Source organism: Bacillus sp. A01H, from assembly GCF_045277205.1.
GTDB lineage: Bacteria > Bacillota > Bacilli > Bacillales > Bacillaceae_G > Bacillus_A > Bacillus_A paranthracis.
On record NZ_CP117702.1, the window covers coordinates 2,443,887 to 2,559,229 of the forward strand.

General features: G+C 32.7%; 108 protein-coding genes, 11 pseudogenes and 1 other annotated feature (2 of these 120 cut by a window edge). Of the genes and pseudogenes, 88 read left to right on the forward strand and 31 right to left on the reverse strand.

What is annotated here, in order from left to right; all coding sequences use genetic code 11:
* Positions 1–525, reverse strand: the start of a protein-coding gene (locus tag PSR14_RS12840) for a protein kinase domain-containing protein (protein WP_073541672.1). Its footprint begins 684 nt before the window's first position; only the first 525 of its 1,209 coding nucleotides appear in the window; its start codon is at positions 523–525; its stop codon lies beyond the left edge, outside the window.
* A gap of 1,191 nt (positions 526–1,716) precedes the next feature.
* Between PSR14_RS12840 and PSR14_RS12845 the strand changes: the two genes are divergently transcribed.
* Positions 1,717–2,493 carry a hypothetical protein gene (locus PSR14_RS12845; protein WP_073541673.1) on the forward strand — a complete coding sequence of 259 codons (777 nt, stop codon included), beginning with the start codon at positions 1,717–1,719 and terminating at the stop codon, positions 2,491–2,493.
* Positions 2,494–2,698: 205 nt separating this feature from the next.
* Here PSR14_RS12845 and PSR14_RS12850 read toward each other — a convergent pair whose 3' ends face one another.
* The 3 genes and pseudogenes from PSR14_RS12850 to PSR14_RS12860 all read right to left on the reverse strand — a co-directional run bounded on the left by PSR14_RS12850 (position 2,699) and on the right by PSR14_RS12860 (position 5,523).
* Positions 2,699–3,511 carry an AAA family ATPase gene (locus PSR14_RS12850; RefSeq protein ID WP_001032575.1) on the reverse strand — a complete coding sequence of 271 codons (813 nt, stop codon included), beginning with the start codon at positions 3,509–3,511 and terminating at the stop codon, positions 2,699–2,701.
* Positions 3,504–4,949 (reverse strand): annotated as a pseudogene (locus PSR14_RS12855) (Mu transposase C-terminal domain-containing protein). Before PSR14_RS12855 ends, PSR14_RS12850 begins: the two are co-directional and overlap by 8 nt.
* A 19-nt stretch (positions 4,950–4,968) precedes the next feature.
* Entirely contained in the window at positions 4,969–5,523 is a 555-nt protein-coding gene (locus PSR14_RS12860) for a recombinase family protein (RefSeq protein ID WP_000904909.1), read from the reverse strand.
* 381 nt (positions 5,524–5,904) lie between these two features.
* On the opposite strand from PSR14_RS12860, the gene PSR14_RS12865 reads away from it, so the two are divergent.
* Positions 5,905–6,492 (forward strand): GNAT family N-acetyltransferase, encoded by a 588-nt coding sequence (locus PSR14_RS12865; RefSeq protein WP_000681199.1) that lies wholly within the window; start codon positions 5,905–5,907, stop codon positions 6,490–6,492.
* Between the two features lie 228 nt (positions 6,493–6,720).
* Positions 6,721–7,281: a recombinase family protein gene (locus tag PSR14_RS12870; RefSeq protein ID WP_073541675.1), complete on the forward strand. Its 561-nt coding sequence runs from the start codon at positions 6,721–6,723 to the stop codon at positions 7,279–7,281.
* 136 nt (positions 7,282–7,417) lie between these two features.
* Here PSR14_RS12870 and PSR14_RS12875 read toward each other — a convergent pair whose 3' ends face one another.
* Positions 7,418–7,867 (reverse strand): hypothetical protein, encoded by a 450-nt coding sequence (locus PSR14_RS12875; protein WP_073541676.1) that lies wholly within the window; start codon positions 7,865–7,867, stop codon positions 7,418–7,420.
* A gap of 1 nt (position 7,868) precedes the next feature.
* Positions 7,869–8,510, reverse strand: coding sequence for a serine protease (locus tag PSR14_RS12880; RefSeq protein WP_073541677.1), 642 nt, complete (start codon positions 8,508–8,510; stop codon positions 7,869–7,871).
* Positions 8,511–8,669: 159 nt separating this feature from the next.
* Between PSR14_RS12880 and PSR14_RS12885 the strand changes: the two genes are divergently transcribed.
* From PSR14_RS12885 to PSR14_RS12895, 3 genes and pseudogenes are all read left to right on the forward strand, one after another.
* A complete protein-coding gene (locus PSR14_RS12885) occupies positions 8,670–9,098 on the forward strand; it encodes a phBC6A51 family helix-turn-helix protein (RefSeq protein ID WP_001086032.1) in 429 nt (142 codons plus the stop codon).
* 16 nt (positions 9,099–9,114) lie between these two features.
* A pseudogene (terL, locus tag PSR14_RS12890) lies at positions 9,115–10,824 on the forward strand (phage terminase large subunit).
* A gap of 16 nt (positions 10,825–10,840) precedes the next feature.
* Complete coding sequence (locus PSR14_RS12895; protein WP_232514348.1) at positions 10,841–11,161, forward strand: hypothetical protein; 321 nt, start codon at positions 10,841–10,843, stop codon at positions 11,159–11,161.
* Positions 11,162–11,405: 244 nt separating this feature from the next.
* Here PSR14_RS12895 and PSR14_RS12900 read toward each other — a convergent pair whose 3' ends face one another.
* Together PSR14_RS12900 and PSR14_RS12905 are read right to left on the reverse strand one after the other, a co-directional pair.
* Positions 11,406–11,735, reverse strand: a complete 330-nt coding sequence (locus PSR14_RS12900; RefSeq protein WP_073541679.1) for a YkvA family protein — start codon at positions 11,733–11,735, stop codon at positions 11,406–11,408.
* A gap of 218 nt (positions 11,736–11,953) precedes the next feature.
* A pseudogene (locus PSR14_RS12905) lies at positions 11,954–12,136 on the reverse strand (hypothetical protein); the annotation flags it as partial.
* A gap of 194 nt (positions 12,137–12,330) precedes the next feature.
* Here PSR14_RS12905 and PSR14_RS12910 point away from each other — a divergent pair.
* Entirely contained in the window at positions 12,331–12,591 is a 261-nt protein-coding gene (locus tag PSR14_RS12910; protein ID WP_000513513.1) for a hypothetical protein, read from the forward strand.
* A 131-nt stretch (positions 12,592–12,722) separates the two neighbouring features.
* Complete coding sequence (locus PSR14_RS12915; RefSeq protein WP_073541680.1) at positions 12,723–13,409, forward strand: MBL fold metallo-hydrolase; 687 nt, start codon at positions 12,723–12,725, stop codon at positions 13,407–13,409.
* Between the two features lie 43 nt (positions 13,410–13,452).
* Here the strand turns inward: PSR14_RS12915 and PSR14_RS12920 are convergent, their stop codons facing one another.
* Positions 13,453–14,244, reverse strand: coding sequence for a hypothetical protein (locus PSR14_RS12920; RefSeq protein ID WP_025991664.1), 792 nt, complete (start codon positions 14,242–14,244; stop codon positions 13,453–13,455).
* Between the two features lie 29 nt (positions 14,245–14,273).
* Here PSR14_RS12920 and PSR14_RS12925 point away from each other — a divergent pair.
* Positions 14,274–14,513: pseudogene (locus tag PSR14_RS12925) on the forward strand (hypothetical protein); the annotation flags it as partial.
* Positions 14,514–14,587: 74 nt separating this feature from the next.
* Positions 14,588–15,952 (forward strand): DEAD/DEAH box helicase, encoded by a 1,365-nt coding sequence (locus tag PSR14_RS12930; RefSeq protein ID WP_073541682.1) that lies wholly within the window; start codon positions 14,588–14,590, stop codon positions 15,950–15,952.
* Between the two features lie 1,173 nt (positions 15,953–17,125).
* Here PSR14_RS12930 and exsF read toward each other — a convergent pair.
* Complete coding sequence (exsF, locus tag PSR14_RS12935; protein WP_001257912.1) at positions 17,126–17,629, reverse strand: exosporium protein ExsF; 504 nt, start codon at positions 17,627–17,629, stop codon at positions 17,126–17,128.
* 586 nt (positions 17,630–18,215) lie between these two features.
* Positions 18,216–18,428: a hypothetical protein gene (locus PSR14_RS12940; RefSeq protein ID WP_073541683.1), complete on the reverse strand. Its 213-nt coding sequence runs from the start codon at positions 18,426–18,428 to the stop codon at positions 18,216–18,218.
* Positions 18,429–18,913: 485 nt separating this feature from the next.
* Here PSR14_RS12940 and PSR14_RS12945 point away from each other — a divergent pair, with 485 nt between their 5' ends.
* The 7 genes from PSR14_RS12945 (at position 18,914) to PSR14_RS12975 (ending at position 26,380) form a co-directional block, all read left to right on the forward strand.
* Entirely contained in the window at positions 18,914–19,549 is a 636-nt protein-coding gene (locus PSR14_RS12945; protein ID WP_001223577.1) for a TetR/AcrR family transcriptional regulator, read from the forward strand.
* Positions 19,550–19,611: 62 nt separating this feature from the next.
* Positions 19,612–20,859, forward strand: a complete 1,248-nt coding sequence (locus PSR14_RS12950; protein ID WP_406644218.1) for an MFS transporter — start codon at positions 19,612–19,614, stop codon at positions 20,857–20,859.
* A gap of 6 nt (positions 20,860–20,865) precedes the next feature.
* A complete protein-coding gene (locus PSR14_RS12955) occupies positions 20,866–23,205 on the forward strand; it encodes an FtsX-like permease family protein (protein ID WP_002170240.1) in 2,340 nt (779 codons plus the stop codon).
* 11 nt (positions 23,206–23,216) lie between these two features.
* Entirely contained in the window at positions 23,217–23,978 is a 762-nt protein-coding gene (locus PSR14_RS12960; RefSeq protein WP_000721687.1) for an ABC transporter ATP-binding protein, read from the forward strand.
* Positions 23,979–24,075: 97 nt separating this feature from the next.
* Positions 24,076–24,786: a bifunctional 2-polyprenyl-6-hydroxyphenol methylase/3-demethylubiquinol 3-O-methyltransferase UbiG gene (locus PSR14_RS12965; protein ID WP_000787480.1), complete on the forward strand. Its 711-nt coding sequence runs from the start codon at positions 24,076–24,078 to the stop codon at positions 24,784–24,786.
* Between the two features lie 119 nt (positions 24,787–24,905).
* Positions 24,906–25,313 (forward strand): VOC family protein, encoded by a 408-nt coding sequence (locus PSR14_RS12970; protein ID WP_061184473.1) that lies wholly within the window; start codon positions 24,906–24,908, stop codon positions 25,311–25,313.
* A 284-nt stretch (positions 25,314–25,597) separates the two neighbouring features.
* Positions 25,598–26,380 (forward strand): class I SAM-dependent methyltransferase, encoded by a 783-nt coding sequence (locus tag PSR14_RS12975; protein ID WP_000381793.1) that lies wholly within the window; start codon positions 25,598–25,600, stop codon positions 26,378–26,380.
* A gap of 121 nt (positions 26,381–26,501) precedes the next feature.
* On the opposite strand, the gene PSR14_RS12980 is transcribed toward PSR14_RS12975, so the two are convergent.
* Positions 26,502–28,187 (reverse strand): alpha-keto acid decarboxylase family protein, encoded by a 1,686-nt coding sequence (locus tag PSR14_RS12980; protein WP_001997495.1) that lies wholly within the window; start codon positions 28,185–28,187, stop codon positions 26,502–26,504.
* A 96-nt stretch (positions 28,188–28,283) separates the two neighbouring features.
* Here PSR14_RS12980 and PSR14_RS12985 point away from each other — a divergent pair, with 96 nt between their 5' ends.
* The 5 genes from PSR14_RS12985 to spoIISB (PSR14_RS13005) all read left to right on the forward strand — a co-directional run bounded on the left by PSR14_RS12985 (position 28,284) and on the right by spoIISB (PSR14_RS13005) (position 31,087).
* The gene (locus PSR14_RS12985) at positions 28,284–28,766 is read left to right on the forward strand and encodes a MarR family winged helix-turn-helix transcriptional regulator (RefSeq protein ID WP_000191884.1); all 483 of its coding nucleotides are present in this window, start codon (positions 28,284–28,286) and stop codon (positions 28,764–28,766) included.
* A gap of 167 nt (positions 28,767–28,933) precedes the next feature.
* Entirely contained in the window at positions 28,934–29,671 is a 738-nt protein-coding gene (gpmA, locus tag PSR14_RS12990; RefSeq protein WP_000594125.1) for a 2,3-diphosphoglycerate-dependent phosphoglycerate mutase, read from the forward strand.
* A 188-nt stretch (positions 29,672–29,859) separates the two neighbouring features.
* Positions 29,860–30,597, forward strand: coding sequence for a type II toxin-antitoxin system SpoIISA family toxin (locus PSR14_RS12995; protein WP_001997496.1), 738 nt, complete (start codon positions 29,860–29,862; stop codon positions 30,595–30,597).
* Between the two features lie 112 nt (positions 30,598–30,709).
* Positions 30,710–30,835, forward strand: coding sequence for a hypothetical protein (locus tag PSR14_RS13000; protein WP_000594783.1), 126 nt, complete (start codon positions 30,710–30,712; stop codon positions 30,833–30,835).
* A gap of 75 nt (positions 30,836–30,910) precedes the next feature.
* Positions 30,911–31,087, forward strand: coding sequence for a stage II sporulation protein SB (gene spoIISB, locus PSR14_RS13005; protein ID WP_000819051.1), 177 nt, complete (start codon positions 30,911–30,913; stop codon positions 31,085–31,087).
* 43 nt (positions 31,088–31,130) lie between these two features.
* On the opposite strand, the gene PSR14_RS13010 is transcribed toward spoIISB (PSR14_RS13005), so the two are convergent.
* Positions 31,131–31,406, reverse strand: coding sequence for a hypothetical protein (locus tag PSR14_RS13010; RefSeq protein WP_001041552.1), 276 nt, complete (start codon positions 31,404–31,406; stop codon positions 31,131–31,133).
* A 558-nt stretch (positions 31,407–31,964) separates the two neighbouring features.
* Here PSR14_RS13010 and spoIISB (PSR14_RS13015) point away from each other — a divergent pair.
* Positions 31,965–32,141, forward strand: coding sequence for a stage II sporulation protein SB (spoIISB, locus tag PSR14_RS13015; protein WP_000852621.1), 177 nt, complete (start codon positions 31,965–31,967; stop codon positions 32,139–32,141).
* A 23-nt stretch (positions 32,142–32,164) separates the two neighbouring features.
* Here the strand turns inward: spoIISB (PSR14_RS13015) and PSR14_RS13020 are convergent, their stop codons facing one another.
* A complete protein-coding gene (locus PSR14_RS13020; protein ID WP_000808872.1) occupies positions 32,165–32,554 on the reverse strand; it encodes a YxeA family protein in 390 nt (129 codons plus the stop codon).
* A gap of 215 nt (positions 32,555–32,769) precedes the next feature.
* Between PSR14_RS13020 and pepD the strand changes: the two genes are divergently transcribed.
* The gene (pepD, locus tag PSR14_RS13025) at positions 32,770–34,239 is read left to right on the forward strand and encodes a beta-Ala-His dipeptidase (RefSeq protein WP_000287532.1); all 1,470 of its coding nucleotides are present in this window, start codon (positions 32,770–32,772) and stop codon (positions 34,237–34,239) included.
* Positions 34,240–34,819: 580 nt separating this feature from the next.
* Here the strand turns inward: pepD and PSR14_RS13030 are convergent.
* A complete protein-coding gene (locus PSR14_RS13030) occupies positions 34,820–35,290 on the reverse strand; it encodes a DUF5065 family protein (RefSeq protein WP_000771836.1) in 471 nt (156 codons plus the stop codon).
* 454 nt (positions 35,291–35,744) lie between these two features.
* Between PSR14_RS13030 and PSR14_RS13035 the strand changes: the two genes are divergently transcribed.
* The 5 genes from PSR14_RS13035 (at position 35,745) to PSR14_RS13055 (ending at position 41,490) form a co-directional block, all read left to right on the forward strand.
* Positions 35,745–36,404 (forward strand): CatB-related O-acetyltransferase, encoded by a 660-nt coding sequence (locus tag PSR14_RS13035; protein WP_000682535.1) that lies wholly within the window; start codon positions 35,745–35,747, stop codon positions 36,402–36,404.
* A gap of 328 nt (positions 36,405–36,732) precedes the next feature.
* Positions 36,733–37,353 carry an SGNH/GDSL hydrolase family protein gene (locus PSR14_RS13040; RefSeq protein WP_113732617.1) on the forward strand — a complete coding sequence of 207 codons (621 nt, stop codon included), beginning with the start codon at positions 36,733–36,735 and terminating at the stop codon, positions 37,351–37,353.
* Positions 37,354–37,800: 447 nt separating this feature from the next.
* Positions 37,801–39,768, forward strand: a complete 1,968-nt coding sequence (locus PSR14_RS13045) for a penicillin-binding transpeptidase domain-containing protein (RefSeq protein WP_000737753.1) — start codon at positions 37,801–37,803, stop codon at positions 39,766–39,768.
* 371 nt (positions 39,769–40,139) lie between these two features.
* Positions 40,140–40,673 carry an RNA polymerase sigma factor gene (locus tag PSR14_RS13050; RefSeq protein WP_000438320.1) on the forward strand — a complete coding sequence of 178 codons (534 nt, stop codon included), beginning with the start codon at positions 40,140–40,142 and terminating at the stop codon, positions 40,671–40,673.
* Positions 40,663–41,490, forward strand: coding sequence for a hypothetical protein (locus PSR14_RS13055; protein ID WP_001060776.1), 828 nt, complete (start codon positions 40,663–40,665; stop codon positions 41,488–41,490). The genes PSR14_RS13050 and PSR14_RS13055 overlap by 11 nt, the downstream gene beginning before the upstream one ends.
* An 11-nt stretch (positions 41,491–41,501) precedes the next feature.
* Here the strand turns inward: PSR14_RS13055 and PSR14_RS13060 are convergent, their stop codons facing one another.
* Positions 41,502–43,268 carry a penicillin-binding protein 2 gene (locus tag PSR14_RS13060; protein WP_098487548.1) on the reverse strand — a complete coding sequence of 589 codons (1,767 nt, stop codon included), beginning with the start codon at positions 43,266–43,268 and terminating at the stop codon, positions 41,502–41,504.
* A 364-nt stretch (positions 43,269–43,632) separates the two neighbouring features.
* Here PSR14_RS13060 and PSR14_RS13065 point away from each other — a divergent pair, with 364 nt between their 5' ends.
* The 7 genes from PSR14_RS13065 to PSR14_RS13095 all read left to right on the forward strand — a co-directional run bounded on the left by PSR14_RS13065 (position 43,633) and on the right by PSR14_RS13095 (position 51,085).
* Positions 43,633–45,765 carry a penicillin-binding protein 2 gene (locus tag PSR14_RS13065; RefSeq protein WP_048557839.1) on the forward strand — a complete coding sequence of 711 codons (2,133 nt, stop codon included), beginning with the start codon at positions 43,633–43,635 and terminating at the stop codon, positions 45,763–45,765.
* Positions 45,766–45,992: 227 nt separating this feature from the next.
* Entirely contained in the window at positions 45,993–46,922 is a 930-nt protein-coding gene (bla, locus tag PSR14_RS13070) for a class A beta-lactamase Bla1 (RefSeq protein WP_073541765.1), read from the forward strand.
* Between the two features lie 249 nt (positions 46,923–47,171).
* Positions 47,172–48,014 carry a metallophosphoesterase gene (locus tag PSR14_RS13075; protein ID WP_000827830.1) on the forward strand — a complete coding sequence of 281 codons (843 nt, stop codon included), beginning with the start codon at positions 47,172–47,174 and terminating at the stop codon, positions 48,012–48,014.
* Between the two features lie 215 nt (positions 48,015–48,229).
* Positions 48,230–48,481, forward strand: a complete 252-nt coding sequence (locus tag PSR14_RS13080; protein ID WP_000548624.1) for a hypothetical protein — start codon at positions 48,230–48,232, stop codon at positions 48,479–48,481.
* Positions 48,482–48,665: 184 nt separating this feature from the next.
* Positions 48,666–49,391 carry an ABC transporter ATP-binding protein gene (locus PSR14_RS13085; protein ID WP_406644221.1) on the forward strand — a complete coding sequence of 242 codons (726 nt, stop codon included), beginning with the start codon at positions 48,666–48,668 and terminating at the stop codon, positions 49,389–49,391.
* Positions 49,388–50,407, forward strand: coding sequence for an ABC transporter permease (locus tag PSR14_RS13090; RefSeq protein ID WP_073541686.1), 1,020 nt, complete (start codon positions 49,388–49,390; stop codon positions 50,405–50,407). The genes PSR14_RS13085 and PSR14_RS13090 overlap by 4 nt, the downstream gene beginning before the upstream one ends.
* 24 nt (positions 50,408–50,431) lie before the next feature.
* Positions 50,432–51,085: a TetR/AcrR family transcriptional regulator gene (locus PSR14_RS13095; RefSeq protein WP_001168182.1), complete on the forward strand. Its 654-nt coding sequence runs from the start codon at positions 50,432–50,434 to the stop codon at positions 51,083–51,085.
* 121 nt (positions 51,086–51,206) lie between these two features.
* Here PSR14_RS13095 and PSR14_RS13100 read toward each other — a convergent pair whose 3' ends face one another.
* Positions 51,207–51,506 carry a WGxxGxxG family protein gene (locus PSR14_RS13100; protein ID WP_000728162.1) on the reverse strand — a complete coding sequence of 100 codons (300 nt, stop codon included), beginning with the start codon at positions 51,504–51,506 and terminating at the stop codon, positions 51,207–51,209.
* Between the two features lie 233 nt (positions 51,507–51,739).
* Here PSR14_RS13100 and PSR14_RS13105 point away from each other — a divergent pair.
* From PSR14_RS13105 to PSR14_RS13140, 8 genes and pseudogenes are all read left to right on the forward strand, one after another.
* Positions 51,740–52,708: pseudogene (locus PSR14_RS13105) on the forward strand (YbgA family protein).
* A 216-nt stretch (positions 52,709–52,924) separates the two neighbouring features.
* Positions 52,925–54,070: an acyl-CoA dehydrogenase gene (locus tag PSR14_RS13110; RefSeq protein ID WP_000397275.1), complete on the forward strand. Its 1,146-nt coding sequence runs from the start codon at positions 52,925–52,927 to the stop codon at positions 54,068–54,070.
* Positions 54,071–54,085: 15 nt separating this feature from the next.
* Positions 54,086–55,423 carry an acetyl-CoA carboxylase biotin carboxylase subunit gene (locus PSR14_RS13115; RefSeq protein WP_000486740.1) on the forward strand — a complete coding sequence of 446 codons (1,338 nt, stop codon included), beginning with the start codon at positions 54,086–54,088 and terminating at the stop codon, positions 55,421–55,423.
* A gap of 26 nt (positions 55,424–55,449) precedes the next feature.
* Entirely contained in the window at positions 55,450–55,665 is a 216-nt protein-coding gene (locus tag PSR14_RS13120) for an acetyl-CoA carboxylase biotin carboxyl carrier protein subunit (protein ID WP_001985297.1), read from the forward strand.
* A gap of 21 nt (positions 55,666–55,686) precedes the next feature.
* The gene (gene mvaB / locus PSR14_RS13125; protein ID WP_073541687.1) at positions 55,687–56,598 is read left to right on the forward strand and encodes a hydroxymethylglutaryl-CoA lyase; all 912 of its coding nucleotides are present in this window, start codon (positions 55,687–55,689) and stop codon (positions 56,596–56,598) included.
* 4 nt (positions 56,599–56,602) lie between these two features.
* The gene (locus tag PSR14_RS13130) at positions 56,603–57,391 is read left to right on the forward strand and encodes an enoyl-CoA hydratase (protein WP_000939789.1); all 789 of its coding nucleotides are present in this window, start codon (positions 56,603–56,605) and stop codon (positions 57,389–57,391) included.
* A gap of 2 nt (positions 57,392–57,393) precedes the next feature.
* On the forward strand, positions 57,394–58,935 hold the full coding sequence (locus PSR14_RS13135) for an acyl-CoA carboxylase subunit beta (protein ID WP_000566937.1): 1,542 nt from the start codon (positions 57,394–57,396) through the stop codon (positions 58,933–58,935).
* Positions 58,936–58,984: 49 nt separating this feature from the next.
* A complete protein-coding gene (locus PSR14_RS13140) occupies positions 58,985–60,925 on the forward strand; it encodes an AMP-binding protein (RefSeq protein WP_000806466.1) in 1,941 nt (646 codons plus the stop codon).
* Between the two features lie 229 nt (positions 60,926–61,154).
* Here the strand turns inward: PSR14_RS13140 and PSR14_RS13145 are convergent, their stop codons facing one another.
* The gene (locus PSR14_RS13145; protein ID WP_001112247.1) at positions 61,155–61,391 is read right to left on the reverse strand and encodes a hypothetical protein; all 237 of its coding nucleotides are present in this window, start codon (positions 61,389–61,391) and stop codon (positions 61,155–61,157) included.
* A gap of 907 nt (positions 61,392–62,298) precedes the next feature.
* Here PSR14_RS13145 and exsK point away from each other — a divergent pair.
* From exsK to PSR14_RS13165, 4 genes and pseudogenes are all read left to right on the forward strand, one after another.
* Positions 62,299–62,628: an exosporium protein ExsK gene (exsK, locus tag PSR14_RS13150; protein ID WP_000535712.1), complete on the forward strand. Its 330-nt coding sequence runs from the start codon at positions 62,299–62,301 to the stop codon at positions 62,626–62,628.
* 120 nt (positions 62,629–62,748) lie between these two features.
* Positions 62,749–63,288 carry a GNAT family N-acetyltransferase gene (locus tag PSR14_RS13155; RefSeq protein WP_002163646.1) on the forward strand — a complete coding sequence of 180 codons (540 nt, stop codon included), beginning with the start codon at positions 62,749–62,751 and terminating at the stop codon, positions 63,286–63,288.
* Between the two features lie 46 nt (positions 63,289–63,334).
* The gene (locus PSR14_RS13160) at positions 63,335–63,895 is read left to right on the forward strand and encodes a hypothetical protein (protein WP_002163645.1); all 561 of its coding nucleotides are present in this window, start codon (positions 63,335–63,337) and stop codon (positions 63,893–63,895) included.
* Positions 63,888–63,962, forward strand: a pseudogene (locus tag PSR14_RS13165) (alpha/beta hydrolase); the annotation flags it as partial. The gene PSR14_RS13160 and the pseudogene PSR14_RS13165, both read left to right, overlap by 8 nt.
* A 100-nt stretch (positions 63,963–64,062) precedes the next feature.
* Here the strand turns inward: PSR14_RS13165 and PSR14_RS13170 are convergent.
* From PSR14_RS13170 to PSR14_RS13180, 3 genes are all read right to left on the reverse strand, one after another.
* Positions 64,063–65,079: a D-alanyl-D-alanine carboxypeptidase family protein gene (locus tag PSR14_RS13170; RefSeq protein WP_001160077.1), complete on the reverse strand. Its 1,017-nt coding sequence runs from the start codon at positions 65,077–65,079 to the stop codon at positions 64,063–64,065.
* 181 nt (positions 65,080–65,260) lie between these two features.
* Positions 65,261–66,418: a cell wall metabolism sensor histidine kinase WalK gene (locus PSR14_RS13175; RefSeq protein WP_001243301.1), complete on the reverse strand. Its 1,158-nt coding sequence runs from the start codon at positions 66,416–66,418 to the stop codon at positions 65,261–65,263.
* On the reverse strand, positions 66,408–67,103 hold the full coding sequence (locus PSR14_RS13180; protein ID WP_001038815.1) for a response regulator transcription factor: 696 nt from the start codon (positions 67,101–67,103) through the stop codon (positions 66,408–66,410). Before PSR14_RS13180 ends, PSR14_RS13175 begins: the two co-directional genes overlap by 11 nt.
* Positions 67,104–67,297: 194 nt before the next feature.
* On the opposite strand from PSR14_RS13180, the gene yqeK reads away from it, so the two are divergent.
* From yqeK to PSR14_RS13250, 14 genes and pseudogenes are all read left to right on the forward strand, one after another.
* On the forward strand, positions 67,298–67,906 hold the full coding sequence (gene yqeK / locus PSR14_RS13185) for a bis(5'-nucleosyl)-tetraphosphatase (symmetrical) YqeK (RefSeq protein WP_000965871.1): 609 nt from the start codon (positions 67,298–67,300) through the stop codon (positions 67,904–67,906).
* Between the two features lie 12 nt (positions 67,907–67,918).
* Positions 67,919–68,480, forward strand: a pseudogene (locus tag PSR14_RS13190) (DUF3885 domain-containing protein).
* On the forward strand, positions 68,477–69,214 hold the full coding sequence (locus tag PSR14_RS13195; protein ID WP_000218304.1) for an S-adenosylhomocysteine nucleosidase: 738 nt from the start codon (positions 68,477–68,479) through the stop codon (positions 69,212–69,214). Before PSR14_RS13190 ends, PSR14_RS13195 begins: the two are co-directional and overlap by 4 nt.
* Positions 69,215–69,229: 15 nt before the next feature.
* Entirely contained in the window at positions 69,230–69,865 is a 636-nt protein-coding gene (locus tag PSR14_RS13200) for an SDR family oxidoreductase (RefSeq protein ID WP_000446311.1), read from the forward strand.
* 102 nt (positions 69,866–69,967) lie between these two features.
* Positions 69,968–70,816 carry a GNAT family N-acetyltransferase gene (locus PSR14_RS13205; RefSeq protein ID WP_073541690.1) on the forward strand — a complete coding sequence of 283 codons (849 nt, stop codon included), beginning with the start codon at positions 69,968–69,970 and terminating at the stop codon, positions 70,814–70,816.
* Positions 70,817–71,067: 251 nt separating this feature from the next.
* Entirely contained in the window at positions 71,068–71,670 is a 603-nt protein-coding gene (locus tag PSR14_RS13210) for a hypothetical protein (RefSeq protein WP_257147384.1), read from the forward strand.
* A 380-nt stretch (positions 71,671–72,050) separates the two neighbouring features.
* Complete coding sequence (locus PSR14_RS13215) at positions 72,051–72,425, forward strand: hypothetical protein (protein WP_001059029.1); 375 nt, start codon at positions 72,051–72,053, stop codon at positions 72,423–72,425.
* A gap of 170 nt (positions 72,426–72,595) precedes the next feature.
* On the forward strand, positions 72,596–75,271 hold the full coding sequence (locus tag PSR14_RS13220) for a M4 family metallopeptidase (RefSeq protein WP_073541692.1): 2,676 nt from the start codon (positions 72,596–72,598) through the stop codon (positions 75,269–75,271).
* Between the two features lie 20 nt (positions 75,272–75,291).
* Positions 75,292–75,672, forward strand: a pseudogene (locus tag PSR14_RS13225) (SAM-dependent methyltransferase); the annotation flags it as partial.
* Between the two features lie 269 nt (positions 75,673–75,941).
* The gene (locus PSR14_RS13230; protein WP_000559856.1) at positions 75,942–76,421 is read left to right on the forward strand and encodes an SRPBCC family protein; all 480 of its coding nucleotides are present in this window, start codon (positions 75,942–75,944) and stop codon (positions 76,419–76,421) included.
* A 178-nt stretch (positions 76,422–76,599) separates the two neighbouring features.
* On the forward strand, positions 76,600–76,941 hold the full coding sequence (locus PSR14_RS13235) for a PadR family transcriptional regulator (RefSeq protein WP_001997521.1): 342 nt from the start codon (positions 76,600–76,602) through the stop codon (positions 76,939–76,941).
* Positions 76,938–77,450: a hypothetical protein gene (locus PSR14_RS13240; RefSeq protein ID WP_002080533.1), complete on the forward strand. Its 513-nt coding sequence runs from the start codon at positions 76,938–76,940 to the stop codon at positions 77,448–77,450. The genes PSR14_RS13235 and PSR14_RS13240 overlap by 4 nt, the downstream gene beginning before the upstream one ends.
* Positions 77,450–78,901, forward strand: coding sequence for a serine hydrolase (locus PSR14_RS13245; protein ID WP_169509309.1), 1,452 nt, complete (start codon positions 77,450–77,452; stop codon positions 78,899–78,901). Before PSR14_RS13240 ends, PSR14_RS13245 begins: the two co-directional genes overlap by 1 nt.
* A 115-nt stretch (positions 78,902–79,016) precedes the next feature.
* Positions 79,017–79,826 carry a MerR family transcriptional regulator gene (locus tag PSR14_RS13250; protein ID WP_000472643.1) on the forward strand — a complete coding sequence of 270 codons (810 nt, stop codon included), beginning with the start codon at positions 79,017–79,019 and terminating at the stop codon, positions 79,824–79,826.
* Between the two features lie 91 nt (positions 79,827–79,917).
* Here the strand turns inward: PSR14_RS13250 and PSR14_RS13255 are convergent, their stop codons facing one another.
* Positions 79,918–81,144, reverse strand: coding sequence for an MFS transporter (locus PSR14_RS13255; protein WP_000772538.1), 1,227 nt, complete (start codon positions 81,142–81,144; stop codon positions 79,918–79,920).
* Positions 81,145–81,566: 422 nt separating this feature from the next.
* Between PSR14_RS13255 and PSR14_RS13260 the strand changes: the two genes are divergently transcribed.
* The 5 genes from PSR14_RS13260 to PSR14_RS13280 all read left to right on the forward strand — a co-directional run bounded on the left by PSR14_RS13260 (position 81,567) and on the right by PSR14_RS13280 (position 85,195).
* Positions 81,567–82,259, forward strand: coding sequence for a serine/threonine protein kinase (locus PSR14_RS13260; RefSeq protein ID WP_073541693.1), 693 nt, complete (start codon positions 81,567–81,569; stop codon positions 82,257–82,259).
* On the forward strand, positions 82,253–82,495 hold the full coding sequence (locus PSR14_RS13265) for a hypothetical protein (protein WP_226805551.1): 243 nt from the start codon (positions 82,253–82,255) through the stop codon (positions 82,493–82,495). The genes PSR14_RS13260 and PSR14_RS13265 overlap by 7 nt, the downstream gene beginning before the upstream one ends.
* Positions 82,492–83,244 carry a class I SAM-dependent methyltransferase gene (locus tag PSR14_RS13270; RefSeq protein WP_001003853.1) on the forward strand — a complete coding sequence of 251 codons (753 nt, stop codon included), beginning with the start codon at positions 82,492–82,494 and terminating at the stop codon, positions 83,242–83,244. The genes PSR14_RS13265 and PSR14_RS13270 overlap by 4 nt, the downstream gene beginning before the upstream one ends.
* A 286-nt stretch (positions 83,245–83,530) precedes the next feature.
* The gene (locus tag PSR14_RS13275) at positions 83,531–84,325 is read left to right on the forward strand and encodes a VOC family protein (RefSeq protein ID WP_000627958.1); all 795 of its coding nucleotides are present in this window, start codon (positions 83,531–83,533) and stop codon (positions 84,323–84,325) included.
* Between the two features lie 117 nt (positions 84,326–84,442).
* Entirely contained in the window at positions 84,443–85,195 is a 753-nt protein-coding gene (locus PSR14_RS13280) for an aminoglycoside phosphotransferase family protein (RefSeq protein WP_000242847.1), read from the forward strand.
* Between the two features lie 78 nt (positions 85,196–85,273).
* Here PSR14_RS13280 and PSR14_RS13285 read toward each other — a convergent pair whose 3' ends face one another.
* Positions 85,274–86,221, reverse strand: a complete 948-nt coding sequence (locus PSR14_RS13285) for a phosphotransferase enzyme family protein (RefSeq protein WP_001037117.1) — start codon at positions 86,219–86,221, stop codon at positions 85,274–85,276.
* A gap of 321 nt (positions 86,222–86,542) precedes the next feature.
* Between PSR14_RS13285 and PSR14_RS13290 the strand changes: the two genes are divergently transcribed.
* Positions 86,543–87,637: an AraC family transcriptional regulator gene (locus PSR14_RS13290; RefSeq protein ID WP_139303363.1), complete on the forward strand. Its 1,095-nt coding sequence runs from the start codon at positions 86,543–86,545 to the stop codon at positions 87,635–87,637.
* Positions 87,638–87,651: 14 nt separating this feature from the next.
* On the opposite strand, the gene PSR14_RS13295 is transcribed toward PSR14_RS13290, so the two are convergent.
* Complete coding sequence (locus tag PSR14_RS13295) at positions 87,652–89,343, reverse strand: M3 family oligoendopeptidase (RefSeq protein ID WP_001190018.1); 1,692 nt, start codon at positions 89,341–89,343, stop codon at positions 87,652–87,654.
* Between the two features lie 187 nt (positions 89,344–89,530).
* Here PSR14_RS13295 and PSR14_RS13300 point away from each other — a divergent pair, with 187 nt between their 5' ends.
* Both PSR14_RS13300 and PSR14_RS13305 read left to right on the forward strand, forming a co-directional pair.
* Positions 89,531–90,907: a PLP-dependent aminotransferase family protein gene (locus PSR14_RS13300; RefSeq protein WP_000280089.1), complete on the forward strand. Its 1,377-nt coding sequence runs from the start codon at positions 89,531–89,533 to the stop codon at positions 90,905–90,907.
* Between the two features lie 69 nt (positions 90,908–90,976).
* A pseudogene (locus tag PSR14_RS13305) lies at positions 90,977–91,257 on the forward strand (carboxypeptidase regulatory-like domain-containing protein).
* 127 nt (positions 91,258–91,384) lie between these two features.
* Here PSR14_RS13305 and PSR14_RS13310 read toward each other — a convergent pair.
* Positions 91,385–92,815, reverse strand: a complete 1,431-nt coding sequence (locus tag PSR14_RS13310) for a 4-hydroxyphenylacetate 3-hydroxylase family protein (protein ID WP_001180373.1) — start codon at positions 92,813–92,815, stop codon at positions 91,385–91,387.
* Positions 92,816–92,833: 18 nt separating this feature from the next.
* Positions 92,834–93,277, reverse strand: a complete 444-nt coding sequence (locus tag PSR14_RS13315) for a cysteine dioxygenase family protein (RefSeq protein ID WP_001175999.1) — start codon at positions 93,275–93,277, stop codon at positions 92,834–92,836.
* Positions 93,278–93,489: 212 nt separating this feature from the next.
* Here PSR14_RS13315 and PSR14_RS13320 point away from each other — a divergent pair, with 212 nt between their 5' ends.
* The 4 genes from PSR14_RS13320 to PSR14_RS13335 all read left to right on the forward strand — a co-directional run bounded on the left by PSR14_RS13320 (position 93,490) and on the right by PSR14_RS13335 (position 95,784).
* On the forward strand, positions 93,490–93,690 hold the full coding sequence (locus PSR14_RS13320) for a hypothetical protein (RefSeq protein ID WP_000279690.1): 201 nt from the start codon (positions 93,490–93,492) through the stop codon (positions 93,688–93,690).
* 341 nt (positions 93,691–94,031) lie between these two features.
* Positions 94,032–94,199 carry a hypothetical protein gene (locus PSR14_RS13325; protein WP_000343608.1) on the forward strand — a complete coding sequence of 56 codons (168 nt, stop codon included), beginning with the start codon at positions 94,032–94,034 and terminating at the stop codon, positions 94,197–94,199.
* Positions 94,200–94,412: 213 nt separating this feature from the next.
* A complete protein-coding gene (locus PSR14_RS13330; RefSeq protein ID WP_001055958.1) occupies positions 94,413–94,910 on the forward strand; it encodes a DUF421 domain-containing protein in 498 nt (165 codons plus the stop codon).
* 244 nt (positions 94,911–95,154) lie between these two features.
* Positions 95,155–95,784 (forward strand): bifunctional 2-polyprenyl-6-hydroxyphenol methylase/3-demethylubiquinol 3-O-methyltransferase UbiG, encoded by a 630-nt coding sequence (locus PSR14_RS13335; RefSeq protein WP_048557852.1) that lies wholly within the window; start codon positions 95,155–95,157, stop codon positions 95,782–95,784.
* A gap of 252 nt (positions 95,785–96,036) precedes the next feature.
* Here PSR14_RS13335 and PSR14_RS13340 read toward each other — a convergent pair whose 3' ends face one another.
* Positions 96,037–96,738, reverse strand: a complete 702-nt coding sequence (locus PSR14_RS13340; protein ID WP_001079922.1) for a class I SAM-dependent methyltransferase — start codon at positions 96,736–96,738, stop codon at positions 96,037–96,039.
* Complete coding sequence (locus PSR14_RS13345) at positions 96,735–97,637, reverse strand: SMP-30/gluconolactonase/LRE family protein (RefSeq protein ID WP_142328665.1); 903 nt, start codon at positions 97,635–97,637, stop codon at positions 96,735–96,737. Before PSR14_RS13345 ends, PSR14_RS13340 begins: the two co-directional genes overlap by 4 nt.
* Before the next feature lie 143 nt (positions 97,638–97,780).
* Here PSR14_RS13345 and PSR14_RS13350 point away from each other — a divergent pair, with 143 nt between their 5' ends.
* Together PSR14_RS13350 and lysS are read left to right on the forward strand one after the other, a co-directional pair.
* Positions 97,781–97,951, forward strand: a complete 171-nt coding sequence (locus PSR14_RS13350; protein WP_000551046.1) for a DUF2197 domain-containing protein — start codon at positions 97,781–97,783, stop codon at positions 97,949–97,951.
* 72 nt (positions 97,952–98,023) lie between these two features.
* Positions 98,024–98,280 (forward strand) — a binding site (T-box leader).
* 82 nt (positions 98,281–98,362) lie between these two features.
* On the forward strand, positions 98,363–99,916 hold the full coding sequence (gene lysS / locus PSR14_RS13355; protein WP_073541696.1) for a lysine--tRNA ligase: 1,554 nt from the start codon (positions 98,363–98,365) through the stop codon (positions 99,914–99,916).
* Positions 99,917–99,963: 47 nt separating this feature from the next.
* Here lysS and PSR14_RS13360 read toward each other — a convergent pair whose 3' ends face one another.
* Positions 99,964–100,392: a cell wall hydrolase gene (locus PSR14_RS13360; RefSeq protein ID WP_098487551.1), complete on the reverse strand. Its 429-nt coding sequence runs from the start codon at positions 100,390–100,392 to the stop codon at positions 99,964–99,966.
* Between the two features lie 155 nt (positions 100,393–100,547).
* On the opposite strand from PSR14_RS13360, the gene PSR14_RS13365 reads away from it, so the two are divergent.
* From PSR14_RS13365 to PSR14_RS13375, 3 genes are all read left to right on the forward strand, one after another.
* On the forward strand, positions 100,548–101,462 hold the full coding sequence (locus tag PSR14_RS13365) for an acetamidase/formamidase family protein (protein ID WP_000285747.1): 915 nt from the start codon (positions 100,548–100,550) through the stop codon (positions 101,460–101,462).
* A 126-nt stretch (positions 101,463–101,588) separates the two neighbouring features.
* Positions 101,589–102,296 carry a response regulator transcription factor gene (locus tag PSR14_RS13370; RefSeq protein ID WP_000238970.1) on the forward strand — a complete coding sequence of 236 codons (708 nt, stop codon included), beginning with the start codon at positions 101,589–101,591 and terminating at the stop codon, positions 102,294–102,296.
* Positions 102,293–103,276 (forward strand): HAMP domain-containing sensor histidine kinase, encoded by a 984-nt coding sequence (locus PSR14_RS13375; protein WP_002163637.1) that lies wholly within the window; start codon positions 102,293–102,295, stop codon positions 103,274–103,276. Before PSR14_RS13370 ends, PSR14_RS13375 begins: the two co-directional genes overlap by 4 nt.
* A gap of 301 nt (positions 103,277–103,577) precedes the next feature.
* Here the strand turns inward: PSR14_RS13375 and PSR14_RS13380 are convergent, their stop codons facing one another.
* A complete protein-coding gene (locus tag PSR14_RS13380) occupies positions 103,578–104,204 on the reverse strand; it encodes a DUF6518 family protein (protein ID WP_000376249.1) in 627 nt (208 codons plus the stop codon).
* Positions 104,205–104,734: 530 nt separating this feature from the next.
* Here PSR14_RS13380 and abc-f point away from each other — a divergent pair.
* From abc-f to PSR14_RS13405, 5 genes and pseudogenes are all read left to right on the forward strand, one after another.
* Complete coding sequence (abc-f, locus tag PSR14_RS13385) at positions 104,735–106,363, forward strand: ribosomal protection-like ABC-F family protein (protein WP_073536003.1); 1,629 nt, start codon at positions 104,735–104,737, stop codon at positions 106,361–106,363.
* A 20-nt stretch (positions 106,364–106,383) separates the two neighbouring features.
* A pseudogene (locus PSR14_RS13390) lies at positions 106,384–106,482 on the forward strand (acetyltransferase); the annotation flags it as partial.
* 282 nt (positions 106,483–106,764) lie between these two features.
* The gene (locus PSR14_RS13395) at positions 106,765–107,535 is read left to right on the forward strand and encodes an ABC transporter ATP-binding protein (RefSeq protein WP_000511813.1); all 771 of its coding nucleotides are present in this window, start codon (positions 106,765–106,767) and stop codon (positions 107,533–107,535) included.
* A pseudogene (locus PSR14_RS13400) lies at positions 107,510–109,434 on the forward strand (ABC transporter permease). Before PSR14_RS13395 ends, PSR14_RS13400 begins: the two are co-directional and overlap by 26 nt.
* A gap of 67 nt (positions 109,435–109,501) precedes the next feature.
* Positions 109,502–110,173 carry a lipoprotein BA_5634 family protein gene (locus tag PSR14_RS13405; RefSeq protein WP_002163634.1) on the forward strand — a complete coding sequence of 224 codons (672 nt, stop codon included), beginning with the start codon at positions 109,502–109,504 and terminating at the stop codon, positions 110,171–110,173.
* Positions 110,174–110,249: 76 nt separating this feature from the next.
* Here the strand turns inward: PSR14_RS13405 and PSR14_RS13410 are convergent, their stop codons facing one another.
* Entirely contained in the window at positions 110,250–110,591 is a 342-nt protein-coding gene (locus PSR14_RS13410) for a DUF3914 domain-containing protein (RefSeq protein WP_073541697.1), read from the reverse strand.
* A 253-nt stretch (positions 110,592–110,844) separates the two neighbouring features.
* Here PSR14_RS13410 and PSR14_RS13415 point away from each other — a divergent pair, with 253 nt between their 5' ends.
* The 4 genes from PSR14_RS13415 to ddlB all read left to right on the forward strand — a co-directional run.
* Complete coding sequence (locus tag PSR14_RS13415) at positions 110,845–112,086, forward strand: triacylglycerol lipase (protein ID WP_073541698.1); 1,242 nt, start codon at positions 110,845–110,847, stop codon at positions 112,084–112,086.
* Positions 112,087–112,173: 87 nt separating this feature from the next.
* Positions 112,174–113,217 (forward strand): homoserine dehydrogenase, encoded by a 1,044-nt coding sequence (locus PSR14_RS13420; RefSeq protein ID WP_061536471.1) that lies wholly within the window; start codon positions 112,174–112,176, stop codon positions 113,215–113,217.
* A 101-nt stretch (positions 113,218–113,318) separates the two neighbouring features.
* Positions 113,319–114,767 (forward strand): PLP-dependent aminotransferase family protein, encoded by a 1,449-nt coding sequence (locus tag PSR14_RS13425; RefSeq protein ID WP_000471622.1) that lies wholly within the window; start codon positions 113,319–113,321, stop codon positions 114,765–114,767.
* Positions 114,768–114,771: 4 nt separating this feature from the next.
* Positions 114,772–115,343, forward strand: the 5' portion of a protein-coding gene (ddlB, locus tag PSR14_RS13430; RefSeq protein ID WP_001997545.1) for a D-alanine--D-alanine ligase. 343 nt of this gene lie beyond the right edge of the window; 572 of the gene's 915 nt are visible here — the first part of the coding sequence; the start codon lies at positions 114,772–114,774; the stop codon falls past the right edge of the window.

Sequence of the window (115,343 nt, forward strand, 5' to 3'; positions counted from 1 at the left end):
TGTAAATTTATAAACAGTCGCGTAAGAACCTGAACCGATTTCCTCTATAGGAAATGTTAATATACCGTCAGATCTTTTGATTGTTAATCCTGCTTTTAATGTGAAAATAGGACGGATTTCTTGTATATCAACACGCTGGATGTAATGGGGAATTTGAGTACCGCCGCTAGTTTGTAAAAACATTTTACAACGTTCAAAGAATTCACTGTAGTAAGAGTCTAGTTCAAAATCGAATGGCGTATCAATTAAATTGTCCTGTATAGTTTTTAAATCAGATATTAAAGTATATAACGTTCGGCTTTCATCAGCGTTATAATGTCGGCCTTGTTGTAATTTAGTGTTAAAAAATTCTAATAAGCCATTAAAGCTACCATGAAAAAAAGTAAAAAGTTGATTCAAGGGAGTCGGAATATCTGAATAAAACTTCAAAATTCTTTTATTTAGAGTGTACCCATAATATTCTAAATAACTGTCTACACGATCCTGTAGGTACTCTGCTAAGCGTTCTTCGGTTGGACTAGCCATAACTGTGAATTCCTCCTAATGAATATTTTTATATAATCATAACAAAAAATGCATATTTTAGTTATATAAATTTACAGATTGTGAGAAGTTTAGTGTGTTTTTTTACAGGTAGGGGAAGCGAGGGAGGAACGTGACGTCTGAAGAAATTTGTAATTTACAAATTGATGGGGTAGATGTTTCGTTTTACGGTACAAGAAGGAGTGGTTACGGGGAAGCTCACCTGGAGTCTCCATGTTGTGGGTTATGGGGTAAATGAATTTGTAGCCACGAACCAATTACGTGAAGTGAATATCGAGACAAAGTAGGGTAATGTATATGCTGGAGAACTGTGTCTCCTAGCTGGAAAGTCGTTGCAACATGGTTATGAGACAAACAGGAGCGTGGCACGTGTTTCGAGATTCGGAGATGACCAGAATTGATGGCTATGTTTCAAAGAAGACAATACGACTATGGCTGGAGAATTACGAATCGCTTGCTATAGGTGACCGGTTCCCAGACGCAGCATCTAGCTTTACGGATCCTAATGCGCAGGATGGGAAAAGTGATGAACGACTGAATAAGATTGTGCTGGATCAGGCAATTAAACAATTAAACAATTACCGAAGAACATACGGTATCTTGTATGGGCGCGGTACGTGGTGAAGATTCCAAGGAAAAGGATACTGCATAAGCTGAATATGCACGTGAATGAATACTAAAAGTACTGTGGATAAAGCTGTAGATATGCTCTATCGGGCTATCAATGGCGATATGGTCGGCATGAACCATCTGATAAAAAATTGGACAGGTCTTGACAAAGTAGGGTTTTTCTATGCCCGTTGGATTGGACGGACTGTGGCGTATATAGTTAGGTGGAAACTAAGGTGACTACTGTAGTAGTTATCTAAATGTCGGCAACAAGAAAGATGAACCTATGGGGGTATTCATCAGCGGAGCTTGCTGAGGGAGAAGGGGCGGTGAAACTCAGGGGAACGTCTTCATTCTCAGTGATTTTATAAAAATAAGAAATTTGTGGTTAATTGACCGATAAAAAAATTAATGTGTAGTCATATGAAATTAAGTCTTACATATATTATAAACAATAACATAGTAAATAACGAGCGAGAGGGCTCCTAACCAAAAGATTGGAGCCCTGCGAGCTCCTCCTTTTGGCTAGGGCCTTTTTTGCTAATCAAAAGGAGGCTTATCAAAATGGAAGAAGAAGTAAATCTAGAATCATGGGTAACAGGTGCAATGTTAAGAATTTTTGGAGAAGACGTAGGAGAATACGCGTGCCCTTTGAATGGTCGTATCAAAGAGCAGGAAATAAAAGTAGTAGACTGCGGGAATAAAATAATAGTACGAGATAAATTAGGTGGGATCATTAAAGAAATAAACCACCCTAGACGTAAGAAAATTAAAAAGTTTTTAAAAAAATACAGTGAAAGTAATATGGAAATAAATAAAAACGGTAAAGAATTGGCAATGCAAGTTGTATATCCTCGCCTTTTTAAAGGTAGAGAATATCATATACGGGTTAATAACCCGGAAAATGGTGAACAAGATTTGGTAATGGACAGAGATTTGGCGGCAGACCTTGAAATTGACGTTAAACCGGATGAAGATGCGGTAGATTATGAACACGACTGTGGAGATCACCTCCTTATTCAAGAGCGTGTGACAAAACATGACCCGCGTTTTGCAAGAACGGTCACAATATCGGTAACATATCCAAGCAATAAGTATGCATGTGAGTGGTATAAGCTTGATGGTCTTTCATATTTTGTTTGGTTATATTATTGTCCAGTGAATAAAAGTTTGGTAGATTATATTGTGGTTTATCGCCCTTTCAGAATTCGGGAACTTATAAGAGATGGACAGATGGAATATAAGAAGTGTACTAATAAAAAGACAGGTCAAATATTTTATTCAATACTGATTTCAGAGTTAGAGGAGCATAAGCTTATTTGTATGCGCATGTGTCATTGATTATGAAAACATCGTCTTTATGGACGGTGTTTTTATATTTTTTTAATAACACCTTTAAATATCGGATTCATAACTTTAAAGGTTTTGACACCTTTTTGCCAGTGTGTGTCACTTTTGGAGTTATTTTGCGCTTGTTTTAAGTAATATTTTGCATTATAAGTAAATATAAAAACGCTATCATCATATAAAACGATAGCGTTTTTATTTACTTGATTCCGATTACTAAACTATCTCGTGCGGCTTCAACAACTTCTGTTGTTATTGTTTCAAGCTTATTAATTTCGAGTATTCTTTCAATTTGAGTGAACAGTCTCTGTATGAGCCTAAAGTTCCCTCCAGTAATCTTTATTATGCTAGTTATTGCCTCATAATCGGAAAAGTCCTCAAGCTTTATAGAAAGTCCTAACTCTCTCCATTTATATTCCAAAATATGATGGGTTTCATCTTTACTAAGTTTATCAAATTCATGGGCAAATCCAATTCTAGAGTAGAGTTGAGGGTATCGAGCTAATCGCTTTTCAATGCCAGGCATTCCAATTAATATCATCGCTATATCATTTCGATCGTAGATATCCCTAAGTTGTTCTAAATTTTGTACTTTTAGGCGATCTATTTCATCAACAATAATCAGGTCGATATCTTCATAAGCGTCAGTGGAGTACTTTTCTTCTTCTCCCTTAGTAAGTACTTTATACATAGTTCTTACCATGTTCATTCTAATTCCAATAGTATGAATCTCGTCAGTCATTTTAGTGGCTCGTACAGCTGGAGCTGTATAAAAAATTGTCCTAGCCTCAAGTATTTTTTCATCTGCATCTTGGCCAATTTCATTTGCTGTTTTATAAGCTATTTGTTTTTCAATGGAATCCCAATTTGCATAATACCTTGAGGACAATGTTTTTCCTACACCCGGTAATCCATAACAAATGCCTATATATTTATATTTGATACATGCATCACAAAACTCGGCAAATCGCTTATATTCTTTTGTTTCAATAAATTTTTGACCTTTATTCATTGAAATACCTCTTTAACTTTGACTTTTTGGTAGGTTCATTTATTTTGTTCTCTAGATCCTTTTTCTTTGACAAGGCAATTTCTTCTACAACAGTTTTTCCAGAATCGAGTTGCTTTTTTAGACTTCTCCGTATTTTATTTCGTGCTGAAACAATCTCTTTTAAATCTACTGTATAATCGGAGATTTCAGGGGAAATAGCCGTACATAAGTATTTATCTTGATAAAACACTCGAATCTCCGCAATGTCTCTTGGATTATAACGAATAATGACAGTTTCTCCAATGTATGCAGCTAGATTTGTGTCTATATATCTAAGTCCTTGGAAGTGAATCCCGTCAGAATGAACCTTCCTTGGTTTCGCTACATTTAGCAATAATAAATCAAGACTTTCCAAACTCTCAGGCATATTGGGAAGAAATCCAGAATTATTCCACGCCTGTATCGGTTCTTTTTTTGTTGTACTGTGAACCCTATGGTGATAGTTACTTATAATGAAATTTGATAATTTTTCATCTAATTCTTTAATGGTAAGAAGTGAAGTGCTAGTCTGATTTCCCAAATAACCGGGTAAATCTTGCAGAAACAATTGATTAATGGTTAAAAAGAATCTCTCTATTTTCCCACGCCCTCTTGGAACACCAACTGTAGAAAAAACTAGATTAATTTTTAAATCAACTGCTACTTGCTCTAAATGGTTGGATGTAAAGTCACTCCCATGGTCTGTATAAAATATTTCAGGAATCCCACATATTTTCCAATCGGGATTGCTTTTTTTCCATATTGCTTGGTGTAAGACCAAAGATGTATGTATAGCAGAGGGATTTTCAAAAGTTAAGAAATATCCAGCGACTGCTCGGCTATAATCATCTAAAATGATTGTTAGCCAAGGTCTTTCTGGTTTTCCTTTTTCATTTAAAACTATAATGTCTAATGGGGTATGGTCTGCTTGCCAAATTTCATTGGGGTAGCTTGCCTCTCTTCGATGAATTAAATCATATTGATTGTTGTATGCTTTTTGGCCATCATGCGCTAACTTCTTCAGGCTTGGCAAAAGGGACTGTGATACCTTATGCACTTGATAATAACTTGGTTTTTCCCAGCCTTTTTTCTGACATTGCTCACAAATCATCCGATGAATAGACGTTAATGAATTCCTTTTGTACTTCAATATCAATTGTTCGATCGACACGACAACTTCTGGCTCTAAATGTGTTTTGCCGGCATCACTTCTTGTTTTTCAAATTAAACCTTTTAATCCATTTTGTTTATAGTCCTGAATCCAGTATTGCAGCGTTCTTTTGGCAATACCGGTTTCTTTTATAATAACAGTTAATGTTTTCTCATCGGTAAGATAAGGCGCAATGATTTTATACTTTACCATTGCTTCTCGACGTTGTTCTTCTGAATAAGCCGTTAATGGAGGATGTTCATTTTGCATTAATAACCACCTTTCCGATTTATTGTCTTTCTAAATAGCGATAAATTGTAGTACGAGATACACCCCATTTTTCTGCGACATCTTTGATAGGTGTACCACTTTCAATTAGGGATTTCATCATTTCTATGTCTTTCAATCCAAACTTTTCTGGTCTGCCACCGAGCCTTCCTCTTGCTCTAGCTGCCGCTCGACCGGCAGCCGATCTTTCTTCTATTAAATTACGTTCAAATTCAGCAAAAGCTGCGAATAAGTGAAACATCAATTGTCCTGTTGCATTACTTTTATCCATTGTTAGGTTTTCTTGAAGACTATGAAAACCAATACCACGTTTATTTAAGTTATTCACAATTTGGATCAAATCTTGCATGTTGCGTCCTAGACGATCCAATCGCCAAACTACAATTGTATCGCCTTCACGTGCATAATGAATTGCTTCCTCTAAACCAGGACGTTGTTTTTTTGTTCCACTCATTTTATCGTGAAAAATCTTCTTACAACCATATTGAGTTAGTGCATCTGTTTGTAAATCTAAATTTTGTAATCCTGTAGATACACGTGCATATCCAATTAACACCAATTATCACTCTTTCTAATTTTTACTCTATTACCATTGTAACATAAGATAGAAACACATTGGTTATTGAACATAGAATAATGAACAGAGTTTTATTACATATAAGACAATAAAACACGCTTCTTTTAAATCAAAAAGAAGCGTGTTCAGAAAAGGACGAGTTTTGGAACAAATATTGGGTTTAAGAAATATTGGCAGGCTGCTTTTTTGATAAAAAGCGCTTTTTTAATTTTGTTCCGCAATCGGTCCATATTCTGGAATAAGTGATTGTATAAATAATTAAATTTTGAGATAATTATCATTAAGGAAAAGGGAGTTTAAATGGAATAAGATTGCTCACTAAAAGAAGTAATGAAAATATGACTTATAAGGGGTAGAGTTATGAAGCATAAAACATCAGAAAGATTATTTAGAATAGATTGCGGATATATATATATCCAAGAGTTTTCCATTAAAGATGCAGATAGTATATACAGAATTTCAAATCAACCCGAAATATTTAAGTTCTTGCCAGACTGGAAATCAACAAAAGAACAAAGGGTAGATTGGGTTACCAATTATGAAATACCAGCAAATAAAGCCTTTCTTGATGCCGCTGTAAATACATCAAACATAGATGGTCATTTTTTAAAACTAGGGGTATTTATTAAGGAAACAGATGAATTTATTGGTTGGTGCTGTACAGGCATTAAAGATGAGCTACCTTCACCGAATAGAGAAATTATGTATGCCATTTCAAGTGAATTTCAAAAGAAAGGATACGCTACTAAAGCGTCTAAAGGATTGATTAACTATTTGTTTACAAATACAAATTTAGATGTCATTAACGCAGTAGCTTTAATTAACAACGTTTCATCAAATAAAGTTATTGAAAAATGCGGATTTACTTATCTGAGTCAACAAACGATAGAAAATGAATTATATAATCACTATATATTGAATAAATCAGAGTGGATGAAAAAGCATTAAATGAAAATGTTGTTGTTCCAGAAAAGGGCGCTTTAATGGAGCAACGAAAAAAGCCTAATTGCTCAATTTTAATGAGAAATTGGGCTTTTTATATTTACTCATAGTGCAAAATAGCGCTTAAAATAGGTGCAAAATAACTCCTAAATTGACACAGTGTGATAGTATCAAGGTATCAAACGGTGTCATAACTTAGGTTCATTAGTTAGCGCCGAAATGGAGCTGATACGAATGAAATACGGATACGCAAGGGTAAGTACAGTTCACCAGGACTTAGAAGCACAGATTCAAACGTTGGAGAAGGAAAGTTGTGATACAATTTATTCAGAGAAGTTTACTGGTACTAAAGCTGATCGGCCTAAGTTTAAGGAATTGCTATCGATACTAGAATCAGGTGATACGTTGGTAGTTACTAAGCTGGATCGCTTTGCTCGTTCAACTGTTGATGCGATACAGACTGTGAGAGAACTGTTTGAAAAAGGTGTGAAGGTTCATGTACTAAACATGGGGCTGATAGAGGATACACCTACAGGGAGACTGGTCTTTAATGTTATGAGCGCGTTCGCTGAGTTTGAACGTGACATGATTGTTGAACGAACACAAGAAGGTAAAGCTATCGCTAAACAACGTGCAGACTTCAGAGAAGGTAGACCGAATAAATATAGCAAGAAGCAAATTGAACACGCACTAGGCTTATTAGATAAGCATTCATATACACAAGTAGAAGAAATGACTGGAATTAGTAAAAGTACATTAATACGAGCAAAAAGGAAAAAAGAGTCGGAAAAATAATTCCGGCTTTTTCTATTTGGGAGAAAAAATGCAATCCCCCGGGGGAGGTCAAATCTGATAAGGCGCTGGCAGATGCTCGAAACGTACCGCCGGAAATTTTAAACCCAGGGGAGATTAATTAGAACAAATATTATTATTAAGGTGTAGGAACTTGTACTTCGCACCAAGCGTTTAATGAAGTTTTTGCTAATGTCATTAAAATTATTACAATAACTGGAGCTACAAAGGATGCTGCTAAACCAATCTGTGAACCAATTAATCCTGAAATTGATGAGACTAATAACGTTTTATTATCAGGCGATTGAATTAATTGAGTAAATTCATCGCGCTCAGTAGCGTATTTAGGATCGCCGCAAAGCAATTTATATACTTCTTTTTTCAGTTGAATGAAATATTTCTTTTCTGACTTCTGTTCCCCGCTAAAAGGAGAAGTATTGCCGGTAGATGCTTCAAGCCAAGTTTTTGCGGCATCTTCATGAGAGTTCGTAGTTAATAGTTCAGCTACAATGTCTTTTTGGTAATTAGGTAGTGAATCAAGCCAGTCTGAAGGCTCTTGTGTTTCCAAAAATGAGTTTAAAGTAGTCATTTTATAACATCCTTTCTATGTATTCAGTTGAAACTGCATGGGTTGTCTGATGTAGAGTTTGAGGGTCAATCCCTCCAATTGTGATACCTGCTTCAATGGTAGGGACATAAGCACCTATTAGTAGCGCAATTATCGTATTATCTGACTTTCGGATAATGGGTCCTCCAGATTGTCCTGGTCTTGCTTGGATATTAAGTACCAAATGTTTAGATTTAATTGTTTTCGAACTTAGAAGAATTTTTGCACCGATTGCGCATGACTGCTGAGTCAATACTATTCTACCTAAATCTGAGTGTGGGAAGCCAAAGATAGTAACTTCTTCACCTGGATTTACATTATCAGAATTTCCGATGTTAAGATTTGATCGAACGTCGACGTTGCCTTTCAAAGAGAGGATACAAACATCTCTTAATGGATCTATTTTTTCAATATTAACAGGATAAAATTCTGATCTGACAAGGGTTGTGTCTTGATAACCATTAACAAAATTATCATTAAGCTTGATTACAAGATTTGTATCATTACCGTTAACTACATGCGCTGCTGTTACTAGTGTGTTTTTTCTATTTATCAGAGTGCAGGTACCTGCAGCCAGATATTGACCATTTATAAGTCTGCCTATAGAGAAAATAGTATGTTGCATATAATTGACTCACCTCTTAAAATATTAAAAATATAAGTAAATTTTACCATAAAGATATTGCAATTTTAAAGCTTTAAATATTTAATTATACGAATTTCAAGGCAATCGATACAAAATCGGTTGCCTTTTTCTATTTCACGAAGAAAGGGGAGCGAAAGAATGGCTAAGTTAGACGAATTAAAGCAGAAACTCACGGCTAAACAAATTCAAGCAGCGTACTTACTTGTAGAAAACGAGTTGATGGAATCGAACAACGAAGAAAAAAGGACTCAGGACGAAATGGCCAACGAGCTAGGTATAAATCGGACAACGCTTTGGGAGTGGCGAACTAAGAACCAGGACTTCATCGCATTCAAGAGTGAAGTGGCCGATAGTTTTCTAGCAGAGAAGCGCGAGCAGGTGTACAGCAAGTTAATGCAGTTAATTTTAGGGCCACAACCGAGTGTAAAAGCTATGCAATTGTATATGCAGCGATTCGGTTTACTGACTGATAAGAAAGTAATCGAGGGTGATCTAGGAAATGCGACCCGTACAAATGCGGAAATTGAAGAGCAGCTTCAGAAATTAAAAAAATTGACAGGCGAGTAAAAGGAGGGCGGGCTACATGGCATATATAGACGGTAAATGGTTAGCCCGTCAAGAACGTCAGGAACGTATCACTCTTGTAGCAGAAAGAGCGAAGAAATTACAAGAGTTGTACGAAACTGGTGAGGCTACAGAATATTCCATGGATACACTACTTGCTGAAATCGATGAGTTAGAAAAGTTAAAAAGGGTGCACCGTGGAGAACATGACATGCTGTACTTCATGTATGAGTATTTCTCTGAAGAAGGGAATCCAGGGAATCCAGATAACTTAATCCCTGCCGGAGTAACGATGGATGATGCTGCAGAGTTTCACCAAACGTTATGTGAGTTATTAGATGACATCACAACAGGTAGGGAGAAAAAGAAAAAAGTAGCATGGAGTGTATGGCGTGGTCATACAAAAACCGCTTATCTGAGTAACGGTTATTTGTGTCATCAAGTCGTGTATCGATTAAAGCAGTACATTGTTTTGATATCCGAGACCTCCGATGTAGCCGGTGACTTTATATCCTGGGCACGTGATCAGTTAAAATATAACGAAAAATTACGCGAGGATTTCGGAATCTTACTTCATGAGCAAAAAAGCCGAAATGAAGTAGATAACGACAAAGAATTTGTGACTTTAACAAATACGAAAGTCGAAGCAAAAGGTATCGGGACACAGGTACGTGGATTACGCCACGGATCAAAAAGAGTTCAGCTTTACATTTTGGATGATTTGGAGAGTAAAGAAAATACCGCGACAGTTGATTTAATCGCGAAAAATAAGCGTTGGTTCAAGGAAGAATTGCTTCCAGGTTTAAGTCGTCAAGAAGGTGCCTGTATTTATATGGGTACCATCGTTTGTTACGACAGTTTATTGCATCATGTGATTAAAAACCGTCGTGATTTCGTATCGAGATCATTCCCAGCAATTCTGAAATGGTCAGAGCGCGAAGACTTATGGCAAGAATGGCGTGAGATTCGTCAGGTAGATGAAGAGGGCGCTTCTGATAAAGCTCGTGAATTTTACGAACAATACAAAGAAGAAATGCTTCGGGGAACAAAAACGTTATGGCCATCACATTTCCCTTACATTGATTTGATGAAAATCAGGGAAGATGACGGAACAAAAGCATTTAACCAGGAGTATTTATGTAACCCGACTGACGAGGAAAGACAGATATTTAAACCTAAATATTTCACGTACTGTACTGAACAAGATTTGAAAGATAAAAACCTTTTATATTACGGTGCTGTCGATTTCGCAATGGGGAAAGAAAAAGGTGACTACAGTGTAGTAGTTACACTTGCGAAAAACGTGGAAACAGGTACATGCTACGTTATCGATATTTTTATGGAGCGTGTTCATCCAAATATATTGTTAGAAAAGGCTGTAGAATACACGCTGGAATATCAATATGAATCGATTGCAGTAGAGGCGCAACAAGCGCAGGAGTGGTTTGCTGAGAAGGTTGCTGAAGTGTTGCAAAAGAAAGGGTATTCTTCATCGACTCGATTAAAATAAATTAAGCAGCGTACACGAAAAGCGTTACGTATTGAGTCGTTATTGCCTGATATACAAAGCGGGAAAGTACGATTTATGAAACATTTACGTGCTTTATTGGAGCAATTTGTAATGTATCCGATGTATCCGCATGATGATGGTCCGGATGCGGTTCAAATGGCTTTTTCTATTGCGTATGCGAGACGTAAAGAAGGAACTACAGGTAACTTAAGATATTGAGAAAGGAGTGGCTTGAATGAGAGTACAAGGAGATCATAATTTGCTGAATCCATTGGAAAGTGTAATGCCAGTTCGTACCGCGCTTGGTGATTCTGAGTGGACACGAATGGTGGTTGAGATTCGTTTGTATGAGCGGTATAACGGTGACTTAAATGTTTGCTCTAATTACAAAAAGACTGACAATCTAGATTATGAACCTACAAAAATACAACTTGATTATCCTCAAAAAATCGTGAACATGATTGCAGCATGGCGCATCACATATTTATGCGCTACAGATATAGTAGCGTTTTATACAAGGGACGCATACAACTGTATAAACTATCTGCACTATTAAAATTGAAAATTGTTTTTATTCTTCTACTGGAATCAACTGCATAACAGATAGATATAAGAATAAATAATGGGGTGTCAGAACTTAGGAACAAGTACTGTCACCCTATTTGTTTACGGTTTGAGAGCTAAGAGAAATTAAGAGTTTATTCTGTAATGCTCTCATGGTGAAGGTAAAATAGAACTATCAATAATTAAAGTTAGCTTTTTGGAAAGTAAAAAGCCAGGTAAATGACTAGATAGTTTAATTATGCTTGTGCTGAAGTAAATAATGACTCCATCTTCAATTTACTCTTTTCTCTAATTTTAGCATCGGCATGGCGCATAACATATTTATGCGCTATAGCAATTGCTAAAACATCATCTAATAATCCAATCCCAATAATAGCAGCTATATCTGGAATAAAGTCGATTGTTAATACGTAATAGGATAGAGCGGCTAATATGATGAATTTCGCTTTAGTAGGTAACCCTTTTTTTCTCATTGTGTAATATAAAATAATACTTTCATATACGCTAGATTTACCGAGATCTGCTGAGCTTTCCTTGAATTTTTTCCAAAGTTTCTGTTTCTCCATATAAACACTCCTTTTACAAAAAAATAGATTTTTTAAAAGGATAGACAAAGAAGTGAGAGACTAATCAATTTTATAGTTTTTCTTAATGTATATTTCCATAAAAATAGGGAATTACCTGTTCAAAATAATAGAATGTTGGTTATGTAACGACTCACAGTGTATATGTTTGTTCCAAGTAAAGGTACTACGCAGATAACGTTTAGTGGTAATACGTATTAAAGTTCATTTTTCACATTAATCTCTGCATTCGTACAATGTTGAATTACTTCTAAATAATCTAATGATACATCTATTGATGAGTACTTTTGCAATTCTTGAATAGCCCCTTTACTTGCTCGTGATTCATAAGTTTCTAATGTGATTCTGGAATTAATTGCACGATTAGCCACTTCATCTAGCATTTCAGGTGTTACTTTGTTTTGAATTATTTTTTCCTCTCTTTTCTCCCATCTTCTTGAAAGTAGTCACTTCGGTGATGGCTTTTTATTTTCTCAGATGAAGCCGATGAGTTTGAGTTTTAGAATTTTATCGTGGTATTATTTATGTAACAAGGGGATATTGTAAGAAAAAAATACAATTTGAGGGGAAGATGGGAATGGGAATTTATAACTATGAAGCGAAAGAGGATTTGCAAGTAGGGGAAGTTTGTTTAGAACGAGATATTTATGAAATTATTAATTTTTACAAGAAAGGTTCAATAGTTTTATGTGATTCAGTATCTCGTTTCAGTGCGAATTCAGACAGAATGTTTGAAGTGATAAATAGGATAGAAACATATATGCATAAAAATGAAGACTATACATATCAGGTTTCGGATAGACCTAAGTTGATTTATGTAGTTGAACAGGTAAGATAAGGAAAGCATTCATAACGGATGCTTTTTTCTTTGCTATATAGAAAGTACACATTAAACGTAAATTTGAACGAAATGTATGTAGATGATTTAGTTTTTATTAAACATTTATTAAGTGGTATGGGGGAAGAAAAATGAAGATAATAGAACTACCAATTGAATTCGAATTTAACGAGCAAAAACAATGTATTTATCCAAGTTTAATAATAGTAAACGATGAATTAACTTTAGTAGATACAGGGTATATGAATTTTTTACCTTTAATTGAAGAGGCAATTTTAAAACATGGATACAAGATGAAAAACTTAAAAAATATAATTATTACTCATTATGATGACGATCATATAGGATCTTTATATGATTTTAAAGTGAAATATCCTCAAGTTAATATTATTGCTAGTGAAATTGAATCTAACTACATTAATGGTGATATAAAATCAGAGAGATTAGTTCAAGCAGAAGAAATGTTAGAACGTATGCCAAATGAAGAAAAAGAATTTGGTAAATGGTTTATACAACAGTTAAAAAATATAAGACATATTTTCGTCGATGAAAAAGTACATGATGGCCAAATGATTTTGAATGGTGAATGTCAAATAGTAGCGACCCCAGGACATACTTCGGGACATATTTCATTATATTTTCCGGACTTACACAGTGTAATTACAGGAGATGCAGCCGTTCAAGATAATGGTGAATTAGTAATAGCTAATCCGAATTTTTGTTTAGATATAGAAAAAGCGAAAGAGTCTTTAAAGAGGATTAAAGACCTTAAAGCTGTAAAGTATTATTGCTATCATGGAGGGGAATTCAATATATAAAATAATAAAAAACCGATCTTTCTTATATAGAAAAGATCGTTTTTTAATTCATAGATTCTGCAATTTGAATTAAATCCTTGATGTTATATTTTCCTTGTATATAGCGTTTGTTACCAATTGCAATTGTGTATTGAAAACCATTTTTCTGAAAAAGGAGCTCATATGCTGAATCGAAATGAGGATTGTATAATGCTTTTATATTATTTTTTAAGCTATAGAACTTAGCGCCCCTATGTACATAGAAATTTAATTTGTTTTGAACTGGTGAAACAGTGATTTTAAAAATCCCATTAATATCTTCATTGTAGTATTGGAGGTTTAAGTAATCGTTATAGATGTATCCTTGAAATTCGTGAATTTCGAACGGGAATTTTGTAGGAGTAAGTATATGTTTCTTACACTTCATTTCATATTCTTTTACGATAGTAGCTTCTTTCATAAATGGATTCGTTCCATCATAAATTTGATTAATTCGAGATATTTTATTATTCTTTGTTACTATTTCCAAAATGAAACCGATAGTAAATTCATCATTAGTGCCTTTGAAATAAGAAATAAGAATTGTAGTATCTTCTTTTGGAGATAGTACGGTTTTAATTTCATGAATAGGTTTTTCCTTTTGGAAAGTAGGTAGTTTAACTCCTTCTGTTACATATGACTGCATTAATTCTTTATCATTTTTGAGCAAAGCATGTTTGAATTCACTGATTACATCTGTTTGAGATTTTGCCGTTATAATTGTGGTGGATTGAAAATATAGTAAGTAAAATATGCAAAAGATCCTTATGAATGTAGTTGTCAATTTTATCACCCTATAACTATATTTCCGTAACATTGAAATATATATGTACAGGAGGGGAGAAGATGAGTTTATTATTTGATGTAATAGCAGATATCATTTTATTTTTCCCTCAAAATGACATGAAATTAAAACATCATATTGCCAAATTAAGCGAATTTGAGTGGTTTCGAAAGCTACACGAAGATACAAAGTATACAAAATTAATTTGGAGTAATAGAAAAATTAAGAAGTTCATTTTGAATTCTGCAAATATGAAAGCATTAATAAATTCTGAGATAAAACAAAAAGAATTTGTCCAACTAAGAATTTTTTTATTTTTCATATTTGGCGAAACAAATGGTACAATGAAAGCTAATGTGAAAAATAAGGAAAAGAAGTGGTCAATGTGAAAAACTTTTTAGAATTAGGAATTAGTGAAACTTTTAATCATACATTACGTGAAAATGGAATAACAGAAGCAACACCAATTCAGGAGGAAGCAATTCCTGTTATACTGTCAGGTAAAGATATTATTGGGCAGGCGAAAACAGGAACGGGTAAAACGTTAGCATTTGTGTTACCAATTTTAGAAAAAATCGATCCAGAATGTAGCGATGTTCAGGCTTTAATTGTTGCACCAACAAGGGAACTAGCACTGCAAATTACAACTGAAATTAAAAAAATGCTTGTGCAAAGAGAAGATATTAATGTATTAGCGATTTATGGCGGTCAAGATGTAGCACAACAATTGAGAAAGTTAAAAGGTAATACACATATTGTTGTTGCGACACCAGGACGATTATTAGATCATATACGACGTGAAACAATTGATTTGAGTAATCTTACAACCATTGTACTAGATGAAGCGGATCAAATGCTTTATTTCGGTTTCTTATATGATATTGAAGATATTTTAGATGAGACACCTGGTAGTAAACAAACGATGTTATTCTCAGCAACGATGCCAAAAGATATTAAAAAATTGGCGAAGCGTTATATGGATGAGCCGCAAATGATTCAAGTACAAAGTGAAGAAGTAACGGTAAATACAATTGAGCAGCGTGTCATTGAGACGACAGATCGTGCAAAGCCCGATGCACTTCGTTTTGTTATGGACCGTGATCAGCCATTTCTAGCAGTTATTTTCTGTCGTACAAAGGTTAGAGCGAGTAAGCTTTATGATAATTTAAAAGGACTAGGTTATAATTGTGCTGAACTTCATGGTGATATACCTCAAGCGAAACGTGAAAGAGTTATGAAGAGTTTCCGCGAAGCTAAAATTCAGTACTTAATCGCAACGGATGTAGCAGCTCGTGGACTTGATGTAGATGGTGTAACGCACGTATTTAACTATGATATCCCTGAAGATGTAGAGAGTTACATTCACCGCATTGGCCGAACAGGACGTGCAGGTGGATCAGGTCTTGCAATTACGTTTGTTGCAGCGAAAGATGAAAAACATTTAGAAGAAATTGAAAAAACGCTTGGCGCATCAATACAAAGAGAAATAATCGAACAACCGAAGATAAAACGTGTAGATGAAAATGGAAAACCGGTACCAAGGCCGGCTCCGAAGAAATCAGGCGAGTATCGTCAAAGAGATAGCCGTGAAGGTTCAAGAAGTGATTCAAGACGTGGTTCGAGAAATGGCTCAAGAAGTGATGCAAGAAATAGTTCAAGAAATGAAAACAACCGATCATTTAATAAGCCAAGTAATAAAAAAGGTAGTACAAAGCAAGGTCAGCAAAGACGTGGCCGTTAAATAGTTATAATTGTAAAGAGTCGCAAAATATTGTGGCTCTTTTTTGTTTGTATAGAACAAGGATGATAGCAAGAAAAAAACGGAAATTTCATTCACCGTATTTAAAACTTACAAAGGAAAGTTTATAGTCCAAAACCAGTAGAACAAGGGTATTACAACCATGTCGTAATTCAAGAACAAGTGCAACTTACGTATGAACAATATTTAATCGAAAAAAATCGAGAGAAAGCAATTCGTACTAGCCCCTCTGATGATGATACGAATTATGAAAAAATCAATTGGTTAATGTAGTGTGAAGTTAATAGAAGGGATAGTATGCGAAATAAGAAAAAGGACTAGCAGTCGTACCTGCTGTCCTTTAATAGGAGAAAAAGTAATCTTGTTTAGAACTACGCATAAACAGAAAATCTGCTTGTGATTAGTTTTACCCTAAATATAAGTGTCTATACAAAAAAAGGGATAAGTAAAAAATACTTATCCCCGGAAGGGAAATCCCAAGCACCAAAATGGCTCGTATTGGTCTGCAGGTTCAAAAGTAGTATATGTAAAACAAAAAATCTCATACAAAAAGCAGACAACGATTTTGGTTGTCTGCCAGTGAGCTCAATGAGTTAGCTAATTGTGATAATTTGCATCCCCATTGCGAGAAGAGTGAAGCTGCTAGTTCAAACAGCTTGTTCGTATTATTTTCGATTCCCTAAAAAATATACAGAGAAAGCAGATAAGTGAAAAATCTATCTGCTTCTGCTGTAACAAAAGAAAGAAGTATTAGCCGTGGACACGGCGGCTTGAAAATAGTATGTATTTTTATTTGGAAAATATTCAGGGGGTGAAGAAACATGGAATGTTTAATAAATGGTGTTTGCGAAATTAATCAACTAATTAGTAAAACAAAGTAGAAAAAGAATGAGCAAATATAACAATAAAAAGGTAAATGTTCAAAAGAGTGATGAGTATAAAGTAAAACAAAATAGCTATATTAAAGCTTGATTTTCATAAAAAATAAAGCACACATATAAGTGTGCTCTTATGAACGCTTTAGATTTGTGTGACTACATAGTCACCATACAATAAAATATGCTTGTTTGATATAAATGTGTGTCAAATCTATAACATATATTTTGGGGTGTATAAGGAATATTAAATGTTAATTAGCCAAGCATATTGTTTTTATTAACGAATTTGTGCAACTGTTAAAGCGGCAGAACGAATATCTACTGTACCAATTACTTCAACGGGTACAATTTGAATTAAATCACCAGGGTTTAAGTTTATTAGAATGACACCGCTGGATACATCTACTTCACCAGTGCCAATGATATTAGAACGGACTGCGGTTCCTGATCCTGCAATAATATTAGTTGATGAGTTTAGTGTTAAGAAAAAGCGCGCTGCTTCCGGGGCTACTGGAACATTATCGAGGCTGATTGTTAATGTATAACTGATTTGATAAATACCAGCTACTTGAATTCTAATACCAGTTCCTGTACTAATTGTATCATTGATTACAGGGACAGTAATGTTTGGATTTGGGCCCGTACTAGGTAGTAGTAGTGGCGTGAATAGTGTGGCAAATTGAGGTGAAGTAGCATTAAAAGCAAAACCGAGAGCTGGTAGTGTACTGGGGGCTTGTGCTCTACAATTAAAGTTCGTGAGCTTACGACTAGATGATCGCATATTTTCACTCCTTTCTTTCATTTAGATTGCGTGAGTAACAACCTCACGTTTTGGACAAGCACAATACAATATATGAAAATTTATAGTGAATAGTGCAGAAGTGTACTGTTATGGGTAACACTAATTGCCTATTGTACAAAGGAGATACTACGCTTACAGAAATAGTTTGTAACCTAAAGTTGAAAAAATAGTATGAATAGAGTTGAAAATGCTATTTAGAAATGAAAGGAAACATAATAAAAAGGAACATACATATAAGCATGCTCTTTGACAAGAAAGGTAGATTTTTATGAGTGGATTCCTCCATACAATAATATATGCTTGTCCGGTTAATAGTTGAGAAAGGGAGAATGCATATGGAACGAATGGAAGCGTATAACAAAATAAAGATTTCATTTTATAGTAAAGGGGAATAGATATGTGTATTTATTGGGAAAACGTAGTTAAAGAGTTCTTTAAGAGGTAAGAACTGGAACGAAATAAAAGAGCAGCTAGCAAAAGCTAACTGCTCAATACAAGGAGATACAGAGAAGACTACTTTACATGAATGTTGGCATACAGCCTACATTCAGTATTGACCGAATATTTATTTTAAATCCAATTTATTTAAAGTAAACATCCCAACAGATAAAATGGCTGTGCCTGCTACAGAACCTAGCCAGTCTCTCCAGCTTAATGTGTTTAAAGATGCATCTATTAAATTCATAATTAAGAAGATAGCAAACATTAATACACCAAATGCTAAACATCCCCAAAATGTTTGCAAATATTTAATCATCTTATTTCGGAACTTGCTCATATAAATCACCCTTATTAATAATTTATATTTTTATAAATAAATTATCGCATGTGCAAAAATTAAAAGTATGAAATATGCAAAATTACATATTGGAACTTAACAAAATAATCCATTCATAAGTAAATAGATCGAACAGAGGGAAACCGTTTCGTATGAATCAATTGTCATTTTTTGAAGTCATCGATGAAAAGGAGATGCGTAGATTTGTGGTAAAGGAGCTGAAAAACTATAAAGTATTGTGCGTTTGGATGAAGAATCAAGAAAAATAGGATCAAGCGGGGGCATCGTTCTTTTCCTCAAATGAAAGGTGACGGTAAGAAACATGAGATACATTTTAAACAAATTAAACGGAAGTTAAAAAATAAAAATTTATAAAGGAAATAGAAAGTAGGGAGTTGTATATATACGATAATAGGAAACTTTTTACTAACTAAGCATATAATTTAAATAGACCGACAGTCGGTCTGATGGGAAGGGGAACTTGAATGCGAATAGTAAAGGAATATGAGGAGCGTAGAAAAGAAATTTTAGAAACAGCTGAACGATTATTTCTTACGAAAGGTTATACAAAAACAACAGTAAATGACATTTTAAAAGAGATAGGGATAGCAAAGGGGACGTTTTATCATTATTTTAAATCGAAAGAAGAAGTAATGGATGAGATTATTATGAGGATTATTAAAGAAGATGTTGCTAAAGCGAAAGTAATCGTCTCTAATCCAAATATACCAGTATTAGAAAAGTTATTTCGAGTTTTAATGGAGCAATCGCCAAAATCAGGGGATGTAAAAGATAAAATGATTGAGCAATTTCATCAACCAAATAATGCAGAAATGCATCAAAAAAGTTTAGTACAATCAATTATTCATTTATCTCCTGTATTAACAGAAATTTTAGAACAAGGAATTGAAGAAGGGATATTTTCGACTTCATATCCACAAGAAACGATTGAACTATTACTATCTTCAGCGCAAGTTATATTTGATGATGGGTTATTCCAATGGAAGCCGGAAGAAATGATGAGGAGAGTGAAAGCTTATATTAAAATGATGGAAGTATCTGTTGGAGCGAAAGAAGGATCGTTTAATTATATGCTGGAGGTTTTAATGAAACAGAAATAATATTTTTTCTGTTTGTTTATTATAGACCGACAGTCGGTCTAAATTAAAGGAAGGGTGTGATTATGATGTCTATTAGTATAAAACCTTCGATGAAAGATTTTTATTTAATGGTGAGTGGGCAAATTATTACTATTTTAGGTTCAACACTTTTACGTTTTGCTCTGTCATTATATGTACTTGATATAACAGGGCGTGCTGATATATTTGCAGGATTATATGCGGTAACAAGTATTCCGTTTTTGCTAGCTCCTCTTGGTGGAGCGATAGCAGATCGTTTCAATCGCCGTAATGTAATGGTTATTTTTGATTTTATAAATGCTGCGATTGTATTAAGCTTTATAGTTTTGCTATTTACTGGATCTGTATCTATTCTATTGATCGGAACAATTATGTTTTTACTAGCAATCGTTAATGCAATGTACGCACCAGTTGTAATGGCGAGTATTCCGCAATTAGTTCCAGAGAAAAAGTTAGAACAAGCGAACGGTATCGTAAATGGTGTGCAAGCATTATCTAATATAGTTGCTCCTGTATTAGGAGGAATATTGTACGGCATAATTGGTTTGAAAATGCTCGTAATAATAAGTTGCTTTGCTTTCTTTTTATCTGCGATTTTAGAAATGTTTATTACAATACCTTTTATAAAGAGAGTGCAAGAAAGCCATATCATACCGACAATTGTAAAGGATATGAAAGAAGGGTTTATATACGTTTTAAAACAGTCATTTATTTTGAAATCTATGCTTTTAGCCGCATTACTAAATTTAATACTGACGCCGCTATTTGTTGTTGGTGCTCCAATTATTATACGAGTAAAAATGGAGAGTAGCCACACGTTATATGGCATTGGAATGGGATTGATCGATTTTGCTACTATAATAGGTGCATTATCAATAGGTTTTTTTGCGAAAAAGCTACAGATGAAAACATTGTATTATTGGATGATTTTAATAGCTCTATTAGTAATACCGATGGCACTATCAGTTACACCAGTTATTCTTAATTTAGGATACTATCCACCATTTATTCTCTTTATACTTTCTTCTATTCTAATTGCAATGATTATGACAATTGTATCCATCTATGTGATTACTGTAGTTCAAAAGAAAACACCAAATGAGAACTTAGGAAAAGTAATGGCAATTATAACAGCGGTATCCCAATGTATGGCACCGATTGGGCAAGTCATTTACGGTTTTATGTTTGAAGAATTCAGCATGAAAATTTATTTACCTATATTAGTTATTAGTTTCATAATGTTATTAATAGCGGTTGTGACGAAGAAAATACTATCGAATGAAGGGAACTAGCTTAATATGATTAGGAGAATGTTAAAAAGAGATTTCTCTCAAAATAAAATGATAATTACCATTTTATTTATGTTTATCATGTTATCAAGTCTTTTAATGGCTAGTGCTTCAAGTAATGTTATAAATCTATTGAACTCAATGGATCAATTGGTTAAAGTATCAAACGCACCGCACTTCGTACAAATGCATGCCGGAGAAGTAAATCAAAAGTCAATTGATTCCTTTGTAGAAAAAAATCCGTTTGTAAAAAAACAGCAAACGGCTGAGATGGTTCAAATAAATGGATCTAACATTTTTATTAAAAAGAAAAATCAAGCAGAACATAATAGTGTAATGGACATTAGTTTCGTGAAACAAAATAGTAAGTTTGATTTTTTATTAAATTTAAATAATGAAGTGGTCGATGTTAGGAAAGGGGAAATAGGTGTACCCATTTATTATATGCAAAAATATAATTTGCGTATGGGAGATAAAATATGGGTTATTAAAGATAATAATGAACTAGAATTTACGATTTCAGCATTTGTTCGTGATGTTCAAATGAACCCATCAATCGTTAGTTCAAAACGATTTGTAATAAGCAATAAGGATTTTGAAAGAATAAAAAGAAATTTTGGAGAAAGCGAATATCTTATTGAATTCCAGCTAACAGACGAATATAAAATAAATGAATTTGAAAATCTATATAAGTCATCGAACTTACCTCAAAAAGGTCCCTCTATTACGTACTCACTATTTAAAACACTCAATTCATTAACAGACGGAATAATAGCTGCCGTACTTATCATAATAAGTGGATTATTAATGTTAATTGCAATGTTATGTATTAGATTTACGATCATTACTTCGATGGAAGAAGATTATCGAGAAATTGGTGTTATGAAAGCAATTGGGATTCATAACAAAGATATTCAAAAATTATATATAACAAAATATATTGTGATTTCAGCTGGTGGATGTATATGTGGATATATACTCTCACTATTTGTTACAAAAATCTTCACTTCAAATATCACCCTTTATATGGGGGCGGCAAATAAAAGCATTTTACACAATATTGTGCCATTCATAATTACAACATTGTTATTTTTAGTCGTTATCCTGTTCTGTCGTATTATTTTGCGGAATTTTAGGGGAATTACAGCAATAGACGCTTTACAATCAAGAGATAAACTAGGAAAAAGAAAGATTAGAAAATCCTTTTCACTCAAACAAACTAAATTTACAAATGTAAATATATTTATTGGTATACAAGATGTTATAAAAAGATTCAAGTTATATCGTGTGTTAAGTATCGTATTAATAATAGCTGTGTTCATGATTGTTGTACCTGTTAACTTTTTGTATACGATTCAGTCACCGGATTTTGTAAATTATATGGGAACAGGAAAAAGTGATATTCGAATAGATTTACAGCAAACTGAAAATATAGAGAAACGTTTTAAGGGTGTTATTTCATATGTAAAAAATGATAAAGAAGTAGAAAAATATGCAACATTTGTTACGAGTACATTTAAAATGGTAAACGCTGATGGTACACATGAAAACTTAAATGTAGAAATGGGAGACTTCACTAAATTTCCATTAGACTATATCCAAGGTAGGGCACCAAAAAATGAAAATGAAATTTCTCTTTCTTATATGAACGCAAATGAATTAAAAAAGAATGTAGGGGATCATATCGTTTTATTTGTTGATGGGAAAGAGAAAACACTAACGATTAGTGGTATGTATCAAGATGTAACGAATGGTGGGAAAACAGCTAAAGCTAGTTTTTCTAATAATAATGAAAATATATTATGGTATGTAGTAAATGTAGATATGAAGCCTAAAGTGGATTTGCAAGAAAAAGTGAAGGAGTATAAACAAAAATTTAGTTCTGTAAAAATAACAGATACAAATGATTATGTAACGCAAACTTTAGGAGAAACAATTAAACAATTAAGACTCGTGACACAAGTGGCTATTTTGATTGCGATATTGATATCAGTTTTAATTACTGCAATGTTTTTTAAAATGTTATTAGCAAAAGATTCTTCGCAAATTTTAATTATGAAAAATATCGGTTTTTCTAGTAAAGATATTCGTATACAGTATATAACACGTTCTATCTTCATTGTATTATTAGGCATTGTGATAGGGACATGTATAGCTGCTACGTTTGGTGAAATGTTAGTAAGTTGGTTAGGGTCTTTTATGGGAGCTGCTCATATAAAGTTTGTCGTGAATCCTATCGTTTCTTATGTAATATGTCCAGCTATATTATGTATATGTGTGACTGCAACAACGCTTTTCAGTAGTTTTACTATGAAACAAACAAACGATGTAAAGCCAAATGGGGAGTAGGGGTGTATCACTTGAAAAAAATTTTAGAAGTAAAGCAAGTAAACAAAACATATTCAATGGATGGAAATACAAATTATCACGTGTTAAAAAATATAGATTTAGAGATTTATGAGGGAGAATTTGTATCGGTCATGGGGCCTTCTGGTTCTGGGAAATCGACATTACTATATAATATTAGTGGAATGGATCAAATGTCATCAGGAAGTGTAAAAATTGATAGTAAAGAATTATCATGTATGAAAGAAGAAGCGTTAGCGAAATTACGTCTTACTGAAATAGGATTTATTTTTCAGCAGAGCAACCTTCTTAGAAACTTGAACCTATTTGATAATATCATCTTGTCAGCATATTTAGCGAAATGTGAAAGTAAGAAAATAGTAAATAAACGTGCTCTAGAGCTAATGGAGAATATGGGGATAAGTGATATAGCGTCTCATTATATAACCGAAGCATCTGGGGGGCAATTACAAAGAGTCTCTATTTGTAGAGCGCTCATTAATAATCCAAATATTATTTTTGCAGATGAGCCGACTGGTGCTTTAAATTTAAAATCAACAGAAGAAGTAATGCAAATATTATTAAATATTAATCGTGGTGGAACGACCATTATGTTAGTCACTCATGATGTGAAAGTAGCAGCAAAAACAGAAAGAATTCTTTTTATGGCGGACGGAGAAATTGTTAGTGAAATACAGTTAGGTAAGCTTAGGAACGATGATTTAAAAGCGCGAGAAGAGAAGTTGTTAAACTGGTTAGCTGTACTTGGATTTTAAAGAGAAAAACTCCTATTGAATGTAGGAGTTTTTCTTTGTCTTAAAGTTCTAAAAGATATATAATAATTTTCTGAATATTAAAATTGGAGGGGTGCAAATGAAAAATGAAACGTTGCACACGCAAGAAGATATTATTAAAATGCTGGATTCATTATTAAGACCAGCAGAACCATTTTGGAATGAATTTTATGCGAATAGAGAAAAAGATGTTCCGTTTTTTGAAAATGTTCCAGATGAGAATCTAGTTTCGTATATACAAAAAAAGCGGGTTTCAAAAGGAAAAGTACTGGAACTTGGATGTGGTCCGGGTAGAAACGCAATTTATCTAGCAAATGAAGGGTTTGATGTAACAGCAGTAGATTTATCTATAGAAGGCATTAGCTGGGCGAAAGAGAGGGCGTTAGCAAAAGGAGTAGAAATTGAATTTATTTGTGATTCAATTTTCAATTTAGAGGTTCAAAATGAATTTGATTTTGTATACGATTCGGGCTGTTTGCATCATATTCCACCACATAGAAGAGTCAATTATGTGGATTTAATTAAAAACGCATTGAAATCAGGTGGTTATTTCGGATTAACGTGTTTCGCGGCAGGTGATTTAGATGAGCGAAATGGATCAGAAATAACAGATTGGGACGTATATAGAGGATGGAGTTTACAAGGAGGTCTTGCTTATTCGGAAGAAAAACTAAGAGAGATATTTAAAGGATTTGAAGTGATTGAAATTAGAAAGATGGAACAGATTGAACAACCAAATACTATGTTTGGAGAATCATTTCTTTGGACAGCATTATTTAAGAAGAAATAAGAATGTAGATAATTGACAAACTCATCGTTTTTATAGACAATATAATAATGAGAATGTATGTTCGTTTTTGTTAACCGATGTATATTTTGCATAAATACATAACAAGGGGTTGTCTCTAAATGAGTAACACAAATCAAAAAATTACTACGTTTTTAATGTTTGAAGGAAAAGCTGAGGAAGCGATGAATTTTTACACGTCGCTATTTGATCAATCAGAAATTGTAAGTATCTCTCGTTACGATGAAAACGGACCTGGTAAAGAGGGTACTGTCATTCATGCAACGTTTACATTACACGAGCAAGAGTTCATGTGCATAGATAGTTATGTAAATCATAATTTTACATTTACGCCAGCTATGTCTCTTTATGTAACTTGTGATACGGAAGAAGAAATTGAAACAGCTTTTAATAAACTAGCGGAGGATGGAGCAGTACTTATGCCTTTAGGTGCCTATCCGTTTAGCAAAAGATTTGGTTGGTTAAATGATAAGTATGGTGTGTCTTGGCAGTTAACGCTTGCGGAATAAATTGTAATTGATTTGTTTAATGGGTGTAGTTAAGAGGTTGAAAATTTAAATAACAAATAAAAAGGTGTTCCAACCGTCAACAAGTTTGGAATGCCTTTTTATTTGTTTAAATAAATTTATATTTTTTCTATTTGGAATATTTTATTTTTCTAACTACTTTTTATCTGTTAATATAAATATAGAAAAATGTGTATTAATTATTGGTTAGGTTAATAGAAAAAAGCATAAATAGTAAATGATCTTACACTTAAAATGTAACAAGATAGCTAGGGGGAATAGTTATAATGGATACAACTCAACAAAACAGTAATGCATGGGATAAAAAGGTTGAAGAAGGTTCTAGATATACGCAACCTGTAAGTAGCGAGGTTATTGAAAGAAGTAAATCAGGTGAATGGGAAATCACAGTTACCACAGAAAAATCAGTTCCTAGAGATTGGTTTCCAAAATCATTAGATGGATTAAAGATACTTTGCTTAGCGTCAGGTGGAGGGCAACAAGCACCTGTTCTAGCTGCTGCTGGGGCGGATGTAACAGTTACTGATATATCCAAGAAGCAATTGGAACAAGATGAAAAGGTAGCAAAACGAGATGGTTTAACTTTAAAAACAGTTCAAGGAGATATGTCAGACCTTAGTGATTTTGAGGATGAATATTTTGATATTGTTGTAAATCCTGTTTCTAATTTATTTGTAAAAGATGTACATCTTGTATGGAATGAAGTTTCAAGGGTTTTAAAGAATAAAGGTATTCTCATTTCTGGATTTACAAATCCGTTACTATGGATTTTTGATGATAATCAAGAACAAAAAGGTATTCTTGATGTAAAACATTCAATCCCTTCATCGACATTGGATTATTTACCAGAGGATGAAGTTCAAGATTACATCGATTCAAATCAAACAATAGAATATGCGCATACACTGGAAGATCAAATCCAAGGCCAAATTGAAGCGGGTTTTATTATAACAGGTTTTTATGAGGATGATTTTGGTGGAACAAGGATATTAGATAAGCATATTAAAACATTTATTGCTACAAAAGCTATAAAATTAAAGGTTGATTAAGAATTTTGACTTGTCACACGAGACGTTAGTCGAAGAAGGTTCTTAAAATAGTATATATACAAGGAAAAGGGTGGCACTTTCCATCCTTTTCCTTGTATATAATTAGGTTATGCTTTTTATATTAAGAATTTTGTTGGCCGAATCTTTTCCCAAGTTTAGCTAGCAGTTCAGGCTGATCCCCTTGGCTCATTACAACTTCAACAAAGGTAAGTTGATCCTTATCAATACTTATTTTAGTTAAGACTTCTTGTAACTCTATTTCATTTTCCACTGTACATGTTAGGCTTTTTTCTTCTGTTCCGAATACGTTCGCTAGTTTTGTGTAATCCCACATTTGTATGTCATTATACGGTTCGTTTTGACCATGAATTGCACGTTCAACAGTATAACCATTGTTGTTAATTAAAAATATAATTGGGTTTAAATTTTGACGTAGTATAGTTGATAATTCTTGGACAGTTAATTGAAAAGAACCATCACCAATAATTAGAATGTTGCGCCGCGATAAATTAGCGAGCTGTGTACCAAGTAGAGCAGGTAACGTATAGCCGATCGATCCCCATAATGGTTGCGCTACATATGTAGTGTCGTTTGGTAAAGGGATAGCGGCACTACCAAAGAAAGGTGTTCCTTGCTCTGCAAGTAAGACGTCGTTTTCCTGTAAGAAATGGTATATTTGTTGCCAAAATCGTTTTTGTGTAACCATTTGTGGCTTTGGATTAAACTTTTCAGTAATAGATAGTGATTCTGAAATAAATGGCTTTATATCAAATGTTTCCTCATTTCGATGTTCAATTACATTACTTAACTGTTGTAAAACATCTTTCATTACAACTGGCCCGTATTTTTTATCTGTAATTTTCACAGTGTAGGGATGAATTTCAATAACTTGTTCTTTCGTAAAACCTTGTGTGAAGCCACCTGTAATAGTATCAGTTAACTTCACACCAATACTAATAATACAGTCAGATTCATCAATTCTTTTACGCAAGTATGGAGAACTTACATCACCAGTATAAATCCCTATAAATTGAGGGTGTTTTTCTGGAAATATTCCTTTTCCCATACTTAACGTTGCAATAGGAAACCCCGTTTTTTCTACAAATTGATATAAATATTCTTTAGCGTGAAATCGATCCACTTCAAAATCCGCTAAAATTACAGGCTTTTTGGCACTGTTTATTTTTGAAATGGCATGTAGAAGCATTTTATCCAGTGTTTCTTTATTACTTAAAATCGGTTTATGTAAAATTGGTTCTGTAGGTTTATTAATTGGTTTATTATACACATCAATCGGCAAATTAATATGAACAGGGCGTTTTTCATTCCAACATGCACGTAACACACGGTCAATTTCCTCAGCAGCATGTTCTGGGGTTAAATTAGTTTGTGCAACAGTGATTTCTCGATACATTTTGGAAAAATGATCGAACTTTCCATCACCTAACGTATGATGAACGAGTGCTCCATTTTCCATTACTTTTGTTGTTGGTGTGCCCGTGATTTTTATAACTGGTACGTTTTCGGCATATGAGCCGGCAATGCCGTTTATGGCGCTTAATTCTCCAACGCCAAAGGTGGTAATAAGAGCTCCGATTCCTTTTATGCGAGCGTACCCATCTGCTGCATATGCCGCATTTAATTCATTACAATTGCCAATCCACTCTACATTTTCATGTGCTATTACATCATCTAAAAAAGCCAAATTATAATCACCAGGGACACCAAAAATATGTTCAATTCCTAATTCGCTTAGTCGGTCTAATAAATAAGTACTAACAGTATATTGCGTTTTCAAGTGAATCATCTCCTCATTGTTTTGCTGTCTTGTAATAAACGTAGAGTATGGATTTAAAAATTCATTACGAGAATGTGGTATAATTTACATACAGGGGGAAAGTAGATGACACAACATAAAGAAGAACAGATGAATGAAGCATTAGCCTTATTTTACTTTGCATATAAAACATTTACTGAAAAGCCAGATGAAATTATAAAAGAGTATGGCATACAACGAGTACATCACCGAATTTTATTTTTTATCGCACGCTTTCCAGGTATAAGCGTAAATGAGTTATTATCACTGTTAGAAATAAGTAAACAGGCTCTACACGGACCATTACGACAACTTGTGGAAAAGGGCTTAATTGAGAGTAATGAAGCTATACATGATCGCCGTGTGAAACAGTTATCTTTAACAGAACAAGGTGCCGATTTAGAGAAAAAACTGAGCGATGTACAAAGACAACAAATGGGTGCTATTTTTTCAAAATTTGGTGAATCATGTGAAGAAAATTGGCATCAAGTTATGAATGAAATGGCACATAGCCGATCAGGTTTTGATGCTTGGATATCGAAAAGGGAAGTTGCAATCGATCAAAAATAAAAAGAAATATATCTGTTTTTATAGTTTGAAAAAGAACAAATTTTATCCATACATTTGGCAACTATGATTTGGTCATAGAGTGAATGGATAAAAAGATACATTACTAGATACTTTATACGTGTACGCAATGGAACAATAAAATTCACATTTCCGAAAGGGGAATTATTATGATAAAACTTGTACTTATTCGTCACGGACAGAGTTTATGGAATCTTGAAAATCGCTTTACTGGATGGACAGATGTAGATTTATCAGAGAAAGGATTAAGTGAAGCGAGAGAAGCAGGAGCGATATTAAAGAAAAACGGATATACTTTTGATGTAGCTTATACATCTGTATTAAAACGAGCAATTCGGACGTTATGGATTGTACTTCATGAGATGGATCTTACCTGGGTGCCAGTACATAAATCTTGGAAGCTAAATGAAAGACATTATGGTGCATTGCAAGGTTTGAATAAAGATGAAACCGCGCAAAAATATGGTGAGGAGCAAGTTCATATTTGGAGAAGAAGTATTGATGTAAGACCACCTGCTCTTACTGAGGATGATCCCAGGTATGAAATGAATGATCCAAGATATAAAGCACTGAAAAAAGGTGAGTTTCCATTGACAGAATGTTTAGTGGATACGGAGAAAAGAGTACTTGCTTATTGGCATTCAGAAATTGCGCCGAAATTAAAGAATGGTAACAAAGTAATCATTTCATCACATGGTAACACAATTCGCTCGCTAGTAAAATATTTAGATAATCTTTCAAGCGATGGTGTCGTTTCATTAAATATTCCAACGAGCATACCACTCGTGTATGAATTAGACGATGATTTACGTCCAATTCGTCATTATTACTTAAGTATGGATGGAGAAGTACCTGAAGGGGAAATTCCGAAACATATTTCTTTTTAACATGAAAATTTGAAACACATGCTTGTCTACATATACAATGTAGATTCAAGATAAAAGACGTGGTACCTTCTAATGTATATGCGATGTAACTAAATTTAGAAGCTTGTCCACGTCTTTTGTCATAAAGAGAGTTGCTTGTGCATGTAATGATATCGTGAGTAGTTTTTGAATGGAGGGTGATGTCATTGGTGATCTCTAACATTCGAATCGGCTTATTTATTTTAGCAATCGTTTTTCTAGTACTTGTTTTCTTTTATTGGAAAAACGAAGAGTTGTACGAGGAGAAGAAGCAACGTATTAGAAAGACTTGGTATGGGTTGTTTATAATATCAGTCACCGTGTATTTCATGATAAAAGGAATTGATTTAACCCTCTGGAAAAATCTTTTAATGTTCACTGCAATGGTTATTTTCGTTGATATTGCATTTATTTTAACACCTAATATTTCAGAAATATGGGGAGCGAAATTTAGCGATATCGGCAAGACGGTTCAATCGATAAAACGGTCATTAATTGCTTCTAAAGCAAGGGGAGAAATATACACAACAATCATTCAAAATGTCAATCCAGCAGTGTTCGGTACGATGGAATGGCATACGGAGGAAGAATACACAAAAAGCTTAAACGCATTTTTAGATTCGTATGGGGAAAAGATTGGAGCAAAAATTGTTGTATTTGAAGCGGCAAAGGAATTAAATACAAACTTTCGTGGTATCCGTTCTCAATTTAGTACTATGATTCCGTTAGAGTACATTGAGCAATTGAATGAGCAGAGAGCAGTACAAGTAGAAAATGTCGGAATTATACCAGCAAAAATAGTAAGTGATGTTTTCATTGTTATTGACGGGAAGAAAAATAACCTGCAAGATCGAGATTTTGAAAATGTATATAATTTAACAATACATCATAGTTATTTTAGTAAATAAGGACAGGAATTTTTTCTGTCCTTTTCACTTATACATAAAGGTAAAGCGAATTTAGACAAACTTGTATAAAATCGGACAATCATTCCTACACTAGCACGTAGAGGTGATTGTAGTGATAAAAAATAGTGACAATGATTTTTTTAAAGAAGACAATGAAGATACAACGGATTTCTCGTTAATTAAAGGGGATACGATGCAGCAAGTAGAAGAGTTAGAAGAAGAATTGAAAAGAAAATGATACATGTACAAGCTGTCTGCATTTGCTATATAATATAAATAAAAGGTTGTATCCTTTTGAAAAAGGGGAGAAGAGATGGCTGAATTAAATGTACAAAAATCTTCGTTTTTTAAAGAAAAAAAAGAAGAACTAAATACAGATTTCTCTCTTGTGAAAGGTGCATTGACTCAAAATGTAGATCGATTAGAAAAATTTGTAGAGGCAATTCCATATAAGTATATAAAAGAGGGTAATGTAAAAGAGAATGCGTAAAAACATTCTCTTTTACATTACCTCTTTATGATTTGTTTATGCGTTATTTCTTTTTTTGTTTAAAAATGACTTTATACATATAATACCCAAGGGCTGCAAAAATGAATCCAATAACAGCACCAACTATTTCTTTCATAAACAATAAGTATAACGAAGCAATAATTAGTGTAAATAAGATTAAAATTAATACATACTTTGAAATAAATTCTAACCCTTTGTACACTAGTAGAATGACACCTGAAAGAACAGTGATGATAGGTAATATCCTATTTTCGAAAAAACCTTCCTTTTTTTTGCTAGAATGCTGTTGTTTATTCAATATAAATATACTCCCGTCTTAAAGGATTAATGTTTTATTAGTTTTGCTATTTCATTTTCGAAAAGATTTTTGGTTAAATAGGTTATATCAAAGGAATCATTTATTATATTTCGAGTTAATAGCCATTGGGTGTTTGTTGATTCAATAACAAAGAATCCATTGTTAGAAATAACCTCATTCTTTTCTGTTGTATCTAGACGTATAATAGTGTAAATAGACTGTGTTGTTTTTAAATCCATTATGTGTGAAAAATTATTTTAATCAAAAATATATTAGATTATAATTACAATAAAATCTACTTTTTTATAATATCAAATATTATTATTAAATAGTAGATTAATATTGGTAATTTTATGATAATTAACAAAAATGAAAAAGAGAGAATGCCAGGTAGGAGTTGAAGATACAACAGATTTCTCGTTAATAAAAGGAGATACATTACAGCAAGTAGAAGAATTAGAAGATGAATTAAAAAGAAAATGATACTTGTACATGCTGTTTACATTTGCGATATAATATAAATAGAAGGTTGTATATTTTTGAAGAGGGGGAGAAGAGATGGCTGAAGTAAATGTACAAAAGTCTTCGTTTTTTAAAGAAAAAAAAGAAGAACCAAATACAGATTTCTCTCTTGTGAAAGGTGCGTTAACGGAAAATATAAATCGGTTAGAGAAACTGATGAATAATAGCAGTTCAAAATATATACGAGTGACAAAAACAAAAGAAAATGCATAGAGCATTTTCTTTTGTTTTTTATTTTATTTAATAGTAAACTTATCTTTTACTTTTTCAGGTAAATCTGCTTTCTGGATCTCTTCATAGGACTTTACTTCAATTGATGATATTTCCTTTTTATTATTATCATCTTGATCTACATAAAGGCGTAAAAACGCGTCTTCTTTTAGCTTTTGGTCGTTTTCTTTTTTCGTACTTCTAAATGTAATTTGTTTTTTGACGCCATCTTCATCATATGCGGGCAACGTATAGTTTCGTAAGTTTCTATCTTCTACTTTTTCGGTATCTCCTTCGCCTTTAATCTGCACGTAATATACATCTTTACCAATTCGATTTAGTGATGCTCTCTCACAGCCAATAGTAAAACTAGAAAATAATAAACATAGTGTAATAATTGCTACAAACTGTTTCATTTTCTTTATCTCCTTCAATTTGTTTCTTTACACAGTATATGATTATTGTGAAATGAGAAAAATCGATATAGATTACAACATCCTTACAATGTTGTAATAGTGTTGTACATAAAATGAACATCAAATTAAAAGTTAAAAGAAAAGTAAAATTATGAATCATGGTATAATGATAAAAGACTTACATATTATTTTGTTATTTTGAGAGGAGCTTAAAAATGTATTCTACTTTAGAACAATTAACAAAGCACCCTGTATTTTATCATTTTGCAGAAATTTCAAAGATTCCTAGAGGATCAGGTAATGAAAAGGAAATTAGTGATTTTTTAGTTGGCTTTGCGAAAGAGCGTAATTTAGAAGTGATTCAAGATGAAGCATTAAATGTCATTATTAAAAAAGAAGCAACTGCTGGTTATGAAAATGTACCAGCTATTATCATTCAAGGGCATATGGATATGGTATGTGAAAAAAATCAAGCAACCGTACATGATTTTGAAAAAGATCCAATTAAATTAAGAATTATCGGGGACATGTTATATGCAAATCAAACGACTTTAGGAGCTGATAATGGTATTGCAGTTGCATATGCATTAGCTTTATTAGATTCAAAAGATATTCCGCATCCAGCACTAGAAGTAGTTATTACTACTGAAGAAGAAACGACAATGGGCGGAGCTTTCGCTGTTGATTCAAATCATTTTGAAGGAAAGATTTTTATTAATATTGATTCTGAAGAAGATCATAAATTGCTTGTAAGTAGCGCAGGTGGTGCAAAAGCTGTTGAAACGATTCCAGTAATTTGGGATGAAGCACCAGCGAATATGGATGCATACCGTCTATATGTCGGTGGTCTAAAAGGCGGACATTCTGGTATGGAAATTGATAAACAACGCGGTAATGCGAACAAAGTATTAGGACGAGTATTACATGATTTATCAGTAAATATTCAATTTGATATAAGTGAAGTTCACGGTGGATTAAAAACGAATGCAATTCCGCGTGAAAGTATAGCTACAATCGTATTACGTACAGAAGATGTAGAGAAAGTAGAAGAAAAACTAGAATCATGGACACGAGTATTACAAGAAGAAATGCGTGCTGTTGATCCAGATGTTCATGTTACACTTACAAAATTAGATGAGAAAGTAGAAAAAGTATTTGCTAAAGAAACACAAAAGCAACTTATTTCATCATTATTCTTAATTCCGAACGGCATTCAAAGTATGAGCATGGATATTAAAGGTCTAGTAGAAAGCTCAACAAATTTAGGTGTTATTGAAACGTTGCAAGATGAAATTAAATTACGTAACGAAGTGAGAAGTTCTGTAAATAGTTTAAAACAACATATTGCAGATGAGATTAAATGTATTGCCGAATTAGTTGGTGCAACATTTGAAATCGAGTCAGAGTATCCAGAATGGCCATACAATCCGAATTCACAAATTCGTAATTTATTTGAAAAAGTGCATCAAGAAAAATACAATAAAGATGTTGAAATCTTCGCTGTACATGCAGGGATTGAATGCAGTGTATTCGTTCAAAAGATGCCTGAATTAGATGCAATTTCATTCGGTCCAGATATATTCAATGTTCACACTCCAGATGAACATATTAGTATTTCTTCTGTTGTGAATAACTGGGGATTCTTCGTTGATGTAATGAAGGGTACGAAAGAATTAGCTAAGTAATAATGATGAAATGAAAAGTAGCCTATAAAATTTTATAGGCTACTTTTTTGTATAGAGTTTTATTAGAAATTCGTTTTTACGTAAGTATTTCATTTTTGCTTTAATTTCTAGAGGAGATTGTACCAAAAATTGCTCCGGATATTGCCCCTATTAAAGTCATGAAAATTGCACACCACGCTGCAAATGACATTATTACACCTCCAAATAATACATTATTGTTTCTTAAGTTTTTTAATAGAAATGATGATTGAAACAACTACTAAGAAAATAAGAGGAGACCAAGAGAAGAAAGACATATAGCATTATCCCTTCTATATTTATATAAAATAATTATCGCATATTTATAAATCGAACATGTGGAATATGCAATATTGCATATTGAATGGTAGAACTTAAAGAAGTGGAAACAGTTATTGAGTAAAAATGATAATTTATAAAGAAAGTAAGGATTTTTTCTAATTTTAAAAAGGGCAAACAACCAAAATCTCCTCAATCTTATATAAGGTAGAGGAGATTTTAAAATGGTTTTTGTTTAAGAAAATAGTATCCAATATTTAGTTGCTGGTGAGATAAACATAAATTATTTTGAGATTTTAAAGCTGCCTCCATAATAATAATTTTCTCCAAGTTTCATAACGGCTACATATGTTCCCGGATTATAAGCCTTAGTAATAGGCGTTACAAATCTACCATAATTATGTTTTAAACCCGAGTCATAAATGGTTTTATATCTATGCAAGTTTATTTCATCATTTTCATTTCCACTCAATTGATATATTTTTACAATACCGGTATCCTTACCACCAGTATATATAGTAACATCGAATGTATCTCCATGCTTTAAGTCACCAACTGCTAACTCTTCTATAAAGTCTGCATTATGATGTAATAAAAAATAGTTTTGCCACCGCCAAGTATCTAAAAATCGTGATTCTTTTTGTGTAGGTTGCGATTCAGCAGACGCAGGTGGGAGTGTAGCAATTGTATTCGAAAATAAAAATCCTCCAACAGTCAATGCACCAATAATTGTTGCTTGCCTTAAAAGTTTCATCCTCTAAACCTCCTATTTACTTAAGGATTCAGAAATCGTTTTTATGAAAAACTAGCTGTGAAATCTAATGGATGATAATATCTTCTATAATTATATTAACATTTATTGATTTATCAGACAAATTGATAAATAATAAAACTATATCGAGGGAGTTAAGGCTAATATAAGAAATAAGTTAGTTGTATAGCTAAAATATCTTTATTATATATAATTGGGATTTTTTATTTGAAAACTCGATTGTTTTAATGTTGAAATTTCAACTCACACTTTAAGGTTTAGTACATAATTTTACAATTTGACTTATGTAATTTATCACGTTATGATTTTTTTATTATAAAAGAAAGGCTTGAATATAATGATTCGTCGTTTGAAAAAGCTAAAAAATGTAGCAGTCGTAGTAAGCTTCTAAGTAAATTGCAGAAATCTACACTACTTAGAAGCGAGGAATAAAGTTATGAAGCATCCATTATTTAATCATTGGTCGGAAACAAAGTATATAAAAGATATAGTAACAAATCCACTCATTGAAGTAGGAGAGTACTCCTATTATTCAGGTTATTATGATCATCAAAATTTTGAAGATGGCTGTGTAAGGTATTTGTGGGGGGATGCTAAGTCCCGAGCACTTTTCAATCCAATTGAACAGATGGGATGGCATCTTGATAAACTCATTATTGGGAATTATGTTTGTATTGCCAGCGGAGTAGTCATTTTAATGGGTGGTAATCACAATCATCACTCAGAATGGATTACAGTATATCCATTCGTTGAGAAAATTGAACATTCATATGAACCGAAGGGCGATACAATTATAAAAAGTGATGCCTGGATTGGAATGAATGCTATTATTATGCCTGGCGTTACAATCGGTGAAGGTGCAATCGTTGCAGCAGGATCTGTTGTAAGTAAAAATGTTCCGCCATATACAATAGTCGGTGGAAATCCTGCTAAGGAAATAAAGAAACGATTCACTGATGCTGAAATAAATATGCTAATGGAAATGCGTTGGTTTGATTGGGATAGAGAATTAGTTGAGAAGGCAATGTCTATATTATCTAGTTCATCTATTAAATTATTATATGATTTTTATAACAAAGAAGTAAAACCTAGATAGATCTGTTAGGAAAACTACGTCCGATATAGGATGTAGTTTTTTGTAGTAAAAAATTAATAGTTTTGATTATGAAAAGTTTATCCCACATTAATGGATATCCTGATAGGTAAGGGCTAATAATCAGTTGGGAAGGAATGCAACCTCGATTGATTAAAGTTTCACTTTATATTTGGTATGAGTATAGTAAGTAGGTTTTCATGTTTTGTTCATGTGAAATATTTTTATCTATTTATCCTTTTCTATTTTAAAAATCTCCTATGGAATTTAATTGAAATCGAAAACCATTTAGAAATAACAATTACGTTGTGAGCTATTGTATAGTATAAATATGGTTCATAATAAAGGGGGAATACATATGTGGAAGCGATTTGTAGCGATTGGTGATAGTTTTACAGAGGGGATAGGGGATGAAATTGAGGGAATTACATTAAAAAGTTGGGTAGATCATTTTGTTCAACTGTGTGTAAACGATATAGAATATGCCAATTTTGCAAAGCGCGGGTTAGTAACGAAAGAAATTCGCTCACAGCAATTGGAAAAAGCATTAGCTTTTAAACCAGATTTGGTTAGTCTAATTGCGGGTGCAAACGATGTATTAAAAGGACGTTGGAACCTTCAAACATATAAGAACGATATGGAATTTATGATAGATAAATTAAGTAAAACAGGTGCCAATATTATGATAGCAAATCTTCCAGATTTTACAGTAAGGCTTCCTCTTGCTTCTGAAAAAAAACGAGTAATAAAAGAACAATTATTAGAGGCAAATGATGTTATACGTTCACTGAGTAGAGAGTATAAGCTTCATCATGTTGACTTTTGGAGTCATCCGTTAGTTAATGACAATACGCTTTGGTCTACAGATTTCATTCATCCAAATTCAAAAGGGTATGTAAAAGTTGCTGAATTGATTTTTAATAGTTTGCCTGTACATGACTCTTCTAAATAAGCTTTAGAATGAGCTAAACCCTTGTCGCAAACAGCGCAGGGGTTTTTTGAAACGAAAAGAAGTATATAGGGTGCCTATAAATTATACTTTAAGTAATTCTTTTATTGTTTATATTTTTGATATTTTCTGTTGCAGAACCCTTAGTATAAGGGTTCTTTTTTTATCAAATATATACAAAAAAAGTAGAATTGGAGAACCCGAACTAAGAGATATTTTAAATGAAATTTTTAAAACAATACTCATAATAAAGTTCATTAATTATATCCGCTTCTACTGCTTGTATGAGCTTAAAAACTTCTCTCTTCTAATCCAACTTAACCATAAATTAAATTTTTAGTGTAGATATGGAACAATTTCATTACTTACATTGTCAATTAAGCGTTAAAACATTTTTCATTTTATATATAAAGAAAGAAAAAACATTTTTAACTAAGGGAGAAGATTGAATTGAAAAAATTATGGATGCTGCTTTTCATTTGTTTTGCAGTGATGTTGGTAGGATGTAATAAAAACGAATCGCCAAAACAAGCATTTGAAGAATATATAAATTTATGGAATGATAGAAAATTTGCAAATATGTATGATGATTTATCAGAACATGCTCAAAAAACAATTTCTAAAAAGGAATTCACAGAGAAATACCAAAAAATTTATGAAGGTATTGGCGTTAAGAATTTAAAAGTTAAAACGAAAGGAGAGAATATGAAAAATAAAGAACTTTTTCTTTTTGAAGTTAAGATGGATACGGATGGAGGACCAGCTTCATTTATCCATGAAGCAAAACTCGTGAAAGAAAAGGAATCTTGGAAAATAGATTGGACACCAGATTTCATTTTTCCAGGTATGAAAAAAGATTATAAAGTACGTATGCAAACAGAACAAGGAAAACGCGGGGAAATATACGATCGAAATGGGAAAGGTCTAGCAACGAATGGTAAAGCGACTGAGGTTGGAATTATTCCAGAGAAACTAGGCGAAACGGCGGCGCAAACAAAAGAAATAGTAGCAAAGTTACTGGACATGTCTATAGAAGAGGTCGATCAGAAGCTTACAGCGAAATGGATAAAACCAAATTCCTTTGTACCAATAGGCATTTTAAAAGAAGGAACTAGACAGAATGATTATATTGAATTAGAAGGAGTTTCATCTCGCCCAGTCAATATTCGGACGTATCCATTAGGAGAAGCAGCGGCACACTTAACAGGATATATAGGAAAGGTGAATGCAGAGGAGTTAAAATCGCTTCAAAAAAGAGGTTATCAAGCTGATGATTTCATAGGTAAGACAGGTCTAGAAAAAGTACTGGAGAAAAAATTACGTGGTGAAAAGGGTGGACGCGTATTTATAGAAGATGAGAATGGGAAAGAGATGAAAAACGTAGCAAAAAAAGAAGCGAAGACAGGGGAAAATGTTACGTTAACAATTGATGCTGCAATTCAAGAAAAAATCTTTAATGAGATGAGAAATGAAGCAGGATCTAGTGCAGCAATCAATCCTAAAACGGGTGAAACAATCGCACTTGTAAGTAGCCCTGCTTATAATCCGAATATAATAGTTAGAGGAACCTCAAAAGCCCAAAGAGAAGCGTGGACTAACGACGCGAAACTACCAATGATGAATCGCTTCACACAAGCATTTGTACCAGGTTCCGTATTTAAAACGATTACAGGTGCAATTGGTTTGGAAACAAACGTAATAAATCCTAAGGAAGAATTTAATATTCAAGGATTGAATTGGACAAAAGATTCATCTTGGGGAAATTATTATGTAACACGTGTGAAGGATACAAATCCAATTGATTTTGACAAGGCAATGAAGTACTCTGATAATATTTATTTTGCTCAACAAGCTTTGAAAATAGGAAAAACTCAGTATGTAAATGAACTGAAGAAATATGGTTTTCATGAAAAGTTACCAATTGAATATGAATTTCCTATTTCAATTATTGCAAGGGATGGGATAAAAAATGATATTCAACTAGCAGACACGGGATACGGACAAGGACAAGTATTAATGACACCACTTCATTTAGCATTAACATATGCACCGATTGTGAATGAAGGGAATATTCCGTCACCCCATCTTTTAAAAGAAGAAAAAGTAGCGGGGAATTGGAAAGAAAATGTGGTTTCTAAAAAGAGTCAAGAGATATTAAAGAGTGCATTAATCAAAGTCATTAATGAACCTGATGGCGCAGGGAGAATTGCAAAGGTTGATGGTGTAACGCTTGCTGGTAAAACCGGTACAGCAGAACTGAAAGAGTCGAAAGAAGCAGACGGAAAAGAACTTGGATGGTTCGCAGCTTTCGATGCAAATGCGCCAGACATGATTGTTACCATGATGATTGAAGATGTAAAAGGAAGAGGAGGAAGTAACGTTCCAGGTGAAAAAGTAAAACATGTTTTTCAGAAATAATACTTAATTATAAAGTAAATTCTTTTACTACATTCATTGTTTGCTTAACTCAAATGTATAAATTGAGAAAAAAATGAAGAATTAAGTTTCGAAAAAGCATTCTTCCTAATTGAGAATGCTTTTTCTATTTTGTTGTAGTTCTAGGGAGTTAATGCCTCATTATATTCATTGTTTAAATCAAATTCTATTGTTTTAAATGTGATATTATGGAACTTGTCATTTAAGAGAATATATTGGTGATTATTTAAGATTTCTACTATTGAAAAAAATAATCAATGGAACAAATGAAACTTGTATCTTGTCTATATATTGAAACCATAATAAAAGTGAGGGTAGTTTTACGTTTATTCAAATAAGTTTGAGGTGTGGAAATGGAACAGACGTTTATTGAAAAGTGTAATCATGATGAGCTGGACGATGTTATAAAAGACTATTGGCAAGATGTATGGAATTATTCATTTATTATTACGAAAGATCCACACTTATCAGATGATATTACGCAAGATGTATTTATAAAGGTATTTAAAAATTGGAATTCATTTCGAAAGGAGTCATCTATTAAAACGTGGATATTAAAAATCACAAGAAATACGGCAATAAACTATTTGAAATCATCTTATTTTAAAAGAATATCTTTAGTAGGATTTTTTAGTGACGACAAGCAAACTGTGTCGGCAGAACAAGAGTTTTTTAAGCAAGAAGAAATGAATGATGTGTGGAAAGTTGTATTAAAACTACCTAAAAAGCACCGTGAAATAATAATATTGGACGCAAAATATGAACTATCTTATGAAGAAATGGCTGAAACACTAGGAGTATCCATTGGAACTGTAAAATCTAGATTAAGTAGAGCAAGAAGTAAGGTTTCAAAATTAATAGGGGAGGGTAGTAGTGATGAACAATAAACAAAATCCTGACTGGTATAGAAAATTAAAAAAAGGCCCAATGGAACACCGTAAAAACGAAGAAGAATATATTTATAAAATAAAGCAATCTATATATGAAAGTAATGAGGGGGGCTCTCTAAAACAAACAAGAAGATTTCGTAAAAAAGCATTGCCAATTGTTGTGGTTTTAGCTTGTACATTTTTATTTTTTATTGTTCAACAACCTTGGCTTGATAATAATAAATCACCGGTACAAAGTAGTACACAAATTAAGCCTAAAACAAAAGATGAGTCTGCTCAAGATCCAACATTAAAACAATTCATGAATGAGTTATATCAAAGTACAAATGTAAAAAATAAAAATGAATTGTATAAAGCGTTAAAAGATGAAGTTCAATTTAAAGGGAAGAGTTATAAGAAGGATGAATTGAAGTTTGATGAAGATATTTTTCATGAGTTGCAAGTCGCACTTACAATGGGGGGAGAATTTGCAAATGATACAAAACATGTATATAAAGTACCAAGTGGATTGACAGAAAGTAACCAACCAAAGCAACCTCATTTTATATATGCAACTGTTACTGGAAATAAAACGAAAATTTTAGCTGAACCAAAGCGAGAATCACAAGTTTTATATGAAGTATCTAATGAAATGGTAAAAGCTTGGATTCCAGAAAAAGCGCAGAAGGATGAATATATAAAAATATCGACAATTAACGGTAATACTGGATATGTACAAAAAGAGTATGTTTTAACTGACATTAAATACTCATTTATGTTTGAAAAGAATAATGAAGGTGAATGGAAAATAATAAATATAGATTCTATTTGGTAAAAAAGGAAGGTTCACTTTAATGAACCTTCCTTTTTGTTTTTATTCTCTTTTTGAAGAGTATTCCAGGACTCTAAAATTTCTGATGTAACGAGAGCAGCAATGTTTTTTTCTGAATTACTTCCAGGAATAACGACAGAAACGGCAATCTGTGGATCTTCGGTAGGAGCATATGCAATGAATAGAGAATGATTGATCATTCTTGCTTGCTCATTCGGAAAACCTGTAATACCTGTTTTACCAGCGACGTCAAAGGGCAACTTTTTAATCTCCTCTATATTTTGACTCATTCCACCTTGTACGACACTCCAAAAGTTCATTGGGTAACGATTTGAACTTTCTAAAATTGGTTTAAACTTTTTTGTTTCTTTACCATCTTGACCAATAATAGCACTTGCCATTTGTGGTTTATATTTATCACCTTTACTTGCTAAAGTTGCTGCATATTGAGCGAGTTGAAGAGGAGTATGCACTTCATTTCCGCCCCACGAGGCATTTAATAAAGCGGAGATTCCATTTTCAAACTTATTAGAAGGATGGAATTCATACTGACCGTCTTCTTCAAAGGGTAAATCAATCCCGGTTTTAGAACGTAGGCCGAATTGTATTAAATAATCTGTCCATATATGTGCCACTTTTTCTATATTGCCATTATGTTGGTTAAATAATGGAAGAGCTACTTTTGCTGTCATAAATGTGTTAGATGAATTAATGATAGCCTGCCTCGGTGTAATCTCACCTGTTGGTGTTCCGGGTGCATTTGTAATGTTATTTTGATTATCATACTCAAAAGTACCGTTATCTAAATACGTATCTTCAGGTTGAAAAAGTTTTTCGTTTAATCCAATTAAAATAGTAAGTGGCTTTATAGTAGAGGCCATATTTACATAAGATTCACCATACTTTAATTTTTGAATTGCTTTATTTTGCGAAAGTGATTTTAAGTTATCTATTTTAGTTGATACATGAGTATGTAATATATTTGGATCAAAAACTGCTGAGTTGGCCATAGTTAAAATTGCGCCAGTTTTTGCATCACTCACTACAGCATAACCAGCTTTAGCATCAGGTAATTTCTTAATTTGCGATCGTAATGCTTCCTCTGATTTTTGTTGCAATTTAGAATCTAAAGCTAGCCTGATATCCTTACCTTTTTGTACTTTTTGAATGTTCCATAAGAACTCTTTGTTATTCATTTTAAAAATAAGAGTTTTATCCGGTTTTCCTTTTAAATCATCTTCATATTGCAACTCAATCCCACTTTTTCCAACTGGCATATGCTTTGAATTAAGGTTATTTTCTACATACCCAATTACCTGTGAACCAATTTCATGTTTAGGATAATATCGAATCCATTCATCTTTAATTATTACATTATTCGGTTTGTTTTTGTTTATGAATGCAAGTTCATTCTCAGCTATATCAGAGTATAACGGTATATCATGCATAGTCTGTTTTTTACAAGATTGTTGTAATTGAGATTTTATGCTCTCTGAAGAAATATCATGTTGAAACTTACTTGAAAATTGATCGAAAAAAGCTAATGTATTTGATGTATCTTGTTTCGATAACTTTTCATCATTAGAAGTACAATATAGAGACTTAACTTTCTTATTTGTAGCTAGTATTACACCATTTTGATCAAAGATTTTTCCTCTTTCGGCTGAAGAAGTTGCGATAGTAACTGAAATGAAGTTGATTTTAAATAAAATTAGTAAAATCAAACCTACAATAGAAAGAACCGCAAAAAATCCCCATTTTTTTATTTTTGTATGTAACATAAAATCCTCCCTTTTGTAGCCTACTTCATCTTATAGTTAATTATTTTTTTTGTAAATGTGGAACAACTTTATTATTTAGATTGTCTATTAAGTACTACAGCATGAAGAAAGGAATAATCAGTATGAAAAGTTACTAGCCAGCCTATGTGTAAATATAGTATGAGTCACATTGCAAGCGACAAAAAACTAGAGAAAAAAAAGGAAGGGAGATTTATCAATTACGCGGCTATACCAAAAGAAATTGATACTTACAAGGATTTAGAAAAAAAGATAAGACATTATTTATAACCGAATAATGGTTTGTAATATATAGGGAACGTTTAAGTATTAGTGAGAAGTTCCAGAAGAATTATATGGAGGATTTATGAAAGAACAAAAAGGAAAGAAGCAGAAGACATATATATCTATTCGATTAAATATCATGTTCCTTTGCATATTTTTACTATTCTCAGCTATTATTATGCAGCTAGGAAAAGTACAAATCGTTGAGGGAGAGGCTTATAAGAATCAAGTGGAAAACAGTCAAAATGCAACAACTAGCATTCCAGTTCCGCGTGGACAGATTTTAGATCGAGAAGGGAAAACGGTCGTTAATAATAAGTCTCTTCGTACAATTACGTATACCAGGGTGAAGGGGATTACGAGTGACGATATTTTAAAAACAGCAAAAGACTTGGCGAAAGTACTTGAAATGTCTGAACAAGATATTAATAAATTAACTGATATCGACAAAAAAGATTTTTGGATGCAGTTGAATACGAAACGTGCGGATACAAAGATTGCTAAAAAAGATATAGAAAAGTTTAAAGAAGAGGGAATAGAGGGAAAAGAGTTAGATAAAAAAATAGAAGATTTAAGACGAAGTCGCGTTACAGAAGTAGAATTGGGTGAGTTAACAGAACAAGATTTAAAGGTGTTAGCTATTAAAAGTAAAATGAGTTCAGGTTATCAACTAACACCACAAATTATTAAAAAAGATGTAACAGATGAGGAGTATGCGCGGATAAGTGAAAATCTTGCGGATTTTCCAGGAGTAGATGCAACGGTTGATTGGGAACGTAATTATGTAAATGGTAATTTGTTTCGTTCCGTATTAGGTAATATTACGAGTAGTGAAGAAGGTCTGCCGAAAGAAAACTTAGATTCTTATTTGGTACGCGGATATAACCGTAATGACCGTGTCGGAAAAAGTTATATTGAACAACGATATGAAGATGTATTACATGGCACAAAAGAAGAAGTGAAAAACATTACTGATAAATCAGGAAACATTATGAATACAGAAGTAATCGCTAAAGGAAAAAGTGGTAAAAGTTTAACATTAACGATTGATATGGAATTACAAAAGAAAGTGGAAGAAAGTATAGAGAAAAACTTGAGAGCTTTTAAGAGTTCAGAGCCGCTACTCGATCGAGCTTTTGTCGTCATGACGAATCCAAATAACGGACAGATTTTATCTATGGCAGGCAAAAAGATTGTAGAAAAAGAAGGAGTACTAGAGATTGAGGATTTGGCATTAGGCAATATGACAACTTCGTATGAGCTAGGCTCTGCTGTAAAAGGTGCTACTTTATTAACTGGATATGAGACAGGAGCAATACATCCAGGAGATCAATTTTATGATGCACCGATGAAATTTAAAGGTACACAAGCTAAGAAATCGTGGAATGTATCTGGATTTGGTAATATTAATGATTTACGAGCTTTACAAGTATCTTCGAATGTATACATGTTCCAGACAGCTTTAAAAATTGCGGGAGTTAATTACGTACCAAATGGCTCATTGGATATTAAACAAGGAGCATTTGATACGATGCGCTATTATTTCAAGCAATTTGGTTTAGGCGTCCCAACAGGTATCGATTTACCGAATGAAATAATTGGACAAACGAGAAAAGTAGATAGTCAACCTGGATTTTTACTAGACTTTTCCATCGGTCAGTATGATACGTATACGCCGTTGCAATTAGTTCAATATATTTCAACGATTGCGAATGGTGGTTATAGAATGCAACCTCAAATTGTACAAGAAATACGAGAACAATCAATTAAAGAAGAGGTTGGTAAAGTTATTCGCTCTATAGAGCCTGTCGTATTAAATCGGATTGATATGAAGACAGAATATATTGATCGAATAAAAGAAGGGTTTAGATGGGTATTCCAAGAAGGGGATGGAACTGGCGTAAAGCATTTCAAAAATGCTCCATATAAACCAGCAGGAAAGACAGGGACAGCCCAAACTGTGTATGGTGGAGATGATCCAATTGGTAGAAATGCAAAAGGAGAACGTATGGAATGTTACAACTTAACGTTAGTTGGATATGCTCCATATGATAATCCAGAAGTAGCATTCTCAGTAGTAGTTCCGTGGCTTCATAATGATAAAAGTGGAATTAATTCTATAATTGGAAAGGAAGTTTTAGATGCATATTTTGATTTAAAACAGCAACGTATACATGGTGAGGGTGCTAGTACAGATAGTCCTAATCAAAATTAGTAAAATTTGTGTACTTTTCTCAGGGGAAGAGACCCTATTTTATATAAAGCATTTATAAGTAAAAAGATGAGGTGTGAAATAAGGGGTAGCGTCGATCATAGTTGCTACTCTTTATTTTGTTAATAACACCGATATTAGTTATAAAATTTTTTTAGATTATGGAACAAATTTATTTTGGTGATTGTCTATTATATGTAAGTAAAAAAAGTGTTAAGAATTTGAAAGGAATGATGATTTTGAAAAACAAGAGGCTGCTAAAAATAGGAATATGCGTTGGTATATTAGGTTTAAGTCTTACAAGCCTAGAAGCTTTTACAGGAGGACCATTGCAAGTTGAAGCGAAAGAAAAGACTGGACAAGTGAAACATAAAAATCAGGCGACGCATAAAGAGTTCTCTCAACTTGAGAAAAAATTTGATGCTCGATTAGGTGTATATGCGATTGATACTGGTACAAATCAAACAATCGCTTATCGACCTAACGAAAGGTTTGCCTTTGCATCAACTTACAAGGCTTTAGCGGCAGGGGTATTACTGCAACAGAACTCTACTAAGAAATTAGATGAAGTTATTACTTATACGAAAGAAGACTTAGTGGATTATTCACCTGTTACAGAGAAACATGTAGATACTGGAATGACACTAGGAGAAATTGCGGAGGCTGCTGTTCGTTATAGTGATAATACTGCAGGGAACATTTTATTTCATAAAATAGGCGGACCGAAAGGATATGAAAAAGCGCTTAGAAAGATGGGGGATCGGGTTACTATGTCTGATCGCTTTGAAACAGAGTTAAACGAGGCTATTCCAGGAGACATTCGTGATACTAGTACAGCAAAAGCAATTGCTACGAATCTTAAAGCTTTTACGGTCGGAAATGCACTTCCTGCTGAAAAACGTAAGATACTTACAGAGTGGATGAAAGGAAATGCGACAGGAGACAAACTTATTCGTGCAGGTGTACCAACTGACTGGGTAGTTGGAGATAAATCAGGTGCAGGAAGTTACGGGACAAGAAATGATATTGCTATCGTTTGGCCACCAAATAGATCACCTATTATTATCGCAATTTTATCTAGTAAAGATGAGAAAGAGGCTACCTATGATAATCAACTAATTAAAGAGGCGGCTGAAGTTGTAATCGATGCTATTAAATAATAATCTCTTAGTTATTTCAGTTTTTTACCATATGTTGTTGGGTATATAAAATTAGAAAACGATTCTTTTTCGTATGAAAAGAATCGTTTTTGTATTTTTATTATTAAGAGGATGACGGTAAAATAAATATATATGACGTATCCGATATGAAATTTCATGTACTGTACTATATTCAATAAAAAATCAAAAATGTATCATATAATTCTGTTAACATAAAATAAGTGTTTTATAAAAATAAAAGGAGAGAATATGAAGAGAAATATTAATAGAATCATATTGTTTATTGGCATATTAGTAGCTTTTATTACTTTTTTATATTTACAGAACAATTTAATAGGTATAACTGAGGTTAAAATAACCTCTAGTAAAATACCCTCCTCTTTTAAAGGGTATAAAATTCTACAAATTTCAGACTTACACAATAAACAATTTGGCAATAAGCAAGGTGTATTAATTCAAAAAATTGAAAGCATAGACCCAGATATTATTGCGATTACGGGTGATTTAATTGACAGTAAATCATACGATGCAGAAGTTAGTATGCAATTAATACGAGAAATTGTAAAGGAGTATCCTGTATATTTTGTGACAGGAAACCATGAACAATGGTCTGGAAAGTATAACCGTTTAGAAAAAGAGTTGAAGAAATATGATGTCAATGTTTTAAGGAATGAACATGTAGGCATTCGAAAGGGGGAGCAAGAAATAAATTTGCTAGGTATTGATGATCCGGAGTTTGTAACTGGAAACCGTGATGAAGGAAATATTGTAAAAGATGCAATTTTAAAAGCGAAATTTGAAATGCCTCCAAATACATTTGATGTATTATTATCCCATAGGCCTGAATTTTTGACAGAATACGCTGATGAGCAACTAGATTTAGTATTATCGGGTCATGCTCATGGAGGGCAAGTTAGATTGCCATTTATCGGAGGATTAGTTGCGCCAAATCAAGGTGTTTTACCTAAATATACAGCGGGTTTATATGTAGAACAAAATACATCAATGGTAGTGAGTAGAGGATTAGGAAATAGTATCATTCCGCAAAGGATTTTGAATAGGCCAGAAATTGTAGTCGTGCAGCTAAATTAAGCTGTACGATTTTTTTTATACAAAAATGAGTAAAGGGGCTTTCTGTATTTTGCAGGAGTAAACATTACAATTTTGTTAAAAATTTTCTACGTTACATAAAGTAACAAAATTTGACCCTCAGTGTTTGTTATAGTGTAAATAATCAAAAAACTTAAAATTTGTCGAGTGAAAAGTGTGATAAGTAATTCATGTAAAAAACTTAAAGGGGTGTACACATGCATAAAGAATACGAAATTGAAGAGTATACGGCGATTGAGGAACAAATACATTATTATTGTAAATGTTTATTAGTAACTCATCCTGATCAAATTATAAAGTATTTAGAAAAAAGATTAGAAAAATATGCAGAAACATTACAATATGCACATTTATATCCCGACACAGTTATATTACCGTTACAGCAATTAGTTATCGAATATTCTTTAGATGTTGCTAGAATTAGGAAGTATATGAATTTAAAAACGTAAAGTAAAATTTATAGTTTAAACGAAACAGAGTCGACTTTAGGAAATAAAATTCTAATGTCGACTCTGTTTCATTGTTTAATATTATTGACGGAAAACCATACTAATCAATGAAGTTTGACATATAATTACGCAAGAGTAAAATAAAAGTGAGTACTCACTCATTTTAGAGAAGGGGGAAGAATACGTGAAGCAGCCTGCCATTATTTTACGGACTGTATCAAAAAGTTTTGGGAAAAAAGAAGTTTTACACAATCTTTCATTACAAGTTGAAAAAGCAGAGATATTTGGTTTAGTTGTGCCTTCAGGTTCTGGGAAAACGACTCTTATTAAATTGATTGCAGGTATTAACGAAGCAACGGAAGGTGAAGTGCTTGTTTACAACACGAACATGCCTAATTTAAATGAAATGAAAAGAATTGGTTATATGGCTCAAGCTGATGCATTATACGAAGAACTATCAGCATATGAAAATGCAGATTTTATGGCAACGATGTACGGATTAAAGGGAAAGCATAAAAAAGAAAGAATTGAAGAAGTTTTTGACCTTGTACAATTATCACAACATATGAAAAAGCAAGTGCAGCATTTTTCAGGCGGGATGAAGAAGCGTTTATCATTAGCAATAGCACTCCTTCATGAACCAGAAATATTAATTTTAGATGAGCCAACAGTGGGGATAGATCCGCTTCTTAGAAAAACAATCTGGGCAAAATTTTATGATTTGAAAAAGAAAGGCACAACGATAATTGTAACGACACACATTATGGACGAAGCTGAATTTTGTGAACGTCTAGGGTTAATTAGAGAAGGAAAGCTAGTTGCGACTGGTACAACTGAAGAATTGAAAAAGCGGGTATCATCAGGAAGGATTGAAGATGTCTTTTTGTTGGAAGAGGTGGCTGAATTATGAGAGTTACCGGTGTAATCATTCGTATTATTCGCCAATTTTTTCGAGATAAACGTTCGTTAGCGATGATGTTTGGGGCACCTATGTTATTACTTTGGTTATTGTCACTAGTGTTTACACAAAAGGACTATGTACCGCATATTGCTGTTGTTGATATGCCCGCTCAGTTAGTAAAAGTGATGAAAAATCAAGAAGCGTCAATTTATGAATATAATACAGAAAAGGCAATGTCTGAGCTGGAAAATCAAAAGGTAGATGCAGTCATTCGTTTAGAAAATGGAAAAATGAATATTGTATTAGAAGGTAGCGATTCGTCAAAAAATCGTGCTGTACTTCAAATATTACAAAAAAGTACAGAGAAGAACGATATATCGATTATGAAACATGAAGTGAATTATTTACATGGCTCTAAAGACTTTACAATGTTTGATGGGCTTGGTCCTGTATTAATCGGTTTCTTTACATTTTTCTTTGTATTCATTTTATCAGGGGTGTCTTTCGTAAGAGAACGTTTAAGTGGTACTTTAGAAAGGTTATTATCGACTCCAATTAAAAGATGGGAAATAGTTGTAGGATATATTATTGGTTTTGGGATCTTTGCATTTATACAATCCATTATTATCGTAAGTTTTTCAGTTTACATTTTAGACTTGTATGTAGCTGGCTCCATATGGCTAACGCTACTTATTACATGTATGCTTTCTTTAACGGCATTAACTTTAGGGACGTTTTTATCGGCATACGCAAATAATGAATTTCAAATGATCCAGTTTATACCGCTTGTCATTGTGCCACAAATTTTCTTTTCGGGTTTGTTTCCAATTGAATCGATGAATAAGTGGCTTCAAATGTTAGGGAAATTATTTCCACTCACATATGGCGCTGACGCAATGAGACAGGTGATGATTCGAAATCAAGGATTTACAGAGATTGCATTAGATCTTACCGTATTATTACTTTTTTCAATATTATTTGCAGTAGGAAATGTATTTGCTTTAAAGAAACATCGCAAAATATAAAAATGACAAAAAGGGGCTTTATAAATGCAGAAAGATTGGCTGGAGGAATTAATAGCTGCAACTAACACAGATAAACGAAATGAACGTCAAATGCGTATATTAGAGGCGGCTGTTGATATGTTTGGAGAAAAAGGATATGCTTCAACTTCAACAAGTGAAATTGCAAAGCGTGCTGGTGTAGCGGAAGGAACAATCTTCCGCTACTATAAAACGAAAAAAGATTTATTATTAGCAGTCGTCATGCCGACATTAACAAAGTTTGCTGCACCATTTTTCGTACAAGCCTTCGCAAAGGAAATATTTAAATCGGAGTATGAATCGTATGAAGGGCTTCTAAGAGTTATTATTCATAATAGATTTGAATTTGCAAAAAAGCATTTTCCAATGATAAAAATATTAATTCAAGAAGTGCCATTTCAGCCAGAACTGAAAAATGAGATACAACAACTAGTAGAAACAGAGTTGCTTTCCCATTTTAAAAAGTTAATTGCAAAGTTTCAAGTAGAAGGGGAGATTATTGAAATGCCCCCATCTTCTGTTTTACGACTTACTTTATCAGCTGTATTAGGTTTATTATTAACACGGTTTTTATTATTGCCTGAAGAAAAATGGGATGATGAAACTGAAATTGAAAATACGATTCAGTTTATATTGTACGGATTAACGCCACGAAATTAATCGTCGAAGTATGAATTACATATGTTACATTTAAGTAAAATAATAAATCGCCTTTAAAAAGGCGATTTATATTTGTTATATTTTTGATAAATAAGTACTTGTTTACTAAAAACATTCTAAATTAACGTACTTCTTTGTCTCTTCTTCTAAGACCTAATAATCCTGCTAGTCCTAATAAACCGAGCCAAGCCCAATTATTATTTCTATCACGATTATCATTTAAATCATTTGTTGTATTTACATTTCGAGTTCTTACATCATTATTAACTCTGTCTAAGTTATTGTCATTCACACGAGTTGAAATGTCAGTGTTATTAACTCTATTCATATTAGTTCCATCGTATTCAGCATGGGCAGATGTACCTAAAAACATAATAGAAAGTGCTAAAACACTTACAATAGATGATAATTTCTTCTTCATAACGATCCCTCCTTTCTTACGTGTTAATTTCTCCAGAGTATGTGTATATTATTCGTTTCACAGTATTTAAACCGTCATTATAGAGGGCGCATTTATAGAAAATAGAGTTGAATGATTGCAAATATATCATTTGCTATATTTGCAATTATAAAATTAAAGGAATCAAACTTTGCTTAAAATGTTAATATTAGTACAATTTATATTATACGGACTAGCATTAAGGAGGTAATGAAATGCGACAATTTGCAAAACCTACAATCGTTGTAAGTAAATGTTTAGAGTTTGATGCTTGTCGTTATAATGGAGAGATGATTCCGGATGTAACTATACGAAATTTGCAGCCATTTGTTACATTTATACCTGTTTGTCCAGAAGTCGAGATTGGATTGGGGACTCCTCGTGAAACGATACGAATTGTAGAAGAAAACGGTTTGAATAGACTTGTGTAACCGTCGACACGAGAAGATGTAACTGAAAAAATGGAGCAGTTTTCAAATGACTTTTTACAAACGTTATCAGATGTGGATGGCTTTATTTTAAAAAATCGTTCGCCAAGTTGTGGTACGCGTGATGTGAAAATTTATTCTAGTTTTGAAAAAGCGCCAGCAAAAGGAAAGGGACCAGGCTTATTTGGCGGAGCAGTAATAAAAAAATTTTCGCATCTTCCTATTGAAGAGGAAGGCAGATTGTCGAATTTTATTATTAGAGAGCATTTCTTTACAAGGCTATTTACAATCGCATATTACAAGATGATTAAACATAATAAAAATATGAAAGATCTTGTATCGTTTCAGTCGGATAATAAATATTTATTTATGGCATATAATCAGGTGAAACAAAAGGAATTAGGGCGTATTATTGCAAATCAAAAAAATGAAACGATCGAAGTTGTATTTGAAAACTATGAGAAGACTTTATATGAATTATTTATGCGCACACCCCGCTATACATCAAATGTAAATGTATGTGAGCATATTTTTGGATACTTTAAAACAAAGCTGAAAAAACAAGAAAAAGAGCATTTTTTGAATTTAATACAAAAGTATATAGAAAAGAAAATTCCGCTTAGTAGCTTACTTGCAATTTTAAAATCATGGGCTCTTCGATTTGATGAAAAGTATTTATTAAGACAAACATATTTCGAACCATATCCTGAAGCTTTAGTAGAGATTTCAGATTCAGGTAAAGGTAGAGATTATTAAACATAAAATTACATAATTCGACAAGAAAACTCCTATGTTGTTGTAGAACAATGTAGGAATTTTTTTGTGCATTAGTACAGAATCTGTTTTAAAATTGAATTATGACAGAATTATAACAATTATCTAACTAATGTTCTTGTCTTTTCATTCGTAATGTTTGTAGTAGAAACTCGCACGCTGTCGAAACTCAATATTCGATAAGGGGTGTGTAGCGGAATGGAATTTACTCTAACTCGCGAAAAACAAATGATTAAAGAAATGGTACGTGACTTTGCTGAAAAGGAAATCGCACCGAAAGCTGTGTATTATGACAAAACTGCAGAGTTTCCATATGAAACATTTCAAAAAATGGGCGAACTAGGATTATTAGGCATCCCATTCCCAGAAGAGTATGGAGGTTCAGGTGGCGATACAGTATCGTACGCGTTAGCAGTTGAAGAAATTGGTCGTGCTTGTGGTGGGACAGGATTAAGTTACGCTGCAACAATTTCATTAGGTGCTTCTCCAATTTATTATTTCGGTACAGAAGAACAAAAACAGAAATATTTAGTTCCAATGGCATCAGGCAAAACTTTAGGTGCTTTCGGATTAACTGAGCCGAATGCTGGATCTGATGCAGGTGGCACACAAACGAAAGCTATATTAGACGGAGACGAGTATGTTATTAGTGGTGAGAAGTGTTGGATTACAAATGCAGAGTATGCAAATACAATTATTGTAACCGCTGTCAACGGTGTTGAAGAGAATGGTAGAAAACGTATTTCTGCATTTATCGTACCGACTACTAGTGAAGGGTTAACGATTTCAAGCCCTTACGATAAGATGGGCGTACGTGCTTCTAATACTTGTGAAATCGTACTTGATGGTGTACGTGTACCGAAAGAAAATATACTTGGTGATGTAAATAAAGGATTTAAACAATTCTTATATACACTTGATGGAGGACGTATTTCAATCGCAGCATTAGCTGTTGGTATTGCACAATCTGCATTTGAACGTGCATTGCAATATGCGAAAGAACGTCAACAATTTGGAAAATCAATTTCTAATTTCCAAGCGATTCAATTTAAATTAGCTGATATGGCAACTGAAGTAGAGCTAGCGCGTAATTTAGTACATAAAGCAGCTTGGTTAAAAGATAACGATAAATCTTTCGGTAAAGAAGCGGCTATGGCAAAACTTTTCGCATCTGAAGCAGCAAGCCGTATTGCAAATCAAGCAGTACAAATTCACGGTGGATATGGCTATATGCGTGAATATGAAGTAGAACGACATATTCGTGATGCAAAACTATTAGAAATTGGTGAAGGAACTTCTGAAATTCAACGTCTCGTAATTGCTAGACATTTAGGATGTAGATAAAAAGGAGGAATCACTATGTTTCAAAAAATATTAATTGCTAATCGCGGGGAAATTGCAGTTCGTATTATGAAAACTTGTCAAAAACTTGGCATTCGCACTGTTGCTATTTATTCTGAGGCAGATGAAAATGCCTTGCATGTAAAAATGGCAAATGAAGCTTACTTAGTAGGTGGGCCGCGTGTCCAAGAAAGCTATTTAAACCTTGAAAAAATTATTGAAATAGCTAAGAAGACAAATGCTGAAGCAATCCATCCGGGGTATGGATTATTATCTGAGAATCCATCTTTTCCGGTTCGTTGTAAAGAAGAAGGAATCGTATTTATCGGTCCATCAGAAGAAATCATTACGAAGATGGGAAGTAAAATCGAATCACGTATTGCGATGCAAGCTGCAGATGTGCCAGTAGTTCCGGGTATTACTACAAATATTGAAACTGCTGAAGAAGCAATTGAAATTGCTAAACAAATTGGTTACCCATTAATGTTGAAGGCATCCGCAGGCGGCGGAGGCATTGGAATGCAGTTGATGGAAACTGAGCAAACGCTCACCAAAGCATTTGAAAGCAACAAAACGAGAGCACAAAACTTCTTCGGTAACGGAGAAATGTATTTAGAGCGCTATATTGCAGATGCACATCATATTGAAATTCAGCTTTTAGCAGATACACATGGTAACACAGTGTATTTATGGGAGCGTGAATGTTCAGTACAGCGCCGAAATCAAAAAGTAATTGAAGAAGCACCTTCACCATTTTTAGATGAAGGTACACGAAAAGCGATGGGTGAAGTTGCTGTACAAGCTGCCAAAGCTCTAGGATACACAAATGCTGGTACAGTTGAATTTCTAGTAGATGATCAGAAGAACTTCTATTTCTTAGAGATGAATACGAGATTACAAGTAGAGCACCCGGTTACAGAAGAAATTACTGGTTTAGATCTTGTAGAACAACAACTTCTAATTGCATGTGGTGAAAAATTATCGTTTACACAAGATGATGTAAAACGTAGTGGTCATGCCATTGAGGCACGTATTTATGCAGAAGATCCAAAAACTTTCTTCCCATCACCTGGGAAAATTACAAATTTAACGCTTCCAACAAATGTACGTATTGATCACTTTTTGGAGAATCAAGTAACGATTACACCTTTCTATGATCCAATGATTGCGAAAGTCATTGCTCATGGTGAAACGCGTGAAGAAGCAATTTCGAAATTACATGATGCTCTAGAAGAATTAAAAGTAGAAGGTATTAAAACGAACACGCCAATGCTGCTTCAAGTATTGGAAGATGATGTGTTCAAAAGTGGTATTTATACAACGGGTTTTGTAACGAAACAACTTGTTAAAAAATAAGATTTAACAATACTAAGGGGGAAAAAATGATGACGAAAGTATATGCATCGATGGCAGGAAATGTATGGAAGATTGTTGTAGGAGTAGGAGATACCGTAGAGGAAGAGCAAGATGTCGTCATTTTGGAATCTATGAAAATGGAAATTCCAATCGTTTCAGAAGAAGCTGGCACAGTTATGAAAATTAATGTGCAAGAAGGCGATTTTGTAAATGAAGGAGATGTATTACTAGAAATTGAATAGGGAGATATAGGGGGAAGCGAATTGAAACTACCTAATTTTGCTGTCATTAAAGAAGTCGGGCCACGTGATGGCTTACAAAATGAAAAAAAGATTGTTGGCACAAAAGATAAAGTAAAATGGATCCAACTACTTACAGAGGCGGGATTATCGTACGTTGAAGTTTCCTCATTCGTTCACCCTAAATGGGTCCCTACATTAGCAGATGCAAATGATGTGTTTTCAGAGCTGAAAAGGGACCCAAATGTTACATATGCAGCGCTTGTTCCAAATCAAAATGGTTTGGAACGAGCTTTTTTGCAAAATGTAGATGAGGTGAATGTTTTTTTATCAGCAAGTGAATCTCATAATAAAAGTAATATTAATAAATCAATTAAAGAAGCATTAGTTGTAATTGAAGATATAACAAAACAGGCATTATTCGAAGGGAAAAAAGTAAGAGGCTATGTTTCTACTGTATTTGGATGTCCTTATGAAGGGGATATAAGCGTCATAGCAGTTGACGAATTATGTGATCAACTATTTTCATACGGCATTTATGAAGTGTCTCTTGGTGACACAATCGGAGTAGCAAATCCACTACAAGTAGAGCGAGTATTAGAGCATTTATTAAAGAAATATGATGCTTCGCAGTTTGCAATGCACTTCCATAATACGTACGGAATGGCTCTTGCGAATGTAGTAAAGTCTTTAGAATATGGTATTACAACATTTGATAGTTCTTGTGGTGGCCTTGGGGGATGTCCATATGCACCAGGAGCATCAGGTAATGTTGCAACTGATGACTTAGTTCATATGCTCCATAAGTTAGGTGTCCAAACGAATATTGATGAAGAGAAGTTATTGAGAGCGAGTCAATTTATTCAGAGTAAATTAAATATCCAATTACCGAGTCATGTGTATAGAGCGCTTCAACATAAAACGATAAGTAGGTGAGAAGATGCTACAATTACAAAACATTTCAGTTGATTATGTAACACCGCACGTTGTAAAGATTTCCTTAGATCGTGAAAGACAAGCAAACTCATTATCTTTAGCTTTATTAGAAGAGTTACAAAACATTTTAACTCAAATAAATGAAGAGTCAAATACTCGTGTAGTTATTCTAACAGGTGCTGGTGAAAAAGCGTTTTGTGCTGGTGCTGATTTAAAAGAACGTGCTGGCATGAATGAAGAACAAGTTCGCCATGCTGTTAGTATGATTCGCACTACTATGGAAATGGTTGAACAATTACCACAGCCAGTTATTGCTGCTATAAATGGAATCGCACTTGGTGGTGGTACGGAATTAAGTTTAGCTTGTGATTTTAGAATTGCGGCTGAATCTGCAAGTCTTGGTCTTACTGAAACTACACTTGCAATTATACCAGGAGCAGGTGGCACGCAGCGTTTGCCAAGATTAATTGGTGTTGGTAGAGCGAAAGAATTAATTTATACAGGTAGACGTATTTCAGCACAAGAAGCAAAAGAATATGGTCTAGTAGAATTTGTTGTACCACCTCATTTACTTGAAGAGAAAGCGATTGAAATAGCAGAGAAAATTGCTAGTAATGGTCCTATTGCTGTTCGATTAGCGAAAGAAGCAATTTCAAACGGTATTCAAGTTGATTTACATACCGGATTACAAATGGAAAAACAAGCGTATGAAGGTGTAATCCATACGAAAGATAGATTAGAAGGATTACAGGCATTCAAGGAAAAACGCACACCAATGTATAAGGGGGAGTAAATATGATAGATCAAAAAGAACAATCGAATACATTTGAAGAACGAGTTGAAACGATTAAACAAGGCGGCGCACCAAAATATCATGAACAAAACAAAGCGAAAGGTAAACTATTCGTTCGAGATCGCTTAGCTCTTTTATTTGATAATGGTGAATATGTAGAAGATGCATTATTTGCAAATTGTGAACAAACAGGATTACCTGCTGATGGTGTTATAACTGCAACGGGTAAAATACATGGTCGTACTGCATGCGTAATGGCAAATGATTCTACGGTAAAGGCTGGTTCATGGGGCGCACGTACAGTTGAAAAGATTTTACGTATTCAAGAAACGGCAGAAAAATTACGTGTTCCGTTATTTTATTTAGTTGACTCTGCTGGGGCGCGTATTACTGATCAAGTTGAAATGTTCCCAGGGCGCCGCGGGGCAGGAAGAATCTTCTATAATCAAGTGAAATTATCAGGTAAAGTCCCGCAAGTATGCTTATTATTTGGACCTTCTGCAGCTGGTGGTGCTTATATTCCAGCCTTTTGTGACGTTGTAATGATGGTAGAAGGAAATGCATCTATGTATTTAGGATCTCCTCGTATGGCTGAGATGGTTATCGGTGAGAAGGTAACTTTAGAAGAGATGGGCGGAGCTCGTATGCATTGCTCTGTATCAGGATGCGGAGATGTTTTATGTAAGACAGAAGAAGATGCGATTACACAAGCAAGACAATACATTTCATATTTTCCAAATAACTACTTAGAAAAGACTCCATTGGTTACACCTCAAGAACCGAAACAATTCGATAAAACGTTAGAAGAAATCATTCCAGAAAATCAAAATGCTCCTTTCAATATGAAAGATCTTATTAATAGAGTTATTGATGAAGGTTCTTTCTATGAAGTGAAAAAATTATTTGCTCAAGAACTCATTACAGGTTTAGCACGTATTGATGGTAAGCCAGTAGGTATTATTGCAAATCAACCGCGAATGAAAGGCGGCGTATTATTCCACGATTCAGCTGATAAAGCAGCGAAGTTTATTAATTTATGCGATGCATATCATATTCCGTTATTGTTCCTTGCAGATGTACCTGGATTTATGATTGGTACAAAAGTAGAACGTGCTGGTATTATTCGTCACGGTGCAAAAATGATTTCCGCAATGAGTGAAGCAACTGTACCGAAAATTTCTATCGTTGTTCGTAAAGCATATGGTGCTGGTTTATATGCGATGGCAGGTCCAGCCTTTGAGCCAGATTGCTGCCTAGCATTACCGACAGCTTCTATTGCGGTAATGGGTCCAGAAGCCGCGGTCAATGCTGTATATGCAAATAAGATTGCAGCTTTACCAGAAGAAGAGCGTGATAGCTTCATTGCTGAAAAACGCGAAGAGTATAAGAAGGATATTGATATTTACCATTTAGCATCAGAGATGGTCATTGATGGTATTGTTCATCCAAACAATTTAAGAGAAGAGTTAAAAGGACGATTCGAAATGTATATGAGTAAATATCAAGTATTTACGGATCGTAAACATCCGGTTTATCCAGTTTAAAAGCCCTATTTAGGGCTTTCTTGCTCAAAAAGTCAAGGAGGGGAAAACATTGAAACAAGCAGTTTGGTTTCCAACAGAAGAGTATAAAGAAAAAACGCGTTTATATGGTTGGATGAAATCATTGGGCTATGAAGATTATGAAACGTTTTATAAAAAGTCAATCGAAGAAACAGCTTGGTTTTGGGGAGAAGCTGAGAAAGCAGTTGGCTATCAATGGATGAAACCTTATACAGAAGTGCTAGATTTAGAAAATGGTACGCCGTTTGCACAGTGGTATAATGGCGGAACATGTAATGTTGTAGAATCGGTTTTATCACGCTGGCTTGCAGACGATGAAACAAGAACACAACCAGCACTTCAGTATGAAGGGGAAAATGGAACTTCAAAATCATTTACATATGAAGAGCTTGATAGCTGGGTAAGTCGCGTTGCAAACGGTTTGAAACATGCGGGTATTGAAAAAGGTGACCGTGTCACAATTTATATGCCGATGATTCCAGAAACAGTTGTTGCGATGCTAGCTGTAATGAAAATCGGAGCAATTATTTCACCAATATTCTCAGGATTTGCGTCTGATGCAGTCATGACACGCGTGCAAGCGGCAGGATCTAAAATGATTATTACTGCAGATGGTTTTTCACGCCGAGGTAAAGTTGTTTCATTAAAAGACGAAGTAGATAAGGCTTGTGAGCATTGTCCAACTGTTGAAAAAGTTGTTATCGTGCGTCATGCAGGAAATGATTTTACACCGCATAATTATGATTTCTCATGGAGTACGTTAGAAAAAGAAAAGCCATTTGTACATGCTGAAGAAATGCATAGTGATGATCCATTAATGCTCATTTATACATCAGGTACAACTGGAAAACCGAAAGGGACAGTACATACTCATGCTGGATTTCCATTAAAGGCAGCTTTTGATGCGGGGTTCGGAATGAATATTAAACAAGGTGACCGCGTATTATGGGTAACAGATATGGGATGGATGATGGGACCATTTTTACTATTCGGTTCTCTTATTAATGGAGCAACGATGGTTATGTATGAAGGTGTTCCGGACTTCCCAGAGGCAGATCGTTTATGGGAGACAGTTGATAAATATAAAATTACACATCTCGGTATATCACCAACATTAATTCGTGCGTTAATGGCAAAAGGTGATGAGTATGTAAATAAACATTCGCTTAAGAGTTTAGAAGTATTCGCCTCAACAGGTGAGCCTTGGAATCCAGATCCTTGGATGTGGCTATTTGAAACGGTTGGAAAAAGTAATGTACCAATTTGTAACTATTCAGGCGGGACTGAAATTTCTGGTGGGATTTTCGGAAACGTCCTTATTAAACCAATTGCACCGATTAGCTTTAACGCTTCTTTACCAGGAATGGCAGCGGTTGTGCTCGATGATCAGGGCAATCCGATTCGTGATGAAGTTGGAGAATTATGTTTAGAGAAACCTTGGGTTGGTATGACGAAAAGTTTCTGGGAAGACGATGAGCGTTACGTGAACACATATTGGTCACGTTTTGAAAATAAATGGGTTCATGGTGACTGGGTGGTTTATGATGGTGAGCAATATATTATTACAGGACGCTCAGATGATACGCTAAACATTGCTGGAAAACGCATTGGACCTGCTGAATATGAATCTATTCTTGTGAAGCATAATGATGTCATAGAAGCTGCCGCGATTGGTGTACCAGATGATGTAAAAGGTGAAGTTTGTCATTGTTTTGTAGTATTAAGAGACAATGTAACATTCTCAGGAGAATTAAAGAAAGAATTAATGAGTTTAGTAAACTCTCATATTGGAAAAGCATTATGTCCAAAAGATATTCACGTTGTAGAAGATTTACCGAAAACACGTAATTCTAAAGTAATGCGACGCGTCATTAAAGCTGCTTATTTAGGAAAAGAATTAGGCGATTTATCGTCACTTGTGAATCCTGAGGTAGTTCCGTTTATTCAGGGGTTGCAGTCTAGTAAATTATAAAACTCGGAATGAGCTCTATTTAATTAGAGCTCATTTTTGTATTTACTAATATAAGTGAAGAGTAGAAGATAAAAAGAAGAGTGGAAATATTAAGGTAGAAAAGTGAGGAAACGGAAGATGGAAGTTAAACAATGAGACGGTTTATATATCTAACTTTTTAAGTATTTTGTATGTCTAAAATGACTAATATAAAGGGAATTCCACTTCTCTTAAAAATTTATAAATCTAATTAAGGTTGAGTTATGTTCGTTGTAATGCAACTAGCTAAAAACTTATCATTAAATGTAATTGAGCCTTCAACGGTGAATGGCATTTTAATTGTTAGGTTCTTACTCATATAATCAAATCCAATTTCCTGTTCACATTCGCCGCAATTGATCGAAGAAGATATTAGTGTGCCAGATAAAATATTGTAAACAATGGTTAAGCAAACTGGCTGAGTTAATCCTGGTAAAACACAAGGCATTGTATTTTAACCTCCTTTTCTATTAATAGGAAATGAAATGTAGGGGGGTTCGATTTTGGGGAAGAGTTAATAAATTAGGTTAAAGTGTAGAAATAAAAAATATTGTACAACATGTTTTAAATTGTAAATTTAATATGGGAAAAAAGTTTAGGTTTTGTTTATTAATTTAGGAGGGTGAGAGAGGAAGTAGAAGTTATACTTCTATTTCCTCTGAAAAATTACTTGGACTAAGGTTGAGTTAAATTCGTTGTAACGCAACTTGCCTGGAATTTGTCATTGAATATAAGAGTACCTTCACCAGTAAATGGCACTCTAATAACTAGATTCTTACTAGTATAATCGAATTCCGTTTCTAGAGTACAACTTCCACAATCAACAGTAGAAGATATTAGTATACCCGATGAAACATTATAAACAAGCGTTAAACAAAGAGGCTGTGTTAAACCTGTAACAATACAAGACATTCTATTTACACCTCCTATGCTACTTATTAATAATAGTAAATGTAAATAGGATAACTTTTGAAACGGTAAATGCGGAAAAATTACAACAAATAGATAGAATATTTTTTGGTAATAGAAAGAAAGTTTTGAAGTAGATTTAAATAGTAATTTGATAGATCTTTCTAAAAAATAGCTTTAACTCATATTTTCTATAGATACATACTGGCGTCAAATTATTGGAGGCCAGTTTAAAATTTTTAAATACAATTACTAAAGAGATTTTTTTGGGAATTGTACATAAATGAAGGGTTTAAATTAAAGGTAGAAACGGTAATGGATTAGTTTTTAATTAAAATAAAAAGATTTAGTACAAAAGTTTGTTTTTTCTTTTCTATGTTTTTGCCTCATACACTTTGAAGCTAGTGGACATACTATATTAATAGAAATGACTAGGGGGTGAGATTTTGGGATCTCGTTATAGTAATTCTAGAAAAAAGTGTTCATGTAAACAGTGTTCAGGCAAACAGGATGATTGTTGGGATGTTTTTGAAGAGTGTAAAAAAGAACATGAAGAGCAAAATAAGGCATGTGACTGTTGCTGTGTACAAGGAATTAGAGATGAGCTGAGAAAGTTAGTAAACAGATCAGTGCGTATTACAACAGGAACTAATAATTATGCAGGAACTGTTTCTTCAGTTACTTGTGATGTTGTAAAGCTTGCTAATAGTGCTGGCGTAGTTACAGTAATTATTTCAGTTTGTAAAATTGAAGCGATTGAACCATTGTTAACATAGGAAACATAGCATAATTAGGTTATGTTTTTTGTAAAGCCATTCTTATGAATGGCTTTATTTTCATTTCGTATAAAAGGAGAATATATTCTATATATAGAAATAAGTTTGAGGATATATAGAATGGTGTATGAAAGGAGAATGGAGTTGATTAAATTAGAATCCTTAAAAAGATCCGATTTCAAACAATTAATAAATTGGATTGATTCCGAAGAATTTTTAATACAATGGTCAGGAAATGCATTTACATATCCTTTAAATGATCAGCAATTAGAACAATATATAGAAAGTACAAATACACTTGCATTCAAAGTAATAGATGAAGAGAGCAAAGAAGTAATTGGTCATATTTCACTTGGACAAATAGACAATATAAATAAATCTGCAAGAATTGGAAAAGTACTAGTTGGTGATACGAAAATGCGAGGACGTTCTATAGGGAAACATATGATGAAAGCAGTACTTCATATTGCATTTGAAGAATTAAAACTACATAGAGTAACACTTGGTGTTTATGATTTTAATACGTCCGCCATTTCTTGTTATGAAAAAATAGGATTTGTAAAAGAAGGTTTATTAAGGGATTCAAAAAAAGTAGGGGAAACGTATTGGAATTTATGGGAAATGAGTATGTTAGAATATGAATGGAGAGCTAAAATATAATTGTTTTCTATAATTATGTTAATTAAAAGGGGATTGGGGGAAAATGATGAATAAAAAGACGAAAATCATTACAATTGCAGCTGTTTCAGGAGGAGGTAAAACTACTGTTACAGAAGGGTTAACTCATAAGTTAATGAATTCAAAAGCACTATATTTTGATAGCTACACCTTTGATAATTGTCCTGCAGATATTTGTAAATGGATTGATGATGGAGCAAATTATAATGAATGGGTACTCACACCATTAATTAAGGATATTCAGCATCTTATACGAGATAGTAATGTAGATTATATTATTTTAGATTATCCTTTTGCATACTTAAATAGTGAAATGCGACAATTCATTGATGTAACCATATTTATCGATACACCTTTAGATATTGCGATGGCTAGAAGAATTTTGCGAGATTTTAAAGAAGATGCAATGAGTGAAATACATAATGATTTAAAGCATTATATAACATATGCTAGAAAAGCCTATTTGGAGGCGCTTCATACTGTAAAGCCAAATTCAGATATTGTTTTGGATGGAGCTTTATCTATAGATGAAATAATTAATCAAATTGAAGAAGAACTTTATCGGAGAGAAGTGATCGTTCATGGTTAAATGTATAGAGGAATATGTACAAGTTGATGATTTTAAAATGTATTCAAAAGTATTTCAAGGAAAGAAGTTGTAGCCTGTTTCAGCGAATTTAATTGGGAGAGGACTATAGATTTAGAAAACGGCTTGCACTGTAAATGCAAGCCGTTTTTTATATATAAGAAGATTTCCTAGTTGAAATCCTCGGATTTTCTTTGACGTATATGTAAGAACATTAAAATTGTTATAATGAAGAAAATCAACAATGTTTGTATAATCAAATTTTTAAACTGAAGCAAAACTGTCCAAGATGTAACAGCATCTTTAAAAGCTTGGAGTGCAGAGTATGAAGAAGGATCAAAGCCGTACTGAAGTAACTTTTTTGTTTCAATAAAAGTGCTGTTTTCATTTTCGGCGTCTAATATTACTGAAATAAGTCTAGTATCTCCTCGTTTTGCTGTACTGACAAAACTATAATTACCATTAGTTGAAAAACTAGTTTGTAAGCCATCAACACCTTGGTGTTTAATGTTTTTATTAAGGGAATATATCATTTTATTGGTGTTGAAAACTTTCGTATCTTTGAAGGTGAACTGGTAAGAGGTTAGTTTTGTAACGTTCAGTACATCTGGAAAGTCTGTTACTAATTGTGTTGCTAGTTTAGCAACTTCAATTGCTGTTGTAGTTGAAAGTTTATTTGTATCGTTATTCATTCCAGTAGCGTTTAGAAACGGAGATGATTGTGATAACTTTAGGTGTTTTGCTTTTTCATTCATTAACTGTGTGAATTTATCTTCGTTTCCAGCGATATGTTCTGCAAGGGCAAGTGCGGAACGATTATTGCCTGTTAGTAACAATGCATGTAGTAAATCACGAACCGTCGTTTTATCTTTCGAAGTTACTTGTATAGGACTCGTTTCTGCTCGGAAAACTTCGTTACTTATTTTTACTACTTCATCTAACTGTATATTTCCTTCATTCAGTTGTTCTAGTGTGATATATTCAGTCATTAATTTAGATAAAGTAGCCGATTGTATAGGAGTTTCTTCATTTTTTGTATAAACAACTTCACCTGAATGAGCATCTATTAAAATAGCTGATTTAGCTTGAATAATTGGGCCATTTACATAAAGATAAAAATATAAAACGATAAGTGCAGTAATAACAAAAGATAATAATAAAATTGTGAATTTTTTTAAGAATTGCATAAGCGATCCTCCTATTATGACATCGATAATAATATTGTAAAAAGGAATGCTTAATTAGGAAGAAAGAAAAGGTAAAGAATTTCTAAAGAATTATAAAGGATTATTAAATTTTGGATGTTACTGGAAAATAAAAGGTCCAATTTCTTATATCGTAAGAAATTGGACCTAAAATTAAGCTGTATTAACATTTATATGGTTGTAGTTTTACAGTGAATGTTGTTTTTTTGTCATCACTATACACTTCAATTGTTCCTTTATGCAATTCGACAATACTCTTTGCAATTGCCAATCCGAGTCCAGATCCACCAGTGTTTGTAGAGCGCGATTTCTCAACACGATAAAAACGTTCGAAAATATGAGGTAAATCGGTACTTGGAATAGGTTGGCCGTAATTGGTTATATCGATTGCAATCATATTATTACTTTCATAAGCAGTAATATCAATATAATCACCATCGTTACCGTAAGCGATAGCATTAATAATTAGATTTTCAAATACGCGTACTAATTTGTCTCCATCAGCTAATACCATTAACTTCTTTGATGGGAAAAAGGGGCGACAATCAATATTAGCCTCTTGAAGCTGTATTCGAAATTGAACTGTTAATTGTCCAAGAAGTTCTACAATATCAATAGGGACAGAATATAAACTTAATTCTTTATTTTGAACACGTGTATATTCAAACAGATCATTCATTAATGCATTAAGACGAGTTACTTTATCGTAAATGACTTGTATATAATGACGTAATTCCACTTCATCTCTATAATTATCATGGTGGATTAAGTTCACGTATCCAACTATAGAGGTAAGAGGAGTACGTAAATCATGCGATACATTTGTAATCAGTTCGCTTTTTGCTTGTTCTGCCTGTCTTTCTTCATCAATCGAGACTTTCAATTGTTCAACAATTTGATTAACCCCGCTTGCTAACTCTTCTAGATAATTATGGTTTACGATAGAAACTTTATGATTGAAGTTTCCATTTGCAATATAGCGAATCTCTTCTATCATTTTTTTAATACAAGTTTCATAGTAAAGCTTTCTTTCATGACGATAAAAAATGTATAGGTAGGATGAGAAAATAGAAAATAAAAATAAATAAGAGACAATCATCATCCATAGAGATTCTTTTATTCCTTTATATTTTTCATAACCAAAAATTCTAATGAATTCTTTGCCAAGTTCGCTTAACGTAAGCGAACTCTCAATTACACTCGTAACGAGGCGATATATAATTAATTCAGTAATAGGAGTGAGTGTGATAGCTAATAAGAGCCAAAAAATAAGTTTCCATTTCGGGATATCTTTTAATATATCAAATGCTTCATTTCTCAATTTTATAGCCTACTCCCCAAACAGTATGAATAAATTTTTCTCCATTCATTCCTGTTTCAAGCTTATCTCGTAAATTACTAATGTGGACCATTACAGTTTTATTTGAACCATAACCATCTTCATTCCAAACACGTTCAAATATTTCTTCAGAACTAAATACTCTTCCTGTATTACTCGCAAGTAAATATAAAATATCAAATTCAATAGATGTAAGCTTAATATATTCGCCATTTACTTTCACAGTATGATTATGTTTGTGTATTTCAGCAGAACGAATGCGAATCATACCATCTTCATTCTTTTGGGAAGTGGCATTTTGGAAAGATGATCGTCGTAGCAAAGCTTTCACTCTAGCTACTAATTCTAATGGATTAAATGGTTTAATCATATAATCATCGGCGCCTGTCATAAGTCCTAATATTTTATCCATATCTTCTGCTTTTGCACTCAGCATAAGAATAGGTACAGTATTATTTTCCCGAACTTCTTGGCAAACTTCTAATCCATTTCGTTTTGGCATCATAATATCCAAAATCATAAGGTCAACTTCATATGTAGAAATCATTTGTAATGCTTCATCGCCATCATATGCTTTATAAATGTTATAGCCTTCATTTCGCAAATAAACAGCAAGTAATTCAACAATTTCTTTATCGTCATCAATAATTAATATATTTTTATTCATTATGTAGTTCCTTTCCTTACAAATCATTAACATTACTATAATATCAAACATTTATGTACTTGTAGCGATGATTATGTATAAAATTTCATGTAACGTATTAAAAAAGGGATTAAAACATTTATAACGAATACAAATAAAAAGGATATTTAAATACAACGTTATATTGAAAGTTAGGAAGAAGGGGACATACTACGATGTTATATAAGGATATATATTCATTTACTCCAACTGGAAAGATTGAAACTGATATAAAAGCTTTTCTATTAAAATACAATAAAGAAGTTACATATAAACATTCAATTCGAGTGGCAAATGAGTCTCGTAAAATTGCGGTTATGTATCATGTAAATGAAGAAAAGGCAACAATTGCGGGATATTTACATGATATTAGTGCAATTTTTCCAAATGAAGTACGGATTGTAGTTGCTGAAGAATTCGGAATAGAGATATTAGAAGAAGAACGAAAATTTCCAATGATTATTCATCAAAAACTTTCTAGAGTACTCGCAAAAGAGATATTTAAAGTGCATGATGAAGAGACTTTAAATGCAATTTGTTGCCATACGACACTGCGTAAACATGCAACGAAGATGGATTTAGTGTTATTTGTTGCTGATAAAATAGAATGGGATCAAAATGGGACACCACCATACTTAGTAGAAGTAAAAAAGGGGTTAGAAAAATCTTTAGAACATGCAGCTTTTGCATATATTTCATATTTGTGGGATAGAAAAGACACGTTGAAAGTTTTACACCCTTGGCTAGAAGATGCATATTGGCAGTTAAAAGAAATTGTAGAGTAGAAAGAATATAAAATACAGTTAAAAGAATATATGAATGAAATATTTACTGGGGTTACATTAGTACCATACATATAATAAACACTTATTTGAAGATATATTTTCAAAAGAAGATAAAGTGTTTTTAATAGCAAATGTTTATTGACTTAAAAAGGGAAATATAAAAAATCCACAGAAAATAAATATATAGTCTATTTATTCAAAAAGAGATTTAAAATATCATACAAGACAAGAAACAATACTTTTTTATTTGAAGATGAAGAAACTGACTTGTATTGTACATATCAATTTTCATTAAAATATTTCGCTGGTGATATAAAGTATAAACGACTTATTAAAGCGGCGAATCATGAAGATTTACCAGGTCTTTATCCTCGTTTAGGACGCAAAAAAAGAAATTTCTTATCCAGATGTATTTCTCATAAATGCAACAAAAGATATTATCATGTTTATGTATGATGATAGAGGAAGTGAAGTAATTTCGAAGAATAAAGAAACAATACGAAATTTATATGAGAAATATAAAGAGTGGATTCCAGATTATAAAAGAGAAAGCATAGATAAATTATTTAAATGACAGTGAGGGAAGTGAAGTTTGTAATGAAACGTATTGCAATCGTAGCCGCTTGGGAACCTGAACTTACGTATTTGCATCAATCTTATCCAAGTGAACGCATTGAAAAAAGAGCCGCTTGGGAATTTCATTTTCATACTATTAATGATCTGGAAATTATTTCAGTTATAACTGGTGTTGGGAAGGTAAGTTGTGCTAGTTGTGTACAATTATTAATTAGTGAGTTTCAGCCGGATGAGTTGTTTATGACAGGGATATGCGGGAGTTTATCAAATAAGGTGAAAAATGGTCATATTGTAGTGGCACTGAACGCAATACAACACGATGTCACTGCTGCTGGTTCGGGTGAAGATGTTTTTAACTTATATAATGGTAGAACAGCACCTATTGAAACAACAAAATCGCTTGTAAGAAGAATAAAAAAAATACGATCTTATGATCCGATTCATTTCGGTACATTTTTATCTGGAGATCAACGTATCCGTAGTTCAGAAATGAGATATTTACTGCATACTGTATATGGAGCATTAGCGGTTGATCAAGAAGTGGCAGCTTTTGCTTATGTGTGCCAAATCAATAACAAACCTTTTCTATGTTTAAAAGCTGCTTCAGATCAAGCGAATGATAAAACGAAAGAGGAACAAAAAATATTTAAAATGTTAGCATGTGAACGAGCTTGTGAGCATTTAATTGCTTTTTTACGTGTATATGAGATTAATGTAGTAAATCATAGATAGTAAGAGGGGTTAATATTGGAAAGTACAAATAAAATAGCTATTTTGGGTGCAAACGGAAAAGCGGGGAAATTCCTTGTAAAAGAAGCGCTAGATAAGGGGTATCAAGTAAAAATATTAACAAGAAATTCTAATAATATCAAAATAACAAATGAAAATATAGAGATCATTAATGGAGATGCACGTGATTTTGCTTCAATACGCAAATTACTTAAAGGGTGTGGAGCTGTAATTAATGCAGTAGGTCAACCCAAAAATGAATCTTATATTTTTAGCACAGTAACGAAGCATATTTTAGAAGCAATGAAGGAGTTTGAAATAAAAAGATATATTGTAATTTCCGGAGGCTCTTTAAATGTTACAGGAGATCAAAAGGGAATTGTAAATAAAATTGGAGCTACCTTATTTAAAGTTTTTTTATCAAAAATGATGCAAGATAAATATAAAGAATTACAAATTATCCAAAGTAGTAAAGTAGATTGGACAATTGTTAGATTACCATTTGTTATAGAGGGAAATGGTATTGGACGTATAAACGAGAGTTTAGTAGATATGCCAGGAATCAAAATTCAAAATAGTGATATTGCACCATTTGTTATAAAACAAATTAATAGTGACAGATATGTAGGGAAGTGCCCGTTTATTTCAAATTAAATGGTAGGATTAAAAATTAAAGAATGATGGGTAGAGTGGAGCTAGTACATTTTATGTATTTGTATGTTAAGTTTAACACGAGTAAGTGGGGGATAATTTTATATGATTCAATACAAAAGATGCAGTGAAGTAAATATAGATTTAGTGTATGAAGCTTTTAGGGATGGGTTTTCAGATTATATTATTAAGATGGAAGTTTCAAAAGAAGATTTTATAAAAAGATTTTTTGGAGCAGAAGGGAATTCGTTAGAACACTCGTTTCTTTCTTTAGACGGTGACAAGCCAGTTGGTGTAATACTTGGTGGGATAAAGGATTATGAAAATATAAAAACAATGCGCTGCGGTACATTAGCGGTTCATCCGAATTATCGTGGTGTTGGTGTGAGTCAAAAGTTATTTGAACTGCATAAAGAAGAGGCGCTTCAAAATGAGTGTAAGCAACTTTTTCTTGAAGTCATTGTAGGTAATGACCAAGCGATTCGTTTTTATAATAAATTAGGCTATGAAAAAGTGTACGATCTATCTTATTATAATTTAAAAGATGTGACTAAAATAATACATAAAGAATGTAAAGGAATTGAAATAAAACAATTAGAATTCCCTGCTTTTAAAGTTGAAATTCAGAAATGGTTACACTTCCATATAAATTGGCAAAATGATATGGACTATATTGAAAAAACAAATAATTCATTTTACGGCGCATATGTCAATAATGAGTTAAAAGGTGCTATATGTATAAATGAACAAGGTAAAATTAGTTTTATTTTTGTAGACAAATATTGTAGAAATATTGGTGTTGGGACGAATTTATTACAAGTAGCAATTGAAGAATTGAAGTTGTCCACGTTAACTATTGGCTTTCCTAATAATAGTTTGCTAGAAGGATATTTGAAAAAAATGGATTTCGAAAAGAGTTCATTAGAACAATATGAAATGTACTTTTTATTATAATAAGCGAAAGGAGATATTCTTTTCGCTTATTATTTTTTTATTTTAAATAATATAAGAATCACATTAAAAATGTGTGCAAAGATAATAAAATTTTTAAAGTAAAATAAAATTGTAAAAAATGCAACTTGCTTTATTGAAAGAAAGGACCATATTCTTGAATAAAGAAGCAAATAAATAACTTCTGAAATGTACAATCGTTGTATAGTTTTTAAAAGGAGATTCATTTCTTATATGAGAAGGGAGAGGGGATTTTGAACTTAAAATATGAGAAGGGTATGGGCTCAGAAATAAATGATAAAGTTTATTTGAGTAAAGGATGGGGTTATGTTGCAGCTGTTTCCCTGTTACCATATGCAATTTTAAAATCTCTTTGGGCATGGGGATCAACGGTAGGACTTACAACAAAGCAAGTTGTTCAAAGTGTGATAGGATTTGGTGAAACATTACAGGAAGGATCCTCCTTTTTATATACGCTATATACCATTGGAATAGACTTCACAGCTCTCTTAGCAGTACTTGCATCTTTATTTGCTATAGCGCTCGTTACTTCATGGGGAGAGAAGCTACCGAGATGGTTATTAATCATATCAGGATGGGCAGTTGGAGTATTCACAGTTATAGTTAGTTTCTTAACAGTGTTTCAATTTTTAGGAATACTTCCTAAAGGATACACCGAAGGATTGGCTATTTGGGTATATGTGGTGACATATGGCGGATTATTCTTGTGGGGGATAACTGTATTTATGGCGACTCTGTCGTTCCAGCATCGAATGAAAACTAAAAGGAAAAAAAATAATTTACTATTATTGTATATCTTAAATATTTTAACTATGGCGGAAGTTTTTTATAAATAGTTGAGGCTGAAGTATTCTGCTTAGTCGTAGGCATGTAGTTTATTTGTTTTTATACTACTGTTTACTATATTAAGATTTATGTTAAGTCGGATGATAAACTTTGCACCATAAATATGTGGAGAAGAGCGAATGTAGATTCGTTCTTTTTTATGTATAAAAAGTAAAATACCTATCAAATTTGAAAGGAGTGTATATGCATCTAGACTGTCGTTTTGTTTGATATGTTTTCCTCTCGTGGACATATTGAACTTTCTATTAATGAAAGAGCTTTGAATTTGTTTATTCTTAAGTTGATTTTTAAATTATTACTTTTATGATGATATTATATTTTGTATAATATTCTTTTTTTATGTAGAATAGATAGGATGGGAGGGGATGAAATGAATAATGGATTAAAGTTTAAGATTTTTGAATTGCATTCTTTCGTTCAAAGAACTTATTCTGATATGAAAATAGCATGCGATATTGCTATTTATCAAGAAAACACTTCTAAATATTTAATTTCATTAGGTTTTTTAAATAAATCATACATGACTTATATAGAAACAAAAAGATTTTATCGTGAAAATGAAGAGCTTGTAAGTGTAGAATTTGATAATTTCTTTGATACATATGATATATTAGAACAGGAGTTAAAAAAAGTTATTTCAACTGAAGATAAGAATCCTTCATTGTTACATAGTAGATTTGATCAGTTTCAGCAGAAAGTTGAAAATATAAATGACCTAATAAAAGTAATGCAAAATGCTCGTTAATGAATGCTTTTTCTGTTTTATATAGAAATTATGCATTAAAAATATATTAGGGGTATTACATATTGAAGAGGTGACTTTTGTTGATTACAGAAGTCATCTTTTTACATTAGAAATAGATTGTATAAATTTTAGTAATTTCATATTTTAGGAAATCATAAGAGGGAAATAACATGAAAAATAAAAAAGAAATAGCTATAGTTGCATTAACAACAGGATTAGCTTTGACAAGCATAGTACCATACGAGAAAGGTTATGCGGAGGAAACGGATCAAATGCAAGTTGATATTCAAGAGGATTCGTTCCGTACAGGTGAACTTACAAAACCATCACAAAAAACGCCAGAGAACGTAGTGAAAGATGCACTTAAGGAAAAGACGGAACATGCTTTGTCTCCAAAACAAGTTAGTGGAGACAAAGGGGTAGATTACAAGGTTCTTCAAAAACGTGGTTCATATGATGGGACTACACTTGTTCGTATGCAACAAATATATGAAGGTAAAGAAGTATACGGACACCAATTGACTGCTCATGTAGATAAAAAGGGTATTATTAAAAGTGTTTCAGGGGAAAGTGCACAAAACTTAGAAAAAGAAGATTTAAAGAATCCTATTAATTTATCAAAAGAAGAAGCAAAACAATATATTTATACGAAGTACGGAAATGATATTCAATTTATTTCTGAGGCAGAAGTTAAGGAAGTTATTTTTGTTGATGAAAATCGTGGGCAAGCTACAAATGCATATCAAGTTACATTTGCAGCTGCCACACCAAACTATGTATCTGGAACTTATTTAGTGGATGCTCATAGTGGTGATGTGTTGAAAAATATGGTGCAAGAGTCAGATTTAAAAGTAAATGAAGAGCGTGTTGAAGCTATTCAGGAGAGTAAAAAAAGTAATTTTAAATCATTAACCGGGACTGGAAAAGATGATTTAGGAATAACTCGTACATTCGGTATTTCTGAACAAAGTAACGGGAAATATGCGCTTGCTGATTATACAAGAGGGCAAGGAATTGAGACGTATGATGTAAATTATAGAGATATTACTTTTGAAGAAAAATATTATCCTGGTATATTAACAACTAGCACATCAACAACATTTAATGACCCAAAAGCGGTAAGTGCTCATTTCTTAGCGACAAACGTATATGATTTTTATAAAGACAAATATAAGCGTAATAGTTTTGATAATAAAGGGAAAAAAGTAGTTTCAGTTGTACATGCATGGGATTCTGGAGAAACAAGTGATCCTAAAAATTGGGGGAATGCATTTAGCGCTAATATTAACAATGTTAGTATGCTTATATATGGTGATCCAATGGTTAGATCGTTTGACATAGCGGGTCACGAATTTACACATGCGGTTACATCTAGTGAATCTAATCTTGAATTTTTTGGAGAATCTGGAGCAATTAACGAGGCGTTATCTGATATTATGGGAACGGCTATTGAGAAATATATAAATAATGGGGAATTTAATTGGACAATAGGAGAACAAAGTGGATCAGTTCTCCGTAATATGAAAAATCCATCTTCAGTCAAATTTTTTAATGGAGTACCGTATCCAGATGATTATAGCAAATACAGTGATTTAAACGGAGAGGATAATGAGGGCGTTCATTTCAACTCAAGTATTATTAATAAAGTCGCGTATTTAATTGCACAAGGTGGCACTCATAACGGTGTAACTGTAAATGGTATTGGTGAAGATAAAATGTTTGATATTTTCTATTATGCAAATACTGATGAATTGAACATGACTTCTAATTTCTCTGAATTAAGATTAGCGTGTCTTAAAGTTGCAACAAATAAATATGGGGCAAATTCCATTGAGGTTGAAACGGTCCAAAAAGCTTTTGATGCAGCAAAAATTAAAGGAACAGTGAAAGAAAACGAAAAAACTGAGGCAAACCAAGTCCCAGAGCTAACAGTACCGCCAACAATTACACTACGTGTCGGTGATAAGTTTGACCCAATGAGCAATATAAAAGCTATTGATAAAGAAGATGGTGATTTAACAAATCGAGTAGAACATAAAGGTGATGTAGACACTTCTAAACCAGGCAAATACATTGTGGATTACTCTGTCGTTGATTCTCAAGGTGGGAAAGCAACGGTAACACAGACCGTAATTGTAGAGAGGGATGGAGAAACATCAGATCTAAAACCTACATTAACAGTTCCTATTGCAACGACAATTACTGTAGGAGAATCATTCGATCCGATGGCAAAAGTAAAAGCTATTGATAAAGAAGACGGCGATCTTACTTCTAAAGTAAAAGTTGAGGGGGAAGTAGATACCTCTAAAGTCGGTACTTACATAGTAACGTATACAGTTACAAATTCTAAAGGCCATGAAGAAATTGCGAAACAAACTGTAACAGTCACAGGTAGAGAAGAAGTTAAGAATGACATACCAATACTAAAAGTACCTTCTACAACTACAATTACTAAGGGAGATGAATTCAATCCAATGGTAGGTGTATCAGCTACGGATAAAGAAGATGGTGATCTTACTTCTAAAGTAGTATATAAAGATATTGGAGATACCACTAAAGTTGGTACTTTTGAAATAATATATAGTGTCACAGATTCTGTAGGTAATAAGGTACATGCCATACAAAAAGTATTAGTGAAGGATACAGACGCTAGCAAAGCTAAAGGTAGTACTAATAACAGTAATAGCGGTAATATCCAAAACAACAGTAATTCTGATAAAAAAGAATCTACATATAAAGAGCTTCCAAACACGGGGGGCAGTACAACTAATAGTACAACAATGGGCTTATGGATGGTTTTTGCAGGTATAGTGTTCACTTTAGTTCGCAAATTTAGAAAAATATAAAAGTAGATAGTACAGCTTATTCGTTTGAAGAAGGTGTAAGAGCTGCTGAAATTTGCTATGAATTTTTAAAGCAAGAGGGGCATATTCGGTGCGGTGTTCCTGATGCATTTTTCCGAGATGAGGCGTACCAAAAGATAGTTCAAATAGGTGGACCTGGCCCAAAAGATCACCCAGCAGCAAGTCATAAAATTGTCCATACCTATAAAACAATAACGAAAATGTTTGAAACTGCTGGATTTGAGGTAGTTTTACTTGAATATTGTGATGAAAATGGTCAGTTTTATTATAATGAATGGGATGCAAACGACGGTGTTATTTTCCGTTCGAAAAGGTATGATTCTAGAAATAAAGGTGATAAACTTGGTTTTCCATCGTTAATTGTTGATGCGATTAAGCGGTAAATCATTCAACAAAAACAGGAGTAATTCTATAAATTTATGAGTCGCAAATGCGGCTCTTTTTATTTGAGCGTAAGTCTATATTTTGGGAAGAAACGTGCATAAATGATATTTATTTTTCAAGATTATTTAAATTGATTTAGAAAAGATTAAAGTTTTTCTCATCACGTTTAACTTTTAATTACTACTTCGTTTATATAAAGATTTATTTTATATTTATATTCGTGTAAAATAAATTAAGAACATACATTCTATATAGGGGGGCAATCAATATGATAGCTGAAATCGGGAAACTAACTAATGGATATATTGTAAAATTTGAACGTCATTTTTCATATTCGATAGAAGAAGTTTGGTCAGTTTTAACAGAAAATAGTAAGTTAAAAAAATGGATGTCCAATTTGCAGATTGAAAGCCTTAAAACAAATGGTGTAATAAAGTTCGACATGATGGATGGTTCATTTATAAATATTGATATTATAGAGTGTCAACAAAACTCAGTGCTTGAATTTACTTGGGATAAAGATCGGGTCCGATTTGAAATACATAAAGAGGATAATGGAACCCTTTTACTTCTCCAAGAATATATTCACGAATTAACTGATCATACACCGAAAGATATAGCTGGTTGGCATATTTGTTTAGATCTTTTTTCTGCCGTTCTAGAAGGAGAAGAAAAAGAATTTTCTAAAGATAAATGGCAACAATGGTTTGAAATATATAAAGATAAGGTTCTTGAAGTAAGAGGGTAATAACGTTAAAAGTTATATTAATTATGTAATTATTATATTGTAAAAATAATTGTTAAGATTAAAAATGGTTGATGAGTGGTATTGTTGTTTGTTAATCTTTTTGTTTTATTGTCTGTTTTTTTGCATTTAACAGAAATATATACTTGAATGAAGTATATATTTCTGTTAAATTTATCCTATGGATAGAACGAGTTTAATTAAAGGGCATTTAGAAATGTGTGTATTATCTATTTTGTCAAAAAAGAAAAGTTATGGTTATGAGATTATGAAAGAGCTAGAAGTACACAATTTAAAATTGAAAGGAGTAGGAAGTATTTATCCAATTTTAACTAAGTTAAAAAATCAAGATTGGGTTAATACTTATCAAGAAGTAACAGACAGTGGTAAAGTTAGAATTTATTATGAAATTAATGAAAACGGTAAAATACGTCTTGAGAAGAAAATTAATGAGTGGTTAGAATTGCAATCGGATATTCAAACATTATTAAAAAGCGGTTTGAAAGGAGACCTTCTGAAATGAGGAATAGATTGATAGGTAAAGAAAAGCAATTTTTAACAGACGTACTAAAGGAATTAAAGCAATACGATATTAGTTTAGAAGAAAGGGAAAATATAAAGCGACAAATATTAGAACATATTCAAGAATGTCGTGAACATGGTGAAGACAGTATAGATGATTTAGGTACCCCCCAATTATTTGTTCAAGATTTTTTAGAAATAAATGAAATTGATTTACAAGTTAAAATGAAACAACTTCAAAATGAAAAAGGAAAATACAACACATTTGTCTTACGTGGCATATTCATCGCATTTATTACTTACCTCATCTCGCAAACTACATTTTCAATATTTTTAACTGAATCATTTAACCAAACTAATAGTAAAGCTATATTTGATTATAATATTTTATATCGTATATCAGAGAATCAATGGTGGAACTCATTATTAATAATGAGTAGTTTTACAATCTCTGTAGTAGTATTTATTAGTTTAGTAAATTATAAAAAAAGAAAGCTATCTAAAGTATAATGAAGAAAACTATCTATAAATTATTCCGAATATGTATTCTTTGTAATGTATTAGTATTATGTATCGTTCATCCAAAAGTGTATGCTCAGCAAAATATTAAAGCTACTTTAGATAAGTATATTGAAGAATTTATAAATGAACAGAATATTCCAGGAGCTTCTGTTGCAATTGTACATAATAAAGAAGTATTCTTCACAAAAACGATGGGGGTTACTGGAGAATCTGAAAAAAAGGTAACTAGTAAAACTCCATTTGCAATCGGCTCAATAAGTAAATCTTTAACAGCTTTAGCTATAGTGAAATTAATAGAAGATAAAAAAATAAAATTAGAAGATCCAGTTCAACGATATCTCCCTTGGTTTAAACTAAAAGATTCTCAAATATCCTCAACTATAACAATCCAACATCTACTAACTCATACAAGCGGAATCAACACATATGAAGGCTTAGCATTATCAGATAAGCAATCCAAAAGTTCTACAGCATTAAAAGAAAATGTAATGGAGCTTTTAAATGTAAAAGTAACTGCTCCACCAGGTGAAAAATATCAATATAGTAATGCAAATTATATTGTGTTAGGCGCACTTATTGAAGAAGTCACAAATGAAATATATTCATCATATATGGAAAAGTATATTTTTCAGCCGTTAAATATGAATGGCGCGGCAGCAAGTAAAGAAATTGCATATGAAAAAGGCTATTTAACAGGTTATCAGTCGTGGTTTGGCATACCAAGAAAAAGTGTAGTGTCCTATGATAATGCCGGGGCACCATATGGTTATATTACCGCGAATTTGGAAGATATGATTCAATTCATTATGTTTTTGAATCGCCAAGAAAATCCTCAATTTTTAAAGCAAGAAAACATGAATCTTTATCTTTCACCACTTTATCAAACAAATTCAGAAAAAAGTTATGGTTTTGGATTAAGAACAACAAATATAAATGAAAGCGAAACGATGATTTGGCATTCAGGATCAACGCCCGATGCTCGTGCAGAAATATTTACTTTAAATAAAAGTGGCTGGAGTGGTGTGATTTTAACAAATAAAAATCATGTATTAGAAGAAACCGCACTATCAGAATTGAAAAAGGGGATTATTAGTATTTTGAATGGAGAAGAACCGGTTGATATCCCTAAAAATATACCATTAACACAAATTATTATGTTGATAGTTACACTCATACTTTTCGTAATATCAATTATGTTAATTAAAAAGTATAAACATATGAAAACTGTAAAAAAGGTAATTTGGTTATCTATAGGGGGGCTATCGCTACTATTATCTATTACATTCATCCCACTACTTACTTATAGTACAAGTTCACCATGGCGGACGATTAAAATATTTGCGCCAGACGTAGCTTTAGTTACAAGTATTATTGTAACTTTATTAGCTGTGAACGGACTAATATCAATTCGTATAGCCTTAAGAAGGAAAAAAGTATAAGGGGAAATAATTAAAGAAATATAATTCAAGTGTTATAAACGGTTGACTCTCACACAATGTCATTGTTTAAGATAAAATTGAGCTTCGAAGTAGATGTAATTTATAGGAGGAAATCATGTTTAAAATAGGAGACTTTTCAAAACTATCTTCCATTAGTATACGTATGTTGAGACACTACGATAAAGTGGAATTATTACAACCAGTAAAAGTCGATGAACAAAGTGGTTATCGATACTATGCAGCAGCACAGCTAAAGAAAGTAAATCAAATTCAAACATTAAAAGATATGGGATTTAATATTGCAACTATTAAAGAAATAATAGAATGCGATAATATAGATAGCATAAAAGAGCAATTTTTAAATCGTAGTGTTCAAATTAAAGAAGACATGTATAACCTCCAAAAACAATTACGTCTCCTCGAAGACTCAATGAAAACGATGAGAGAGGATGTTGTTGAGATGAATTATCATGTTTCAATAAAAGAAATTCCAGAAAGAACTGTAGCTAGTGTTAGAAAGATTATTCCATCGTATAATTGCGAAGGTGATTTATGGAGTATATTAATGCAAGAAATTCAAATGGAGAATATTAGTATTGACCATCCGAGTTATAGTATTGCGGTTTTCCATGATCGTGAATACAAAGAAAATGATGTAGATATAGAAATACAGCTAAGTATTCTAGGGAAGCACGAAAATACAAAAGACGTTACATTTAAAAATGTGGAATCAGCTAATGTAGCTTCTATAACAGTTAATGGAAGTTATGAACAGATGACAGCTGTAAATGAAGCGGCGGCAAAATGGATTGAGACAGAGGGTTACGAATTAGCAGGTCCAATGTTTAATATTTATCATGTGAGCCCAGCGATGGAATCGGATGCTAATAAATGGGTTACAGAAGTTTGTTATCCAGTTAAATGATTGTAAAGAAAAAAGGCATTATAATATGCCTTTTTTCTTTATAAACTTATCCGTAATTGCAATTAACCAATCATAGTTATCTTTCCTTCTATTATAGTTTTCGTATCGGACTATATAAAGCAATAAAGACTTCAATTAATTTAGTAAAAGCAGCTAAAGCAAATACAAAGACAGGATTATAAGCTGAAATAATACCTCCTACTAACGCTCCAAGTGGCATAGCTAATCGTGTAAGTACACGTGAAAACCCTAAAACTCTCCCTTGCATATTTGATGGAACTGTTTCCTGGCGAACGGTGGCTACAATTGTATTCCATGCAATATTGCAAGTCATTGCAATACCGAAAGCAATTCCGGGAGCAAGCCAATATGTACTCCAAAGCGCAAAAGTTAAACCAATTGCTCCAACAAATAGGAGTAATGGAATTAGAAGACCGCGTTGCAATCTCTTTTCTAAAGGAACTGCAATCAAGCTTCCTAAGAGCCCGCCTATTCCAATTAGTAAATAATTAAAACCACTTTGTTCCGGCGTAAGTTGCAATGTGGATAGTAAATAATACATGAACACACCTAAAACCGCACTTGCTCCAAAGTTTCCAATCATAGCTTGAAAAGATAAAGCTAAATTTAAACGGTCATTTTTGAGCCATTTACATCCATTAACCAAATCAGCTAGTACATTTTGAAGTGTATTTTTATCTTGGCATTTCTTGTTTACGGTTTTCATAGACGGTAATAATATCACAGCAATTAATGTTGCAATAAATGAAAGAACATTAATCCAAAGCATCTGAAAGCCGCCAATAAAAGAAATGAAAACCCCAGCTATCATTGGACCAAATAAACTAGCCAATTGATTAACCATTTGATAGAAAGAATTGGCCTTCGTTAAGGATGCTCCAGCAATTTGCGGAATGACTGTAACAGTTGTTACATCAAAAAGCATGGACATAACTGCTAACATAAAAGTAATTATGTATAAATGCCAGATTTGTAATAGATGTAATGAATGTAGTATTGGAACAAGACTTACTAAAATAATATTAGTAATATCCGCTACCAAAAGTAACTTTTTTCGATCATAACGATCAATTATTACACCAACTAAAGGGCCAAATAAAACGATTGGCAATACGTTAATAGCAAATAAAGAACTCATAATTACAGCTGAACCGGTTAATTGATAGGCAATCCAAGGTAACGCAAAAGTATATAGTGAATCCCCAATTCGTGAAATGAGTAAACCCAAAATAAAAATCTTGTATTCTTTAGTAAAAGTTGTCTTTACGGTAAGGCTACGTTCTTGCATAAGTTTCACACTGTTTATACCACCTTTATTATAGAGAAATTTGAAAATAATTCGTCCAATACTTGTCATATATAGAATTCTTTAATTTTTTGGTTAATCCTACTTTTTACATGTATTTTAAGGAGGAAATAAAAATGAAGAATGTAAAAGCAGTCTGTACTGTTTTAAATAGTATGTGTGGTTGGGGAGAGATGTAGATTACATACATAAATAAACCATAAAAATGTTATGTAAACTATTTGTGCATATGGAATATATTTTCCTTATAATTTGTATTTTATAATATATAATAGAAAGTAATTAAGGGCGGTTATTTGAAAGGAGTGATGTTTTATGAACAAACAGAAGAAAATCAAGCATGAGGTAAAAATAATTTGAGTATGCGTATCATACCTCTATCAACTACGTTCGCTCAAAGCTAGGAGCAGCACATGATAAATATTAAAATTGGAAAAAATCAATACCCATTAACATTGGCTGAGGAGCATAATTTTGATTGGTTAAAGGATGTAGAAGTGTTTACTGTGTTTGATCAGCAAGATTCAGGAAATATTAGCTTTGGTATTATTGAAAATGGAAAACGTTATTTTTTGAAGTATGCAGGTGCACGCAATTTAGAATACAAAGGCAAGATAGGGGACGCGATCCAACGATTAATGAAGGCAAAAGAAGTGTATGAACAAATTCAATATCCTTTACTAGTTCCATATATTAATCCTATTCAAATGCAAAACGGATTTTGTTTAAGGTTTCATTGGATTGATGGGGAATGCATGCACAATCATTGGGACTTTACACCGTTTGAAAAGCACCATGCACCAAATTCGCCTTTTGTTAAGCTAAGACAATTATCAGTGACGGAGAGACTTAACATATTGACACAAATTTTTGAGTTTGCAGCCTATGTGGAGTCATTAGGATATGTCATGGTTGATTTTTATGACGGTAGTATTTTATATAATTTTGAGCAATCAAAACTTACGATCTGTGATATTGATTTCTTTCAAAAAAACCTGTATTCAATAAAGTTGGGGAGGATTTTTGGGGAGCAGGTCGTTTCAAAGCACCTGAAGAATATGAACTGCATGCACAAATTACAAGCGAAACGAATGTGTATGTGTTAGCCGGAATTGCTTTTGCTTTTATTGGCGAGAAAAATGATAAAAGCTATGAGAAATGGGAGAGCACACTAGAATTATATAATATATGTAAAAAAGCTCTACATAAAGAAAAAAATAAAAGATATCGCACTGTTCAAGCTTTTTATGAAGATTGGCTGGCATATATAGGGGAAATTGGTGGATCTTTTTCACAAAGAATCAATAGCATAAGCGTTAATAGAGGGGAAAATACAAAATGAACGAATTAGAGTACAAAAACTTTTATGATAAAGTAGGAAGAGTAAATGGTTGGGATTTTAGTAAAATAAAATGTGAAACTGTAGGAGATTCATGGGACTTTTACGGGGAAGTGAAAGAAAGATGTAAACTTTCAGACACCCTACTTGATGTTGGTACAGGTGGAGGAGAAAATGTACTTAATATAGCATCTTCAGCTAAACTGTTAATTGGAATTGATAATTCTAACGGCATGATTGAAACGGCACATTCCAATTTAAAAAAATCAGGTGTACAAAATGTTGAGTTTTTTCAAATGAATTCTGAAGCGTTAACGTTTCCGCCTGCCCATTTTGATATCGCTTCTAGTTGTCACGCACCGTTTATAGCATCTGAATTAGCAAAAGTAATGAAACAAGGTGCTTTTTTCTTAACACAACAAGTAAGCGAACATGATAAATTAAATCTGAAAGAAGTATTTGGCAGAGGACAATGCTTTGGTGAAAGAGACGGAACTTTAAAAGAAAAGTATATGAGGGAACTTATTAGTGCGGGATTTGAACTCGTGCAAGTACGTGAATATGATGTGACTGATTATTACAGAACGCCTGAAGATCTTATTTTCTTATTAAAACATACGCCTATTATTCCTAATTTTGGAGAAGAGGCAGAAGATTTTACTATTTTACAAAGTTTCATTGATGTTAATAGTTCTGAAAAAGGGATTCGTACGAATTCAAAAAGATTTATGATTATTGCTGTAAAATCTTAATGTATTTTATTGTAAAAGCAGCTTTTCGTTTAAGGAAAGGCAGCTTTTTTATATAGGAACAATGCAGGGGAAACTTGAAAAAATAAAAATAAGTAAAGTGTTAATCAAAAAAATGAAATATGGAGGATAATGGTGTTGAAATGTTACTGTACTAGCAATGAAAGAAGCTAACATATTCATACTAAAGTTGTAGTTTTTATATGAAAAATCCATCCTTCCGTTTGATTTTATCTATTTATAATTGTAATACAATACGAATAGATAGTATGAAATAGGGGGACGTAAAATGATTACACATATTTCTGATATAAAACTACAAACTGTTTCCATAGAAGGGGTAAAACAAGTTTATAGGGACGTATTATCTTTTCCAATAAAAAAAGAAACAGCATCCTACATTCAATTTGAAGTAACACCATATACAACAATTAGTTTTCAAGAAGTGTATGAGCCAATTGCACCTGCGCACTTCGCCTTTGAAATTTCATATTCAAAATTTCATGAAACAGCAAAATGGCTTGAAAAGTCTGGGTTACTCATTGTGAAATGGAAAGATGGAAATATAATTGGTGAGGAGAATAATCTATTCAATTTATACTTTAAAGACGGAGATGGAAATCTTCTCGAAATTATTGCACATAGTTATGTTAAAGAAGATGTATTAATACCGCATTCACCATTAAACGTTTTATATGTAAGGGAAATCGGTCTTCCCGTTAAAAGTGTACCTGTATTTACGAAATGGTTAAAATCAAATCTAGATATGAAAACGATGGAAGATGGGGATATTTTTAACTTTGTTATAGGTGGCACTGCATACATTGTCGCAACTTGGTGGCAGCGACCATGGATTCCGATTGCGATGAAAGCTTTACCACCGAAAGTACATGTTTCTTTTGGAACACCAGATCAAGCATTTTTACAACGCATACAAAATAACTTGAAGAAAAATAGTGTTCCATATGAATGTAAACATAATGAAGTATCATTTATTCAGCAAGGATATTCATTTACGATCTTGCATACACCAAATCTCCATGCTGATATTCCAAGTAAATTAAACTTACCGCTTTCTATTTAAGGATGGAAAGTGGTAAGTTTTTTTGTATAGTCGTGAAGAAGGTTTTAGCTAGGGTTATAGTGAATGTAAAGAGAAGTATAAGATGTTATTCTAATTTATGTTAAGGGGAGAAATGAAGTGGTTTTAGGTAATCCAATTGCAAAAGGGAATACAGCGGAAATTTATCTATATGATAATAAGATTGTGAAATTATTTAAAGAATATCTTCCAGATACAGAGTCTATGAATGAAGCAAAAAAACAAAAATATGCTTATTCATGCGGGCTGCCAGTTCCAAACGTATTTGAAGTGGCAAAGATACAAAATAGACAAGCAATTATTATGGAATATGTAAAAGGGGAGAACATTGGTGATCTCCTGCTTAATAATTTGAATGAGGCAGAGCGTTATATCGGCCTTTGTGTAAATGAGCAAAAAAAGATCCATGCTATACGTGTGAATACAGATGGAATGGAGTTCATCAGGCAAAGGTTAGAACGTCAAATTAAATCTGGACATAAATTAGATGAAAAGCAAAAGGAAAATATATTGAATATGTTACATTCAATTAAATTTGAACCTAGATTATGTCATGGAGATTTTCATCCATTTAATTTGATTTTGAGTAAGGAAGAGAAAGTGAAAGTTATAGACTGGGTAGATGCTAGTTCTGGTGATATTCGGGCAGATGTATTTCGAACATATTTATTGTATGCTCAGACTTCTTTAGAATTAGCTGAAATGTATTTACACTTATATTGCAAAAATACTAGTTTGTTAAGAGATGAGATTTTTCAATGGGCTCCTATTGTTATTGCAGCTAGATTTTCTGAAAAAGTATCACCGCAAAATGAAGTGTATTTGAAAAGATTATTGAATCAGTATTTATAAGTCATAAAAAAGGTTGTCAGCTAATTAATAAACGCTGTTGTTTAACTAAAGTTTCCTTGTAGTTAAACAACAGCATTTTTAAACATTGATATAGGTATACTTATTTTCAATTTTCATCCTATAAAGGTTCATTATCCGTACTTGTTCCTCAGTTAATTCTTCTTTATCCCAATACATATGCATTAAGCTATATTCAAAAATCTCCTTTAATTTAATAAATAATGGAAACTTGTCTATCATTTCTTTAGGTAGTTCATTTTCTTCTTGGTACCCTTCAAATAGTGCTTTTGTAATGGAATGCTCATACTCAACGATATTTGCATTTCCAGCAAATGAATATTCTAAAGCACTATAAATAGGAACTGCTAAATCGAATATATAAAAATGTTTTTCACAGTCTTGAAAATCAATCATTGTTAAGTTTGAATTATTTTCAACTAAAATATTTTCTAACCATAAATCTCCGTGAATTAAGCCGTAATTTGAAGTGGATTTTTGTAGCTCTTTTATAGAATTTAAAACTTCAGATGCAATTTCCCTAATAGTAGTTTCTTCTTTAGGAATATACTTAAGGAAATTATATTCCTCATTCTCATACCAGTCGTTAATATATTTAACCGGTTTAGCTTTTTCAAAGGTTTTAGATATACGATGCAATTTTCCGATTTGTTGACCAAGCTTTTTAAATATAGTAGAATTCCATTTGCATCTTGGTAAATGTATACCAGGAGCAGCTTTATATAATACTGTAAAAAGCTCCTTGTCTAATGTTAATTTTTCTACAAGATTCCCTTGTAAAGAAGGGAGTATTGGTGGAACATCTAAACCGTTTTCGTATAGAAAATTCGTATATGTAACTTCTTCTAATTGTTCTTCATATGTTTTGTAGTTTGTAATTCTAATGAAGTATGTTCCTTGATCTGTGAGACATTCATACATCTCATTTGTTATTGGTGTAATGTAAATAAAATTCAACGGATATAGTTCATTTATGAATTGAAGTATTTCTTTTTCTAGTTTGTTCATTGTAACGTCCTTTCTAAATTTTTATTTTTTAATTAGAGAATTAAAAGAATCTTATTTTACAAAATTCTAGTTTCATTTTTGAAATCCTTTAAAATGAAATATGATGTAAATTGACCTTTAATAATTATTTAGGTCTTGCAAGCATACGAATTAACATTAAATTGAAAAATGAATAGAAGGTATGTCAAAATAAGATAGGTAAAAAATATAAAACTAATACTCATATATAGATTTTATAGAATGGCTCATGTTTTAAAACACAAGAAATATCAAAAGAATGAAACGCACTTCTCTTATACTTTTATATAAGGAGTGAAGGAAATGAATGAACATATACAGCAGATGATTGATTGGTTTGAGCGCAATTTGAAAAAGGGATTTTCATTAGATGAATTGTCCCGTTATATGGGGTATTCTCCTTATTATTGTTCTTTTAAATTTCACCAAGTAACGGGTTTCAGTATTAGACGCTATATTCTTCTTAGAAGGTTATACTTATCTATAGAAGATTTAAAGAATGGTAGGAAGATAATAGATATCGCATTGGATTATAATTATTCTTCGCAAGAGGCCTATAGTAGAGCTTTCAAGAATGTTTTTGGAATGAATCCAAGAGAATTTCAACTTAACCAATTGCCTATTCAATCATTTGTTAAACTCAATATAAATAAGGAAGGAGAGTTTAATATGAATATTTCTAGAAAAATAGAGGTTGAGCAATTACGAAATGCGAAGAGCGAGCTGTTTGATAAAGATGTATTAAACATATTGAATGGTCAAATGATGTATGAAGAATTTAAAAATGAAAAGCTAATGGGTGATTCTGATTACGCACCATTTAATGAAGCGATGTGTGTAAACCAAGTTACTACACTAGTTTTTGATAAAGAATTTATTAAGACAAGGGCAGCAGGACATAACAGTTCAGTAGAAAGTTACACAAAAAAGGTTATAGATCCATTAAAGAAACTTTTTACGAAAGAGTATAAATGTATTGTTTTATGGTTTGGTGAAGATATGTTTTGTCAAATGAACTTACTTACAATACTTTCATACCTTGAACAGTCTCGTTATGAGGGGAAGGTATACTTAAATAGCTTCAGAGAAGATGAATTTAAAGTAAATCAAATTGAACTTGAATTAGGAAATTATTCTTCGCTATACAATGAAGTATTAGTAAATCATAAAAAGACTTTCTATAAGGTACCACCTGTAATGTATCAGGCTATAGATCTATATTTAAAAATGCTAAAAGAAGATAATGCTGTAATGAAATTTATCTCTAAAAATAAAGATTTATCAACTCAACAATTATTAACAAAGTTGTTTCAACTATTTCCAACAATCGGATATGGTGATTCTCAGTATATAGAGCTGATTAATAAAATAAAGAAGAAAGCTACACCAAAAATATAGGTGCAGCTTTCTTCTTATAATTGCTCAAGTAATTCTAATTCTTTTTCTACAAATGCCATTAGTTCCTTAATTGTTTCGCTAGAAAAATCAAAACGAATTCCAGCTGCTTCATACACTTCTTTTATAGATTGCGAGCTTCCTAGTGATAATGCCTTTTTATAATTTTCTAGTGCTTGCTTGGGATCCTCTTTATATTGTTTATACATTTGTAATGCACCAAGTTGGGCGATCGCATATTCAATATAATAAAATGGTACTTCAAAGATATGGAGTACAGGTAACCAACTCGTTGCTATCCAGTTTTCGTAGCCATCAATATGTATGACGCTAGACTGATAATGTTTTTGAAGTTGTAAGTATTTTTCATTTCTTTCTTCAGAAGTATGACTTGGATTTTCATACAGCCAGTGTTGAAATTGATCGACAATAAGCATAATAGGTAAATATGAAATAACATCTTTAAAGAAGTTAATTTTTGCTTGTTTTAAATCTTTTTTGTCTGTATAGAAGGTATCCCAATAATTAAGCGAGAATAACTCCATTGTCATACTAGCTAGTTCAGCTGTTTCAGCTGGAATTTCTATATACTGTCGTAATTTTAATGGTTTTATAAGTTCGTTATGAATACTATGACCCATTTCATGTATAAAAGTGATAATATCATCTTGTGTATAATTTAAGTTCATAAAAATAAATGATAATTGTGAAGCTGGTAAGTACTCACAAAAGCCTCCAGATGCTTTTCCTTTGCGGCTTGTTAAATCAAGACAATCGTGTTTATACATTCGGTTTAATAGTGTTGAAAATTCAAGATCTAGTTTGTTAAAGATATGAGTGCTCTTTTCAATTAAATCATTTTCATTTGCAATTGGTTTAAGTACTTTTTGATCTGGAGTTACAGCTGATACATCCCACGGGCGAAGCGTATCCACTTGCAGTTTCTCTTTTTTCTCTAGTAATATTTTATCTTTAAGAGGCACAACATACTTACGTATGGATTCAGCTAGTTCATAGCAATCTTTCGCTGAATAATCAAAACGCTCGTATTTTTTGAACATATAATCGCGATAATTCTCTAGTTGAATATTTTTTGCTTTTTGATGGCGAATTTCAATTAATTGATTTAATATGTTTTGGAGTTCTTTTTCAACAGATAAAAATTGTTCAGAAATAATGGTTTTGGCCTTTTTACGGATGTCACGATTCGAATCTTGTAAATAGGATTGTAATTCTGTTATCGTTTTTTCTTCTCCGTCCCAAATTCCAATTAATCCTCCAGTGATTTCAAAGTACTCTGTGACTAATTTGTCTTCCTTTACTTCTAATTCAATATTTTCCTCACAAAATAACTTTTGAGCATTTTTTATTTTTGCATCCAACAAACCATATACGTTAGAATCTAATTCCATTCGAAAAGGTGACTCTAAATATTTATTATCCAATAAATTTTGGTACCGTTTTAAAAGTGGCTTTACAAATTGTTGATCATGTTCAAAAGTATCCTTTATTTTTTCATCATCCGTATTACATTGAAAGGCGATATAATGTGTTCTTAATTGTTCTTCGATTTCCCAAATCACTTTTGACTGCTCTTTTAACCAGTTTTCTAGGTCTAATTTTGAAGAAATCATTTTATTTAATAAAGACGAAAGAGTTTTTTCTAATTGTAGTACATTACTAATATCAATTGTATTTACACGTTGCATTACATATCCCTCACTTTTTATTTATTCATAGAGATATTCTATTTATTAATTGTAATTTCCTTGTTAAGAGGAGGAAATGTGAAATAATGTTAAAATTAAAAATGATAGAAAGGATGTATTTCTTTTTACTTTATAATGACTGTGAGAATGAGGGACCTTTTAAATACTTCTATAAGGGAGTGAAAGAATGTATAAGTATTTACATATTTTAAATGATATAGAAAAAATGATTCAACATGGAGAGATAAAAGAAGGACAGAAATTACCGTCAATACGGTCACTCGTTGCGCAATATGAATGTAATAAGGCAACAGTTATACGTGCGCTTCATGAATTAGAAAAGCGTCACATTATATATTCTGTCCCTCAAAGTGGATACTACGTTGTTAAGAAATCTGGGAGTACTATAGAAAATAAAGAGATAATTGATTTCGCTTCTTCAGCACCAGATCCAGATGTTTTCCCATATTTAGATTTTCAGCATTGCATTAATAAGGCTATTGATACTTATAAAAATGATTTGTTCGTATACGGAACACCGAAAGGCTTACCATCTTTAATTCCAGTCATTCAAAAACAGTTGGCAAATTATCAAGTGTTCACGAAAGAAGACAATATTTTTATAACGTCAGGCGTGCAACAGGCACTTGCAATATTAACTTCTATCTCATTTCCAAATGAAAATGAAACAATATTAGTTGAACAGCCAACGTATCATTTATATATAGAATATCTAGAAATGAATAAAGTTCCAGTAATTGGTATTAAGCGTACGAATGAAGGTATTGACTTAAATGAATTGGAACGTATTTTTCGAACAGGTAAAATAAAATTCTTTTATACAATACCAAGATATCATCATCCGCTTGGAACTTCTTATTCTAAAGACGAGAAAGAAAAGATCGTGTTATTGGCTAAGAAATACAATGTATTTATAGTAGAAGATGATTATTTAGCAGATTTAGAAACAGATTCAAAAGCCGATCCATTATATAGCCTGGATCATGGTAATCATGTCATATATTTAAAGAGTTATTCGAAAATTATTTTTCCAGGTTTACGAGTTGGTGTAGCAGTTATTCCACCGATTATTTCGAGTGCTTTCCATACATATAAAAAGATTTTAGATATCGATAGCCCAATGATATCCCAAGCTGCTTTAGAAATTTATATAAAGAGTGGCATGTTCGAACGCCATAAAAATAAAATTAAATCTTCCTATAATAATAGATCTAAAAAACTAGCAGAAGCATTAGAAAGGATGCATAGTGAAAACCCGCTTCTATTCACATATAAAAAGCAAAATACAATTGGAATCCATACTTGTTTAGAAGTACATAAAACAAGTATTTCGGACATGTTGATACAAAGACTAAGTGAAATGCAAATCAGTATCGATGCGATTGATAAAAATTATGTGAAAAGTTTTTCGAAACAAAGACTATTAAAGTTAAACGTATCGAATGTAAAGGAAGATAGGATTGAGGAAGGAATTCGTAAAGTAGTGGAAGAAATCAAACAAGTGGAACGTCTAAATTTTCAATTTAAAAAAAGAATAAAATGAATAAGGAGGTTTGTTGTGAGGCGTAAAATAATTCTCTTGTTTGTGTGTACCGTTGTAATAATTTAAGCTATAGTTGTGACTAATTATTATAAAAAAGAAATGCATTGTCGTTGGTAAGTATTCAAGAGGTATTATCATAGGTCAAAATAACGAACCTATATTTTAATGTGAAAATTTATGAAGATTCTATTAAAGGTAAGGAACGCAGTATTTCAAATGCAGAAGGTGAATTTGAAATACTAGATGGGGTATGTGGTGAGATTGTTTTACAATTCGTTACTCCAGATGGAGAAATCTATATGAGGAAATATGATAGGAAGCATATACCAAAAGTTATAAAGCTTAATTAGAAACATAAAGGTGAATAAGATGAAACCATTACGGAAAAAGTAGCAGTTGTGGTCGGAGCAACTATATATGTAACTGGATAATTATATATTTTTTAAGAGCACTCTTAGCAAAGGGTGCTCTTTTTCATCATAAATATTTACTTAGCATCTTTTTAAAGTGATTTTTATCATAATTTACATATTGTGTAGCTGTATTTCGTATTGGATCTCCCGCGTAAAATCTTTCGTATAATTCGTGTCTTGATCCTAATGGGCTTCCAATAATATCCCAGGCTAACTTAAATAATTTTGTGCGTTGTTCGGCATCTATATTTGTTCCTTTAAAGTGCTTTTTTAATAAATCAGCTATTGGACTCTGGAAATCAATCGAGCTTGAAGGAAGTTGAATGAAGCCACCTGCTCCAATTAATTGTAAAATTTCTATTGCGCGGGGATAATATTTAGAACCAAGATTCCTTGCAGTTTCGATATATTTAAAGTTTGGTAAATAAGTTTTTGTTTCATTTGTAGTACCTTCAACTTCCGCAGCAATTAAAAGTGCGCGAATTGTTTCGATTTGCATAATTAATTCTCCAAGTTTTTCTTGAACATGCAAATAAGTGTGAGCTCCAATTGCTTCAGCAATTTCAAAAGCAATCGCAGTTATAAATTCTAGCTTTATTAGTAATCGTACTATAGCTTGATGATAAGCTAAACTACTAGAAGCTGTATCTGATTTTATAGCCCAAATTGCTTCTGGATTGTTATAAAGTAAAACACGTTCCCAAGGGACAAATACATTATCGAAGATTAATAGTGCATCCATTTCATCATACTGTGAGCTAATAGGGGAATCAACTGTGCTTGAAGTTGTATTTGCATATGGTTCTCTACAAACCATATGTAATCCTGGAGAATTGGCTGCCACGATAAGAAAGTGAGCTAAATCTTTTTGAGCGTCAGTCAGTTTTGTTAATGGGTAGATTAATAAATCATTTGAATAAGGAGAAGCAGTTCCTATCATTTTCGCACCACTTAAATAAATTCCATCAGAAGTTTCCTTTGTAACTCTTAGCAACCCTAAGTCATTTGCATTTAACATTGATTCTGTTGAGCGATTTATTTGTGGATCACGTTGGACTACACTTAAAAACAAGTGATTATCCCTAGCTTTTTCGTAATAAGATGCGATTTTATCTGGAAACTGTGCATCGAACTTTTTATAAAAATCTCTTGATACGTACCAGCCAGTAAGTCTCGATCTTGCGTAATCAGATAGTCTACTCATTACACCGTCTGTAGCATAACCCCATGTTTCAAATGCAGTTCTTCTCATTAATAATTCATTATAGGAATTCGGAACTAAAAATGATTTATGAACAAAGTCTTTCGTTTTTGGGCTCACATATCCAATAGAATCTCTCTGTTTGGGATCATCAAATAACGAAAATAAATTAGAAATGGTACATAGTGTCCCCGAAAAATTGTTGTCTGTAGTTACATCTACTTTTTTTCCATAGAGCCAAACATTTCGACCATCTTGTAAGCTCTTTATATAGTGATCCTTTAAATTTTGCATATTTCCTCCTTTTAAAGACTACTCATATATTTGTACATCTTTTAATGGTGGTGAATATACATGGAATGTTATTGCTGTTGAATCTGTAGCATTATACATTTTATGCACAGTATCTTTTTTTACGGTGAAAATAGTTCCCTCTGTAAACTCTTCAATCCATTCTCTATTTTTTTCGTACGTAATATTTTGTAGCGTACCATTGACTATTAATATACATCCTATAGATATTCCGTGATCATGAATAAGAGTCTTTGCTTTGCTAGGGAAATTTAATACTAAAATCTCCACAAATTCAGACTTATAGATAACATTTCTTCCGTATTCAAGGTTAAGTGGTGAAGTAATAAAAGGAGATATTTTATGAAGTGTAATATTTAATGATTGAATAGCGGATATTAGATTTGCCGTATCGTAGTCACATAAGTTATGAAACGCTTTTTTTATGTTATGAATCAATTGCATGTAAAACTTCCTCCTAAGCATGTACATTAAAAGAAAAAGTAATCTAATATTATATAGAGCGTAGTGAATTACATAATATTGTATTGAAACATTAAAAAAAAGTGACTTCTTTTACTTAGGAAGATTATTTAATTTGAAAATTAAGGTAATTACTTCCATTAACATGATATGCTTGAACTATATACTTTTTTATTGGAAAGGTGATGAAATAAATGGCAGTTCTTTTAGTGGAAAATCTATTTCAAATGTCTATTGTTTTATTACTTCTATGTTCATTTTGTTTTTATAGATATTTAAAGAAAATCAAAAGGGAAAGAAAGCTTACAGGTTTTGAAATTACGATGTATATCATGACGCAACTTGCGTATTTCATTTGGGCGGCAACAACTTTTCTTAAAATGTTGTCAGAATAGTTAATGTAGGGCTAATTGTTTTATTAAATGCTGGGCAGAAATGTACAATAAATAAAGGCAAAGGACAAGGATAGGCTTATCAATTAGGTAAATAAATATAGCCGTTATCTAAATCGATTACAATATCACTTATAACGTCTTTACAAAAAGAGTGGGGAATACGTTCATAATTATGTCAAACACAAAACAGATCGATAAATGACCAGGTATAACGAGTTGTGTAAACAAAGAAGAGGTTTTGCTTTTCCAATATGTACAAATAGTATATATAGTATATTATCTTTCTTAATGTACATATTAAGTAAAATGTTTCATATCATGTACATAAAAGGCGGGGTAATATGGATGAAAAAAAGAAAAATGAAGAATTAATTAGATTTAAGAAACAATGGTTTAATGAAGATAATCAACCAATAGCTGGAATAGAGTTAGCTTTACCGCCTGATATAGGCAGCATGTTAGACTCCAAATCAGTTGATGATGAAAGTGAAGAAAGTAATAATGAATAAGTTTAATCTATATGCATCCATTCGGGTGCTTTTTATTTTTTTGATAATGGAAGATGGATTATCAAATCTTTATTGAAAAAAGGTTGGTCAAAATAGATTCTTTTTCAGTATATGTAAGTTTGATTTTTACAAAAAAGTTTAATTAAAATACATTTAGAATGCTATATGAAATGGGAATGCTAGTAACATTCACCATTAAAGGATTGGGCTATTATGAATATGATTTTTGAAAGCATTATTTTAATTCTGACTGGGATTATTGCATTAAAAATGACAGGTAGTAAATCTGTTAGCCAAATGACAAGAGCTGAAATTATTATAGTAGTATCAATTGCACGTATTATTGTGGAGCCTGTATTAAGTAGGAAAGTAGGCCCATCTATATTTGCAGCTGTAATATTTGCAGGCGTCCTTCTTATCATTCATTTCTTTGAATTGAAATCAAAGAAGATGGAACAATTCCTAAATGGCAGTAGCATTATAGTAGTAGAAAATGGAGAGATTGTAAAAGAGAATTTGATGAAGGCGAAAATGTCGGAACAACAACTATATATGCAATTAAGAGAAAAAGGGATTCATGATTTAAAGAGTTTACAGCAAGTTACAGCTGAACCGAATGGGCGGATTGGTTACCAATTAATAGAGAAAGCTCAACCGATAACTTTAGAAATGTTAGAAAAAGTAATAGATCAGTACAATATAAAAAGATAATTTATCTTAAGAAAAATCAATACTACAACGGAAGTATTGGTTTTTCTATTTTTTTACACAATAATATAGGGGAAATAATAACCCAATCTTAAAATTAGATATAGGCTTATTATTATGCTATATTCAATGAACCTATAGTGAATGTGGTAAAAAATTAATTTGGCATAGGTAACCGCAGCACTAAAATTTATAAGTTTTTAATGTGATATTAAAAATAGGATTAGAACAAGGAGATAGAATCATAATGGAATTTTGGGAATCAAGTTTTATTGAGAAACAAACGATGTGGGGGTTTGAACCTACAGAATCTGCAATTTTGACAAAAGATTTTTTTGTGGAAAACAATGTTAAAGACATATTAGTTCCGGGTATTGGCTATGGAAGAAACGCAAAGGTATTTATCGAAAATAGTATAAATGTAACAGGTATTGAAATTTCGAAAACAGCGATCGATTTAGCAAGAGAAAACGGACTAGAAGATGTTAGTATCTATCACGGTTCAGTAAACGAAATGCCTTTTGATAATAAACTGTATGATGGTATATTTAGTCATGCACTTCTTCATTTGTTGAATGAACAGGAAAGAGAGAAATTTATTAAAGATTGTTATAATCAGTTAAAACCTGGTGGATATATGGTTTTTACAACTGTTTCTAAAAAGGCTCCAATGTATGGCAAAGGAAAACAGTTGGATAAAGATTATTATGAGATAATGGAAGATGTAAAAATGTTCTTCTATGATTCTGAATCTATAAAACAGGATTTTAAAAAATATGGACTAGTACAAGTTTCGGAAATTGATGAACCAAATAAAAACATGGCAAATAAACCTCCAATCAACTTTTTAACGATAAAATGTAAGAAAGAACTATAACTAAAAGTTATTAAGAATGATTAAATATGTTTATATATTAATTATGCACAAATAAAGAGGACAAGCATATAATAGAAATACCTTTTAACTTTAAGTAACCTTAACTTTCGTTAATAGGGTATCTCAAAATCCCCAAAAGAGCACTTGCGGAAACAAGTGCTCTTTTATTTTTTGTTTCATAAATATTTAAAGTTGCAAATTTCGTGCAATAAAAATAAATCTGAGAGAAATAATCATATCTTTATTATACGATTATTTCTGAACTACAAACGTAATAGCATTTGTTTTTAATTGAATATGCCTTTCATCGCGAACAATATCATAGACTAATTCTTTTATTTCAACTTTAATTTCTTTCCATTCCTTATAAATGCTTTTTAATAGATATATCATATCTTCAGTAGGAAGGTTAATTTCAATTAAAGCATCTAACTCTTCATTTGTATGTAAGTCAATTTCTTGTATGTTCGAATTAATAATTAAACAATTCATACCGCCGCTTTTTGTACCTTCTTTCATAGAATGGAGCACGTTTTTTAAATCTTCTTCTGATTGAACATGCTCTAAACTGGATACTGCAACGATATAATCATAAGTATTAGGTTGAATGTAGTAGTTTTCAATTGCTACTTGTTCTATTTTAATATTATTAATTACACCATATTCTTTACTATAAGTTTGTAATTTTGTTAAAGCAGAATCAAGTAAATCCACACATGTAACAGTACCACTCGCATTTTGAATCTTTTGGGCAATGGGAATACTATTTCTTCCAACGCCAGAGCCGAGATCAAGTACTTGCAAGTTGTTTTTTCCTTCAAAATAATCCATCAAATCCATAACCGTTTTAACCGGTTTGTACAGCCAAGAACCAGTTTCAAATAGTTTGTATTGTTCATAACAAAGGTCGTGATATTTCTTTTCTTCTTGTCTTATAAAATTAATGCGATTCATAGTGTTTCAGCTCCAATATTATTATTGTAAAATGAATGGGTAGGACAACCTTTTACATTTGTTTGAATTCGAAAAATACCACCAGCATGTGGATATTGCTTTAATTCGTCATCCGTCATTCTTGTTCTGGCTGTTGTAACATATAGGTCGGTTAAATTAGGCCCTCCAAATGTACAAGATGTTACATATGGCGCTGGAATCGGGATACTTAATATTTGTTCACCAGTTGAAGGGTTCCATCTAGTAATCTTTGAACCTCCCCAATGAGCAATCCATAAGCAACCTTCCTCGTCAATTGTCATACCATCAGGTAGACCGTCATTTTCGGGGAAAATAATTACATTACTTGGATTACGAATTACTCCAGAGCATATATCATAATGAAAACGAACTACTTTTTTAGTAGGTGTATCGATATAGTAAAGGTATGTATGGTCAGGTGACCAAGCTATGCCATTTGATGTATTTACATGTGAAACTTTTTTCTCTACCTTTAAATTATTATTTAAACAATACAAGGAGCCAGCAGCATTAATACCGTATGTATCTGTAGTACCTGCCCAAAAACGTCCTGCCGGATCGCATTTTCCATCATTAAAACGATTTTTAAATAAATGTGGTTCAGGGTCAAAAATATGTGTCAGTTTTTCTGTTTCTACATTAATAGAATAAAAGCCATTTTCCATAGCTAGGAGTAGTATGTCATCTAAATATGGAACAACACAGCCAATTTGTTGATTGAGAGCAATTACTCGGTTTGTATTAGCGGTAGGACTAAATATGCATAATTGTTTCTCCACAATATCAACCCAGTATAAAAGTTGCTTTTTTTCATTCCAAGATGGTCCTTCAGCTAAACTTGCTTTCGCATCTAAAACTAATTCTATATTACTGTCCAAGATGTTCACCTCGCTTTATAAGATATTTATATAATTCGATAAGAATAGGGACAAACCTTTTAATCAGAAAATATTAAGATTTGTACCATGGAAAAACTGATTTTCTCGAGTGATTAAAACAATGTATAAATATTGAGAGGAAAATGCATATGATGTTTTATGAAATTGTTTGTTTTTCTTGTAAAAATATATTTCGTGTTTATGAAGGCAGTGAAAAATATAAGCGATTTAAAGAGAAACCAAAAGGGGTATATTGTTGTGATGAGTGTAGCCACAAAATTCAATTAGAAGCGATAAAGAATTTTTTTAGATAATTATACTGTTTTATTTCGGAAAAGTTTGACAATGAAACTATTTTAAATTATCATATGAAAAAACTAATATGTAAAATGGCATGGAAGAGAAGAGTAGTTAAGAAAGAATACGTACAGAGAGCTCTGGTAGCTGAGAAAGAGCAGTATACATCTTAATGAAAAAAGACTTGGAGCTGCGCAAGGAACTAATTTATTTAGGGATGGTGCGACGGGATCTCCCGTTATAGAGATAGGGTATAAGCATATTTTGCCGTACCTGAAGAGGTTAATATGGCGACATATTGACAAACTGAGGTGGTACCGCGAAGCTAATAACTCTCGTCCTCAAGATGAATAATCTTGGGGGGGGGAGTTTTTTTATTGTATAAAACTGAAAATCTGAAAACAAAAAACAATTGAGGTGAGTAACATATGCATTGGGCGTATGAAGTAGCACACGAATTAATTAGAAAACATCCAAACAAAGAAACTTTTGTTTGCGCATCTGGAATTAGTCCATCTGGTTCTGTTCATATTGGGAACTTTCGTGAAATCGTAACGACTTATTTTGTTGTAAGGGCGCTTCAAGATTTAGGGAAAAAGACTCGTTTTATATTTTCATGGGATGATTACGACAGATTTAGAAAAGTCCCTAAAAATGTTGATTCATCTTTTGTAAAGTATATCGGAATGCCATACTGTGATATACCAGATCCGTATGGATGTCATAATTCATATGCCGAGCATTTTGAAAAAGAGTTTGAGGAATCGCTTCAAGTATTTGGGATTGAAGTGGAATTCATATATCAACATGCTGAATATAGAAGTGGAAGATATAACAAAAACATATTGGAGGCTTTATATAAAAGAAAAGAAATATATGATATTTTAATGAGTTTTAAAACGGGAGAGTGTAGTGAAGAAGAGCGAGAGGGCTTTTATCCGGTTACATTATATTGTGAGAAATGCGGGAAAGATGCGACAACGATTACACACTTTGATGAAGTATTAAAAACAGTTCGGTATGAATGTGAATGCGGAAATCAAACTGAATTATCGGTATTAAATACAAATGAAATGAAACTGAATTGGAAAATCGATTGGCCGATGAGATGGATGATAGAGGATATTGTTTTTGAGCCGGGCGGAAGAGATCATTCATCAGAAACGGGTAGTTATAATGTATCAAAAGAAATTGCGAGAAAAATATTCAATCGTGAAGCGCCTCATTACATTGCTTACGATTTTATTGGAATTAAAGGGCATCATGAAAAAATGTCTAGTTCCTCAGGGAATAGTATTACACCTAGCGAGTTGTTAAAAGTGTATTTACCAGAAGTGATTCTATTTATGTTTGTAAAATATAGACCAAGCGCATCTTTTCATATCGGTCTTGATGAAGATGTGATTCGCAATTATACAGAGTATGAACGATTAAAAGATAGTTATAAAAATAAAACGCTCAAAAATGAAGATTTATTTGATGCAATTAAACTTTCTAGAGTTGATAGCGGATTTAAAGAATATCCGAAATTTAATCAAGTAGCAGGAACGTTGCCGTTATTAAATTTTGACTCATTTATTTTACAGGAGATATTAGAGAAAATAGATAGGAGCTATGCGTTAGATGAAATGAGAGCGATAAGTAATCGTGCAGAGCATTGGATAAGAAACTTTCAATCCGAAAAATTAATGGCGGTAAATCAGGAGAAAAATACAGAGTTTTATAACACATTAGAGGGAAAGCAGAAAAAATGGTTAGTAGAAGTTTGTAAAATATTGCGTTCAAATAAAAATTATTCAAACATAATGGAGCAATTTTATTCGATTTGTCATCATGAAAATAAAAAAATAATGAAAGAAAATCAAAAACAATTATTTATTATAATTTATAGGCTTATTATGAATCAGTCCAGTGGCCCTCGTATATCGTTATTAATACATGTTGTAGGTATCGAAAAATTTATCGAATTATTAGATTTCTAAAAAAAGCAACGCAAGTACTCAGCTAAGTACTTGCGTTCCAAATTTTACTACCGTGAATACAATTTCGGACATTCATCACCACTAGGTTCATAAAAACAATGACTTTTAAACTGTCCTACAAATGGCTGATTATACCATTCGGGCGGACAAGCTCCAACTGGACGGAAATACCAAAGAGCCCATCGTGCAGGCCAGCGCCACTCACCTTGTAAAACTTTTCGTGCGATTTCTTTTTCTGATTCACGAGCGCGTTGATAAAAATATCCGTATTGCACTGCTTCGAATCCACCAAGGCTTTGATATACAGCATCACGTACGGTACGGAGTTGTTTAAAATCTAAGCAATCACAAAATACACGATTTACTACTACGCAGCCAACAAGTTGTTCACCTTGTCGACCTTCGCCTTCAGCTTCAGCACGCATTAAACGAGCTAGTAAATCAACATCGCTTTCGTTATATGGAATAAGGGGCATAGTGATACCACCTTTCTTTACCTGTTATAGTAAAGAGTGTATGTATGAAAATAAGCTAAGTGCTTTTCTATATGTAAATTTATTAATTATTAAAAGGAGCTTTTATGAAAAAAGCTAATTAGTAATTGTAGACAAATATAAAGAGGAGAGATAATATGTATCGAATTCAGAAAGAACATATCATTTACGCAATGTCACCAGAAAATAAACCATGTATGGAAGTGGAAATTGGGAGTCGCCTTATATTCGAAACATATGATTGCTTTGAAAATCAAATTGATTCTGAAGATGTTGTGTTTCAAGAGTTAGATTGGAACCGGATTAATCCAGCGACTGGTCCGGTATATATTAATGGTGCAGAACCTGGTGATATATTAGTTGTTACCATTGAAAAGATAAAAATTGCAGAGAAAGGCGTTTTAACTACAGGTGCAAATCTTGGTGTAATGGGTGAAGAGCTACATGAAAATACAGTGAAAATTGTCTCAGTACATAATGAACATGTTTTGTTTTCAAATGAACTACAAATCCCGATTAATCCAATGATCGGTGTAATTGGAACAGCGCCGAAAGAAGCGAGCATTTCATGTGGCACACCACATGATCACGGCGGGAATATGGACTGTAAAGAGATAAAAGAAGGGACAACATTATTATTACCTGTAAATGTTCCTGGTGCTCTATTAGCATTAGGTGATTTACACGCAGCGATGGGCGATGGTGAAATTGGGGTTAGTGGAGTAGAGGTTGCTGGTGAGGTGACGGTAACAGTTCAGATTATAAAAGGAAAGAAATGGCCATTGCCAATGGCTATTCAAAAAGAAAAAGTAATGACGATAGCTTCAGAAAAATTGCTAGATGATGCAGCGAATCGAGCTGTACGTAATATGGTGACATTTTTACATGAAGAATTAGAAATGTCTAAAGCTGATGCCACGCTTTTATTATCAGCAGCCGGCGATTTAAAAGTTTGTCAAGTTGTGGACCCGCTGAAGACTGCTCGAATGGAATTAGGGATGAATTATGTGGAGAAATTGGGGTTTACTATGAGTGAATTCCATATTAAATAAGAAATGATAGAAGAAGGATGATTTTGTATAAAAGTATCTTTTTTGATTTACGGATTATATAAAAAAAGGTAGTATTTATTTTATATAATTGAATATAAGATTGTGGATCGAAAAAGGAGTAAACACATGGTTAAAATTATGATTGTAGAAGACGATATGAAAATTGCAGAACTATTATCAACACATGTTGCGAAATATGGGTATGAAGGGATTATTGTATCGGATTTTCATAATGTATTAAATATTTTTTTAGAAGAACAACCAGAGTTAGTTTTATTAGATATTAATTTACCGAGTTTTGATGGTTACTATTGGTGTCGTCAAATTCGCGGAGTTTCTACATGTCCGATATTATTTATTTCAGCTCGTGAAGGTACGATGGATCAAGTTATGGCGCTAGAAAACGGTGGCGATGATTTCATTTCAAAGCCATTCCATTACGAAGTTGTAATGGCTAAAATTCGAAGTCATTTAAGGCGTGCTTACGGAGATTATGCACCGAAAATAGAAGAACGGATGGTTGAACAACATGGTCTTTGTTTATATCCTGAAAGGCTTGTATTGAAGCTTAAGAATCAAGAAATTGATGTAACGAGAAATGAAGCTATTTTATTAGAAATGTTAATGAAAAATTATCCGCGTGTTGTGAGTAGAGAAGTGCTATTAAATAAATTATGGGATAGCGAATCCTATGTTGATGATAATACATTAAGTGTAAATACAACACGTGTGAGAAAAAAGTTAAAAACGTTACAGATTGAGGGTGCGATTGAAACGATTCGTAGTGTTGGATATAGATTGCATATTACTTGGGATACTGGTATGGAAAAATGATAAGATTGTTTATTCGTGATCATATACCTCTTATTTGTTTTACAGTCATCCAACTATTATCCATATTTCTCGTATATTGGTTTGATGGGCATAAGCATATCGCGACGGCATTGTATGCAATGTTTTTAGGTGCCTTTTTTATGGTAGGCTATTTAGTATTTCGTTACTTTACTCATCGTACTTTCTATGAACGATTAGCAAACCCGATGCAATCTTTAGATGAATCGGTTCAAAAATCTGATTTTGCAGCTATATCTGCTGCGCTTCAAGACTTACTTGAGGTACAATATCGCCATTATCAAAATCAGCTCCACATACAAGAAAGAAAAAATAATGATCATTTAACTTTTATGAATCAGTGGATTCATCAAATGAAAACACCTTTATCTGTAATAGAATTAATTACACAGGATGAAGTCGATTCGCGTTTTGAAAGTATAAATGAGGAAACAGATAGGCTGAAAAAGGGGTTAGAGATGGCACTGTATGTCGCACGTTTAGAAGCATTTACACAAGATTTTTATGTGGAAAGAGTACAATTACATAAAATAGTGAATGATTCTGTGCATGAACATAAACGCTTCTTTATCCGGAATTTTGTATATCCAGAGCTTAAAATTGATAAGGACATTACAGTAGAAAGTGATGCGAAATGGTTACAGTTTTTAATTGGACAAATACTATCAAATGCGATTAAATATTCATCTGGTAGTCGAGAGAAGATTAAAGTGAAAGCTTGTAAGGAAGGTAATAATGTTATACTTGAAATTGCTGATAACGGTGTAGGCATACCGAAGCAAGATTTGCCAAGAGTGTTTAAACCTTTCTTTACAGGAGAAAATGGTAGAGATTTTAAAGAATCAACTGGAATGGGGCTATATCTCGTATATGAAATTACGAAGCAATTAGGACATAGTGTAGAAATCCATTCAGAAGTTGGTAAAGGTACGGTTGTACGAATTAAATTTTATAATGTATAAATAAGTGATCTAGGCTAAAGAGCTTTGGAAATAAGTTTTTTAGCCTTTTTTTTATAGCGGTTATATGAAATGGTAAAACGTTATATTAGTATGTATAATGACACACTAATAAATACGATTGTTAAATTTGAAGGATTTAATAAAAAGCTGATAAATATTTTTGTAAGAAAAAAGCCACCCCCTTTGAAAGAGATAGCTTCATGGATCTATCCTATGTATAAGTGTAATGTTCGAATACGTGATATGTTTTGTGGACTATAATACAATTAGTCTTTTGTTTTTTCATGATACAGTATTGTAATTAAGCAAACAAACTTAATAATTTATACCCAATTAATCCTAAAATAGTGATAGGAATCATCATTAAGAAAGAAGACACACGATAAGCATTAGAGCGTTCTAATACAAGAATCAAGATAATTCCGACTATCACTTCCGTATATCCAACAGGTAACATGTGACTGTAATCTTCAAAGTTTAATAGAATGTGAAGTCCGTCCGTTACAAAAACTCCACTTAAAAGTGCGCTTCCGAATTTATGAAGTGGAGTTGTAGTATCTTTCCATAGAAAACCTGCAATTCCAAAGATCGTTCCTCCTATACATGCACATACAATCCATACAGATATAAAATAAATAGAGTGAGCTACATTTTTAATAACTATTGCATAACCATAATAGCCTAATACCATACCGAGTAGTGCAAGGATACCAGAAAGCATAGCTGTACGCTTAGAATAACTAAAGCTAGCCACGAAAAAGGATGGAACTAACCAAACGCTTCCTAAGTTAGCTAATGAATGCCAATTTCCTGGAAGTATACCTTGCCCCAATTTCGTTAGTATACCAACAAGTATCCCTACTATAATCGGGAGGATAAAAATCCTTACAAACATATTTAACTTTGTGATTTCTAATGTCCTGTCCATAAATTCAATCCTTACATTAATATTTTCTGTAAAGATATAATAGCTTATTACAAGAGAATAATCAATAAAAATTTATCGAAAAACAATAAGTGGTTATTGGATAACGAATAAGATTTTGTTTTTATATAAAATTTATTACTGTGGAAACCTAAAGGACGTATTACAATCAATGTAATTTGTGCTTATTCAACATGAAGTTAAGGAATGATAAATAAATCTAAAAGAAAGCAATCTTTTTAACAGCACATATAATTACATTTACTCATACAGTACTAGTATGGTACAATATGGTTACTAATGACGGAAAGGAATGATGGGTGGACGATGATTAACTAATCTTATTTTTAAATGTTGAAATGAAATAAATTTCAATTTATAAAAAATAGGATTAGTCTGCCCAATTCCAAACAACGGTTTTGCTATTTGATTTGCGTAATAGCTTATTTGGGTATAAATATTTTAACGACTAATCCTGCCAAATTTATTTGGGAGGATTTTTTTATTCTCCCTTAATGAAAGGGATCGGTATTATGAAAGAACTATTAAAATTAAATGATGTTTATGTTGAAATAAAGGAAAATATGTTGTTAGAGAAAATGAATGTGACAGTAAAACAAGGGGATGTTATCGGATTAATTGGTAAAAATGGTGCCGGTAAATCAACGTTACTTCAATTAATAAATGGGAAGATTGAACCTTCAAAAGGTACTGTTGAATGGCTGCAAATGAACATGACAACAGCATATGTTGAACAAGAAAAAGAATCTTTTGTTAGTAAGGATATAATTGCAAAAGAAGCAGAACTGCTTGCGAAATGGGGCGTGCCAACGAACGACTTTCATACTTTAAGTGGTGGTGAAAAGCTGAAAGTACGATTAGCAAAAGGATTTGCTGAAAATCCTAATGTCTTAATATTAGACGAACCGACAAATCATTTAGATGAGATGAGTACAGAATTTCTCATTAAGCAAATTAAACATATGAAAGGTACAGTTATCGTCGTATCACATGATCGATATTTTTTAGATGTTGTCGCGACTAGAATATGGTCAATTGAGGATAAGAAATTAATTGACCATAGCGGTAATTATACAAGTTATATGAAAGCACGTGAGCATAAAAGAATGACGCAGCAACGTGAATATGAAAAACAACAAAAAAAGATAGAACAAGTAGAAACTCATATAAAAGAACTAAGTTCATGGTCACAAAAGGCACATGCGCAGTCTACAAAACAAGAAGGAGTTAAAGAATTTTATCGTGTAAAAGCGAAGCGCATGGATGCACAAGTGAAGTCGAAACGAAAACGTCTCGAAAAAGAGCTAGAGAAAACGAAGGTAGAACGTGTGAAAGAGGAGTATTCAGTTGAATTCTCTATTCAAGCGAGTAAAAAAGTAGGGAAACGTTTCTTAGAAGTAAAACAATTGCGGAAAGAATTTAATAATCGGACATTATTTGAAAACGTTAATTTTACCATTCAGCACGGTGAGAAGGTTGCGATTATTGGGCCTAATGGTAGCGGGAAAACAACTTTATTGAAGATGATCATGGGAAACGAAACTGCTGAAGGAGAAGTATGGATTTCACCATCAGCAAACATCGGTTATTTAACACAAGAAGTATTTGATTTACCACTTAATAAAACACCAGAAGATTTATTTTATAAAGAGACATTTGAAGAAAGAGGAAAAGTCCAAAATTTAATGAAACATTTAGGGTTTGAATCTTCCCAATGGAAAGAGCCGATTCGATATATGAGTATGGGTGAACGAGTAAAATGTAAGCTAATGGCTTATATTTTAGATGAAAAAGATGTACTTATTTTAGATGAACCTACGAATCACCTTGATCTTCCTTCACGTGAACAGCTTGAAAATACATTAGCTGAGTATAACGGAACGCTCGTTATCGTTTCTCACGATCGATATTTTCTGGAGAAAACAACTAATACAAAGCTTGTGTTTGTAAACAATACAATACAAAAGCAGCTCGAAGAACCTACGAAAACAAGAGACGAAATCGAAGAGCTACGTTTAACATTAGAAACAGAAAGACAAGAAGTATTAGGTAAATTAAGCTTTTTAACTTCTAAAGATAAAGAATATAAAGCTCTGGATGAACGATTTATGGAACTTACGAAGCAGATTAAGGAGCTTTAATATAAGTAAGGGGGATTAACATGGAAGAAGATAGATTCACTAAGTTATTTAAAATAGATTGTGGAGATCTATACCTACAAGAGTTTACGATCAGTGATGCAGAGAGTATTTATCAAATACATTTCAATTAAAGGCGTAAGTTAAAAATATAACTTCGGGAAGGAAAAGACCATTATCGGTCTTTTCTTTTTCGTATAATAAAGATAGGAGATTGTATTTCCTACCACTATACAATTATTATAAGATAGTTATGCGTTAATTTTAATTTGTAAATAATGTTATTATCAGTTTTTTTAGAAATCTTACAAGCGTGTAAGATAAATGAAAGAAGAATCAATATGAACTGTAAGACAATTCATTTACACTCTGTTATGAGACGTGCAAATGAAGGGAGAATAGAAATGGGAATTTTACATGCGAAAAATATTAGTAAAGTATATAAAGGGAAAATACCTTTTAAAGCATTAGTAGATATTGATTTATCAATTCAAGAAGGTGAATTTATAGGGATCATGGGGCCATCTGGTAGCGGGAAAACAACGTTATTAAATATGGTATCTACTATTGACTCTCCAACATCGGGAGAAATAGTAATAAATGGTACGAATCCTTTCCAGTTATCATCTGAAGATTTGGCTTTATTCCGTAGAAAACAATTAGGATTTGTATTCCAATCATTTAATTTACTTAGTACGCTTACAGTGAAGGAAAATATCGTATTGCCGATGACATTAGATGGTGTTTCTGTGCAAGAAATGAACAAACGAGTAGAAGAAATTGCAGAGAAATTAAATATTACAGATATCTTGAATAAAAGAACGTTTGAAATTTCAGGGGGACAAGCTCAAAGAACAGCAATTGCTCGTGCAATTGTTCATAAGCCGCAATTATTACTTGCTGATGAACCGACCGGGAATTTAGATTCTAAATCTTCAAATGATGTAATGGAGATGCTGGATACGCTTAATAAGGAAGAAAAGGCAACGATGATGTTAGTTACACATGATCCGTATGCAGCTAGTTTTTGCAGCCGAGTAATCTTCATAAAAGATGGTCAACTGTATAACGAAATTTATCGTGGTGAAAGTCGGCAAACTTTTTATCAAAAGATTATGGATGTCCTTTCTTTGTTAGGAGGGAAAAGGCATGACTTTTCGTCAGTTCGCATTTAATAATATTTTTCGGAATAAGCGTACATATGCTGCTCATTTTTTAAGTAGTGCATTTTCTATTATGATTTTCTTTACATATGCCCTTTTATTATTTCATCCTGATTTACAAGGGGAATTAAAATCAACAAGTGCAACAATAAGTGCATATGGTACGATGGGATTTACAATTTCGCAAGGTTTGATTTTTGTATTTTCATTTTTCTTTATCCTATATTCAGTTAGTTCATTTTTAAAAACTCGTAAGAAAGAATTTGGCATATTAATGATGCAAGGTATGTCAATGAGACAATTTAAGAAATTATTATTAATTGAAAATATGTTGATTGGATTTGGTTCAATTTGTATAGGGATTTTCATTGGACTCATATTTTCTAAACTAGTCTTATTGATAAGCGCAAGTGTATTAATGATTAATAATGGTTTGCCTTTTTATACACCAGTGAAGGCTGTATTATTAACGATTATCACTTTTCTTTTCTTATTTTTCATTGTTTCACTATTTACATTTAAAATGGTAAAAATAACGGAACTTGTGGAACTTATTCGAGCAGAGGAAAAACCAAAACCTGAACCGAAATCTTCAATTTTATTATCACTACTTTCTTTAATTAGTATAGGATATGGATATTTCTTAGTATTTCGTTTCATTTCAAGTTCCAGTTTTACTACGCTCGGAATGGGTGTCCTACTAGTAATTATAGGAACGTACTTTTTATATACACAGTGTAGCGTGTATATATTACATCTTGCTAAAAGGAGAGAATCTTTCTTTTTAAAGAGAACAAATATATTAACGATTTCTGAATTAATTTACCGTATGAAAGATAATGCAACAATGTTTTTTATAGTTTCTATTGTTTCAGCAGTTGCATTTACAGCGATTGGTACAACAGCTGCAATTGGAAGTAAAGATTTAGTAAGGATGACAAATCCGTATACATTTTTATATGAGGATTTTGAAAACAATAAAGCATTAAATAAAAATCTTTCTATTATAAAAAAACATCTTGCTGATGCTAATATTCCATATCGAATGGCTTCAGCTTCATATATATACACAGAAAGTAATGTAATTGTAATGAAGTTAAGCGAATATAACGATCTTGCTAAAGCACTTGGATATCAACAAGAAACAATTGAAAATGAAGGTGAAACTTTATTAATTCCTGGAGTCGTATCACAAAAACACGAATTTAAAAATGGCGACTATAAAAAAGTATAGAAGTCATTCAAGGTGAATGGACAAAGACATTTCAAGTGGAAAAAGCTGTAGAAAATTTAGTTTTACCACATGATACTAGAAAAATATATATCGCTGTTCAGGATCAAGTATATGATGAAATACCTATTACTAGTGATCCAAATAATATTCATATTCCATATCGTACTTACGGATTTGTTGTAGACGATTGGATAAAAACGAAGAGAATTTCAAACGAATTAATTAGTACATTCGCGAAAGAAGAAGGTAGTTTTCAATTTCGAGCTTTAACTCTAGATTTGTTAAGTGCGAAGCAAACGAATGGACTATTACTTATGGCAAGTGTTTTAGTCGGAATCGTCTTCTTTACATTCGCTGCTAGTTTTATCTATTTCCGATTATATACGGATTTGGATCGTGATCAACAGCAATATAAAATGATTTCGAAAATGGGATTAGGTAAACGCGAGCTAAAGAAAGTTGTAACGAGACAGTTATTATTAATGTTCTTCTTACCGATTATCATTGCAGTGATACATACCGTAGTCGCTTATATGGCATTACAACAATTACTCGATTTTTCTATTATGAATAGTTCTATCGTAATTTTAATTTCATTTATTTGTATACAAGTTTTATATTTCTTTATAACCCGTTGGCGTTACCTGCAAAAGCTTTATAAGGTTATGGAACAATAGAGTTTATTAGCTTGTAAGACTATATGAAAGTATGTGAAAAATCAACTGTATGATGAAAGGAAACGCGATGAAAAGAACTCTAACTATTTTTATGTTAACGATACTACTATTAATAAGTTTTAGTGCATGTTCTAAAAAGGAGAATCTATTTCCTGCAAACGGTATATTAATCATTGGAGATGAAAATAAAATTTCACCAATTATTAATCGTTATCAGGAAATTACGAAAGAAAATGAAGTGTTTTCTGTAAAAAAAGGTAAAGTTGGAAACGGACAGGTATTAATTTTAAATGAGTCTACAGCACAAGCATTGATTAAAGCTAAAGTTTTTCGTGAACGAGACAATGGCTCTAATTATATACCTGTAAATACGTTACCGAAATTCCCAAAAGAGGGTTCGCTACTGTTTGCGCAAGACGACGAAAAGACTTTGAAAAGTATTAAACTAGAAGGGAAAGAGATTCCTGTCATATACAATAGTGACGCTTGGATAGGTAACAAGCGTATTTATCCAACACAATGGTATGTGATTGTAGCAAAAAATAGCGTATATAAGGAAATAAAAGCAAATGAAACAAAAATGCATCTTCTTCAATTTAAAAAATCTATAGGTGACGAAAAACCTAAAATGTCGACAGATAATACAATGATTAATGAAAATGTCAAAGTAAAAAAGCTAATTAAAGGTTTGGAAGGAGAAGTATCTTTTCAGTTTGTAACGATTGGAGAAAAATCTTAAAAAAGAGTTCGAGCTTGATAGAAACTTTATCAAGCTTGAACTCTTTTTAGTTTATAGACTATTTATATAAAAAAGATTACATTACTTCATTTAATCGAGTCTCGTTTGTTTCCTCAATCGCATTAGTATTTTGAGTCGAATTATTTTGAGCTTCTTTTTCTTTACGAACTTTTTGTAGCATTTCAAGGATGATCCATAAAGGAACACCTTTATCTTTTAGCATCTTCCATAAATCTAATTCATTAAATTTATGCTCTGGCTGTTTCATTTCTTTTTCGGATGAACGAATATTGAACTTGATGGGATCATTTACTTTCTTACTTTCAAGTTTAGTAGAAGAGATAGTATTATGCTCAAGATTAGATGGAGTTATTTTAGTAGGTTGAGACAATGTATGAATATTTGATCCGATTTGCATGATTTTTCCTCCTTTTGAAGCAATGAGATTAGTTTTCTTATGGTTTTTAAATCTTTTTAACATGAGGAAACTATATCTAATTATAAATTCAAATAAACAGATTTACAAGATGTATTGTAAAAAGTAAATATTTATCAACATTTGTATATGTTTTCTATATATACAACGTATATAAAATACTTTACATTATGTTTAAGTTATTAAAGCATGCTGTAAATTTAAAAATGTAAACGTTTTATTAGGGGGAGGAAGTATGGGGAAGTTATTTTTAAAAATATGTTTTTTTGCATTGATGACTGTATGTTCATTCGCCACGAAAGTAATATACGCTGAAGAGAGTCAACAAAATAATTATCCGATCATTTTAGTAAACGGGTTTGCCGGATGGGGTAGAGAGGAAATGCTAGGGGTTAAATATTGGGGTGGTGTTCATGATATACAGGAAGATTTGAAACGCAATGGTTATACAGTTCATACTGCAGCCGTTGGGCCAGTTTCTAGTAATTGGGATCGTGCATGTGAATTATATGCCCAAATTAACGGTGGAACAGTAGACTACGGTGCCGCACATGCTGAGAAACATGGACATAATCGTTTTGGAAGAACTTATAGTGGTTTCACGCAGAGTTGGAGTGAAACAAATAAAGTACATTTAGTTGGACATAGCATGGGTGGACAAACAATTAGAACATTGGTACAGATATTAAAAGAAGGCAGTTATGAAGAAAAAAATTATGTGAAAAATCACCCAAACACCAAAATATCACCACTATTTGAGGGCGAGAAATCATATGTTCATAGTGTTACAACATTAGCAACTCCTCACAACGGTACAACACTTGCGGATGGTAGTCTTCTACTACCGTTCGTTAAAGATTTACTCATTACAGCTGCAAGTTTTGGAGGAAACGATAATTTATCACTATATGATTTTAAATTGGATCAATGGGGGTTGAAGAAGAATGCTGGAGAGTCCTCTTTACAATATACTGATCGTATTCTAAATAGTTCAATTTGGAAAAATACAAAAGATATAAGTCAATGGGATTTAAGTACAGATGGTGCAAAGGAGTTAAATAATTGGGTAAAGACGCAACCAAATGTGTATTACTTATCCTATAGTGGACATGCATCACAAGCAGCACCTATAACAGGTTTACATTTGCCTCATATAACAATGAATAAGGTGTTAATGGGGAATGCATTTTTCTTAGGTTCCTATGCAAGGTATGAAGAAAATCGTCCATTAATTGATACTACTTGGTGGCAAAATGATGGTGTAGTAAATACAAATTCTATGATTGCACCATCATCTCATGCTACTGTAAATAATAGCGAGTCATTACAGATTGGGAAATGGAATCATATCGAAACGAAAGCAAATTGGGACCATTTCGACATGGTAGGATTAAGTGTTTCGGACACGTTAGGTTTTTCTAGCATTCAAGAGTTTTATAGAGCAATTGCTGAAAAGTTATCACGTTTACCGAAATAGATAGTAATAAAGCGCTCTCGATGGAATTCGAGGGCGCTTTATATTATATTGAAAGAGGGCTTTGGTAGAAAAATATGGGGGGATATTATGAAAATTAAAGTTGTATTATCAGGATATGGAACAGTAGGAAGAGAGTTTATAAAATTACTACATGAAAAATGTTCATATATATATGAAACATATGGTATAGAGTTAGTTGTAAGTGGCTTATTAGGTAGAAATGTTGCAATACATAATGAGGATGGGTTATCTATTCAGGACTTATTAACGTATGGTAGCAGTAGCGCAGCAATTGAGAAGTATATAGAATATCATCCGGAGGAACGTGCAACAGATAACATAAGTGGTACAGTGCTGGTAGAATCAACAGTTACAAACCTTAAAGATGGAAATCCAGGAAAACAATATATAAAACAAGCGATTGAAAAACAAATGGACATAGTAGCAATTTCAAAAGGTGCGCTTGTTACAAACTGGAGAGAAATAAATGAAGCAGCAAAAATTGCGAATGTACGAATTCGATATAGTGGTGCAACTGCGGCCGCATTACCTACACTTGATATTGGTCAATTTAGTTTAGCTGGTTGCCATATTGAAAAAATAGAAGGAATATTAAACGGGACAACAAATTATATTCTGACGAAAATGAATGAGGAAAATATTACGTTTGAAGAAGCACTGAAAGAAGCGCAACGTAAAGGAATTGCTGAAACGAACCCAATATTAGATGTAAGTGGTTCTGATAGTGCGTGTAAATTGTTACTTTTAACAAACAGTTTAATGGGAACAGAGAATAAGCTTACAGATATACATATTAAAGGAATCGAACATGTTACAAAACAACAAATTCGAAATGCGAAGGAACAAAATAAAATTATTAAATTGATAGCATCAGCCTATAAAGATAATGAAGGTAATGTGAATCTAAATGTTGAACCGTACAAATTACATAAAAATCATCCGCTAGCAAATGTAAATGGAACAGAAAAAGGGATTACGTTCTTTACAGATACGATGGGCCAAGTTACTACAATTGGTGGTGCATCAAATCCACGCGGAGCCGCAGCAGCAGCTTTAAAAGATATAATTAATTTATATCGTAAAGATTTGTCACGTATTAACGGGGAGTAAAGTTACTAATTGATTAAAGTTTCACTTTATAAAAAATACATATGTAGTGGACCTTTTAAGAATGAAATAATTATGCAAAAATGATTGCAGGGGGTAAGGAATTGTTTAAAGATTTTAAAGTTGTGAAAGATCGTCCCGTTTATATTCAATTAAAAGATTATTTAAAGAAGATGATTATGAAAGGGCATTTGCTCGGGGATCAAAAAATTCCTTCAACAAGGGAACTAAGTGAATTACTTAGTGTAAGCAGAAACACTGTACTCGCTGCTTATGCAGATTTAGAGCAAGAAGGGCTCATTTATGCAGTTAAAGGAAAAGGGAATTTTGTTGCGAAGGTTGATATATCAAACACTTCGTCTGTTGAAATAGATTGGAAAAATAAACTTAATACAGTTACTTTATTAGCGGATGAATTAGATTTAATGAAACATGGTGTTCGTTGGGAAAAAGGAATGATTGTTTTTAACAGTATTGCTCCGGACGAAAAGCTATTTGATGTGGAAAATTTCAAAAGAGCTTTTCTTACTCGTATGTCCATTGAAGGTGATGTCGTATTAAATTACGGATACGCAAAAGGCTATAGACCGTTAATGAAATATCTACTTCATTATATGGAAATGAAAGGTGTAGATATTTCGAACAAAGATATTTTAATTACAAATGGATTTACTGAAGGGTTAGATATTGTTCTATCCTCGTTATCAAAGAAATCAGGTCGAGTTATTTGTGAGAATCCAACTCACCATGCTGCGCTGAAGCTATTCCGCTTACATGGCCTTGAAGTTCATGGTATTGATATGAATGAAGATGGTATTGATACGAATCAAGTTGAAAAAAGCTTGCGTGAAAAAGAGTTTGATTTTGCGTATTTAATTCCTTCCTATCATAATCCAACCGGCATTGTGACGAGTTCAGAGAAAAGAACGGAACTGATGAGATTATTTTCAAAATATAAGATTCCTATTATAGAAGATGGATTTAATGAAGAGTTACGTTATTCAGGTTCACATTTAGCACCATTATTAACTTTTGCTGGTGCTGGTAATAATGTGATTTATATTAGTAGCTTTTCAAAGGTACTTTTCCCTGGCTTACGTGTAGGCTGGATCATTGCAGATAAAGAACTAATTCATTATTTAGAAAGTGTGAAAAGAGCAAGAACGATTCACACATCTACTTTAGATCAAGCTGTTCTTTTTCAATATTTACATGAAGGATATTTTGAAAAATATTTAAAAAAGGCAAGATCTGTTTATAAGAAAAAATATGAGTTAGCTGTTGGGGCGTGTAACGAGTACATTCCGTTTCAAAGAATGACCGGTGATGGTGGACTTCATTTATTTATAGAGTTAGAAGAAAAAATTCATGCCCGCACACTTTTGCAAAAGTGTTATGAGCAAGGGGTTACTTTTTCTCCTGGAGATGTGTTTTATTCTGATGGAGGAGGAGCGAACACGTTTCGATTAGGATTTTCACGTTTGAAAGAAGAAGAAATAGTTCGGGGAATTAAAATAATTGGTGATACAATAAAAAATGAAATTTGGAGTTGAGGAAATGAGAGTTGGCGTTATTATGGGAGGAGTATCCTCTGAAAAACAAGTATCAATTATGACTGGAAATGAAATGATTGCACATTTAGATAAAAATAAATATGAAATAGTACCAATTACGTTAAATGAAAAAATGGATTTAATCGAAAAAGCGAAAGACATTGATTTTGCGCTGCTCGCATTACACGGGAAATATGGAGAAGATGGGACAGTTCAAGGAACGCTTGAAAGTTTAGGTATTCCTTATAGCGGGAGCAATATGTTATCTAGCGGTATATGTATGGACAAAAATGTTTCGAAAAAGATTCTACGTTATGAAGGAATAGAAACACCTGATTGGATTGAACTTACAAAAATGGAGGATCTAAATGTTGATGAATTAGATAAGTTAGGATTTCCATTAGTGGTAAAACCAAACTCTGGTGGTTCGAGTGTGGGGGTAAAGATTGTCTATGATAAAGACGAATTAATTTCAATGCTGGAAACTGTGTTCGAATGGGATTCTGAAGTAGTAATAGAAAAGTACATTAAAGGTGATGAGATTACATGTTCCATTTTTGATGGAAAACAGTTACC

Excerpts from the sequence above, each read along its gene's own strand:
- gpmA (WP_000594125.1), top strand. The coding sequence starts at position 28,934 with ATGATAAAACTTGTACTTATTCGTCACGGACAGAGTTTATGGAATCTT.
- PSR14_RS13205 (WP_073541690.1), top strand. The coding sequence starts at position 69,968 with ATGATTCAATACAAAAGATGCAGTGAAGTAAATATAGATTTAGTGTAT.
- bla (WP_073541765.1), top strand. The coding sequence starts at position 45,993 with ATGATGATTTTGAAAAACAAGAGGCTGCTAAAAATAGGAATATGCGTT.
- PSR14_RS13330 (WP_001055958.1), top strand. The coding sequence starts at position 94,413 with ATGAATATGATTTTTGAAAGCATTATTTTAATTCTGACTGGGATTATT.
- PSR14_RS13075 (WP_000827830.1), top strand. The coding sequence starts at position 47,172 with ATGAAGAGAAATATTAATAGAATCATATTGTTTATTGGCATATTAGTA.
- PSR14_RS13260 (WP_073541693.1), top strand. The coding sequence starts at position 81,567 with ATGATAAATATTAAAATTGGAAAAAATCAATACCCATTAACATTGGCT.
- PSR14_RS13170 (WP_001160077.1), bottom strand. The coding sequence starts at position 65,079 with ATGCAATTCTTAAAAAAATTCACAATTTTATTATTATCTTTTGTTATT.
- PSR14_RS13220 (WP_073541692.1), top strand. The coding sequence starts at position 72,596 with ATGAAAAATAAAAAAGAAATAGCTATAGTTGCATTAACAACAGGATTA.
- PSR14_RS13295 (WP_001190018.1), bottom strand. The coding sequence starts at position 89,343 with ATGCAACGTGTAAATACAATTGATATTAGTAATGTACTACAATTAGAA.
- PSR14_RS13020 (WP_000808872.1), bottom strand. The coding sequence starts at position 32,554 with ATGAAACAGTTTGTAGCAATTATTACACTATGTTTATTATTTTCTAGT.
- PSR14_RS13405 (WP_002163634.1), top strand. The coding sequence starts at position 109,502 with ATGAAAAGAACTCTAACTATTTTTATGTTAACGATACTACTATTAATA.
- PSR14_RS12950 (WP_406644218.1), top strand. The coding sequence starts at position 19,612 with ATGATGTCTATTAGTATAAAACCTTCGATGAAAGATTTTTATTTAATG.
- PSR14_RS13090 (WP_073541686.1), top strand. The coding sequence starts at position 49,388 with ATGAGAGTTACCGGTGTAATCATTCGTATTATTCGCCAATTTTTTCGA.
- PSR14_RS13335 (WP_048557852.1), top strand. The coding sequence starts at position 95,155 with ATGGAATTTTGGGAATCAAGTTTTATTGAGAAACAAACGATGTGGGGG.
- PSR14_RS12865 (WP_000681199.1), top strand. The coding sequence starts at position 5,905 with ATGAAGCATAAAACATCAGAAAGATTATTTAGAATAGATTGCGGATAT.
- PSR14_RS13115 (WP_000486740.1), top strand. The coding sequence starts at position 54,086 with ATGTTTCAAAAAATATTAATTGCTAATCGCGGGGAAATTGCAGTTCGT.
- PSR14_RS13095 (WP_001168182.1), top strand. The coding sequence starts at position 50,432 with ATGCAGAAAGATTGGCTGGAGGAATTAATAGCTGCAACTAACACAGAT.
- PSR14_RS13290 (WP_139303363.1), top strand. The coding sequence starts at position 86,543 with ATGAATGAACATATACAGCAGATGATTGATTGGTTTGAGCGCAATTTG.
- PSR14_RS13325 (WP_000343608.1), top strand. The coding sequence starts at position 94,032 with ATGGATGAAAAAAAGAAAAATGAAGAATTAATTAGATTTAAGAAACAA.
- PSR14_RS13120 (WP_001985297.1), top strand. The coding sequence starts at position 55,450 with ATGATGACGAAAGTATATGCATCGATGGCAGGAAATGTATGGAAGATT.
- pepD (WP_000287532.1), top strand. The coding sequence starts at position 32,770 with ATGTATTCTACTTTAGAACAATTAACAAAGCACCCTGTATTTTATCAT.
- lysS (WP_073541696.1), top strand. The coding sequence starts at position 98,363 with ATGCATTGGGCGTATGAAGTAGCACACGAATTAATTAGAAAACATCCA.
- PSR14_RS12985 (WP_000191884.1), top strand. The coding sequence starts at position 28,284 with ATGACACAACATAAAGAAGAACAGATGAATGAAGCATTAGCCTTATTT.
- PSR14_RS13415 (WP_073541698.1), top strand. The coding sequence starts at position 110,845 with ATGGGGAAGTTATTTTTAAAAATATGTTTTTTTGCATTGATGACTGTA.
- PSR14_RS13360 (WP_098487551.1), bottom strand. The coding sequence starts at position 100,392 with ATGCCCCTTATTCCATATAACGAAAGCGATGTTGATTTACTAGCTCGT.
- PSR14_RS13035 (WP_000682535.1), top strand. The coding sequence starts at position 35,745 with ATGAAGCATCCATTATTTAATCATTGGTCGGAAACAAAGTATATAAAA.
- PSR14_RS13310 (WP_001180373.1), bottom strand. The coding sequence starts at position 92,815 with ATGCAAAATTTAAAGGATCACTATATAAAGAGCTTACAAGATGGTCGA.
- PSR14_RS13350 (WP_000551046.1), top strand. The coding sequence starts at position 97,781 with ATGCATATGATGTTTTATGAAATTGTTTGTTTTTCTTGTAAAAATATA.
- PSR14_RS13110 (WP_000397275.1), top strand. The coding sequence starts at position 52,925 with ATGGAATTTACTCTAACTCGCGAAAAACAAATGATTAAAGAAATGGTA.
- PSR14_RS13380 (WP_000376249.1), bottom strand. The coding sequence starts at position 104,204 with ATGGACAGGACATTAGAAATCACAAAGTTAAATATGTTTGTAAGGATT.
- spoIISB (WP_000852621.1), top strand. The coding sequence starts at position 31,965 with ATGGCTGAAGTAAATGTACAAAAGTCTTCGTTTTTTAAAGAAAAAAAA.
- PSR14_RS13365 (WP_000285747.1), top strand. The coding sequence starts at position 100,548 with ATGTATCGAATTCAGAAAGAACATATCATTTACGCAATGTCACCAGAA.
- PSR14_RS12870 (WP_073541675.1), top strand. The coding sequence starts at position 6,721 with ATGAAATACGGATACGCAAGGGTAAGTACAGTTCACCAGGACTTAGAA.
- PSR14_RS12895 (WP_232514348.1), top strand. The coding sequence starts at position 10,841 with ATGAGAGTACAAGGAGATCATAATTTGCTGAATCCATTGGAAAGTGTA.
- PSR14_RS12955 (WP_002170240.1), top strand. The coding sequence starts at position 20,866 with ATGATTAGGAGAATGTTAAAAAGAGATTTCTCTCAAAATAAAATGATA.
- abc-f (WP_073536003.1), top strand. The coding sequence starts at position 104,735 with ATGAAAGAACTATTAAAATTAAATGATGTTTATGTTGAAATAAAGGAA.
- PSR14_RS13060 (WP_098487548.1), bottom strand. The coding sequence starts at position 43,268 with ATGTTACATACAAAAATAAAAAAATGGGGATTTTTTGCGGTTCTTTCT.
- PSR14_RS12900 (WP_073541679.1), bottom strand. The coding sequence starts at position 11,735 with ATGGAGAAACAGAAACTTTGGAAAAAATTCAAGGAAAGCTCAGCAGAT.
- PSR14_RS12910 (WP_000513513.1), top strand. The coding sequence starts at position 12,331 with ATGGGAATTTATAACTATGAAGCGAAAGAGGATTTGCAAGTAGGGGAA.
- PSR14_RS13065 (WP_048557839.1), top strand. The coding sequence starts at position 43,633 with ATGAAAGAACAAAAAGGAAAGAAGCAGAAGACATATATATCTATTCGA.
- PSR14_RS13245 (WP_169509309.1), top strand. The coding sequence starts at position 77,450 with ATGAAGAAAACTATCTATAAATTATTCCGAATATGTATTCTTTGTAAT.
- PSR14_RS13270 (WP_001003853.1), top strand. The coding sequence starts at position 82,492 with ATGAACGAATTAGAGTACAAAAACTTTTATGATAAAGTAGGAAGAGTA.
- PSR14_RS13195 (WP_000218304.1), top strand. The coding sequence starts at position 68,477 with ATGACAGTGAGGGAAGTGAAGTTTGTAATGAAACGTATTGCAATCGTA.
- PSR14_RS12880 (WP_073541677.1), bottom strand. The coding sequence starts at position 8,510 with ATGCAACATACTATTTTCTCTATAGGCAGACTTATAAATGGTCAATAT.
- PSR14_RS12940 (WP_073541683.1), bottom strand. The coding sequence starts at position 18,428 with ATGAGCAAGTTCCGAAATAAGATGATTAAATATTTGCAAACATTTTGG.
- PSR14_RS13300 (WP_000280089.1), top strand. The coding sequence starts at position 89,531 with ATGTATAAGTATTTACATATTTTAAATGATATAGAAAAAATGATTCAA.
- PSR14_RS12945 (WP_001223577.1), top strand. The coding sequence starts at position 18,914 with ATGCGAATAGTAAAGGAATATGAGGAGCGTAGAAAAGAAATTTTAGAA.
- PSR14_RS12975 (WP_000381793.1), top strand. The coding sequence starts at position 25,598 with ATGGATACAACTCAACAAAACAGTAATGCATGGGATAAAAAGGTTGAA.
- PSR14_RS12980 (WP_001997495.1), bottom strand. The coding sequence starts at position 28,187 with ATGATTCACTTGAAAACGCAATATACTGTTAGTACTTATTTATTAGAC.
- PSR14_RS13055 (WP_001060776.1), top strand. The coding sequence starts at position 40,663 with ATGAACAATAAACAAAATCCTGACTGGTATAGAAAATTAAAAAAAGGC.
- PSR14_RS13285 (WP_001037117.1), bottom strand. The coding sequence starts at position 86,221 with ATGAACAAACTAGAAAAAGAAATACTTCAATTCATAAATGAACTATAT.
- PSR14_RS13315 (WP_001175999.1), bottom strand. The coding sequence starts at position 93,277 with ATGCAATTGATTCATAACATAAAAAAAGCGTTTCATAACTTATGTGAC.
- PSR14_RS12920 (WP_025991664.1), bottom strand. The coding sequence starts at position 14,244 with ATGTTACGGAAATATAGTTATAGGGTGATAAAATTGACAACTACATTC.
- PSR14_RS13030 (WP_000771836.1), bottom strand. The coding sequence starts at position 35,290 with ATGAAACTTTTAAGGCAAGCAACAATTATTGGTGCATTGACTGTTGGA.
- PSR14_RS13320 (WP_000279690.1), top strand. The coding sequence starts at position 93,490 with ATGGCAGTTCTTTTAGTGGAAAATCTATTTCAAATGTCTATTGTTTTA.
- PSR14_RS13130 (WP_000939789.1), top strand. The coding sequence starts at position 56,603 with ATGCTACAATTACAAAACATTTCAGTTGATTATGTAACACCGCACGTT.
- PSR14_RS13145 (WP_001112247.1), bottom strand. The coding sequence starts at position 61,391 with ATGCCTTGTGTTTTACCAGGATTAACTCAGCCAGTTTGCTTAACCATT.
- PSR14_RS13180 (WP_001038815.1), bottom strand. The coding sequence starts at position 67,103 with ATGAATAAAAATATATTAATTATTGATGACGATAAAGAAATTGTTGAA.
- PSR14_RS13135 (WP_000566937.1), top strand. The coding sequence starts at position 57,394 with ATGATAGATCAAAAAGAACAATCGAATACATTTGAAGAACGAGTTGAA.
- PSR14_RS13100 (WP_000728162.1), bottom strand. The coding sequence starts at position 51,506 with ATGAAGAAGAAATTATCATCTATTGTAAGTGTTTTAGCACTTTCTATT.
- PSR14_RS13240 (WP_002080533.1), top strand. The coding sequence starts at position 76,938 with ATGAGGAATAGATTGATAGGTAAAGAAAAGCAATTTTTAACAGACGTA.
- PSR14_RS12885 (WP_001086032.1), top strand. The coding sequence starts at position 8,670 with ATGGCTAAGTTAGACGAATTAAAGCAGAAACTCACGGCTAAACAAATT.
- PSR14_RS13275 (WP_000627958.1), top strand. The coding sequence starts at position 83,531 with ATGATTACACATATTTCTGATATAAAACTACAAACTGTTTCCATAGAA.
- PSR14_RS12970 (WP_061184473.1), top strand. The coding sequence starts at position 24,906 with ATGAGTAACACAAATCAAAAAATTACTACGTTTTTAATGTTTGAAGGA.
- yqeK (WP_000965871.1), top strand. The coding sequence starts at position 67,298 with ATGTTATATAAGGATATATATTCATTTACTCCAACTGGAAAGATTGAA.
- PSR14_RS13235 (WP_001997521.1), top strand. The coding sequence starts at position 76,600 with ATGGATAGAACGAGTTTAATTAAAGGGCATTTAGAAATGTGTGTATTA.
- PSR14_RS13420 (WP_061536471.1), top strand. The coding sequence starts at position 112,174 with ATGAAAATTAAAGTTGTATTATCAGGATATGGAACAGTAGGAAGAGAG.
- PSR14_RS13215 (WP_001059029.1), top strand. The coding sequence starts at position 72,051 with ATGAATAATGGATTAAAGTTTAAGATTTTTGAATTGCATTCTTTCGTT.
- exsF (WP_001257912.1), bottom strand. The coding sequence starts at position 17,629 with ATGCGATCATCTAGTCGTAAGCTCACGAACTTTAATTGTAGAGCACAA.
- PSR14_RS13410 (WP_073541697.1), bottom strand. The coding sequence starts at position 110,591 with ATGCAAATCGGATCAAATATTCATACATTGTCTCAACCTACTAAAATA.
- PSR14_RS13160 (WP_002163645.1), top strand. The coding sequence starts at position 63,335 with ATGAATAAAAAGACGAAAATCATTACAATTGCAGCTGTTTCAGGAGGA.
- PSR14_RS12845 (WP_073541673.1), top strand. The coding sequence starts at position 1,717 with ATGGAAGAAGAAGTAAATCTAGAATCATGGGTAACAGGTGCAATGTTA.
- PSR14_RS13040 (WP_113732617.1), top strand. The coding sequence starts at position 36,733 with ATGGTTCATAATAAAGGGGGAATACATATGTGGAAGCGATTTGTAGCG.
- PSR14_RS12875 (WP_073541676.1), bottom strand. The coding sequence starts at position 7,867 with ATGACTACTTTAAACTCATTTTTGGAAACACAAGAGCCTTCAGACTGG.
- PSR14_RS13155 (WP_002163646.1), top strand. The coding sequence starts at position 62,749 with ATGGTGTATGAAAGGAGAATGGAGTTGATTAAATTAGAATCCTTAAAA.
- PSR14_RS13375 (WP_002163637.1), top strand. The coding sequence starts at position 102,293 with ATGATAAGATTGTTTATTCGTGATCATATACCTCTTATTTGTTTTACA.
- PSR14_RS12915 (WP_073541680.1), top strand. The coding sequence starts at position 12,723 with ATGAAGATAATAGAACTACCAATTGAATTCGAATTTAACGAGCAAAAA.
- PSR14_RS13395 (WP_000511813.1), top strand. The coding sequence starts at position 106,765 with ATGGGAATTTTACATGCGAAAAATATTAGTAAAGTATATAAAGGGAAA.
- PSR14_RS12850 (WP_001032575.1), bottom strand. The coding sequence starts at position 3,511 with ATGAATAAAGGTCAAAAATTTATTGAAACAAAAGAATATAAGCGATTT.
- spoIISB (WP_000819051.1), top strand. The coding sequence starts at position 30,911 with ATGGCTGAATTAAATGTACAAAAATCTTCGTTTTTTAAAGAAAAAAAA.
- PSR14_RS13250 (WP_000472643.1), top strand. The coding sequence starts at position 79,017 with ATGTTTAAAATAGGAGACTTTTCAAAACTATCTTCCATTAGTATACGT.
- PSR14_RS13370 (WP_000238970.1), top strand. The coding sequence starts at position 101,589 with ATGGTTAAAATTATGATTGTAGAAGACGATATGAAAATTGCAGAACTA.
- PSR14_RS13080 (WP_000548624.1), top strand. The coding sequence starts at position 48,230 with ATGCATAAAGAATACGAAATTGAAGAGTATACGGCGATTGAGGAACAA.
- PSR14_RS13340 (WP_001079922.1), bottom strand. The coding sequence starts at position 96,738 with ATGAATCGCATTAATTTTATAAGACAAGAAGAAAAGAAATATCACGAC.
- PSR14_RS13050 (WP_000438320.1), top strand. The coding sequence starts at position 40,140 with ATGGAACAGACGTTTATTGAAAAGTGTAATCATGATGAGCTGGACGAT.
- PSR14_RS13230 (WP_000559856.1), top strand. The coding sequence starts at position 75,942 with ATGATAGCTGAAATCGGGAAACTAACTAATGGATATATTGTAAAATTT.
- PSR14_RS12965 (WP_000787480.1), top strand. The coding sequence starts at position 24,076 with ATGAAAAATGAAACGTTGCACACGCAAGAAGATATTATTAAAATGCTG.